Source organism: Burkholderia sp. BCC0398 (assembly GCF_902833245.1).
In the GTDB taxonomy this organism is placed as follows: Bacteria; Pseudomonadota; Gammaproteobacteria; order Burkholderiales; family Burkholderiaceae; genus Burkholderia; species Burkholderia sola.
On record NZ_CADFEM010000013.1, the window covers coordinates 1 to 114,197 of the forward strand.

105 protein-coding genes and 1 tRNA gene (1 of these 106 running past the window's edge) are annotated in these 114,197 nt (G+C 68.1%); 49 read left to right on the forward strand and 57 right to left on the reverse strand.

The genetic code is table 11. From position 1 onward, the window contains the following. The 4 genes from HWX76_RS25990 to HWX76_RS26005 form a co-directional block, all read right to left on the reverse strand. The coding region (locus HWX76_RS25990; RefSeq protein WP_176016558.1) for a DUF1493 family protein at positions 1-428 on the reverse strand (428 nt) is incomplete at its 3' end. 284 nt (positions 429-712) lie between these two features. Next, positions 713-1,099: a RidA family protein gene (locus HWX76_RS25995; RefSeq protein WP_050016655.1), complete on the reverse strand. Its 387-nt coding sequence runs from the start codon at positions 1,097-1,099 to the stop codon at positions 713-715. Positions 1,100-1,177: 78 nt separating this feature from the next. Then, positions 1,178-2,659: a D-aminoacylase gene (locus HWX76_RS26000; protein WP_089488810.1), complete on the reverse strand. Its 1,482-nt coding sequence runs from the start codon at positions 2,657-2,659 to the stop codon at positions 1,178-1,180. A gap of 2 nt (positions 2,660-2,661) precedes the next feature. Further along, on the reverse strand, positions 2,662-3,600 hold the full coding sequence (locus HWX76_RS26005) for a MurR/RpiR family transcriptional regulator (protein WP_124557569.1): 939 nt from the start codon (positions 3,598-3,600) through the stop codon (positions 2,662-2,664). A gap of 118 nt (positions 3,601-3,718) precedes the next feature. Between HWX76_RS26005 and HWX76_RS26010 the strand changes: the two genes are divergently transcribed. After that, positions 3,719-4,999 (forward strand): amino acid deaminase, encoded by a 1,281-nt coding sequence (locus tag HWX76_RS26010; RefSeq protein ID WP_124631942.1) that lies wholly within the window; start codon positions 3,719-3,721, stop codon positions 4,997-4,999. 157 nt (positions 5,000-5,156) lie between these two features. Further along, on the forward strand, positions 5,157-5,738 hold the full coding sequence (locus HWX76_RS26015) for a DJ-1/PfpI family protein (protein WP_059580784.1): 582 nt from the start codon (positions 5,157-5,159) through the stop codon (positions 5,736-5,738). 138 nt (positions 5,739-5,876) lie between these two features. Here HWX76_RS26015 and HWX76_RS26020 read toward each other — a convergent pair whose 3' ends face one another. Both HWX76_RS26020 and HWX76_RS26025 read right to left on the reverse strand, forming a co-directional pair. Further along, positions 5,877-6,323 carry a MarR family transcriptional regulator gene (locus HWX76_RS26020; protein ID WP_124557571.1) on the reverse strand — a complete coding sequence of 149 codons (447 nt, stop codon included), beginning with the start codon at positions 6,321-6,323 and terminating at the stop codon, positions 5,877-5,879. 54 nt (positions 6,324-6,377) lie between these two features. Further along, positions 6,378-7,973: an MDR family MFS transporter gene (locus HWX76_RS26025; protein WP_124631941.1), complete on the reverse strand. Its 1,596-nt coding sequence runs from the start codon at positions 7,971-7,973 to the stop codon at positions 6,378-6,380. A 107-nt stretch (positions 7,974-8,080) separates the two neighbouring features. Between HWX76_RS26025 and HWX76_RS26030 the strand changes: the two genes are divergently transcribed. Beyond that, positions 8,081-8,923: an EcsC family protein gene (locus HWX76_RS26030; RefSeq protein WP_124557572.1), complete on the forward strand. Its 843-nt coding sequence runs from the start codon at positions 8,081-8,083 to the stop codon at positions 8,921-8,923. Here the strand turns inward: HWX76_RS26030 and HWX76_RS26035 are convergent. From HWX76_RS26035 to HWX76_RS26055, 5 genes are all read right to left on the reverse strand, one after another. Continuing rightward, the gene (locus tag HWX76_RS26035) at positions 8,893-9,855 is read right to left on the reverse strand and encodes an alpha/beta hydrolase (RefSeq protein ID WP_050016670.1); all 963 of its coding nucleotides are present in this window, start codon (positions 9,853-9,855) and stop codon (positions 8,893-8,895) included. The two genes, HWX76_RS26030 and HWX76_RS26035, sit on opposite strands and share 31 nt — an antisense overlap. An 89-nt stretch (positions 9,856-9,944) precedes the next feature. After that, positions 9,945-10,379, reverse strand: coding sequence for a CHRD domain-containing protein (locus HWX76_RS26040; protein ID WP_050016671.1), 435 nt, complete (start codon positions 10,377-10,379; stop codon positions 9,945-9,947). Between the two features lie 329 nt (positions 10,380-10,708). Beyond that, the gene (locus HWX76_RS26045; RefSeq protein ID WP_089488811.1) at positions 10,709-11,482 is read right to left on the reverse strand and encodes a class II aldolase/adducin family protein; all 774 of its coding nucleotides are present in this window, start codon (positions 11,480-11,482) and stop codon (positions 10,709-10,711) included. A 237-nt stretch (positions 11,483-11,719) separates the two neighbouring features. Then, positions 11,720-13,342 (reverse strand): phospholipase D family protein, encoded by a 1,623-nt coding sequence (locus tag HWX76_RS26050; RefSeq protein WP_050016719.1) that lies wholly within the window; start codon positions 13,340-13,342, stop codon positions 11,720-11,722. Between the two features lie 148 nt (positions 13,343-13,490). After that, a complete protein-coding gene (locus HWX76_RS26055; protein ID WP_050016675.1) occupies positions 13,491-14,207 on the reverse strand; it encodes a FadR/GntR family transcriptional regulator in 717 nt (238 codons plus the stop codon). A gap of 128 nt (positions 14,208-14,335) precedes the next feature. On the opposite strand from HWX76_RS26055, the gene HWX76_RS26060 reads away from it, so the two are divergent. Genes HWX76_RS26060 through HWX76_RS26075 form a run of 4 tightly spaced genes read left to right on the forward strand, consistent with a single transcriptional unit; the run spans position 14,336 to position 19,048 of the window. Continuing rightward, positions 14,336-15,133 carry a (Fe-S)-binding protein gene (locus HWX76_RS26060; protein ID WP_050016677.1) on the forward strand — a complete coding sequence of 266 codons (798 nt, stop codon included), beginning with the start codon at positions 14,336-14,338 and terminating at the stop codon, positions 15,131-15,133. Beyond that, positions 15,130-15,855, forward strand: a complete 726-nt coding sequence (locus HWX76_RS26065; RefSeq protein WP_124681292.1) for a lactate utilization protein C — start codon at positions 15,130-15,132, stop codon at positions 15,853-15,855. Before HWX76_RS26060 ends, HWX76_RS26065 begins: the two co-directional genes overlap by 4 nt. Next, positions 15,852-17,297 carry a LutB/LldF family L-lactate oxidation iron-sulfur protein gene (locus tag HWX76_RS26070; protein WP_176016559.1) on the forward strand — a complete coding sequence of 482 codons (1,446 nt, stop codon included), beginning with the start codon at positions 15,852-15,854 and terminating at the stop codon, positions 17,295-17,297. Before HWX76_RS26065 ends, HWX76_RS26070 begins: the two co-directional genes overlap by 4 nt. A 50-nt stretch (positions 17,298-17,347) precedes the next feature. Next, positions 17,348-19,048, forward strand: coding sequence for a lactate permease LctP family transporter (locus HWX76_RS26075; protein WP_050016681.1), 1,701 nt, complete (start codon positions 17,348-17,350; stop codon positions 19,046-19,048). Between the two features lie 112 nt (positions 19,049-19,160). Here the strand turns inward: HWX76_RS26075 and HWX76_RS26080 are convergent, their stop codons facing one another. From HWX76_RS26080 to HWX76_RS26100, 5 genes are all read right to left on the reverse strand, one after another. Then, positions 19,161-19,922, reverse strand: a complete 762-nt coding sequence (locus HWX76_RS26080) for a M48 family metalloprotease (RefSeq protein ID WP_050016683.1) — start codon at positions 19,920-19,922, stop codon at positions 19,161-19,163. A gap of 203 nt (positions 19,923-20,125) precedes the next feature. Then, positions 20,126-20,908 carry a glycosyltransferase family 2 protein gene (locus HWX76_RS26085; protein ID WP_050016685.1) on the reverse strand — a complete coding sequence of 261 codons (783 nt, stop codon included), beginning with the start codon at positions 20,906-20,908 and terminating at the stop codon, positions 20,126-20,128. Between the two features lie 125 nt (positions 20,909-21,033). Next, on the reverse strand, positions 21,034-22,326 hold the full coding sequence (locus HWX76_RS26090) for an endoribonuclease L-PSP (RefSeq protein WP_089488812.1): 1,293 nt from the start codon (positions 22,324-22,326) through the stop codon (positions 21,034-21,036). A gap of 37 nt (positions 22,327-22,363) precedes the next feature. Then, complete coding sequence (gene fabG, locus HWX76_RS26095; protein ID WP_089488813.1) at positions 22,364-23,080, reverse strand: 3-oxoacyl-ACP reductase FabG; 717 nt, start codon at positions 23,078-23,080, stop codon at positions 22,364-22,366. Positions 23,081-23,147: 67 nt separating this feature from the next. Further along, positions 23,148-23,432, reverse strand: a complete 285-nt coding sequence (locus HWX76_RS26100) for a phosphopantetheine-binding protein (RefSeq protein ID WP_080334357.1) — start codon at positions 23,430-23,432, stop codon at positions 23,148-23,150. Positions 23,433-23,977: 545 nt separating this feature from the next. On the opposite strand from HWX76_RS26100, the gene HWX76_RS26105 reads away from it, so the two are divergent. The 10 genes from HWX76_RS26105 (at position 23,978) to HWX76_RS26150 (ending at position 34,343) form a co-directional block, all read left to right on the forward strand. Further along, a complete protein-coding gene (locus HWX76_RS26105; RefSeq protein WP_089488814.1) occupies positions 23,978-24,631 on the forward strand; it encodes a hypothetical protein in 654 nt (217 codons plus the stop codon). Between the two features lie 59 nt (positions 24,632-24,690). After that, entirely contained in the window at positions 24,691-26,433 is a 1,743-nt protein-coding gene (locus tag HWX76_RS26110; protein WP_176016560.1) for an acyl-CoA synthetase family protein, read from the forward strand. Then, the gene (locus HWX76_RS26115; protein ID WP_050016697.1) at positions 26,430-27,407 is read left to right on the forward strand and encodes an acyl-CoA synthetase; all 978 of its coding nucleotides are present in this window, start codon (positions 26,430-26,432) and stop codon (positions 27,405-27,407) included. Before HWX76_RS26110 ends, HWX76_RS26115 begins: the two co-directional genes overlap by 4 nt. Next, the gene (locus HWX76_RS26120; RefSeq protein WP_124595587.1) at positions 27,404-28,048 is read left to right on the forward strand and encodes an outer membrane lipoprotein carrier protein LolA; all 645 of its coding nucleotides are present in this window, start codon (positions 27,404-27,406) and stop codon (positions 28,046-28,048) included. The genes HWX76_RS26115 and HWX76_RS26120 overlap by 4 nt, the downstream gene beginning before the upstream one ends. Beyond that, positions 28,048-30,522, forward strand: coding sequence for an MMPL family transporter (locus tag HWX76_RS26125; RefSeq protein ID WP_176016561.1), 2,475 nt, complete (start codon positions 28,048-28,050; stop codon positions 30,520-30,522). The genes HWX76_RS26120 and HWX76_RS26125 overlap by 1 nt, the downstream gene beginning before the upstream one ends. Further along, positions 30,519-31,403 (forward strand): polysaccharide deacetylase family protein, encoded by an 885-nt coding sequence (locus HWX76_RS26130; RefSeq protein ID WP_050016704.1) that lies wholly within the window; start codon positions 30,519-30,521, stop codon positions 31,401-31,403. Before HWX76_RS26125 ends, HWX76_RS26130 begins: the two co-directional genes overlap by 4 nt. A 63-nt stretch (positions 31,404-31,466) precedes the next feature. Beyond that, positions 31,467-32,690, forward strand: a complete 1,224-nt coding sequence (locus HWX76_RS26135; RefSeq protein WP_176016562.1) for a beta-ketoacyl-[acyl-carrier-protein] synthase family protein — start codon at positions 31,467-31,469, stop codon at positions 32,688-32,690. An 8-nt stretch (positions 32,691-32,698) separates the two neighbouring features. Continuing rightward, positions 32,699-33,517, forward strand: a complete 819-nt coding sequence (locus HWX76_RS26140; protein ID WP_176016563.1) for a beta-ketoacyl synthase chain length factor — start codon at positions 32,699-32,701, stop codon at positions 33,515-33,517. After that, entirely contained in the window at positions 33,514-34,017 is a 504-nt protein-coding gene (locus HWX76_RS26145) for a hotdog family protein (protein WP_176016564.1), read from the forward strand. The genes HWX76_RS26140 and HWX76_RS26145 overlap by 4 nt, the downstream gene beginning before the upstream one ends. Continuing rightward, positions 34,014-34,343, forward strand: coding sequence for a hypothetical protein (locus HWX76_RS26150; RefSeq protein WP_176016565.1), 330 nt, complete (start codon positions 34,014-34,016; stop codon positions 34,341-34,343). Before HWX76_RS26145 ends, HWX76_RS26150 begins: the two co-directional genes overlap by 4 nt. 91 nt (positions 34,344-34,434) lie before the next feature. On the opposite strand, the gene HWX76_RS26155 is transcribed toward HWX76_RS26150, so the two are convergent. The 9 genes from HWX76_RS26155 to HWX76_RS26195 form a co-directional block, all read right to left on the reverse strand. Beyond that, on the reverse strand, positions 34,435-34,641 hold the full coding sequence (locus tag HWX76_RS26155; RefSeq protein ID WP_050016713.1) for a hypothetical protein: 207 nt from the start codon (positions 34,639-34,641) through the stop codon (positions 34,435-34,437). Positions 34,642-34,745: 104 nt separating this feature from the next. Continuing rightward, entirely contained in the window at positions 34,746-35,489 is a 744-nt protein-coding gene (phbB, locus tag HWX76_RS26160) for an acetoacetyl-CoA reductase (RefSeq protein ID WP_176016566.1), read from the reverse strand. Between the two features lie 218 nt (positions 35,490-35,707). Then, positions 35,708-36,889, reverse strand: a complete 1,182-nt coding sequence (locus HWX76_RS26165) for an acetyl-CoA C-acetyltransferase (protein WP_089488936.1) — start codon at positions 36,887-36,889, stop codon at positions 35,708-35,710. Positions 36,890-37,152: 263 nt separating this feature from the next. Beyond that, positions 37,153-37,737 (reverse strand): TIGR01841 family phasin, encoded by a 585-nt coding sequence (phaP, locus tag HWX76_RS26170; protein ID WP_050014908.1) that lies wholly within the window; start codon positions 37,735-37,737, stop codon positions 37,153-37,155. Between the two features lie 497 nt (positions 37,738-38,234). Beyond that, positions 38,235-38,999 carry a ParA family protein gene (locus HWX76_RS26175; RefSeq protein WP_050014907.1) on the reverse strand — a complete coding sequence of 255 codons (765 nt, stop codon included), beginning with the start codon at positions 38,997-38,999 and terminating at the stop codon, positions 38,235-38,237. A 113-nt stretch (positions 39,000-39,112) separates the two neighbouring features. Further along, positions 39,113-39,736, reverse strand: coding sequence for a DNA-3-methyladenine glycosylase (locus tag HWX76_RS26180; protein ID WP_050014905.1), 624 nt, complete (start codon positions 39,734-39,736; stop codon positions 39,113-39,115). Then, a complete protein-coding gene (gene mug / locus HWX76_RS26185; RefSeq protein WP_050014903.1) occupies positions 39,723-40,253 on the reverse strand; it encodes a G/U mismatch-specific DNA glycosylase in 531 nt (176 codons plus the stop codon). The genes HWX76_RS26180 and mug overlap by 14 nt, the downstream gene beginning before the upstream one ends. Positions 40,254-40,375: 122 nt before the next feature. After that, on the reverse strand, positions 40,376-40,927 hold the full coding sequence (locus HWX76_RS26190; protein WP_050014902.1) for a single-stranded DNA-binding protein: 552 nt from the start codon (positions 40,925-40,927) through the stop codon (positions 40,376-40,378). 100 nt (positions 40,928-41,027) lie between these two features. Beyond that, the gene (locus HWX76_RS26195) at positions 41,028-42,215 is read right to left on the reverse strand and encodes an MFS transporter (protein WP_021162585.1); all 1,188 of its coding nucleotides are present in this window, start codon (positions 42,213-42,215) and stop codon (positions 41,028-41,030) included. A gap of 263 nt (positions 42,216-42,478) precedes the next feature. Here HWX76_RS26195 and uvrA point away from each other — a divergent pair, with 263 nt between their 5' ends. After that, complete coding sequence (uvrA, locus tag HWX76_RS26200) at positions 42,479-45,364, forward strand: excinuclease ABC subunit UvrA (protein ID WP_124593407.1); 2,886 nt, start codon at positions 42,479-42,481, stop codon at positions 45,362-45,364. Between the two features lie 239 nt (positions 45,365-45,603). Beyond that, complete coding sequence (locus tag HWX76_RS26205; RefSeq protein ID WP_050014898.1) at positions 45,604-46,686, forward strand: hypothetical protein; 1,083 nt, start codon at positions 45,604-45,606, stop codon at positions 46,684-46,686. Positions 46,687-46,779: 93 nt separating this feature from the next. Here the strand turns inward: HWX76_RS26205 and purU are convergent, their stop codons facing one another. The 5 genes from purU to HWX76_RS26230 form a co-directional block, all read right to left on the reverse strand. Continuing rightward, positions 46,780-47,664, reverse strand: a complete 885-nt coding sequence (gene purU, locus HWX76_RS26210; protein WP_050014896.1) for a formyltetrahydrofolate deformylase — start codon at positions 47,662-47,664, stop codon at positions 46,780-46,782. A gap of 80 nt (positions 47,665-47,744) precedes the next feature. Further along, on the reverse strand, positions 47,745-48,611 hold the full coding sequence (locus tag HWX76_RS26215; protein WP_050014894.1) for a DUF4743 domain-containing protein: 867 nt from the start codon (positions 48,609-48,611) through the stop codon (positions 47,745-47,747). Positions 48,612-48,616: 5 nt separating this feature from the next. Further along, on the reverse strand, positions 48,617-49,231 hold the full coding sequence (locus tag HWX76_RS26220; RefSeq protein WP_050014892.1) for a LysE family translocator: 615 nt from the start codon (positions 49,229-49,231) through the stop codon (positions 48,617-48,619). A gap of 78 nt (positions 49,232-49,309) precedes the next feature. After that, entirely contained in the window at positions 49,310-49,876 is a 567-nt protein-coding gene (locus HWX76_RS26225) for an adenine phosphoribosyltransferase (protein ID WP_050014891.1), read from the reverse strand. A gap of 77 nt (positions 49,877-49,953) precedes the next feature. Beyond that, positions 49,954-51,960, reverse strand: coding sequence for a monovalent cation:proton antiporter family protein (locus HWX76_RS26230; protein ID WP_050014889.1), 2,007 nt, complete (start codon positions 51,958-51,960; stop codon positions 49,954-49,956). A gap of 126 nt (positions 51,961-52,086) precedes the next feature. On the opposite strand from HWX76_RS26230, the gene kdsD reads away from it, so the two are divergent. The 11 genes from kdsD (at position 52,087) to HWX76_RS26285 (ending at position 61,331) form a co-directional block, all read left to right on the forward strand. Continuing rightward, positions 52,087-53,070: an arabinose 5-phosphate isomerase KdsD gene (gene kdsD / locus HWX76_RS26235; protein WP_089488829.1), complete on the forward strand. Its 984-nt coding sequence runs from the start codon at positions 52,087-52,089 to the stop codon at positions 53,068-53,070. Then, on the forward strand, positions 53,070-53,606 hold the full coding sequence (locus tag HWX76_RS26240) for an HAD family hydrolase (RefSeq protein WP_050014885.1): 537 nt from the start codon (positions 53,070-53,072) through the stop codon (positions 53,604-53,606). Before kdsD ends, HWX76_RS26240 begins: the two co-directional genes overlap by 1 nt. Positions 53,607-53,609: 3 nt before the next feature. Then, entirely contained in the window at positions 53,610-54,224 is a 615-nt protein-coding gene (gene lptC / locus HWX76_RS26245; protein ID WP_012329238.1) for an LPS export ABC transporter periplasmic protein LptC, read from the forward strand. 20 nt (positions 54,225-54,244) lie between these two features. Next, positions 54,245-54,910, forward strand: coding sequence for a lipopolysaccharide transport periplasmic protein LptA (gene lptA, locus HWX76_RS26250; protein ID WP_050014883.1), 666 nt, complete (start codon positions 54,245-54,247; stop codon positions 54,908-54,910). After that, entirely contained in the window at positions 54,907-55,683 is a 777-nt protein-coding gene (lptB, locus tag HWX76_RS26255; protein ID WP_050014881.1) for an LPS export ABC transporter ATP-binding protein, read from the forward strand. Before lptA ends, lptB begins: the two co-directional genes overlap by 4 nt. 172 nt (positions 55,684-55,855) lie before the next feature. Continuing rightward, entirely contained in the window at positions 55,856-57,361 is a 1,506-nt protein-coding gene (locus HWX76_RS26260) for an RNA polymerase factor sigma-54 (RefSeq protein WP_089488830.1), read from the forward strand. Positions 57,362-57,520: 159 nt separating this feature from the next. Beyond that, the gene (gene raiA, locus HWX76_RS26265) at positions 57,521-57,880 is read left to right on the forward strand and encodes a ribosome-associated translation inhibitor RaiA (protein WP_006477786.1); all 360 of its coding nucleotides are present in this window, start codon (positions 57,521-57,523) and stop codon (positions 57,878-57,880) included. Positions 57,881-58,074: 194 nt separating this feature from the next. Further along, positions 58,075-58,587 (forward strand): PTS sugar transporter subunit IIA, encoded by a 513-nt coding sequence (locus tag HWX76_RS26270; protein WP_027806888.1) that lies wholly within the window; start codon positions 58,075-58,077, stop codon positions 58,585-58,587. 129 nt (positions 58,588-58,716) lie between these two features. Next, entirely contained in the window at positions 58,717-59,685 is a 969-nt protein-coding gene (gene hprK / locus HWX76_RS26275) for an HPr(Ser) kinase/phosphatase (protein WP_006483133.1), read from the forward strand. 74 nt (positions 59,686-59,759) lie between these two features. Then, positions 59,760-60,668, forward strand: coding sequence for an RNase adapter RapZ (gene rapZ / locus HWX76_RS26280; protein WP_050014875.1), 909 nt, complete (start codon positions 59,760-59,762; stop codon positions 60,666-60,668). 27 nt (positions 60,669-60,695) lie between these two features. Further along, positions 60,696-61,331 (forward strand): LON peptidase substrate-binding domain-containing protein, encoded by a 636-nt coding sequence (locus HWX76_RS26285; protein ID WP_050014873.1) that lies wholly within the window; start codon positions 60,696-60,698, stop codon positions 61,329-61,331. Positions 61,332-61,435: 104 nt separating this feature from the next. Here HWX76_RS26285 and mutY read toward each other — a convergent pair whose 3' ends face one another. Continuing rightward, a complete protein-coding gene (gene mutY / locus HWX76_RS26290) occupies positions 61,436-62,542 on the reverse strand; it encodes an A/G-specific adenine glycosylase (RefSeq protein WP_050014871.1) in 1,107 nt (368 codons plus the stop codon). Positions 62,543-62,566: 24 nt separating this feature from the next. Beyond that, positions 62,567-63,394: a bifunctional DNA-formamidopyrimidine glycosylase/DNA-(apurinic or apyrimidinic site) lyase gene (gene mutM, locus HWX76_RS26295; protein ID WP_050014869.1), complete on the reverse strand. Its 828-nt coding sequence runs from the start codon at positions 63,392-63,394 to the stop codon at positions 62,567-62,569. Positions 63,395-63,640: 246 nt separating this feature from the next. On the opposite strand from mutM, the gene HWX76_RS26300 reads away from it, so the two are divergent. The 8 genes from HWX76_RS26300 to hisC all read left to right on the forward strand — a co-directional run bounded on the left by HWX76_RS26300 (position 63,641) and on the right by hisC (position 70,801). Next, entirely contained in the window at positions 63,641-65,464 is a 1,824-nt protein-coding gene (locus HWX76_RS26300) for a tetratricopeptide repeat protein (protein WP_050014867.1), read from the forward strand. After that, entirely contained in the window at positions 65,464-66,084 is a 621-nt protein-coding gene (gene lolB / locus HWX76_RS26305) for a lipoprotein insertase outer membrane protein LolB (RefSeq protein WP_124593412.1), read from the forward strand. Before HWX76_RS26300 ends, lolB begins: the two co-directional genes overlap by 1 nt. Before the next feature lie 27 nt (positions 66,085-66,111). Further along, complete coding sequence (ispE, locus tag HWX76_RS26310) at positions 66,112-66,993, forward strand: 4-(cytidine 5'-diphospho)-2-C-methyl-D-erythritol kinase (RefSeq protein WP_050014863.1); 882 nt, start codon at positions 66,112-66,114, stop codon at positions 66,991-66,993. 55 nt (positions 66,994-67,048) lie between these two features. Next, positions 67,049-67,125 (forward strand) — tRNA-Gln (locus tag HWX76_RS26315). Positions 67,126-67,169: 44 nt separating this feature from the next. After that, complete coding sequence (locus tag HWX76_RS26320) at positions 67,170-68,132, forward strand: ribose-phosphate pyrophosphokinase (protein ID WP_050014861.1); 963 nt, start codon at positions 67,170-67,172, stop codon at positions 68,130-68,132. Positions 68,133-68,290: 158 nt separating this feature from the next. Continuing rightward, positions 68,291-68,896: a 50S ribosomal protein L25/general stress protein Ctc gene (locus tag HWX76_RS26325; RefSeq protein WP_011546248.1), complete on the forward strand. Its 606-nt coding sequence runs from the start codon at positions 68,291-68,293 to the stop codon at positions 68,894-68,896. A gap of 120 nt (positions 68,897-69,016) precedes the next feature. Next, entirely contained in the window at positions 69,017-69,616 is a 600-nt protein-coding gene (gene pth / locus HWX76_RS26330) for an aminoacyl-tRNA hydrolase (protein ID WP_050014859.1), read from the forward strand. Positions 69,617-69,733: 117 nt separating this feature from the next. Beyond that, positions 69,734-70,801, forward strand: coding sequence for a histidinol-phosphate transaminase (gene hisC, locus HWX76_RS26335; protein WP_050014857.1), 1,068 nt, complete (start codon positions 69,734-69,736; stop codon positions 70,799-70,801). An 82-nt stretch (positions 70,802-70,883) separates the two neighbouring features. Here hisC and HWX76_RS26340 read toward each other — a convergent pair whose 3' ends face one another. The 3 genes from HWX76_RS26340 to rsmD all read right to left on the reverse strand — a co-directional run bounded on the left by HWX76_RS26340 (position 70,884) and on the right by rsmD (position 72,433). Further along, positions 70,884-71,150: a YfhL family 4Fe-4S dicluster ferredoxin gene (locus HWX76_RS26340; RefSeq protein WP_006477774.1), complete on the reverse strand. Its 267-nt coding sequence runs from the start codon at positions 71,148-71,150 to the stop codon at positions 70,884-70,886. A gap of 59 nt (positions 71,151-71,209) precedes the next feature. Beyond that, on the reverse strand, positions 71,210-71,707 hold the full coding sequence (gene coaD, locus HWX76_RS26345) for a pantetheine-phosphate adenylyltransferase (RefSeq protein ID WP_044847476.1): 498 nt from the start codon (positions 71,705-71,707) through the stop codon (positions 71,210-71,212). Positions 71,708-71,818: 111 nt separating this feature from the next. Further along, a complete protein-coding gene (gene rsmD, locus HWX76_RS26350; protein ID WP_050014855.1) occupies positions 71,819-72,433 on the reverse strand; it encodes a 16S rRNA (guanine(966)-N(2))-methyltransferase RsmD in 615 nt (204 codons plus the stop codon). Positions 72,434-72,647: 214 nt separating this feature from the next. Here rsmD and ftsY point away from each other — a divergent pair, with 214 nt between their 5' ends. Then, positions 72,648-73,808 carry a signal recognition particle-docking protein FtsY gene (ftsY, locus tag HWX76_RS26355; RefSeq protein ID WP_050014853.1) on the forward strand — a complete coding sequence of 387 codons (1,161 nt, stop codon included), beginning with the start codon at positions 72,648-72,650 and terminating at the stop codon, positions 73,806-73,808. Between the two features lie 96 nt (positions 73,809-73,904). On the opposite strand, the gene maiA is transcribed toward ftsY, so the two are convergent. Further along, on the reverse strand, positions 73,905-74,549 hold the full coding sequence (gene maiA / locus HWX76_RS26360; protein WP_050014852.1) for a maleylacetoacetate isomerase: 645 nt from the start codon (positions 74,547-74,549) through the stop codon (positions 73,905-73,907). A gap of 181 nt (positions 74,550-74,730) precedes the next feature. Between maiA and ybiB the strand changes: the two genes are divergently transcribed. Together ybiB and leuA are read left to right on the forward strand one after the other, a co-directional pair. Further along, positions 74,731-75,705, forward strand: coding sequence for a DNA-binding protein YbiB (ybiB, locus tag HWX76_RS26365; protein ID WP_050014850.1), 975 nt, complete (start codon positions 74,731-74,733; stop codon positions 75,703-75,705). A 377-nt stretch (positions 75,706-76,082) separates the two neighbouring features. Beyond that, positions 76,083-77,729: a 2-isopropylmalate synthase gene (gene leuA, locus HWX76_RS26370; protein WP_124638984.1), complete on the forward strand. Its 1,647-nt coding sequence runs from the start codon at positions 76,083-76,085 to the stop codon at positions 77,727-77,729. 143 nt (positions 77,730-77,872) lie between these two features. Here leuA and HWX76_RS26375 read toward each other — a convergent pair whose 3' ends face one another. Further along, the gene (locus HWX76_RS26375) at positions 77,873-78,256 is read right to left on the reverse strand and encodes a nuclear transport factor 2 family protein (RefSeq protein WP_011886076.1); all 384 of its coding nucleotides are present in this window, start codon (positions 78,254-78,256) and stop codon (positions 77,873-77,875) included. Between the two features lie 45 nt (positions 78,257-78,301). Then, on the reverse strand, positions 78,302-78,871 hold the full coding sequence (locus HWX76_RS26380; protein ID WP_050014846.1) for an acyloxyacyl hydrolase: 570 nt from the start codon (positions 78,869-78,871) through the stop codon (positions 78,302-78,304). A gap of 359 nt (positions 78,872-79,230) precedes the next feature. Here HWX76_RS26380 and rpoH point away from each other — a divergent pair, with 359 nt between their 5' ends. The 6 genes from rpoH (at position 79,231) to HWX76_RS26410 (ending at position 86,806) form a co-directional block, all read left to right on the forward strand. After that, on the forward strand, positions 79,231-80,166 hold the full coding sequence (gene rpoH / locus HWX76_RS26385) for an RNA polymerase sigma factor RpoH (protein WP_089488834.1): 936 nt from the start codon (positions 79,231-79,233) through the stop codon (positions 80,164-80,166). 359 nt (positions 80,167-80,525) lie between these two features. Further along, complete coding sequence (cydP, locus tag HWX76_RS26390) at positions 80,526-80,810, forward strand: cytochrome oxidase putative small subunit CydP (RefSeq protein WP_176016588.1); 285 nt, start codon at positions 80,526-80,528, stop codon at positions 80,808-80,810. Continuing rightward, entirely contained in the window at positions 80,797-82,377 is a 1,581-nt protein-coding gene (locus HWX76_RS26395; protein ID WP_089488835.1) for a cytochrome ubiquinol oxidase subunit I, read from the forward strand. Before cydP ends, HWX76_RS26395 begins: the two co-directional genes overlap by 14 nt. A 31-nt stretch (positions 82,378-82,408) precedes the next feature. Further along, positions 82,409-83,545, forward strand: a complete 1,137-nt coding sequence (cydB, locus tag HWX76_RS26400; RefSeq protein ID WP_050014841.1) for a cytochrome d ubiquinol oxidase subunit II — start codon at positions 82,409-82,411, stop codon at positions 83,543-83,545. Between the two features lie 61 nt (positions 83,546-83,606). Continuing rightward, positions 83,607-83,729, forward strand: a complete 123-nt coding sequence (gene cydX, locus HWX76_RS26405) for a cytochrome bd-I oxidase subunit CydX (RefSeq protein WP_060733353.1) — start codon at positions 83,607-83,609, stop codon at positions 83,727-83,729. 590 nt (positions 83,730-84,319) lie between these two features. Further along, positions 84,320-86,806 carry a family 20 glycosylhydrolase gene (locus HWX76_RS26410; RefSeq protein ID WP_176016567.1) on the forward strand — a complete coding sequence of 829 codons (2,487 nt, stop codon included), beginning with the start codon at positions 84,320-84,322 and terminating at the stop codon, positions 86,804-86,806. 161 nt (positions 86,807-86,967) lie between these two features. On the opposite strand, the gene nagE is transcribed toward HWX76_RS26410, so the two are convergent. The 15 genes from nagE to HWX76_RS26485 form a co-directional block, all read right to left on the reverse strand. After that, the gene (gene nagE / locus HWX76_RS26415) at positions 86,968-88,731 is read right to left on the reverse strand and encodes an N-acetylglucosamine-specific PTS transporter subunit IIBC (RefSeq protein WP_089488837.1); all 1,764 of its coding nucleotides are present in this window, start codon (positions 88,729-88,731) and stop codon (positions 86,968-86,970) included. An 87-nt stretch (positions 88,732-88,818) separates the two neighbouring features. After that, complete coding sequence (gene ptsP / locus HWX76_RS26420) at positions 88,819-91,416, reverse strand: phosphoenolpyruvate--protein phosphotransferase (protein ID WP_089488838.1); 2,598 nt, start codon at positions 91,414-91,416, stop codon at positions 88,819-88,821. Between the two features lie 15 nt (positions 91,417-91,431). Further along, complete coding sequence (locus HWX76_RS26425) at positions 91,432-92,457, reverse strand: SIS domain-containing protein (RefSeq protein ID WP_176016589.1); 1,026 nt, start codon at positions 92,455-92,457, stop codon at positions 91,432-91,434. Further along, positions 92,450-93,553 carry an N-acetylglucosamine-6-phosphate deacetylase gene (gene nagA / locus HWX76_RS26430; protein ID WP_050014925.1) on the reverse strand — a complete coding sequence of 368 codons (1,104 nt, stop codon included), beginning with the start codon at positions 93,551-93,553 and terminating at the stop codon, positions 92,450-92,452. Before nagA ends, HWX76_RS26425 begins: the two co-directional genes overlap by 8 nt. 131 nt (positions 93,554-93,684) lie before the next feature. Continuing rightward, a complete protein-coding gene (locus HWX76_RS26435) occupies positions 93,685-94,419 on the reverse strand; it encodes a GntR family transcriptional regulator (RefSeq protein ID WP_050014833.1) in 735 nt (244 codons plus the stop codon). A 311-nt stretch (positions 94,420-94,730) separates the two neighbouring features. Further along, positions 94,731-97,949 (reverse strand): error-prone DNA polymerase, encoded by a 3,219-nt coding sequence (locus tag HWX76_RS26440; RefSeq protein ID WP_050014831.1) that lies wholly within the window; start codon positions 97,947-97,949, stop codon positions 94,731-94,733. 6 nt (positions 97,950-97,955) lie between these two features. Beyond that, on the reverse strand, positions 97,956-99,452 hold the full coding sequence (locus HWX76_RS26445; RefSeq protein ID WP_050014829.1) for a DNA polymerase Y family protein: 1,497 nt from the start codon (positions 99,450-99,452) through the stop codon (positions 97,956-97,958). After that, positions 99,385-100,092: a translesion DNA synthesis-associated protein ImuA gene (imuA, locus tag HWX76_RS26450; protein WP_050014827.1), complete on the reverse strand. Its 708-nt coding sequence runs from the start codon at positions 100,090-100,092 to the stop codon at positions 99,385-99,387. Before imuA ends, HWX76_RS26445 begins: the two co-directional genes overlap by 68 nt. A 159-nt stretch (positions 100,093-100,251) precedes the next feature. Further along, entirely contained in the window at positions 100,252-101,046 is a 795-nt protein-coding gene (locus HWX76_RS26455) for an ABC transporter ATP-binding protein (protein WP_011353261.1), read from the reverse strand. Between the two features lies 1 nt (position 101,047). Then, positions 101,048-101,944: an ABC transporter permease gene (locus HWX76_RS26460; protein ID WP_124630914.1), complete on the reverse strand. Its 897-nt coding sequence runs from the start codon at positions 101,942-101,944 to the stop codon at positions 101,048-101,050. A gap of 139 nt (positions 101,945-102,083) precedes the next feature. Next, positions 102,084-103,049, reverse strand: coding sequence for an ABC transporter substrate-binding protein (locus HWX76_RS26465; protein WP_124630915.1), 966 nt, complete (start codon positions 103,047-103,049; stop codon positions 102,084-102,086). 232 nt (positions 103,050-103,281) lie between these two features. Next, positions 103,282-104,388, reverse strand: coding sequence for a fimbrial protein (locus HWX76_RS26470; RefSeq protein ID WP_124630916.1), 1,107 nt, complete (start codon positions 104,386-104,388; stop codon positions 103,282-103,284). 102 nt (positions 104,389-104,490) lie between these two features. Next, positions 104,491-107,136, reverse strand: a complete 2,646-nt coding sequence (locus tag HWX76_RS26475; RefSeq protein ID WP_124630917.1) for a fimbria/pilus outer membrane usher protein — start codon at positions 107,134-107,136, stop codon at positions 104,491-104,493. A gap of 209 nt (positions 107,137-107,345) precedes the next feature. Continuing rightward, positions 107,346-108,089 carry a fimbria/pilus periplasmic chaperone gene (locus tag HWX76_RS26480; protein ID WP_124630918.1) on the reverse strand — a complete coding sequence of 248 codons (744 nt, stop codon included), beginning with the start codon at positions 108,087-108,089 and terminating at the stop codon, positions 107,346-107,348. A 111-nt stretch (positions 108,090-108,200) separates the two neighbouring features. Further along, complete coding sequence (locus HWX76_RS26485; RefSeq protein ID WP_124630919.1) at positions 108,201-108,791, reverse strand: fimbrial protein; 591 nt, start codon at positions 108,789-108,791, stop codon at positions 108,201-108,203. 624 nt (positions 108,792-109,415) lie between these two features. Between HWX76_RS26485 and HWX76_RS26490 the strand changes: the two genes are divergently transcribed. Then, positions 109,416-109,730 carry a VF_A0006 family four-cysteine protein gene (locus HWX76_RS26490; RefSeq protein ID WP_124630920.1) on the forward strand — a complete coding sequence of 105 codons (315 nt, stop codon included), beginning with the start codon at positions 109,416-109,418 and terminating at the stop codon, positions 109,728-109,730. A 110-nt stretch (positions 109,731-109,840) separates the two neighbouring features. Here HWX76_RS26490 and HWX76_RS26495 read toward each other — a convergent pair whose 3' ends face one another. Further along, positions 109,841-110,656, reverse strand: a complete 816-nt coding sequence (locus tag HWX76_RS26495; RefSeq protein WP_050014823.1) for a MetQ/NlpA family ABC transporter substrate-binding protein — start codon at positions 110,654-110,656, stop codon at positions 109,841-109,843. A 219-nt stretch (positions 110,657-110,875) separates the two neighbouring features. Next, complete coding sequence (locus HWX76_RS26500) at positions 110,876-112,516, reverse strand: methyl-accepting chemotaxis protein (protein WP_050014921.1); 1,641 nt, start codon at positions 112,514-112,516, stop codon at positions 110,876-110,878. A gap of 239 nt (positions 112,517-112,755) precedes the next feature. Between HWX76_RS26500 and HWX76_RS26505 the strand changes: the two genes are divergently transcribed. Next, the gene (locus HWX76_RS26505) at positions 112,756-113,046 is read left to right on the forward strand and encodes a YciI family protein (RefSeq protein WP_050014820.1); all 291 of its coding nucleotides are present in this window, start codon (positions 112,756-112,758) and stop codon (positions 113,044-113,046) included. Between the two features lie 141 nt (positions 113,047-113,187). On the opposite strand, the gene HWX76_RS26510 is transcribed toward HWX76_RS26505, so the two are convergent. Further along, positions 113,188-113,805, reverse strand: a complete 618-nt coding sequence (locus tag HWX76_RS26510) for an SCO family protein (protein WP_176016568.1) — start codon at positions 113,803-113,805, stop codon at positions 113,188-113,190. An 18-nt stretch (positions 113,806-113,823) separates the two neighbouring features. Continuing rightward, positions 113,824-114,197 carry the final stretch of a heme o synthase gene (cyoE, locus tag HWX76_RS26515; RefSeq protein WP_050014816.1) on the reverse strand. Its footprint extends 529 nt past the window's final position, so the window shows 374 of its 903 coding nt (coding positions 530-903); its start codon lies beyond the right edge, outside the window; the stop codon is at positions 113,824-113,826.

A 114,197-nucleotide genomic window follows, 5' to 3' on the forward strand; every position in this document is an offset into this window, starting at 1 on the left:
ACGCTGCCTGCGATCAAATCGGCAGCATGATTGCCCCGGACGCTCCACTTAAAAATCTCAGAAAGCTGTCCGAACGAGTGAGGCCACCTCTGTTGTCGCGCATCCCATTTCCGTTCAACCGCTGCGCGGTACAGCATCGCCAGCGTGATCGGTTCCCGTTCGAGAGCGTGCGGTTTTCGGAGCACCCATCGACGGAACAACGAATAGAAGCCCCCTTCGCCCTCAATCAGGAAATACCGGTGAAAATCGAAGTCGCCGGCATCCACGGAAAAACGCTCGAAAAAGCGACCCATGAAATCGTCGGCTTCGTCGCCGGTCTGGCCAAGATCCTCCCAAAGCCTCGTGGCGGCGAACAACGGCGTCGATTTGCCAAGCCCTACCTCTGCTCTGACGAAGACCTCGATCTCATCCCAACGCACGCTTTCCATCAAAACACCTCGCCCCCTGGATTGAAAGGCGGTTGTACCCGGCGAATCGCGCCATGCATCTGCGGCTCGCTGTCGCAGTCCGCTCAGACAGGTGTCACGTCGAGGCCCGTTGGAAAAACTTCGTCACACAATGCAAAGTTCCGGGCCGCTCGCACCTACTTCAACCGAGTTGTATTTGAACGCCCTCCGCTCATCTGCTCGCCCTCGCATCGATCTCGCCAAATGCAAAAGGCCGGTGCACGTCCATGCACCGGCCTTGTTGTACAGCTTCCGCCCTCGCCGCGTTACTTCACCGGCGGCTTGTAAGCGATGCAATCGACCTCGACCTTGCAGTCGATGACCATGCTCGACTGCACGCAGGCCCGCGCCGGCGGGTTCTCGCCGAAGTACGACACGAACACCTTGTTGAACGACGCGAAATCGCGCGCGTCGTCGAGCCACACGCCGCAGCGCACGACGTGCTCGAGGCCGTAGCCGGCTTCCTTCAGGATCGCGATCACGTTCTCGATCGTCTGCTTCGACTGCGTGACGATCCCGCCTTCGACGACCTCGCCGTTCACCATCGGCGTCTGGCCCGACACGTACAGCCAGCCGTCGGCTTCGACCGCGCGTGCAAACGGCATCACCTGGCCGCCGGTCCCCTTCGCTTCGCCTACGCCATATCGCTTCATCGTTTCACTCCTCACATTTCGGTTACGGATGCGCGCGCCGGCTTGGGCACACGCGGAAGATCGGAACACACGCCGCGTTCAGAACGCCGCGTCGGCGCTGGCCGGCACACGCTCGCCGCGTGCGACGAAACCGCCGGCGCGCTCGCCGGTCGGCTGGCCGTTTTCGTAGGTCAGCACGCCGTTCACCCACACCGCGTCGATCCCGTGCGCGGGCTGTTGCGGCTTCTCGAACGTCGCCGCGTCGATCACGCTCGCCGGATCGAACAGCACGAGATCCGCGTGGTAGCCGACATGCACTTCGCCGCGCTTCGCGATCCCGTAGCGGCGCGCGGACAGCGACGTCATCTTGCGGATCGCCTCCTCGAGCGGCAGCAAGTTGGTCTCGCGTACGTAATGGCCGAGCACGCGCGGAAACGCGCCCCACAGCCGCGGATGCGGCAGCGGATCGTTCGGCAGGCCGTCCGAGCCCACCATCGTCGCCGGATGCGACAGAATCCGGCGCACGTCGTCCTCGGACATGTTGTGGTACACGGCGCCCGCCGGGCGAATGCGCTGCGCGGCTTCCTGCTCGGTCATGCCCCAGTCGGCCGCGATCGCCTTCAGCAGCTTGCCCGCGACTTCCGGATGCGGCTCCGACCACGTGATCGTGATGTCGATGTCACCGGTCACCTGCTTCAGGTCGAGCGTCGACGAACTGCGGCTGTACGGATAGCAGTCGCAGCCGACCGGCTGGTAGCGGCGCGCGCCTTCGAGCGACGCGAGCACCTCGGTGCTGCGCCCCCAGTTCGACGGGCCCGCGCACTTCAGGTGCGAGATCACGACCGGCACCTGCGCGTGGCGGCCGACGCGATAGGCCTCGTCCATCGCGTCGAGGATCGCGTCGAACTCGGTGCGCATGTGCGTCGTGTACAGCGCGCCGGCCTGGGCGAGCGGCTCGGCGAGCGCCATCACTTCCTCGGTCGGCGCCTCGAACGCGGAGCCGTACGCCAGGCCCGACGACAGGCCGAGCGCGCCGTTCGCGAGCGCCTCCTCGAGCTGCGCGCGCATGCCGGCGATCTCGCCGTCGGTCGCCGCGCGGTCGAGGCGGTCCATCTGGTTGTTGCGCAGCGCCGTATGGCCGACGAGCGCCGCGACGTTCACGGCCGGACGCGCGTCGTTCACGGCCGCGACGTAAGCGGCGAAGGTCGGGTACCGGAACGCACCGCGCTCGCCGAGCAGGTTCATCGGGTCGGGCGGATCGCCGGCAAGCGTCACCGGCGATGCGCTGATCCCGCAGTTGCCGACGATCACGGTCGTCACGCCCTGCGAGATCTTCGGGATCATCTCCGGCGCGCGGATCACGTGCGTGTCGTCGTGCGTGTGCACGTCGACGAAACCCGGCGCGAGCGCACGGCCGTTCGCGTCGACGACGTTTTCGGCGAGCCAGTTCGACAGGTTGCCGATCGCCGCGATCAGGCCGTTGCGGATCGCGACGTCGCGCGTGACGGGCGGCGCGCCGGTGCCGTCGTACAGCTGCGCGCCGACGATCAGCGTATCGGCCGCTTCGGGATGCGAATGCATGGTCAGTCTCCTACCGGTTGACGGTCGCCGCCGCCGCGGTGCGCATCGAGCGCGTGTTTGATGCGGCGCAGCGATTCCCGGCCCGCATCGCCGAGCCGCAACGCGACGCCGGTGACGAGCACGTCGATCGCCATCATCATCGCGTAGCGCGAGGTCGACGGCTTGTAGATGAAATCGGTTTCGAACGCGACGACGGGAATCAGGTGGTCGGCGAGCTTCGCGAGCGGCGACGCCGGCGCGGTGATCGCGATCAGCTTCGCGCCGTAGCGCTTCGCGAGCCGGCAGCTTTCGAGCAGCTCGGGCACGCGCCCGCTCACCGACAACGCGACGACGGCGGTGTCGCTCGACAGCGTCGCGGCCACCATCCGCTGCAGCAGGCTGTCCTGGTAGCTCGCGACCGGCCGGCCGAAACGCACGAGCCGGAAGCGCAGCTCGTCGGCCAGCGCGGTCGAGCCGCCGCCCTGCCCGTACACGTAGGTCATCTTCGCGCCGGCGAGCAGGTCGGCCGCCGCATCGAACGACGTGTTGCGCAGCAGTTGGTGGTTGTGCGCGAGCGCCACGCGAATCTCGTCGTAGACCATCGACGCGGGGCTCGCGTCGTCGGCCGGCGCGTCGTCGGACGGCACCAGGAAGCGCTGGCCGACGGCCGCCGCCTGCGCGACGAGCACCTTCAGTTCGCGCACGTCGCGGCAGCCGACGGCCTTCGCAAAGCGCGTGACCGTCGCGACGCTGACCTCCGCATCCCGCGCGAGCGCGCCGATGCTCGCATGCGCGGCGCGCGCCAGATCGGCGAGGATGAACGCGGCGACCTTGCGCTCGGCTTCGCGCAGCTCGGGCGCGCACTCGGCGATCCGCGCGACGATGTCGAGGACCGGCGGGGCGGCCAGCGCGGGATGAGACTCGGCGGCAAGCGGAGCGGACGGGGAAGCGGGCGTGTTCATCGACGGAAAGGGTGCGGAACTCGATGTTATTAAATAACATCACCGCGCCGATGCTACTTTCTGTACCATCTGCATGTCAACTTCAGTGCAATGCATAGTGATGATGGAGCGGGATGACATGAAAGTTACAAACTATCAGGAAGCGACGATCGATCCGTTCGGCAAGGGCCTGGGCAATGTGCCGAGCGCGAGCGTGCCGCTCGGCGACGCCGGCCGGCTCGAATGGAACCTGCTCGCGGAAGACGTCAGCCTGCCGGCCGCCGTGCTTTACGAGGATCGCGTCGAGCACAACCTGAACTGGATGCAGGCGTTCGTGCAGCAATACGGCGTCAAGTTCGCGCCGCACGGCAAGACGACGATGGCGCCGCAACTGTTCCGCCGCCAACTCGACGCCGGCGCGTGGGGCATCACGCTCGCGACCGCGCACCAGACGCAGGCCGCGTATCACGGCGGCGTGCGGCGCGTGCTGCTCGCGAACCAGCTGGTCGGCCGCCAGAACATGACGATCATCGCGGGGCTGCTGTCCGATCCCGATTTCGAATTCTTCTGTCTGGTCGATTCCGCGGACAGCGTCGACCAGCTCGGCCGCTTCTTCGGCGACGCGAAGAAATCGCTGAACGTGCTGATCGAGCTTGGCGTGCCGGGCGGCCGCGCGGGCGTGCGCGACGCCGCGCAGCGCGAGGCCGTGCTGGCCGCGATCGCGCGCTATCCGGACACGCTGAAGCTGGCCGGCATCGAACTCTATGAAGGCGTGCTGAAAGAGGAAGGCGAGATCCGCGCGTTCCTGCAGCAGGCGGTCGCGCTCACGCGCGAGCTGGCCGAAGCCGGCCGCTTCGCGCGCACGCCGGCGATCCTGTCCGGCGCCGGTTCGGCGTGGTACGACGTGGTCGCGGAAGAATTCAGGAAGGCATCCGACGCGGGCTTCGCGGAAGTCGTGCTGCGTCCGGGCTGCTACCTGACGCACGACGTCGGCATCTACAAGAAAGCGCAGACCGACGTGTTCGCGCGCAACCCGATCGCCCGCTCGATGGGCGAAGGGCTGCTGCCGGCGCTGCAGCTGTGGGCGTACGTGCAGTCGGTGCCGGAAGCCGACCGCGCGATCGTCGCGCTCGGCAAGCGCGATGCGGCGTTCGACGCGGGCCTGCCCGAACCGGCGCGCCACTTCCGGCCGGGCCGCGACACCGCGCCGCGCGACGTCGCCGCCGCCGAAGGCTGGGCCGTCACCGGGATGATGGACCAGCACGCGTACCTGCAGATCCCGCCGGGCGCGGACGTGAAGGTCGGCGACATGGTCGCGTTCGACATCTCGCACCCGTGCCTGACGTTCGACAAGTGGCGCCAGGTGCTCGTGCTCGATCCGCAGTTCCGCGTGACGGAAGTCGTCGAAACCTTCTTCTGACGCACGCCGCGCGCGATGCCGCCCCGCCGCTCGCGCGCGGCGGCCGTCACGCGCGCTTCAATCGGCCGGAGTACACTGCGCTTTCGTCCTCGGGGCCCGTCGCGGCCGTCATGCACGGCGCGACCGGGCCTTCAACGCTGCTTCACTGGAGAAAGCCATGGCCGCGAAGAAGATCCTGTTCCTGACCGGCGATTTCGCCGAAGACTACGAAACGATGGTGCCGTTCCAGGCGCTGCAGGCCGTCGGCCACCACGTCGATGCAGTCTGCCCGGGCAAGCGCGCGGGCGACAAGATCAAGACTGCGATCCACGATTTCGAAGGCGACCAGACCTACACCGAGAAGCCCGGCCACAACTTCACGCTGAACGCGGCGTTCGACGACGTCGATGCGGCGCGCTACGACGCGCTCGCGATCGCGGGCGGCCGTGCGCCCGAATACCTGCGACTCGATCCGAAGGTGATTTCGCTCGTGCGCGCGTTCGCCGAAGCCGGCAAGCCGATCGCGGCGATCTGCCACGCGGCGCAACTGCTCGCGGCCGCCGACGTGATCCGCGGCAAGCGCATTTCGGCGTACCCGGCCTGCGCGCCGGAGGTGAAGCTCGCGGGCGGCGAATACGCGGACATCCCGGTCGACGCGGCCGTCACCGACGCGCCGTTCGTCACCGCGCCCGCGTGGCCCGCGCATCCGGCGTGGCTCGCGCAGTTCCTCGCGTTGCTCGGCACGCGCATCGAGCTGTGAACGACGTGAGATGAGTTGAAGTGAAAAGCCGGCCGGCGGCGGGCACGTTCGACCCGCTTGCCGCGCCGGCCACGATCGCCGGGGCGCGCGCCTTTCGTGCCGCCTCCCGATGCTTGTTGCGGCTTCCCTGCCTACCCTTCAGGGAGACGCCGGCGTCGATCCGACGTCCGCGATCCGCGACTCCAGCATCGCGAGCGCGCCCGACAGCGCATTCAGCACGTCGTCCGGCAGCTGCGCCATCGTCTGTTCGAGAAACGCCTTGCGGCGCGGCAGGCATGCGTCGAACGCGGCGCGCCCTGCGTCCGTCAGCGTGACGTTGGTCACGCGGTTGTCGCGCGCGTCCGATTCGCGCTCGATCCAGCCGAGCGCGTCGAGCGACTTCAACTGGCGCGTGAGCGCGCCCGGATCGATGCGCAGCACCTCGACGAGCTTCTTCTGCGACGCATGCCCGTCCATCGTGTGCAGCGCGACCATGATGCGCCAGCGTGGCATCGGCTGCCCGACGTGCGCCTCGAACGCGGTCATGAATGCGCGATACGTGCGTCCGAATTGCTGCAAGATCGCGACGCGGTCCTGTTCTTCCATGCGCTGATTTCGTTCCGGTGAATCGTTGAGTCGTCGAATCGCTCGCCCGATCGGTCAATCGGCCGCGACGCGCGGTTCGATCTTGCGCCGCAGCGCGATCGGCGGCACGCGACGGCACTGCCACACCGACACCACGGCGACGACCGCCGCCATCGCGACGCCCAGGTGAATCGCGCCGACCAGCGATTCGCGGGCCGCTTCCAGCAGCAGCGCGCCATTATGCCCGGCACGCGTCAACTCCGCGACGAGACCGCCCTGCGCCGCGCGATCGATCAGGATCTGCGGATCGGCGAGCCGCGCGTGCCACTGCATCGCCTGGTCGGCCGACAGCGCATTGCGCACGCCGCCCGAATACATCTGATTGACGAGCGTGCCGGTGAGCGCGGTGCCCAGCATCCCGCCGACCATCCGCAACGATTGCAAGAGCGCCGTCGCGATGCCGAGATGCTCGCGGCCGGCCGTCTGCTGTGCGAACACGGTCAGGTTCGGCAGCACGAAGCCAAGCCCGATGCCGCCCGCGACCATCAGCGCCATCAGCATCCAGGCCGGCGTCGCGTGGGTGGACACGACGATGCCCGCGCACGCGAGCGCGAACAGCACGAAGCCGACGTGCAGCATCGTGTTCGGGTTGCGAATGCGCGTGATGACGCGACCGTTCATGATGCTGCCGATCGTGATGAACACGACGAGCGGCGTGATCACGAGCCCCGCCTCCTTCGGCGACATCCCGAAGCCGCCCTGGAACAGCAGCGGCGCGTAGAACAGCAGCGAGAACATCGAGAAACCGGCGAGGATCGCGAGCACGAACAGCGCGGACAGCGCGCGGTTGCCGAACATGTCGAACGGCAGAATCGGCTGCGCGCAGCGCTTCTCCCAGTGCCACAGGCCGATGCCCGCCGCGACCGCGACGACGAGCAGCAGCGACGCCCAGCTCGCGGCGCCGTACTTCGGCAGCCATTCGACGAACAGCTGCAGCGCACCGAGCGACAGCGCGATCAGGAGCGCGCCCGGCCAGTCGAGCCGCATCTTGCGATCATGCTCGACGTGGCGCAGATGCGGCAGGTAGCGCCACACGAAGATCAACGACAAGATGCCGATCGGCAGGTTCACGTAGAACACCGAACGCCAGCCGAACGACTGGGTCAGGAAGCCGCCGAGCGACGGGCCGACCGCGTTCGCGATGCCGAACGCCGAGCTCATCAGCACCTGCCAGCGCAGCCGCACGACGGAATCGGGGAACAGATCGGGAATGCACGCGAACGCGGTGCCGACCAGCATCCCGCCGCCGATTCCCTGCAGCCCCCGCGCGAGCACGAGGGACAGCATGTCGTTGGCCATCCCGCACAGCACCGACGCGCCGGTGAACACGACGATCGACGCGATCACGAACGGCTTGCGGCCGTAATAGTCGCCGAGCCGGCCGAAGATCGGCACCGTGATCACGGAACTGAGCAGATACGAGGTCGCGACCCACGCATACAGGTCGAAGCCGCGGAGTTCGGCGACGATGGTCGGCAGCGCGGTGCCGACGACCGTCTGGTCCAGCGCGACCAGCATGGTGACGAACGAGATCCCGATCATCGCGAGCAGCGATTCGCGGAACGGCAGGACTTGCCCGCTCGAATGGTGGGCGGCAGTGTGGACGGCCATTTTTTGTCGATGCAACTTTTGCCGAGTCAAAGAATCTCAAAATTCTAGCACGCCGGAGTAATCTAGGCTGGCGATGGGTTCAGGGCCCGTTCACGCCAAGGAGAGAGATGGAACCGATTTCAATTTCCCCCGCCGCGACGCTGTCGCCGGAGGATCGGGACGCGCTGCGGCGCGCGAAGCAGGTGCTGGAAAGCCCGTCGCTGACGATGAAGCTGACGGGCGTGCTCGGCGCGCCGGTCGAGAAAATGATCGCGCGGCTGCCGGACTTCGCGACCGGCAAGATCAACGATGCGACGCAGCTCGCGCTGCGCAAGTGCCTGAACATCGCGCTGCGCACGCTCGGCAAGCCGCAGGCGCCGGACGCCGAACCCGAGAAGCCGAGCAACCTGCTGCACAAGCTCGCGGTCGCGACGACCGGCGCGGCGGGCGGCGCGTTCGGCTTTCTCGCGCTGCCGGTCGAGCTGCCGGTGACGACCACGCTGATCTTCCGCTCGGTATGCGACATTGCACGCAGCGAAGGCGAGGACCTGACGTCGGTCGATACGCAGCTGCAATGCCTGGCCGTGCTCGGCATGGGCGGCAACCCGGACAAGCAGGAGGAGGACGCCGATCTCGGCTATTTCGTGCTGCGCGGCGCGCTCGCGCAGGCGATCTCGAAGGCGTCGTCGGACATCACGGCCAAAGGCATCGCCGCGCACAGCTCGGCGGCCGTGTTCAAGCTCGTGCAGACGGTGGCGTCGCGCTTCTCGGTGCAGGTGACCGAGCAGATGGCCGCGAAGTCGATCCCGGCGATCGGCGCCGTGCTCGGCGCGACCGTCAACACGCTGTTCATCGACCACTTCCAGCAGATGGCGCACGGCCACTTCACCGTGCGCCGGCTCGAACGCAAGTACGGTTCGGTGGCCGTCAAGGCCGCCTATCAGACGATCGACGCCTCGCCCGCACGCTGAACCGCGCGCGCGACCGCGACGCGGCGCACGAACGCGGCCGCGCGGTCGAGCGCATCGCGCGCTTCCGGCACCATCGGCGCGTACAGCTGCCACACGTGCGGCATGTCGGGCCACACCTCGATTTCCACCTGAACGCCGGCCGCCTTCGCCTTGTCGGCGACGCGGCGCGAATCGTCGAGCAGCACTTCGGTGCTGCCGACCTGGATGTATAGCGGCGGCAAGCCCGCGAAGTCCGCATGGAGCGGCGACGCGTACGGATGCGTCGCCGGCGCGTCGCCGAGATACAGCTTCGCGGCCTTCGGCAGCGCGGCGGCCGCGAACATCGGGTCGCGGCCGTCGTTGCTGCGCATCGTGTCGCCGGTGCCGGCCAGGTCCGTCCACGGCGAGAACAGGATCGCGCCGGCCGGCAGCGGCTCGCCGCGATCGCGCAGCGCGACGAGCGTCGCGAGCGCGAGGCCGCCGCCCGCGGAATCGCCGCCGAACACGATCGACTCGGGCGGCGTGCCGAGCGCCAGCAGTTGCCGATACGCGGCGAGCGCATCGTCGAGTGCGGCCGGGAAGCGGTTTTCGGGCGCGAGCCGGTAGTCGAGCGAGAAAGAACGCACGCCCGCGCGCTTCGTCAGCCCGAACACCAGCGGGCGGTGGGTTTTCGTCGAACAGAAGTAGTAGCCGCCGCCATGGAAATACAGCAGCGTGCGGCCGGGCCCGCGCGCCGCGCTCGAGTCGGTGCGCTCGAGCCATTCGCCGCGCAGCGGCGCGTCGCCCGGGCCGTAACACTGGCGCAGCCGGTAGCCCGACGGCGCCCGGCGCGGCACGATCATCCGCAGGTCGGTAAAGCGCCGGGCACGCGCGGGGTCGAGCACCTCGCGCGTGGTTTCCGGACGAAACTGCCAGCGCAGCAGCCAGCAGGCGAACTTGCTTTGCCAACTCATCGGACGCACTCCGTCATCGCAATGTGACGATGGTACGTGCGAACGCTCCCGCGTCGCTCGACAGGTGCCTCTACGCCACACGCCGGCGCTCAGTTCGCCGGCATCATCTGCCCGCGGATCTCGCCCGACGGGTGTTCCTTCGTATGAAGGTTGAAGTACCACCTGCCGCCCATCAGGTCGGTGACCTGCTCGTCGGTGAGCGCCTTCGAACCCTTGATGGGGCTCGCCAGCTCGTCCTTCGGGATCGGCACCTGCACGCCGGCGTTCTGGCCGACCGGCGCGGGCCCGTGGAAATGCGCGGCCGTGGCCGGCCCCGTGAGGTGTTCGTACGTGACCGTCCACTGCAGCAGGCGGGTGGCCGTGTCGTAGGTGGCGGCGACGGCGCCCGAGCCCTTGGTCGCCGTCGGCGGCACTTCGCTCGACGGCTGCAGACTGGCGGACAGGCGCACCGTCTCGGCAGCGGCGCTGCCGGCGGCCAGCACACCCGCGAATAACGCGACCTGGAGCAAACGCAGCTTGAGCATGGGTTCTCCTTGTACGACGTGGTACGCCGCCGGAACGGGGGCGCTACGCATGATGGTAGTCGATCGCCGCCGCGCCGACAGTCCGCCGAACGGCCATGCTGCGAATCGCCGCACCGCCTGTCGGCGCACCGCGCACGGCCGACGATCCTGCGCGACGCCGCTCGCGCCAGTCTGCGTCACGCTGGAACAGACCTTTGCAGCCTGACGGCTGAATCCATGCGCGGCCTTTCGCTACACTTCGTTCCACAGTTGCTTGTTTCCTTCGTCCGAAGGAGTCTGCGAGTATTCACGCGGCCACCCGGCCGCGTTTTTTTTGCATGCGCCGCGCCTCATGCACGATAGCCGGGATCGATCCGGTCGACGATCCGCTGCAGCGCGTCGAACGCGTCCTGCCCCGCGCCATGCTTCGGGTCGAAATTCAGCGAATCGCGCACGCACCCTTCGAGCACGAGCGGCGCAATCGGCAGCGCATCGCCGATCGCCTGCGTCGCGACCTGCACCTCGCACGCACGGTTGAGCAGCCACATCAGCGAAAACGTCTGCGCGAGCGTCGCGCCGATCGTCACGGGCCCGTGGTTGCGCAGCAGCAGCACGGGCCGCCCGCCCGCGCTGTCGACGATGCGCCGGCCTTCCTCGAGATGCACGGTGATGCCCTCGAAGTCGTGATACGCGATCTTCCCGTACAGCTGCGCCGAATAGAAATTCGAGAACGACAGCCCGTCGCGCGAACAGCACACGGCCATCGTCGGCGTCGTGTGCACGTGCATCACGCAATGCACATCGGGCAGCGCCGCATGGATCGCGCTGTGGAACGTGAAACCGGCCGGATTGATCGGCCAGTCGGAATGGCCGATCACGTTGCCGTCGATGTCGATCTTCACGAGGTTCGACGCGCACACCTCGCGGTAATGAAGCCCGAACGGGTTGATCAGGAAATGACCGTCCTCGCCCGGCACGCGCAGCGAGATATGGTTGTAGATCAGCTCGGTCCAGCCGAGGTGATCGAAGATGCGGTAGGCGGCCGCGAGCTGCACACGCGCCTGCCATTCGGCTTCGGAGAAGCGCGCGGGGCGCGTGAACGGCTGGTTCGGTACACGTTGCATGGGGAACTCCGGTTGCGGGCGACGCGCGGCCGCGGCGAGCGGCGCCGCGCATCGTCCTCGTCTGCCGGCGCCGCAAGCGATGCGTGCGCCGCGTATCGCGCAGGTGCGGCGCACCGTTCCGGCCCGCATTGTGCGATCCGCCGGCGCGCTTCACGATACCCATATCGTTGCGCGCACAACCATATCATCTTTCCCCGCGCACCGGTATCGCGGGTTTTGCCGGAGCCGTTCCCGCCCTTACAACTGGTCGTCGACCGGCAGCAGCGTGAAGATGCCCGTCATCACGTTGCGCAGCAGCCCCGCATGCGGGTCGACGTGATAGGTGGTCGTCTGGCCGCCTTCGGTGCCCGTCCATTCGAGCGCGGGCGGGCTGCCGTCGGTCCGCTTCGCGAGCGTGACGCGGTAGCTTTCGTCCGGCTGCGTCACGCGCGCGAAGATCGCCTCGGCCTGCTGCGCGAGCACCGGGCTGTGGATCACGAGCGCGAGCTCGGTGTTCAGGTACGCGGAACGCGGGTCGAGGTTCAGCGAGCCGATCACGAGGATTTGCCGGTCGATCACGTACGCCTTCGCATGCAGGCTCGCACGCGAGCGCGACCCGAACAGCCGCGCGGGCTGCTGGTCGGGCTGCGACTTGAATTCGTACAGCTCGACGCCGCGCTGCAGCAGCGGCACGCGGTACGGCGCATAGCCGGCCTGCACCGCGACCGCATCGGTCGCCGCGAGCGAATTCGTGACGATCGCGACGCGCACGCCGCGCGCGGCCGTATCGCCGAGGATCTTCACGCCGGCGTCGTGCGGCACGAAGTACGGCGAAAACGCGAGGAATTCCTTCTGCGCGCCGCGCGTCAGCTCCGCCAGGCGCTGCATCGGCGGGCTCACGTAGGTGCCGGTCGGCCGCGCGACCTTGGTCGGCGCATCGACCTTGAATTCGGCCGGCGCCCACACGAGTTCGAGTTCGTCGCGTGCGATCTGCCGTGCGAGCGGCGTCGCGTTCAGCGGCTTCGCGTTGTACGGATCGGCATTCTTGCGCCAGTGGTCGCGCAACTCGTCGCGCATCGCGTCGAGATCCTTCGGATCGAACTTCTGATGATTGAGCACCCGCAACGGATAGCTGCTCGCGCTCGCCCAGTATTCGTCGAAGCTCTTCGAGATGTCGTGGGTCACGGGGCCGGCCGCCAGCACGTCGAGATCGCGGAACTGGAGCGTCGGGCTCGCACTGAAGTATTCGTCGCCGAGATTGCGGCCGCCGACGATCGCGAGCTGGTTGTCCGCGATCATCGCCTTGTTGTGCATCCGGCGCGTGAAGCTGTCGATCCGCGTGAAGAAGTTGGCCGTGCGCTCGACCACGCCGCGCTGCGATGCGCCGAACGGGTTGAACACGCGGATCTCGATGTTCTGGTGCGTATTGAGCGCAGCCATCACGCGGTCGATATCGTCGAAGTTCAGGTCGTCGACCAGCATCCGCACGCGCACGCCGCGATCGGCCGCGTACAGCGCCGCGCCGAGCAGCAGCTTGCCGGTCGTATCCTCGGTCGCGATGTAGTACTGCATGTCGAGCGTCTTCGTCGCCGCCCGCGCGAGCGCGATGCGCATCTGCAACGCGGTGGCGCCGTCGGCCAGCAGCCGGAAGCCGGACTGCCCCGGATGCGCGGCTTCCGGCGCGGCCAGCGCAGCGTGCAACGGTGTCGCGGTATCGGCCGACAACGCGTGCGAGACGGGGCGATCGAGCGAGGTGGCGGGCGGATGCGTCGCGCACGCGGCGAGCGGCAGCAGCGCGCAGACGATCAGCGCGCGGGCCTGGCGGCATGCGGCGCGCCACGACGGCGTGGCCGGTGCGCGCCGGATCAGGGACGTGAGCACGAAAGCTTCCTCGACAGTCGGATCAATGGGCACGTCATCGCCGCGGCGCGCGGCTGACAAGGGGTTGCGATCGATTCTAGTGGGCGCCCGACGAACCGGTCAATTGGGCCGGCCCCGCAGGCCATCGCAGCCGCTGGTCCGACCAATCTCATGACGCATCGCCGCTGCGCTCGAAATGGCTGCGCACGTAGTCGATATGCGTCTGCATCGCGGTGCGCGCCTCTTCGGGGCGGTGCGCGCAAATCGCGTCGCACACCACCCGGTGCTGCAACAACAGCAACTCGGATGCCTGCTCGTCCTCCGTCGTCATCCCGGCCACGTTGATCGAAATGTGCTCGCGCAACATTCCGATCACGCTCGTATGCAGGTGCAGGAACATCGTGTTGTGCGACGCGAGCGCGATCGCCTCGTGCAGCTTCGCATCGGTCGCGGCTTCGACGGCCGCATCGTCGTTCGCGTGCGCGGTTTCGAGCTCGCGCAGCAGCGCGCGAATCCGGCGCCGGTCGTTCGCATCGGCGCGCAGCGCGGCGAAATAGGCGGTCGCGCCTTCCAGCACGCGGCGGAATTCGAGGATGTCGTCGCGCAGCGCCGGATGATCGGCGACCAGTTGGCCCCACGGCGACGCGATGCCGGCGCGCAACTGGTCGGTCACGTAGACGCCCGCGCCGCGCCGGCTCTGCAGCAGCCCGCGCGCGACGAGCCGCTGGGTCGCCTCGCGCACCGTATTGCGCGCGACGCCGTACTGCTGCGCGAGCACGCGCTCGGCCGGCAGCCGCGCGCCGGCCGGCCACGTGCCGTCGAGCAGTGCCGTCTCGATCTTGCGCATCACCACTTCGGTCCGGCCCCGTGCCGTCATCGCCGCCATCGTCGCGTCTCCCCGCGGAATGCATGCCGCCCCGATTGGCCCAACCAATTTGAGCTGCGGCGCGGACGGGGGAATTATGCAGCGAAATCGACGCTCCGCACGCCGGGTCGTCGCCTCTGGAGCGAGACATGAACCCACGGCCGTACCCCACCGCCCCCGCGCACGTCTATCTGTTCGCGACCTGCCTGGTCGACCTGTTCGTCCCCGAAGCGGGGCTCGACGCGGTCCGCCTGCTGGAACGCGAGGGCCTGACGGTCCACTATCCGCGCGGCCAGAGCTGTTGCGGGCAGCCGGCCTACAGCAGCGGCAATCCCGACGAGGCGCGCCGCGTCGCGGCCGCGCAGCTCGACCTGTTCGCGCAACCGTGGCCGGTGATCGTGCCGTCCGGCTCGTGCGCGGGCATGATCCGGCACCACTGGCCGGCGCTGTTCGCCGACGATCCCGTTCACGGCCCGAAAGCACGCGCGATCGCGGAGCGGACCTACGAACTCGCCGAATTCCTCATCCATGTGCTCGACGTGCAGCTCGACGCGGTCATGGCCGACGCCGGACCCGACGAACGCGTCGTGCTGCACACGTCGTGCGCGGCACGGCGCGAGATGGGCACGCGCGTGCACGGCGTCGCGCTCGTCGACGCGCTGCCGGGCGTGACGCGCATCGAACACGAACGCGAATCCGAATGCTGCGGCTTCGGCGGCACGTTCTCGCTGAAGCATCCGGACATCTCCGGCGCGATGGTGCGCGACAAGGTCGCGTCGGCGTGCGCGACCGGCTGCGACCGGCTCGTGTCGGCCGACTGCGGCTGCCTGCTGAACATCGGCCACGCCGCGGCCAAGGCCGGCGCGGCGCTGCCCGTCGAACATCTCGCGAGCTTCCTGTGGCGCCGCACGGCTGGCGCCGGCTCGCTGCGCGGAGCATCGAAATGAGCGCGCGCGACGCGATCCTCGCGCGGCTGCGCGCCGCCGCACCGGGCGTCGCGACGAACGCCGCGCCGGCGCTCGATGCACGCATCGACGCGCATTACGACACGCGCCGTGCATCGGCCGGCCCCGCCGCCGATGCACGCGTGCGGGCGATGCAGACGGCACTTGCCGCGTCGCACGCCGAAGTCTGGTGCGCAACCGCCGACGCATGGCCCGCGCAGCTCGCCGCACGCCTGGCCGACGCCGGCGTGCGCCGCCTGCTGCTCGACCCGGCCCGCGCCGAATCCGCGGCGCTCGCCCGCGCGCTGCCCGAGACGGTCGCGCCGGTGCCGTTCGACCGGCCGATCGACGCGTGGAAAACCGAACTGTTCGACACGATCGACGCGGGCTTCACCGTCGCACGCTCGGGCATCGCGGCCACCGGCACCCTGGTGCTCGCGCCCGATGCCGGCACGCCGCGCACGGTGTCGCTGGTGCCGCCGCTGCACGTCGCGCTCGTCCATGCGAACACACTGCATGCGGACCTGCACGCCGCCGTGCACGCGGAGCGCTGGCCAGCCGGCATGCCGACCAACCTCGTGCTGGTATCGGGCCCGTCGAAGACGTCCGACATCCAGCAGACGCTCGCCTATGGCGCGCACGGCCCGCGCCGCCTGTGGGTCGTGATCGTCACCGATTCGGCCGCGCCGCCGGCCGCCCCCGCTTGCGAGGACCTGCCGCGATGAGCGACCACCCGCTGCAATTCGTCGCCCCCGGCGACTTCAAGAGCCGGGCACGCGACGCGCTCGACGATCCGGCGCTGCGCCGGAGCTTTCGCGGCGCGATGGACTTCCTGCAGGGCAAGCGCGCGACGCAATTCCCCGACGACACCGAGCTGCAGCAGCTGCGCGATCTCGGCGAAGCCGTCCGGCAGCACGCGCTCGCGCAACTGCCCGCGCTGCTCGAACGGCTGGAGACGAAGCTCGCCGCAGCCGGCGTGCACGTGCACTGGGCCGAGACGGCCGCCGATGCGAACGCGATCGTGCTCGGCATCGCGCAGGCGAAGAAGGCGCGCCGCGTGATCAAGGGCAAGTCGATGGCGAGCGAGGAAATCGAGCTGAATCATTACCTCGCCGAGCACGGGGTCGACTGCATCGAATCCGACATGGGCGAATTCATCGTGCAGCTCGCGGGCGAGAAGCCGTCGCACATCGTGATGCCGGCGATCCACAAGACCCGCGGCGACATCGCCGAACTGTTCGAGGCGCACCTCCCCGGCGCGCGCTACACGGAAGACGTCGACGAGCTGATCCAGACCGGCCGGCGCGCGCTGCGCCGCGCGTTCGCGGAAGCGGACATCGGCCTGTCCGGCGTCAATTTCGCGGCGGCCGACACGGGCACGCTGTGGCTCGTCGAGAACGAAGGCAACGGCCGCCTGTCGACGACGGTGCCCGACACGCACGTGGCGATCATGGGGATCGAGAAGGTCGTCGAGAAACTCGAGCACATCGTGCCGCTGTCGAGCCTGCTCACGCGCTCGGCCACCGGCCAGGCGATCACGACCTACTTCAACCTGATCTCGGGCCCGCGCCGCGACGGCGAACGCGACGGCCCGCGCGAGCTGCATCTCGTGCTGCTCGACAACGGCCGCACGCAGGCGTACGCGGACGAACAGTTGCGCGCGACGCTGCAATGCATCCGCTGCGGCGCGTGCATGAATCACTGCCCCGTCTATACGCGCATCGGCGGCCACGCATACGGTACGACCTACCCGGGCCCGATCGGCAAGATCATCTCGCCACACCTGCTCGGCCTCGACGCGACGGCCGACCTGCCGACCGCATCGACGCTGTGCGGCGCATGCGGCGAGGTGTGCCCGGTGCGCATCCCGATCCCGCAATTGCTCGTGCGGCTGCGCACCGAAGCGAACCGCAAGCCCGACGAACCGGTCGCGCATCCGTTGCGCGGCCAGGGCGCGAACTACCACCGCACGGAAGAACTCGTGTGGCGCTTCTGGTCGGGCGCGTTCGCGCATCCGCGCGCGTACCGCGCGTTCCGCTGGGCCGCGACGCGCCTGCGGGCGCTCACGCCCGCGAAACAACTGGGCTGGACGCAGCACCGCACGCCACTCGAACCGGCGCCGCGCAGCCTGTCCGACCTGCTGCGCGCCCGCGGCCAGCCCGAATAGCGCATCCGCTTTCAAACCCGTACCCCGATAAATCCATGGAGGAGACAACCATGCAGGTTTGGCACCAGATCTACACCCCGCTCGGCAGCCTCGGGCTGTCGGCGCTCGTCGCCGCGATTCCGATCATCTTCTTTTTCGTCGCGCTCGCCGCGTTGCGGATGAAGGGCCACGTCGCGGCCGCGATCACGCTGCTGCTGGCGCTCGGCGTCGCGATCGTCGCGTACGGCATGCCCGTGCCGCAGGCGCTCGCGGCGGCCGGCTTCGGCTTCGCGTACGGCCTGTGGCCGATCGCGTGGATCATCGTCGCGGCGGTGTTCCTGTACAAGATCGTCGTGAAGACCGGCCAGTTCGACGTCATCCGCGCGTCGGTGCTGTCGATCACCGACGACCAGCGGCTGCAGATGCTGCTGATCGGCTTCTCGTTCGGTGCGTTTCTCGAAGGCGCGGCCGGCTTCGGCGCGCCCGTCGCGATCACGGCCGCGCTGCTGGTCGGCCTCGGCTTCAAGCCGCTGCATGCGGCCGGACTGTGTCTGATTGCAAACACCGCGCCGGTCGCGTTCGGCGCGATGGGCATTCCGATCATCGTCGCCGGGCAGGTGACGGGCATCGACGCGTTCCACATCGGCGCGATGGCCGGCCGTCAGCTGCCGCTGCTGTCGCTCGCGGTGCCGTTCTGGCTCGTGTTCATGATGGACGGGCTGCGCGGCGTCCGGCAGACGTGGCCGGCCGCACTCGTCGCGGGCGGCAGCTTCGCGGTCACGCAGTACTTCACGTCGAACCACATCGGGCCCGAGCTGCCGGACATCACGTCGTCGCTCGTCAGCCTCGTGTCGCTCGCCGCGTTCCTGAAGGTCTGGCAGCCGAGCAGCGCGAAGCAGACGGCCGGCGGCATCGTCGCGTCCGGCGGCGGTGCGGCGCTCGCCGGATTCGGCGCGGGCGGCAACGGAGCGGGCACGAGCCGCCAGGCGTCGCCGTACACGCTCGCGCAAACCGTGCGCGCGTGGTCGCCGTTCCTGATCCTGACGGCCGTCGTCACCGTGTGGAGCATCGCGCCGTTCAAGGCGCTGTTCGCCGCGCACGGCGCGCTCGCGTCGACCGTGCTGAAGTTTCACGTGGCCGGGCTCGACCAGCTCGTCGTGAAGACCGCGCCGATCGCCGCGACGCCGAAGGCGCTCGACGCGGTGCTGAAGCTCGATCTCGTGTCGGCGGTCGGCAGCGCGATCCTCGTGACCGCGCTGATCTCGATGGCGCTGTTGCGGATGAAGCCGCGCGACGCGCTCGTCACGTTCGGCGAGACGCTGAAGGAACTGACGCGCCCGATCCTGTCGATCGGCCTCGTGCTCGCGTTCGCGTTCGTCGCGAACTACTCGGGGATGTCGTCGACGCTCGCGCTGATGCTGGCCGCGACCGGCGGCGCGTTCCCGTTCTTCTCGCCGTTCCTCGGCTGGCTCGGCGTGTTCCTGACCGGCTCGGACACGTCGTCGAACGCGCTGTTCTGCTCGCTGCAGCAGGCCACCGCGCATCAGCTCGGCGTGCCCGAAACGCTCGCGGTCGCCGCGAACACGACGGGCGGCGTGACCGCGAAGATGATCTCGCCGCAATCGATCGCGGTCGCGTGCGCGGCGACGGGCCTCGTCGGCAAGGAATCGGAGCTGTTCCGCTTCACGGTGCGGCACAGCCTGCTGTTCGCGGTGATCGTCGGGCTGATCACGCTCGTGCAGGCGTACGTGCTGCCGGGGATGGTGCCGTAAGCGGCGCGCAGGCAGGCCCCAAAGACAAAACCCCACGCCCGAACAACGGGCGTGGGGTTTTTCATGTCGCTTGCCGGTCGCCGGCGCGGACGGCCGGCGATTCGTCGTGCGATCAGCTGCCCTTCGCGATGCGATCCTGGATGTGCTGCGCACGGCTCGACGACGACGGGTGCGAGCTCATCATCGAGCTCTTGCCGCCGTCCAGTTGCGCGAGCTTCTGGAACGCGGTGACGAGACCCTTCTGGTTCATGCTCTTCTGCTTCATCAGGTCGAACGAGTAGTCGTCGGCCGCGCTTTCCTGCGTCTGCGAGAACTGCGCGTTGATGAACTTCTCGGTGATGTCGCCGAGTTGCGAGCTCGTCAGCGCCGCCACGCCCGGCGATGCCGCGCCGGCCGCGGTGCGCGCCGCGCTCACCGCGTACGCCGTCTGCATCGCCTTCTTCGAGTGACCGAGTGCGACGTGGCCCATTTCATGGCCGATCACGCCGCGCAGCTCGTCGTCGTTCATCATGTCCATCAGGCCGCTGTACACGCGCACGCAACCGTTGCCCATCGCCCACGCGTTGACGTCCTTGGTCATGTAGACCTTGTAGTTGATCTTCTGGCCGTTCAGCGTCATGTCGCCGAAGCCCTTCATCACCTTCGTCAGGCGCTTCGCGTACGCGCTGTTCGGCGCGGCGATCTTCGATTCGGCGTCGCTCGACTTGCACGACTCGTTCGACAGCGCGGCGATATCGCTGTCCGACAGCGTCGCCGCCTTGTACAGGTTGGTCCCCGCCGACGTCAGGCTGTTCGCGTCAAGGCTCTGCACCCCGCCGCACGCGCTCAACAGAAACGCCACGCCACACGCCGCCACCGCTTTCTTGAGTTGCATCCCGGAATCCCTCGATAGTTGTATTTGGGAGCGGCGATTTTGCATAATCCGGCAGAAAATTACCAGTTGTTTACATCGGATGACACGCTCATTACTCAGCAGATTGACATGACGCGGCGATCCGGCCCCGGATTGACGACGAAAAGCATGGCAATCGCCGCGCCCGGCGCGGCGGCCGGCAACGAAAGCGGACCGGCCTTCGCTCAGGCCGTCCGGTCGCGGCGCCGCGTCAGGCGGCGCGCGACCAGCATCGGCAGCCGCATCGCGAAGCCGGCGAACAGGCGCAGGTGCATCCACGCAAGCAGCGCGTTGTCACGGCCGTAGTGAAAATGCGACACGCCGCCTTCGTGGCGGCCGAAATAGCGCACCGGCGCGTCGATGCGGATCGGGCGCACGCCGGCCCAGCACAGCCGCACGGCCGCTTCGGGATCGAAGTCGAAGCCGCGCATCCACGGCTGGCGCCGCATGATCGCCGCCAGCGGGGCGACCGGATACACGCGGAAGCCGTACAGCGAATCGCCGATCCCGGCCCACAGCGTCTCGAGGTCGGCCCACGCGTTCGACAGCCGGCGCCCCTGCACGCGCAACTGCGGCGCGCTGGCGTCGAACTTCGGCACGCCGAGCACCATCGCGTCGGGAGCGGCCTGCGACGCCGCCATGAACGCGGGAATCAGGTCGGCCGGATGCTGGCCGTCGGAATCCATCGTCAGCACGTGCGTGAAGCCGCTCGCGGCCGCCGCGTCGAGCCCCGCGAGCACCGCGGCGCCCTTGCCGCGATTCTCCGGCAGCACGATCACGCGCAGGCCGGGATCGCGCCCGGCCATCGCCTGCAGCCGTTCGGCGCTGCCGTCGGTGCTGCCGTCGACGACGACCCACACCGGATTCCATTGCGCGCGGGCATTGCGCACGGTCGTGTCGACCTTGGCGCCCGGGTTGTAGCTCGGAATCAGGACGAGATGGGTGGACGACGCGTGCAGCTTGGACATGGGAACAGCCGATGGGGAAGACGGGGAGCCTGACAAAAGTGTATGACTTGCCGACGAACGCCGGCACGCGTCGTCGACGCCGGCCGCAGGCCCGGCCGGCTGCCCGATCGCGAGGCGTTCGCGCTTCATGACAGCCACTCCATCGCATGACCGGCGCTGGCCTCGATTTCGACCAGCAGGTCGTCGCGACACACGTCCGCATGCACGAACAGCGGCCGAACGTGAGGACCGGCCGTGTCGCGCAGCACGCGATCGATCGCGGCCAGCGCCGCGGTATCGCCGGCGTCGCGCACGTAGACGCGATAGTTCAGGTCGGCGAGCGAGAACGGGCCGTGCCCCTGCCGCGCGGCCTGCTCGAGCACGGCCGCGAGATTCGCGACCGTCTCGCGCGTCTGCGCGACGACGTCGCCGCGATGCACGGTACGGTGCCCGACGATGCTCGCGGTGCCCGAGACGAACAGCACCGGCGCCGCATGGTCGGCGGCCCACGCGGCCGCGCGCGCGAACGTCGGCGCACGCGGGCCGTACTGCGCCGGATAGTGATACGCGCTGACCTGACGCGGATTCTCGATGGAATCGGCCGGCGTGCGGCTCGCGAGGAAATGAATCGCGAGCGGCGCGGCCGGCGATGCTTCGCCCGCGACCGGCATGACCGAACCGAGCGCGCACGCGGCCGGCACGCTGCCCGTGAGCGCGCGTCGGCACGCATCGAACGCACGCTGACGACCGATATTGAACTGACGATAGCGCTCGATCCCGCGCTGCACCGCGTTGATCGCCGGCACGGTGTTCCAGATCCGCAGCGGATGCGGCGTGCCGAGCGTATCGAGCAGGTCGAACAGCGCGCGGTACGCGTCGAATGTCGCGCGTTCGAGCGGCGTGCCGCCGTCGTGCGGCGCGTCGTACGCCGCGTCCGTCTCGTGCACGACGAGGCTGCCGAACACGAGCCCCGCCGTTTCGCTGTAGCGGTAGTGCAGCGCACCGCGCCGTTCGCTGCGCAGGTCGTGCGCATCGCATTGCCACAGTTCGCAGACGGCATCGCCCGGTGCGGCTTCGGCACCGAGCAGCGTCATCTGCACCGGTGCGACCGGCAGGTCGGGCGCGGCATCGGTCAGCATCCGCGCCAGCGCCTGCGCGCGCGACGCGTGCTGCGCGCCCGGTGCGCCGATGCACACCGCACCCAGCGCGCCGGGAAACACGCGATCGAGTCCGTCGCCCCGGCTGCGCGCGTCGTGCAGCAGCGCGACGAGCCGCGCATCGCTCATCTGGACGAGCCGCAGTGCGCGGCCGCCGACGTGCGCGAACGCCGGGGCGACGGGCAACGGCGAACTTGGGCGCCGTTCGGCGTGGGCTGGATGCACGGACACTTCGATTTCCTCACTATGCGGCGCAGGCCGCGCGACCACGCGGCACTGCACCGCGTTGCGTTACGTCAGGCCAACGCGGCGCGCTTCGTCACGCGAGCCCGCCGTTGACCGACAACACCTGCCCCGTCACATAGGCCGCGGCGTCGGACACCAGGTACGCGACCATCGCCGCGACTTCGTCGGGCCGGCCCGCGCGCTGCGCGGGCACGAGCTGCTTGATGCGTTCGGTGGGAAACGCGTGCTCGGCCATCGGCGACGCGATGATGCCGGGCGCCACCGCGTTCACGGTAATGCCACGCGACGCGAGCTCCAGCGACAGCGACTTCGTCGCGCCGATCAGCCCCGCCTTCGCGGCCGCGTAGTTGGCCTGCCCGCGATTGCCGGTCACGCCGGCCACCGACGCGATGTTGACGATTCGGCCGCGCCGCGTACGGATCATCGGCAGCAGCAGCGGCTGCGTGACGTTGAAAAAGCCGTTGAGCGTCACGTCGATCACGCTGTGCCATTGCCGGCGCGACATGCCGGCCATCGGCGCGTCGTCGTGAATGCCCGCGTTGTTGACGAGGATCTGCACCGGCGCATCGTCGATGAACGGCTGCAGCGCGGCGAGCGTCGCATCGGCATCGGTCACGTCGAACGCGATCGCGTGCGCGGCGCCGCCGGCCGCGACGATCTGCTGCGCGACGGCCTCCGCCTGCGCGAGATGGCGGTTCGCCTGCACCCACACTTCATGGCCGGCCTGCGCGAGCGCCGTGCAGATTGCCTGCCCGAGTGCGCCGCTGCCGCCCGTCACGAGCGCCCGCATCGAATGGCTCCGTTCATCGCGTTGTCACCTCGATCGACGCGGCCGCGTCGTCCGTCGAGCGCCGTCGTCACTTCGTGCGATGCGCGGCGACGTAGGCCGCCAGCGCACCGAGCGTCGCAAAGATCTTTTGGTTGTCCGGATTGTCCGAGCGCAGTTCGAAGCCGTATTTCTTCGAAATCAGCAGCGCGATTTCCAGGATGTCGATGGAGTCGAGCCCGAAACCTTCGCCATACAGCGGCATGTCGGCCGTCACTGTGTCGAGCGGGACGTCGTCGAGATTCAATTCGCCGATGATCAGCGTGGCGAGCTCTTGTTCCAGTGCGTTCATCATGGGTGCGTGCAGGCGGCCCATGGCAGCGGGAGGTGCACGGAAACGGCAACCGTCGGGCACGCCCGGCGCGTGCGAAATCTCCGTCCCTCCGGCGTCTGCCGGCTTCCCCGCCTGCGTCGTTGGGGATCGTTTGTAAAAGTTACGCGGATTCTAGAGGAAGGGTATCGGGTCGTATACCGCGAATGGTTACAAGACTGGCGAGCCATCGCCGCGGCCCGTTTCGGGCGCGAACGCACGAGACGCTTGAGCCGCTTTGGATGGAAATGGACCGACCCCGCGAAATCGTTCGTCCGGTGCCATACAATCCGTTACAAAACCCGGTCGCCGCCGCCCCGAACCCGCGCGGCAGCGGCCCTAAAATGAGCGTGCCCGACCAGCGGCCCGGACCCGCGTCCCGGCCACCATTCATATGATGTTTGACGGCCCGCCCCGCGTCCGTCCACGATCCGCCCGATGTTTCCAGTCATGCCGCATCCGCCCTTGCGCGCCGTTCCGGTTCGCCCGCCCGTCAGCCGCTGCAGCCCGGCCGCCGACCGCCGCGCGCGCCGCGCGCCCGGAGGCCGCCGATGAGCCGGCTGCTGGCCGTCGTGCGCGGTGTCGCCGCAGTCGGCGCCGTGGCCGCCTACCAGGCCGGCGCGCACTACGCGAGCGCGACACCCGGCGCGCACGGCTTCGGTCTCGCGATGGCGCTCGTGCCGCCGCTGCTGCTCGCGCTGGGCGCGGCGCTGCGCTCGCCACGGCGCGCGTGGTTCGTGCCGGCCTGGCTGCTGGTTGCCGCCGCGCTGTGGGCCGCGCACGCGCCGCTCGCGCGGCACTTCGAATGGGGCCTGTATCTGGAGCACGCGAGCTTCAACGTCGCGATGGCGCTGCTGTTCGGCCGCACCCTCGTGGCCGGCGAGGTGCCGCTGTGCACGCGCTTCGCGGCGATGATCCACGGCACGGTCACGCCGGCCGTCGCGCGCTACACGCGGCGGATCACGCTCGCGTGGACGCTGTTCTTCGTCGCGATCGCCGCCGTGTCGACACTGCTGTTCGCGACCGCGTCGATCGTCACGTGGTCGACCTTCGCGAACTATCTGTCGCTGCCGCTCGTCGCTGTGATGTTCGCGGCCGAGCATGCGTGCCGGCGTTTCGCGCTGCCGCACGAGCCGCGGCCGCGGATGGTCGACGCGGTGCGCGCGTATCGCGCGTCGACCCACGCATCGCAGGGCTCGCGATGAATTCATGACCGGCGCGGCCCCGCGGCCGCGCCGGCCTTCGTTTCCGTCTTGACCGATTTATGCCGACTCACCCGCTGGTATTCCATTCCTCGCCGGACCAGACAATCGCCTGGCGCGACGGCGCGCCCGTCACCGTGCGCGCGTTCGTCGCCGACGTCGCGCGCGTGGCCGCCGCGCTTCCCGCCGGCGGCCACGTGTTCAACGTGTGCCGCGACCGCTATCGCTTCGCGGTCAGCCTGTGCGCGGCGCTCGTCGCCGGCAGGATCAGCCTGCTGCCGTCGACGCACACGCCGGAAATGGTTCGCCAGCTCGCGTCGTTCGCACCCGACGCGTTCTGCCTGCACGACGCGCCCGATTGCACGATCGACCTGCCGCGCTTCGCGTATCCCGACGCCGCGCCCGGCGAACCGGCGAGCGACGCGCCGTTCGCCGTCCCGCAGATCGATGCGGCGCGGATCATGGCCTATGTGTTCACGTCCGGCTCGACCGGCGAGCCGGTGCCGCACCGCAAGACCTGGGGCTTCCTGGTCGGCTGCGTGCGCGCGGCGGCCGATCGCCTCGGCCTGCTCGACGGCCGCGCGGCCACGCTGATCGGCACGGTGCCCGCGCAGCACATGTACGGCTTCGAGTCGACGGTGCTGCTCGCGCTGCTCGGCGGCCTCGCGCTCAGCAACCGCCAGCCGTTCTACCCGAGCGACATTCGCGACGAACTCGACGCGATCCCGCAGCCGCGCGTGCTCGTCACGTCGCCGATCCACCTGCGTGCGCTGCTGTCGGCCGGCCATGCGCTGCCGCGCGCGGCGCTCGTGCTGTCGGCCACCGCGCCGCTGTCGGAAAAGCTCGCGTGCGAGGCCGAGGCCGCGCTCGGCGCGCCGCTCGTCGAGATCTACGGCAGCACCGAGACCGGCCAGATCGCGACCCGTCGCACGTCGCAAGGCGCGGCGTGGGAACTGTTCCCGGACATCCGGCTCGACGCGCGCGACGCACCGGGCGGCGACGACAGCGGGCCGACCGTGTGGGTATCGGGCGGCCACGTCGAGGCGCCGGTGCCGATGGGCGATGCGCTCGAACTGCTCGGCGATGGCCGGTTCCTGCTGCACGGCCGCAAAGCCGATCTCGTCAACATCGCCGGCAAGCGCACGTCGCTCGCGTACCTGAACCATCAGCTCAACGCGATCCCGCAAGTGGTCGACGGCGTGTTCTTCATGCCCGACGAAGCGGCGCCGGTGCACGGGGACACGGCGCTCGAACCGGTCACGCGGCTCGTCGCGCTCGTCGTCGCGCCGACGCTCGCGCCCGCCGATCTGCAGCGCGCGCTGCGCGAGCGGATCGATCCCGCGTTCATGCCGCGCCCGCTCGTGTTCGTCGATGCGCTGCCGCGCAACGAAACGGGCAAGCTGCCGCGCGACGTGCTGGCCGCGCTCGTCGCGCAGCATGCACGCGCGACGGCCGCGCGGCCGGCCGAGCACGACCCGGCCGGCCCACCCGCGCTCGCGTTCACGATCGCCGCCGACCATCCCGCGCTGCCCGGCCACTTCCCCGGCCATCCGGTCGTGCCGGGCGTCGTGCTGCTCGATCACGCGATCCATACGATCGGTGCGGCGCTGAACCGTCCGCTGCACACGTGGCGGCTCGGGTCCGCGAAATTCCTGAGCCCGGTCGCGCCCGGCGAACCGCTCGCGCTCGCATACGACGCCGCGGCCAGCGGCGCGATCCGCTTCACGGTGCGCGCCGGGTCGCGCGAGGTCGCGACCGGCGTGCTGTCCGCACCGCCGGCCGCGCAGGACGGCGCGCAGCGATGAAGCGCACCGCATGGGCCGAGCGCCAGGAGCGCAGCAATGCGAGCCTGCTGCGCGCGATGACGTGGATCTCGCTGCGCTTCGGCCGACAGCGCGCGCGCATCGTGCTGCACCTGATCGCGACGTATTTCGTGCTGTTCTCGCCGGCCGCGTGCGCGGCGTCGCGCGACTACCTGCGCCGCGTGCTCGGCCGCCCCGCGCGCTGGCGCGACGTGTACCGGCACGTGTTCACGTTCGCGGCGACGATTCACGATCGCGTCTACCTGATGAACGGGCGCTTCGACCTGTTCGACATCCGGCTGCACGGCGAAACGCTCGTCGACGCCGCGCTCGCGGATGGGCGCGGCGCGTTCCTGATGGGCGCGCACCTCGGCAGCTTCGAGGTCGTGCGCGCGATCGGCCGCACGCGTCCGGACCTGCGCGTGGCCGTCACGATGTACGAGCAGAACGCGCGCAAGATCAATGCGACGCTCGCCGCGGTGAATCCGGCCGCGCAGCCGGAGGTGATTCCGCTCGGGCAGGTCGACTCGATGCTGAAGGTGCGCGAGCGCCTCGACGCGAACTGCATGGTCGGCATGCTCGCCGATCGCACGCTGCTCGACGACGCGGCCGCGTCGCTGCGGCGCGTGACGCTGCTCGGCGCACCGGCCGCGTTTCCGCTCGGGCCGCTTTACATGGCCGCGATGCTGAAGCGCCCGGTGATCTTCATGACGGGCCTCTATCGCGACGGCAACCGCTACGATGTGCACTTCGAAACGCTCGCCGATTTCTCCGACGTGCGGCGCGATACGCGCACGGCGGCGGTCGATGCGGCGCTCGCGCGCTACGTCGCGCTGCTCGACAAGTACTGCCGCGCGGCGCCGTACAACTGGTTCAACTATTTCGATTTCTGGAAGGGCGGCGATGCCGCGGCTGCGCGCCGCGAGACGGTGCACGCCGGCGCCGACCTGCCCGCCACGAGGGATTCCGACGCATGACCGCCGTTCGCCGCCGCCCGTTCCCGTTCTCGTCGCACCGCATCGTCCGCGTGGCGCGCGTGCTCGCCGCCACGGCCACCGCGATCGTGCTGGCCATGCCCGCACACGCAGCCGATGCCGGCTCGGCGTGGACCCTCGACCGGCTGATGTCGACGCTCGCGCAGCACAAGTCGGGCCGCGCGACCTTCACCGAGACGAAGACCCTGTCGATCGCCGCGCAGCCGATCGAATCGTCGGGTGAACTGATGTTCGTCGCACCCGACCATCTGGAAAAGCACACGCTGAGCCCGAAGCCCGAACACCTCGTCGTCGACGGCGACATGCTCACCGTCGAACGCAACAACCGCAAGTACACGCTTGCGCTCGCGCGCTATCCGGAACTCGGCGCGTTCATCGACAGCATCCGCGCGACGCTGGCCGGCAACCGCTTCGCGCTCGAACAGGTGTACAAGGTCGCGCTGTCCGGACGCGGCGACGACTGGACGCTGACGCTCACGCCGCTCGATTCGCGGATGCTGAAGGTCGTCAGCACGATCACGCTCGACGGCACGCGCGACGTGTTGCGCAGCGTCGCGATCCGGCAGGCCGACGGCGATCGTTCGGTGATGCGCCTGCAACCCGTCGCGGCGGACGCGAACTGATGGACGATCGTACGCGCCCGTCCCCCATCGCCCGCCGCGTGCCCGCATGGCGGCAGCGCGCGGTGCTCGTATGGCTGCTCGCGCTCGTCGCGTGCGGCATCGCGATCGGGCGCGCGCACTTCACGGCCGACCTGTCCGCGTTCCTGCCGAATGCGCCGAGCGCCGGGCAACGCGTGCTCGTCGACCAGTTGCGCGACGGCATCGTGTCGCGCCTGATCCTCGTCGCGATCGACGGCGGCGACGCGCGCACGCGCGCCGCGCTGTCGCGGCGTGTGGCCGGCACGCTGCGCACCGATCCGCAGTTCGCGGCCGTGCACAACGGCGAAGCCGCGAACGACGCGCGCGACCGGCAATTCATCTTCGACCATCGCTATCTGCTGAGCCCGGCCGTCACGCCGCAGCGCTTCAGCGCCGACGGCCTGCACCAGGCGCTCGGCGAGAGCCTCGATCTGCTGGGTTCGTCGGCCGGCCTCGTCGCGAAGGCGATGCTGCCGCGCGACCCGACCGGCGAAGTCGCCGCGCTCGTCGACGGGCTCGACAGCGCGGCCGAACCGGCGAGCCGCGATGGCGTGTGGGCGTCGCGCGACGGCACACGCGCGGTGCTGGTCGTGCAGACGGCCGCCGCCGGCTCCGATACCGACGCGCAGGCCCGCGCGATCGACGCCGTGCGCCGCGCGTTCGCGGCCGCGACGCAGGCCGTGCCGAACGCGCACGCCGCGACGCTCGCGATGACGGGCCCCGGCGTGTTCTCGGTCGACACGCGCGACACGATCCGGCACGACGTCGAACGGTTGTCGGCGGCGAGCATCGTGCTGATCGTCGCGCTGCTGCTCACGCTGTACCGTTCGCCGCGCACGCTCGCGCTCGGCCTGCTGCCGGTGCTGACCGGCGTCGCGGCCGGGATCGCGGCGGTCGGCGTCGCGTTCGGCACCGTCCACGGGCTGACGCTCGGGTTCGGGACGACGCTGCTCGGCGAAGCCGTCGACTATTCGATCTACCTGTTCGTGCAATCGGCGCGGGCCGGCACGCGCGGCGCCGCGCGCCCGGCCGACGCGACGCGCGCATGGGTCGCCGCGTACTGGCCGACGATCCGGCTCGGCATGCTGACGTCCGTGTGCGGCTTCGCGTCGATGCTGTTCTCCGGCTTCCCGGGCCTCGTGCAACTCGGGCTCTATTCGATCGTCGGGCTGACGGCCGCCGCGCTCGTCACGCGCTTCGTACTGCCGCACCTGCGCGGCGAGCGTGTCGCGATCCGCGACGTCTCGCGCGTCGGCGCCGTGCTCGCGCGCGCGGCCGGCGCCGCGCCGCGGCTGCGCTGGCCGCTCGCGGTGCTCGTGGTCGCCGCGTGCGCGACGCTCGCGCTGCATCGCGACGGCCTGTGGAGCCGCGAGCTCGCCGCGCTCAGCCCGGTGCCCGCGCCGGCGCAGGCGCTCGACGCGCGGCTGCGCGCCGATGTCGGCGCACCCGACGTGCGCTACCTCGTCGTGATCGCCGCGCCGACCGAACAGGCCGCGCTCGAAGGTGCGGAAAAAGTCGCCGCGCAGTTGCAGCCGCTCGTCGACCGGGGCGCGCTCGGCGGTTTCGAAAACCCCGCACGCTACCTGCCGAGCGATGTCGCGCAGCGCGCGCGCCAGGCGAGCCTGCCCGATGCGGACGCGCTCGCCGCACGGATGCGCTCGGCCGTCGCGCACCAGCCGATCGCGGTAAAGCCCGACCTGTTCGCGCCGTTCCTCGCCGACGTCGATGCCGCGCGCCACGCGCCGCTGCTCACGCGCGCGGACCTGCGCGGCACGTCGATGGCGCTCGCCGTCGATGCCCTGCTGACCGAGCGCGACGGTCGCTGGAACGCGATGCTGCCGCTGCGGGCGCCGGACGCTACGCGCGCGAAGCAGCCCACATCGAGCCTCGACGCCGCGCCGATTCGCGCCGCCGTCGCGCGCGCGGGCGTGCCCGATGCGCTATTCGTCGACATGAAGGCCGAAGCCGATCGCCTGTACGTGAGCTACGTGCACGAGGACATCCGGCTGTCGCTCGCAGGATTCGCCGCGATCGCCATGCTGCTGCTGATCGCGCTGCGCTCGCCGCGCCGCGCCGCCCGCGCACTCGCCCCGCTCGTCGCGGCCGTGCTGGTCGTGACGGCCGGCTTCGCGCTCGCCGGCGTGCCACTGACGATCCTGCACCTCGTCGGGATGCTGCTGATCGTCGCGGTCGGCTCGAATTACGCGCTGTTCTTCTGCCGGCGCGACGACGCGCAGCCCGTCACGCCGTACACGCTCGTGTCGCTGCTGATCGCGAACCTCGCGACGGTCGCCGGCTTCGGGCTGCTCGCGCTGTCGCGCGTGCCGCTGCTCGAAACCTTCGGGCTGACCGTCGGCCCCGGCGCGATGCTCGCGCTCGCGTTCGCGGCGATTCTCGCGCCGCGCGCAGCGGGCACGGCGGCGCTCGGCAATCGTGAACGAGGAGGCAGCGCATGAACGTGCCACCGCTCATTCCGCCGCGCGATGCCGGCGACGCACGGCGCTGGAAACCCACGCCGCTGATCGCCGGCGCCGCCGCATTGCACGCGGGCGCGGCCGCGGCCGCGATCGCGCAACCGGCCACGTGGCCGTGGGCCGTCGGCGGCGTGGTCGCGTCGCATCTCGCGCTGACCGCGGCCGGCCTGTGGCCGCGCAGCACGCTGCTCGGCCCGAACTGGACACGCCTGCCGGCCGGCGCGGGCCGCCGCATCGCGCTGACGATCGACGACGGCCCGGATCCGGACGTCACGCCGCGCGTGCTCGACCTGCTCGACCGTTACGACGCGCGTGCGACGTTCTTCTGCATCGGCGATCTCGCGCGCCGCCATCCTCACTGGATCGAGGCGATCGTCGCGCGCGGCCATGCGGTCGAGAACCACAGCCAGCGGCACCGCCATACGTTCTCGCTGTCGGGGCCGGCCGCGCTGCGCCGCGAGATCGCGGCCGCGCAGCAGACGCTGACCGACCTCGCCGGCACGCGCCCGCTGTTCTTCCGCGCGCCGGCCGGCCTGCGCAATCCGTTTCTCGAACCGGTGCTGTGCGAATTCGGCCTGCAACTGGCGAGCTGGACGCGGCGCGGCTTCGACACGCGGGCGCACGACGCGTCGATCGTCACGCGCCGCCTGCTGCACGGGCTCGACGCGCGCGACATCCTGCTCGTGCACGATGGTCACGCGGCGCGCGATGCGCGCGGCGAACCGGTCGTGCTCGACGTGCTGCCCGCGGTGCTGCGCGCAGCCGCCGACGCGCAGCTGCACTGGACCACGCTGCGCGCGGCGCTGGCGCCCGAACCACCCGGCCAGCCGGGCGTCCCGGCCCCCCCGTTTGATAAAATCTGACCTCGAACGGCGCGCGTGCCAGCCCTGCTGCAGCACCCGTTCCGGCCACCGGATGCGACCCTCGTGAACCCTCTCCTGCTCTCGCACTTCACCGCCACCAGCTGCATCGGCCGCGGCCTCGACGCGACCCTCGATGCGTTGCGCGACGCCCGCGGCGGGCTCGTGCCGTGCAATTTCGAGCGTGCGGATCTCGACACGTGGATCGGCGCGGTGGAGGGCGTCGATGAGCAGCCCGTGCGCGCCGATCTCGCCGACTTCGAATGCCGCAACAACCGCCTCGCGCAACTCGGCCTGACGCAGGACGGCTTCGACGCGCGCGTCGCGGCGGCGGTCGCACGCTACGGCGCCGCACGCGTCGGCGTGTTCGTCGGCACGAGCACGGCCGGCATCCTCGAAACCGAACGCGCGTATCAGCGCCGCGACCCGGCCGGCGGCGCGCTGCCGGCCGATTTCCGCTACGCGCACACGCACAACCCGTATTCGCCGGCCGCGTTCGTGCGCGCGTATTTCGCGCTGCGCGGACCGGCGATGGCGATCTCGTCTGCGTGCTCGTCGGGTGCGAAGGTGTTCGGCTCCGCGCGCCGCATGATCGAGGCCGGGCTGATCGACGCGGCCGTCGTCGGCGGCGTCGATTCGCTGTGCCTGACCACGCTGTACGGCTTCAACTCGCTCGAACTGCTGTCGCGCGAGCCGTGCCGGCCGTTCGACGTCGCGCGCGACGGCATCTCGATCGGCGAAGCCGCCGCGTTCGCGCTCGTCGAACGCGTCCCTGCCGCGCCCGCCGCGCTCGACGGCGACGCGATCCTGCTGCTCGGCATCGGCGAATCGAGCGACGCGCACCACATGTCGTCGCCGCATCCTGAAGGGCTCGGCGCGCGCGCGGCGATCGAGCAGGCGCTCGCTTCCGCCAGCCTCGGCGCGCACGACATCGACTACGTGAACCTGCACGGCACCGCGACGCCGAGCAACGATGCGGCGGAAAGCCGCGCGCTCGGCGCGCTGTTCGCCCGCACGCCGTGCAGTTCGACGAAGGGCGCGACCGGCCACACGCTCGGCGCGGCCGGCGCGCTGGAGGCGATCGTCGCGGCGCTCGCGCTGCGCGAGCAGTTCGTGCCGGCCGGCGTCAACACGACGCAGCCCGACCCGGCGCTCGCAGCCGATTACGTGCTCGCGAGCCGCGACACGCGCGTGCGCGCCGTCCTCTCCAATTCGTTCGGCTTCGGCGGCACGAATTGCAGCCTGATCTTCGGTCGCACCCAGCATGCGGCCGGTCGCGCTCGCCGTTGAGGCCCGCCATGACGCTCACCGCCTTCATCGAAAGCATCGGCCTCGTCGGGCCGGGATTGAACGACTGGCCGCACGCGGCCGACGTGCTCGCGGGCCGCGCGCCCTACGTGCCTGCCCGCACCGAGCTGCCGCCGCCGGCCGGGCTGCCGTCCGCCGAACGGCGCCGCACGGGCCCGGTCGTGCGCACCGCGCTCGCGGTCGGCCACGAAGCGGTGGCCGCGAGCGGCCGCGACGCCGCGACGCTCGCGACCGTGTTCAGCGCGTCCGGCGGCGACGGCCAGAACTGCCACGCGATCTGCGAAACGCTGGCCGGCGACGATCGCCAGCTGTCGCCGACCCGCTTCCACAATTCGGTGCACAACGCGCCGGCCGGCTACTGGAGCATCGCGACCCGCGCGACGGCGACGTCGAACGTGCTGTGCGCGCACGACGGCAGCTTTGCCGCCGGCCTGCTCGACAGCCTGTGCCAGGTCGTCGTCGATCGCGTGCCGAGCCTGCTGATCGCGTACGACACCGATTATCCGGAACCGCTGCGCACGGTGCGGCCGATCGGCGACGCATTCGGCGTCGCGCTCGTGTTCGCGCCGGAAGCGAGCGAACGCGCGCTCGCCCGCATCGACGTGCAGCTCACCGATGCGCCCGCGACGACGCTCGCGCATGCCGGACTCGACGCGCTGCGCGCCGGCAATCCGGCCGCCCGCGTGCTGCCGCTGCTCGATGCGCTCGCCGCGCGGTGCTCGACGCGCGTCGTGCTCGACTACCTGGACGATACGTGCGTGCAAGTCGACGTCGCGATCTCCGAATCCTGTGCGGAGCGCGCGCGATGACCGCACCGGTCGGATTGCCCCCGTCGCTCGACCATGCGTGGATTGCCGCGCACATTCCGCATGCCGGCGCGATGTGCGTGCTCGATTCGGTCGATGCATGGGATGCCGAACGAATCCGCTGCACCGCGACGAGCCACCGCGATCCGCACAACCCGCTGCGCGCGCACGGGCGGCTCGCGTCGGTTTGCGGCATCGAATATGCGGCGCAGGCGATGGCCGTGCACGGCGTGCTGCTCGGCGCGCACGAAGCGCGTCCGCGCGTCGGCTATCTCGCGAGCGTGCGCAACGTCGACGCGTTCGTCGACCGGCTCGACATGTTCGAAGCGCCGCTCACCGTCGACGCGCAACGCGTCAGCGGCGACGGCCGCTCGGTGCTGTACGGCTTCGCGCTGCGCTGCGGCGAGCGCGTGCTGCTGTCCGGCCGCGCGGCGGTGATGCTCGACGCATCGGCCGCCGGCGCGCTTCAACCGGCGCCTGCCGGCAACACGAATCCTCGATGACGAGGCTTACCTCAAGGAAACCGGTCGTGAAAGTTCGTCAGTTCATTGGCGCAGCGCTCGTTCTGGCGCTGCTGAGCCCGCTCGCACACGCGGACATGTCGGAAGTGAAGCAGGACATCAAGCGCGATTCGAAGGAAGCCGCGCACAAGACCGGCGAGGCCGCACGCAGCTTCGGCCACGCGACCGCAAGCGCCGCGAAGGCGGTCGGGCACGGCGTCGCGCATGCGTCGCGCGAAGGCTGGGAAGCCACCAAGCGCACGACGAAGCGAATCTTCCACAAGAGCGACGCGGGCGAGTCGGCTGGAAAGGGCGAAAGGAACGACTGATCGCGCATCCCGCGCGCATTGCCGACTGCATGCGCTCGGGGCGTAACCGCTCGCCGATCGCTCACCGCTTGCGACGCGACCGGCTTTGCCGTCAGCGCGCCCGGCGCATGCGGCGCAGCGACCTTTCCGGCCTGCGCGCGAAACACTTGCCGTACGCGACGAACCGGCAATCGCGATGATCGAAGTTCCGCAGCAGCCGCGCGCGGCGCCGCTCGAGCCAGTAGAGCGAGATCGCCATCGTCAGTGCGATGGCCAGCGCCGAGCCGCCGATCACCAGTCCGATCCAGGTGTCGCCCATGCGTTCTCCGAAATGCGAGGCCGAAGCGGCGCGCCTGCCGCCGCTCCGGCGCGGGATAGGGGGAACGCGGCCCGCACGGACGCGGCCGTGCGGGCCGCCGCACGTCACTGCATGTGCTGACCGCCGTTGATCGCGATGTTGGAGCCCGTCACGAAGCCGGCCTCCTCCGAGCACAGGTAAGCGACCAGCGCCGCAACTTCCTCGGGCTTGCCGAGCCGGCCCGCCGGGATCTGCGGGAGGATCTTCGTGTCGAGGATGTCCTGCGGGATCGCAGTGACCATCTTCGTCGCCAGGTAGCCCGGCGACACCGTGTTCACCGTCACGCCCTTGCGCGCGACCTCGAGCGCGAGCGATTTCGTGAAGCCGTGCATGCCGGCTTTCGCGGCCGCGTAGTTGGTCTGGCCGACCGAGCCCTTCGAGCCGTTCACCGACGAGATGTTGACGATGCGGCCCCAGCCGCGCTCGACCATGCCGTCGCAGACCGGCTTCGTCATGTTGAACACGGAATCGAGGTTCGTGCGGATCACCGCGTCCCAGTTGACCTTGTCGAGCTTGCGCAGCGTCATGTCGCGCGTGATGCCCGCGTTGTTCACGAGAATGTCGACCGGGCCGACGTCCTGCACGATCTTCTCGATGCATTGCTGGCACGAGTCGTGATCGGCCACGTCCACCGGGTACGCATGGAATGCCCGGCCGGCCGCATGCATCTCGGTCAGCCAGCGGTCCGAGCCGGCGTTGTTCGGCGAATACGTGACGACTACCCGGTGACCCGCGTCGTTCAACCGGATGCTGACCGCCTCGCCGAGGCCGCCCATCCCACCTGTCACAACTGCGATTCGCTTAGTCATACTATGAATTACCGACAAAAAAGTAATCGATGAAAGGCGGGGCGGCGGCCTCGCACACACTGCCGCCCCACCGCTTCGATGCGCGTCCGCCCGCGTCGCGGGCGCGGCACGCACCGGTACCTCGCGCGTGTTGTTGACTGCCTGTGTTGCGCGAAAACCGCCTGGCTCGCCCGCGACGCCGATTCGCGCCGCGAACGGACCGTATCGTCAGCCGCTGCTCAGACGCGCTCGACCGCGAGCGCGACGCCCATCCCGCCGCCGATGCACAGCGACGCCAGCCCGCGCTTCGCGTCGCGCTTGACCATCTCGTGCAGCAGCGTCACCAGGATCCGGCAGCCCGACGCGCCGATCGGGTGGCCGATCGCGATCGCCCCGCCGTTCACGTTCACCTTCGACGTGTCCCAGCCCATCTGCTTGTGCACCGCCAGCGCCTGCGCCGCGAACGCTTCGTTGATCTCCATCAGGTCCAGGTCGCCCGGCGTCCAGCCCGCGCGCTCCAGCGCCCGGCGCGACGCCGGCACCGGCCCCATGCCCATCACGCTCGGATCCACGCCCGCGTTCGCATACGCCTTGATCCGCGCCAGCGGCGTCAGGCCCAGCGCCGCCGCCTTCTGCGCCGACATCACCAGCACCGCCGCCGCGCCGTCGTTCAGCCCCGACGCGTTCGCCGCCGTCACCGAGCCGTCCTTCGCGAACGCCGGCTTCAGCCCGGCCAGCGACTCCGCCGTCACGCCGTGACGCACGAACTCGTCGGTCGCGAACTGCAGCGGCTCGCCCTTGCGTTGCGGGATCGACACCGGCACGATCTCGTCGTTGAAACGGCCCGCCTTCTGTGCGGCTTCCGCCTTGTTCTGCGACAGCGCCGCGAACGCGTCCTGCTCTTCGCGCGTGATCCCGTATTCCTTCGCGACGTTCTCCGCCGTGATGCCCATGTGGTACTGGTTGTACACGTCCCACAGCCCGTCGACGATCATCGTGTCGACCAGCTTCGCATCGCCCATCCGGAAGCCGTCGCGCGAGCCCGGCAGCACGTGCGGCGCCGCGCTCATGTTCTCCTGGCCGCCCGCGATCACGATCTCCGCGTCGCCCGCGACGATCGCGTTCGCCGCCAGCATCACGGCCTTCAGGCCCGAACCGCACACCTTGTTGATCGTCATGCCCGGCACCGCGCTCGGCAGCCCCGCCTTGATCACCGACTGCCGCGCCGGGTTCTGCCCGGAGCCGGCCGTCAGCACCTGGCCCATGATCACTTCGCTGACCTGGTCGGGCTTCACGCCCGCACGCTCCAGCACCGCGCGGATCACCGTCGCGCCCAGTTCCGGCGCCGCAATCTTCGCGAGCGAGCCGCCGAATTTGCCGACCGCGGTCCGCGCGGCCGATACGATCACTACATCCGTCATGTTCAGTTCCTGCATCGAAATCAGTTCGTCGTGGCAACGCCGGCACGAGACGGTCGCACATGGCGATGGCGCCGCCCGCCGCCGTATTGGCGGGCAGCTTCCGTCCGCACCGGCGGCACGGCACACCGCCGCACGGGCAACCGTGCACGGGCGTCTGGCGGCGAACCGGATGTTTGCCGGACCGCGCGTGGCACACGCGGCGGCCGGCGCCATCCGGTGCCGATCAATCTTGTCGCGCTCGCACGCGACACGCACTCACGCGGTTACGCAGCCGCGTCGCGCGCAGCCGCCGCGTCCTTGCGGGCGGCCGCCGCCGTCTGCTTCGCGCCGCGCGTGGCCGTTTCGCTGACCGCATCGAAGCCGCTCTGCGCCGCCTCGATCGCCTGCCCCGTCGCTGCGCGCACGGAGTCGGCCGCGGCGCTCGCCGCGGACAGCGCCGAATTCAGCGCGGCCACCACCGGAGCCGAGCCGGCCGGCGCGTGCTTCGACAGTTCGCCGAGCACGTCCTTCAGGCGTTTGTCGTTCTGTTCGTACTGCGCCTGCGCGACCTTCGCCCATTCGGACTGCGTCGACACCGCGATGTCGAACAGATGGCGGCCGTACGACACGACCTTGCCGGCCGCGTCCTGCGGCACCGCGACCTGCTGCACGAAGCCCGCGGCCGGGTTGTTGCTGCTGAACGCGTTCTTCAGCTTGTCCTCGTATTCCTCGAGCGCCGTCCGGGCCGCTTGCAGGTTGAGTTCGACGACAGCCTCGAAACCGTGGATCGCCGGACGGGCGATCGCAAACCACGCGGCGATACCGGATTGATAATCGGCGGCGAGTTTTTCGGGGGCAAATACGGACATCGGGCACGCTCCTGTTGGCAATGCGAGAGACGACGTAAAGAAAAACGGAAGCTTGATCGACCGCTGCTTCCTTATTGACAGCCCGCACCTGTTTGAGCACGGGCAGTGGAAGGAAGTCATTCTAGATCGATTAATTGTCAATTAAATGGCATTAATACTAGGTATAAACCCTTATTACCCTTTTGACCAGCAGCCGAAGCCGCAGGCGCGGCGAAATCTCAGACAAGACGCCACCCTCAGCGGCCCGCCATGCGTTTTTACCTTTTTGCAGCATAGCGCATCATGACGTGGCGCAATATTTGCCAATTCATTATTCCGCTTATTAGAAAACCGGCACCCATTGAAAATGGAGCAATCATTTATGTAATATTTTTTCTCGATTTGTTGTGAAATCGTTTTCTTGATTATTAATGACGAAATCAATAATCGGATGAATGGCCGGTCGCGACAAAAAAGGCCGCTCGAAGCGGCCTCGGTCGATGCGGTCGCGCGCGGGATCAGCCGGCCAGTTCGCGATGCAGCGCGCGGAACTCCTGCGCGAGCTTGTGCGCCGGCTCGAGATGGATCACCGGCGTCGACTGCTGATGCGATTCGCGGATCTTCACCGAGGCGGACAACCGCGACGCGAGCACCGGCAGCCCTTCGTCGACGAGCTCGTCGACCAGCCGTTGCGGCAGGCTCGCGCGCGGCTGGAACTGGTTGATGACGATCCCTTCTACCTCGAGCGCCGCGTTGTGGTCCTGCTGGATTTCCTTCACGTTCTCGAGCAGCGTGTACAGCGCGCGGCGCGAGAAATCGTCGCAGTCGAACGGGATCAGGCAGCGCTCGACCGCGATCAGCGCCGAGCGCGTATAGAAATTCAGCGCGGGCGGCGTGTCGATGTACACGGCGTCGTACATGTCGAGTTCGTTCAGCGCGTCGCGCAGCTTATAGATCTTGTAGCGCGATTCGAGCTTGCCGTGCAGCGTGTCGAGATCCGGATGCGCGGGCATCACGTCGAGCCCGTCGAACGGGGTCGCGTGAATGAACGACGCGACGTCGACCGGACGGAAGTTGAAGGTCAGCGCGGTTTCGAAGAAGCCGGCGACGCCCGGTTGCGCATCGTCCGCGGCGTCGCCGAGCAGGTAGCGCGTCGAGTTCGCCTGCGCATCGAGATCGATGACGAGCGTGCGCAACCCTTCGCTCGCGCTGATCGCCGCGAGGTTGCAGACGATCGTCGACTTGCCCACGCCGCCCTTCTGGTTGAATACGACCCGCCGCATGGTGCCTCCTCGATCGAAACGTCGAAACGGCCAGCTTAGCCGATCAATAATGGCGACCGCGTGACGCAGGTCGAATTGGACGCGACGAGTACGCGACTTGGACGCGCGATGTGTCAGACGCGCGGCACGGCGCCCGACACGTACCGGTTGCCGGGCACGCTCCACCGCCACGGCAGATCCTGGCCGACGCGAATGCCGATGCGCGGCCCGCCCGCCAGATCGGCGGGCGGCGCCATCCCGTCGTCGACGATCGCGAACCCGTCGCGCGCGCCGACCAGGTCGACGCCATCCTGCGCGCCGCCGATCCCCATCGCCTGCGTCAGCCGGGCCGGCCCGCGGCACAGGTCGCGATCGCGCGTGCGCGGCGGCCGCGCCGCCCGCATCTGGTCGAGCCCGTGCAGCGGCTCCAGCGCACGGATCAGCACGCCCGTTCCCGCACCGTCCGGGCCGCACACGCAGTTGCAGCACCAGTGCATCCCGTACGTGAAATACACGTAGAAGTGCCCGGGCGGCCCGAACATCGTCGCGTTGCGCGGCGTCTTGCCGCGATAGGTGTGCGCGGCCGGATCGAGCGCGCCCGCATACGCTTCCACTTCGACGATGCGGCCGGCCCGGCCGTCCGCGGACGCGAGGATCTTGTTGAGCAATTGCGGCGCCACCTCGGTGGCCATGCGGTTGAAGAATGCGCGCGGGACGATGGCGCCCGGCCATGGCGCCGGCGGCTTACCGCGTCGCATCGTGCCGCTCCGTCATCGCCGCGAGATGAAGCTCGCGATACGCGTCGACCAGATCGTCGAGCCCGAATGCGAGGTTTCTGCCGCTGGGGTTCGGCAGCACCCACACGCGTGCATGCCCGATGCGGGCCGGCTGCAATCCCCACGCGACCTCGCGTTGCCCCGACAGCGCCGAATACGCGGCCTTGCCGAGAAACGCGACGAAGCGCGGCGCATGCTGCGCGACCTTCTGCTCGAACCCGGCGCCCGCGGCCGCGAATTCCGCGCGCGACAGTTGATCGGCGCTCGCGGTCGGCCGCGACACCACGGCCGTCAGCCCGCAGCCGTAACCGAGTATCGCGCGATCGTCCTGCGGCGAAAGTTCCGTCGGCGTGAAGCCCGCGAGATGGATCACGCGCCAGAAGCGGTTGTTTCGCCCCGCGAAGTGATGGCCGGTCGCGGCCGCGAGCAGGCCGGGATTGATCCCGCAGAACAGGACGTCGAGATGGGGTGCGATGAGGTCGGCGAGTGCGTCAGCCACGTTTGATCCGGAGAGCGGCGTGCAGGCACGACGTAAACGAAGCAAGGCCCGAAAACCCGGGCCAAGCGACTGGCTTGACTCGGACGTTCGGGCCCATCGTGATGCGAGGGTGCGACCGGCGATCAGAACGGAATATCGTCGTCCATCTCGTCGAAGCCGCCGCCTGCCGGCGCGCTCGGACGGCTCTGGCCGCCGCCACCCGCACCACCGCGCGCTGCGCCGCCGGCACGGCCACCGCCGCCACCACGCTCTGCCTGCTCGCCGCGACCGCCGCCACCACCACCGTAGCCGCCGCCATAACCGCCTTCGTCACCGCTGCCACCGCCGCCGCCCGAACCGCCGCGGCCGCCGAGCATCTGCATCTGTTCGGCGACGATTTCGGTCGAGTAACGGTCCTGGCCGTCCTGGCCCTGCCACTTGCGCGTACGGATGCGGCCTTCGATATAGACCGACGACCCCTTCTTCAGGTATTCGCTGACGATCTCCGCCAGACGGCCGAAGAACGCGACGCGATGCCACTCGGTCATTTCCTTGAAATCGCCGCTTGCCTTGTCCTTGTAGCGGTCGGTCGTCGCGAGACGGATGTTCGCAACCGCGTCGCCGCTCGGCAGGTAACGGACTTCAGGATCGGCGCCGAGATTGCCGACGAGGATGACCTTGTTGACGGATGCCATGTGTTTCTCCAGTAAATTCGATGCCGGGCCGCCCGCGCGTATCGCCGGAACGGCCCGCCGGACAGGCCGGCGCGCGGCCGATGCCTGCCCGAAACAAGATTCAGGCCTTGCGCGGCGGCGCTTTCATGCTGGCCGCGATTATAAGCCACGCGGCAACGAGCCCCGAGCACGTATAAAACACCGTGTTCGCGCCGCCGTGCTTCAGCAGCCAGCCGCCCACGATGCCGCCGAGCGCGAGCCCGATCGACTGCGTGGTGTTGTAGACACCCGTGGCCGCGCCCTTGCGCGAACCCGGCGCGAGCTTCGACACGAGCGACGGCTGCGACGCTTCCAGGATGTTGAACCCGAGGAAGTACACGAACAGGATCGCCGCCACAATCAGAATGGTATGCGGTGCGCTGCCGAGCAACAATTGGCCGATCAGGATAGCCAGAATGCCGCCGAGCAGCACCGGCTTCATCTTGCCCCGTTTTTCCGCGACGATGATCGCCGGCACCATCATCACGAACGCGAGCCCCATCACCGGCAGGTAGACCTTCCAGTGCGCGGCGACCGGCAGCCCGCCGTCCACCAGGAGGCGCGGCACGACGAGGAACAGCGCCGTCTGCGTCGCATGCAGCACCAGCACGCCGAAGTTCAGGCGCAGCAGCTCGACGTTGTGCAGCACCTCGGCGAACGGCGCGGGCACGTGCACGGGCTTCGCCGCGTCGGGCACGATCCACAGCACGACGCCGATCGCGAGGATCGACAGCACGCCGACGATCGCGAACAGCCCGCTCATCCCGACCCAGTGGAACACGATCGGCGCGCCGACGATCGCGACCGCGAACGACACGCCGATCGAGCCGCCGACCATCGCCATCGCCTTCGTGCGGTTCTGCTCGGAGGTCAGGTCGGCGATGAACGCGAGCACCGCCGACGACACGGCGCCCATCCCCTGGATCACGCGGCCGACGATGATCCACGTGATGTCGTGCGCGAACGCGGCGACGAAGCTGCCGAGCGCGAAGATCACGAGGCCGGTGGCGATCACCGGCTTGCGGCCGAACTTGTCGGACGCCCAGCCGTAGAAGATATAGAACAGCGACTGCGTGACGCCGTAGGCCCCGAGCGCGATCCCGACGAGCAGCACGTTGTCGCCGCCCGGGATGGTTTTCGCGTAGACCGAGAACACCGGCATGATCATGAACAGGCCGAGCATGCGCAACGCGAAGATCGCCGCGAGCGACGTGGTCGCGCGCAGTTCGGGCGCAGTCATGCGGGAAGACGTGGCAGACGGATTGGACATCGGGAATGAATTTCGAATGATCGGAATGTCCGCCCGGCGGCGGGCGGCGGAAGATCAGGACCGGCGGCCTGGCGGCCTTTCGGACGACACGTCGGGGCCGGATGCAGGCGGCCTGCGGGCCGCGCGGAACGTGCGGCGCGACCGCTTTTCCCGGCGCAGGTGTCGCCTTGCTGCCACCTGCTGTAAAGGCTGGGGGCCGTAAACGACGGTCTCGAAAAGCCGTTATAGTAGCAGGTTTGGTTCCCTCCATTTTCGCCAGGTTCATGGAACAGATCCGTATCCGTGGGGCACGCACCCACAACCTGAAAAACGTCAATCTCGACCTGCCGCGCCACAAGCTGGTCGTGATTACCGGGTTGTCCGGGTCGGGCAAGTCGTCGCTCGCGTTCGACACCCTTTATGCCGAGGGCCAGCGCCGCTACGTGGAAAGCCTGTCCGCGTACGCCCGCCAGTTCCTGCAGCTGATGGAGAAGCCCGACGTCGACCTGATCGAGGGGCTGTCGCCGGCGATCTCGATCGAGCAGAAGGCAACGTCCCACAACCCGCGTTCGACCGTCGGCACGGTCACGGAAATCCACGACTACCTGCGACTTTTGTACGCACGGGTCGGCACGCCGTACTGCCCCGACCACGACATCCCGCTCGAGGCGCAGAGCGTGTCGCAGATGGTCGACGCGGCGCTCGCGCTGCCCGAGGAAACCAAGCTGATGATCCTCGCGCCCGTCGTCGCGAACCGCAAGGGCGAGCACGCCGAGCTGTTCGAGGAGATGCAGGCGCAGGGCTTCGTGCGCTTTCGCGTGCGCTCGGGCGGCGGCGCCGCGAACGAAGGCGTCGCGAAGATCTACGAGGTCGAGTCGCTGCCGAAGCTGAAGAAGAACGACAAGCACACGATCGACGTCGTCGTCGATCGCCTGAAGGTGCGTCCGGACATGAAGCAGCGGCTCGCCGAATCGTTCGAGACGGCGCTGCGCCTCGCCGACGGCCGCGCGATCGCGCTCGAGATGGATACCGACCGCGAACACCTGTTCAGCTCGAAGTTTGCGTGCCCGATCTGCTCGTACTCGCTGCAGGAGCTCGAGCCGCGCCTGTTCTCGTTCAACAACCCGATGGGCGCGTGCCCGGAATGCGACGGCCTCGGCCAGATCACGTTCTTCGACCCGAAGCGGGTCGTCGCGCACCCGTCGCTGTCGCTGGCCGCCGGTGCGGTGAAGGGCTGGGACCGCCGCAACCAGTTCTACTTCCAGATGCTGCAGAGCCTCGCGGCGTTCTACGAATTCGACATCGACGCCGCGTTCGAGGATCTGCCCGAAAAGATCCGCAAGGTGCTGCTGTTCGGCTCGGGCAAGCAGACGATCCCGTTCTCGTACATCAACGAGCGCGGCCGCACGACGATCCGCGAGCACGTGTTCGAAGGGATCATCCCGAACCTCGAACGCCGCTATCGCGAGACCGATTCGGTCGCGGTGCGCGAAGAGCTGTCGAAGTACCAGAACAACCAGCCGTGCCCGTCGTGCGACGGCACGCGCCTGCGCCGCGAGGCGCGCCACGTGCGGATCGGCACCGGCGACCATGCCCGCGGCATCTATGAAATCAGCGGCTGGCCGCTGCGCGACGCGCTCGGCTATTTCGACGGGCTGACGCTCGACGGCGCGAAGCGCGAGATCGCCGACAAGGTGATCAAGGAAATCGTCGCGCGCCTGACCTTCCTGAACAACGTCGGCCTCGACTACCTGTCGCTCGAGCGCAGCGCCGAGACCTTGTCGGGCGGCGAGGCGCAGCGCATCCGGCTCGCGTCGCAGATCGGCTCGGGCCTCACCGGCGTGATGTACGTGCTCGACGAGCCGTCGATCGGCCTGCACCAGCGCGACAACGACCGTCTGATCGCGACGCTCAAGCATCTGCGCGACCTCGGCAACTCGGTAATCGTCGTCGAGCACGACGAGGACATGATCCGCACGGCCGACTACGTCGTCGACATGGGCCCGGGCGCGGGCGAGCACGGCGGCGTCGTGGTGGCCGAAGGCACGCCGAAGCAGGTGCAGTCGAACCCGCAGTCGCTGACCGGCCAGTACCTCGTCGGCAAGCGCGTGATCGAGTATCCGGACGAGCGCATGTCGCCCGACCCCGAGCGGATGCTGCGCATCGTCGACGCGCACGGCAACAACCTGAAGCACGTCGATCTCGAGCTACCGGTCGGCCTCTTGACCTGCATCACCGGCGTGTCGGGCTCCGGCAAGTCGACGCTGATCAACGACACGCTGTATCACGCAGTCGCGCGCCACCTGTACGGCTCGTCGGCCGAGCCGGCGGCGCACGAGGCGATCGAGGGCCTCGAGCACTTCGACAAGGTGATCAACGTCGACCAGTCGCCGATCGGCCGTACGCCGCGCTCGAACCCGGCCACGTACACGGGCCTGTTCACGCCGATCCGCGAGCTGTTCTCGGGCGTGCCGACGTCGAAGGAGCGCGGCTACGATCCGGGCCGCTTCTCGTTCAACGTGAAGGGCGGCCGCTGCGAATCGTGCCAGGGCGACGGCGTGCTGAAGGTCGAGATGCACTTTTTGCCGGACGTGTACGTGCCGTGCGACGTGTGCCACGGCAAGCGCTACAACCGCGAAACGCTCGAAGTGCAGTACAAGGGCAAGAACATCAGCGAAGTGCTCGACATGACGGTCGAGCACGCGTACGCGTTCTTCAGCGCGGTGCCGGTCATCGCGCGCAAGCTGAAGACGCTGCTCGACGTCGGCCTCGGCTACATCCGCCTCGGCCAGTCGGCCACGACGCTGTCGGGCGGCGAGGCGCAGCGCGTGAAGCTGTCGCTGGAGCTGTCGAAGCGCGACACCGGCCGCACGCTGTACATCCTCGACGAGCCGACCACCGGCCTGCACTTCCACGACATCGCACTGCTGCTCGAAGTGATCCACCGGCTGCGCGACCAGGGCAACACGGTCGTGATCATCGAGCACAACCTCGACGTGATCAAGACGGCCGACTGGGTGATCGACCTCGGCCCCGAAGGCGGCGCCGGCGGCGGCCAGATCATCGCGCAGGGCACGCCCGAGCAGGTCGCGAAGACCAAGGCGAGCTTCACCGGCAAGTACCTCGCGCCGCTGCTCAAGCGTCCGACCCGCAAAGTCGCGGCCGGCTGACGCCGTTCCGCCCTTCCCGCGCGCGGCCGCCCGGCCGCGCGCGCGTCGACGGCGGCCGCGCCCCCTCGTTTTCCCTTCTGCGTTTCCACCACGCGCCAAACCGCCCGTTTGCGGCCCATAATGGCAGCTATACTTTACGGCCGTAAGGTTCGCCATCCGCACCAATCCGGTGCGGCGCCGGGCGACCCGCGCTCTGCCGCGTGCTCCGCGGCACGACACAGGGACAACAGGAATCCACGATGGAGAAGCAACAAGAGTCGCGCGACACGCAGAACCGCGAGCCGCACCTGCGCAGCGTGCGGCTGACGAGCGACTTGAGCCTGCCGAAGCTGTCGGCGCTCGAGATCGGCAGCTATCTCTTCGCGCTCGTCATGATGTGGCTCGTCCTCGAGCTCAAGCTGCTCGGCGGGATGCTGGCCGGCCTGCTCGTCTATCAGCTGATCCACACGATCGCACCCGTGATCGAGCGCCATACCACCAGCATGCGCGCGCGCTGGGTCGCGGTCGTGCTGCTGTCGATCGCGATCGTCGGCGCGCTCACCGGCCTGACGCTCGCGATCATCGAGCATTTCGAGCACACGGTGCCGAACCTGCAGAGCCTGCTCGGCCAGCTGATGCAGATCGTCGAGCAGACCCGCGCACGCACGCCGGCCTGGATCGCCAATCTACTGCCCGTCGACGTCGAGCAGATGAAGACGAAGGCGGCCGTGCTGATGCACTCGCACATGGACCAGCTCCAGCAAAGCGGCAAGAGCGTCGCGCGCGGCTTCGGCCACGTGCTGTTCGGGATGATCATCGGCGCGATGATCGCGATCGGCGTCGAGCAGGGCAAGGTGCGCCGGCCGCTGTCCACCGCGCTCGTCACGCGCGTGTCGCGCTTCGCCGACGCGTTCCGCCGCATCGTGTTCGCGCAGATCAAGATCTCGGCGATCAACGCGGCATTCACCGGCATCTACCTGCTCGTCGCGCTGCCGATCTTCCATCAGCGGCTGCCGCTGTCGAAAACCCTCGTGCTCGTCACGTTCATCGTCGGCCTGCTGCCCGTGATCGGCAACCTGATCTCGAACACGCTGATCGTCGCGGTGTCGCTGTCGGTCAGCATGGGCACCGCGATCGCGTCGCTCGCGTTCCTCGTGGTCATCCACAAGCTCGAATACTTCCTGAACGCGAAGATCATCGGCGGCCAGATCGAGTCGCGCGCATGGGAGCTGCTGCTCGCGATGCTGATCATGGAAGCCGCGTTCGGGCTGCCGGGCGTGGTCGCCGCGCCGATCTTCTATGCGTACCTGAAACGCGAGCTGTACCTGCTGCGGCTGATCTGAAGCCGCCCGCTCGCGCACGGCAAACAAAAACGCCGCGCCCCGTGAAGGGCGCGGCGTTTTCGCTTGCGCAGCCGGCCTTTCGCGGCCGACGGATCAGCGGAACACGACCGTCTTCGTCCCGTTCAGCACGATCCGGTGCTCCACGTGCCACTTCACCGCCCGCGCGAGCGTCACGCACTCGACGTCGCGGCCGATCGCGGTCAACTGGTCGGGCGTCATGCTGTGGTCGACGCGCTCGACTTCCTGCTCGATGATCGGGCCTTCGTCGAGATCGGTCGTCACGTAGTGCGCGGTCGCGCCGATCAGCTTCACGCCGCGGTCGAACGCCTGGTAGTAAGGCTTCGCGCCCTTGAAGCTCGGCAGGAACGAATGGTGGATGTTGATCGCGCGCCCGGCGAGTTGCGCGCACATGTTCGGCGACAGGATCTGCATGTAGCGCGCGAGCACGACCAGATCGGCCTGGTGCTCGTCGATCACTTCCAGCACGCGCGCTTCCTGCGCGGCCTTCGCGGCATCGGACGAACCGCCGATCAGCGGGAAGTGATGGAACGGAATGTTGTAGCTCGCCGCGAGCTGGTAGAACTCCTTGTGATTCGACACGATCGCCGGAATCTCGATCGGCAACTGGCCGGTGCGATAGCGGAACAGCAGGTCGTTCAGGCAGTGGCCGATCTTCGACACCATGATCACGACGCGCGGCTTCACGGCCGCATCGTGCAGCTCCCAGCGCATCGAGAACTGTTCGGCGAGCGGCGCGAATTCCTTGCGAAGCGTGTCGAGCGCCGACGCGGCATCCTCGCCGCCGCCGTCCTGCTCGAAGTGCACGCGCATGAAGAACTCGCTGGTGCGGCTGTCGCCGAACTGCGCGGAATCGAGGATGTTGTTGCTGCGCTCGAACAGGAAGCCCGAGACCGCATGGACGATGCCGTGCCGGTCGGGGCACGACAGTTTCAAGATAAAGCTGTGATCGGTCGGCATGACCGCTACTCCCATTGTTTCCGTATTCGTCAAATTGCCCGCTTGCGCCGCCCGGCTGCGCGCGCAGCGCGCAGCGCGCGTCACGCGCCCGGCACGAACAGCGCGTCGATGCCGGCCGCGTCGACCGCTGCAATCCAGCGGTGGCGCAGCAGCGTGTCGAGCGTCGCGAGGCTCGCATCCATCGTCGCGCGGCCTTCGCGCAGCCAGCCGATCACCTCGGGAACCCCGGCCAGCAGGTGCTCGGCCACTTCGCCGTCCTGGTTGCGCGGCGCGAAGTCGTGCGGCAGCGGCAGGTCGTACACGAAGATCAGTTCCGACTGCGTGCCTTCCGGCAGCGAGTTCAGCACCTGCACCGCACGGCCCGCGATCGCGCGCGCCGCCAGGTCGGCCGGAATCCCGGCTTCTTCCCAGCATTCCTTCGCGAGCGTCTCGTGAACGCCGAGCCCCCAGCCGATCCCGCCGGCGACGACGTTGTCGAGCATGCCGGGGTCGGTCGCCTTGGTCTCGCTGCGACGGCCGAGCCACATCTTCGGCGCGGCCGCCGCAGGCGGCTCGCCCGGCGTAACCACATATTCTACGATGCCGTTCACGTGCACCGCATAGGTCTGCGTGCCGAAGAAGCGCGACGCGGCGCGCTCGATGTACGCGAGCGGCGGATCGTCGAAGCGGTTGCGGATCGCGTAGATCTCGTCGCGCCAGCCGGGAATCGCGCCTTCGGCGGCGAGCGCGCCGATCGCGCTGGCCAGCGCCATGCTGCGCGCGTCGACCGAATCGTAGCGCGCCGACAGCACGACCCGCTCGGCGGTCAGCTCGAACACGTCGGGCCAGCGCGCGAGCTTCGCGACGTCCTGGCGGCGCACCCAGCCGACCGCCTGGCCGGCGATCTCGAAACGCAGGTGCGCGGCCGGATCGAAGCGGCGCGCGGCCGCGATGCACGGAAACGTCATCGCGCTCAGTCCTTCAGCGCGACGCGGATGCCGATCGCGATGAACGTCGCGCCGGCGATCCGGTCGAGCCACACGCCGGCCTTCGGGCGGCGCTTCAGCCACGCGCCGATCATGCCCGCGCCGACGCCGAACAGCGAGAAAACGGCGGCCGTCTGCAGCATGAACAGCGCGCCGAGCTCGAACATCTGCAGCGTCACGCTTTGCGCGCCGTGCGGATCGACGAACTGCGGCAGGAACACGACGAAGAACAGCGTGACCTTCGGGTTCATCAGGTTGCCGATCACGCTCTGCCGGAAGATCGTGGCGAGCGGCTGCGGCGGGCGCGCATGCGCGTTCGCGAGGCCCTGGCTGCGCAGCGCCTTGATGCCGATCCACACGAGGTACGCGGCGCCCGCGAGCTTCAGGATCTGGAACGCGACCGGCGACGAACGCAGCACGGCCGCGACGCCGAGCGCCGCGAGCGTCGTGTGGAACAGGATCCCGGCCGTGAAGCCGAGCGCGGCGACGAAGCCGGCCGCGCGGCCCTGCGAGATGCCGCGTGCGAGCACCTGCAGGTTGTCGGGACCCGGCGCGAACGTGATCGCGACCGACGTGGCGAGAAACAGCATGAAGTTGGGCATCGTGACCTCGCTGCGGAAGGTGAACCAAGCGTGAACCGGGGCAAGCCGGCGCGGCTGGCCCCGGGAGCGGACCGGCGTTCAGTGGCCGGCGAATTCGGTAACGGTATAGACCGGCAGTCCGGCGTCGCGCAGCAGCGTCGAGCCGCCGAGATCGGGCAGGTCGATGATCGCCGCGCCTTCGACGACCACCGCGCCGAGCCGCTGCAGCAGGTTGCGCCCCGCCATCATCGTGCCGCCGGTCGCGATCAGGTCGTCCATGATGATCACGCGGTCGCCGGGCTTGCACGCATCTACGTGGATCTCGACCGTCGCGCTGCCGTATTCGAGGTCGTACGATTCCGAGCGCGTCTTGTACGGCAGCTTGCCGACCTTGCGGATCGGCACGAAGCCGACGCTCAGCTCGTACGCGACGATCGGCGCGATGATGAAGCCGCGCGCGTCGAGGCCCGCGACGTAGTCGAGCTTCGCGTCGACATAGCGTTCGACGAACAGGTCGACCAGGATGCGCAGCGCCTTCGGGCTCTGCAGCAGCGTCGTGATGTCGCGGAACTGCACGCCCGGCTGCGGCCAGTCGGGCACCGTGCGGATCTGGCTGTGGATGAAGGCGACCGGATCGAGCGGTGCGCCCGACGACGAATGCGGCATGAAACTCTCCGAAAAAAACGGTGCGCGAAGATCGGGCACCGTTTCTGATCAATACGGGTCAGGTTGTGAATCGCGGCTCATGCGGCCGCGGCCGGCGGATCGCGCCGATGGCGCGACAACCGCTCCTCCGCGAGCGCGAGTGCCTCGGGCAGCCCGCGCAGCACCACGATGTCGCTCGCGCGCAGCTTGGTCTGCGGATCGGGTTCGACGCCGCGGATGCCGTGCCGGCGGATCGCCGTGACTTCCAGCCCGAGCGCGTACAGCCCGAGTTCTTCCAGCGAACGCCCGACTGCGTCCGCACGCGCATCGACCGGCACCGATTGTAGCCGCACCTGCTCGTGGTCGTCGTCGTCCGCATCGTCCGCGCCGCGGAAATAGCCGCGCAGCAGGCTGTAGCGCTCGTCGCGCATCTCCTCGACGCGCCGCACGACCTTGCGCATCGGCACGCCGACCAGCACCAGCGTGTGCGACGCGAGCATCAGGCTGCCCTCGACGATTTCCGGAATCACCTCGGTCGCGCCGGCCGCGAGCAGCTTCTCGAGATCGGCGTCGTCGACGGTGCGCACGATCGCCGGCAGCGTCGGCTCCAGCTCGTGCACGTGATGCAGCACGCGCAGCGCGGACGGCGTATTCGCGTAGGTGATCGCGACGGCCGCCGCCCGATGGATACCGGCCGCGAGCAGCGATTCACGGCGCGCGGCGTCGCCAAACACGACCGATTCGCCGGCCGTCGCGGCCGCGCTCACGCGATCAGGGTCGAGGTCGAGCGCGACGTACGAAATACCTTCCTGCTCGAGCATGCGCGCGAGGTTCTGCCCGGCACGACCGTAGCCGCAGATGATCACGTGGCCGCGCTGCTTCAGGCTTTGCGTCGCGATCCGCGTCATCTGCAGCGACTGCTGCATCCATTCGGTCGACGACAGCCGCATCACGATGCGGTCGGCGTTCTGAATCAGGAACGGCGCGGCGAGCATCGACAGCAGCATCGATGCGAGGATCGCCTGCAGCAGCGTCGAATCGACGAGATGCCGGTCGAGGATCAGGTTCAGCAGCACGAAGCCGAATTCGCCGGCCTGCGCGAGGCCGATCCCCGTGCGCATCGCGACGCCCGGCGTCGCGCCGAACAGCCGCGCGAGCCCGGCGATCATCGTCGCCTTGAACAGGATCTGCCCGACGAAGAAGCCGAGCACGATCAACGGATGCTCCCAGATCACGCGCGGATCGAGCAGCATCCCCGTCGTCACGAAGAACAGGCCGAGCAGCACGTCGCGGAACGGCTTGATGTCCTCCTCCACCTGATGGCGGAACGGCGTCTCGGAAATGAGCATCCCCGCGATGAACGCGCCGAGCGCGAGCGACAGGCCGAACTTGTCGGTGATGAACGCGGCGCCCAGCGTGACGAGCAGCAGGTTCAGCACGAACAGCTCCTGCGAGCGGCGCCGCGCGACGACGTTGAGCCAGCGCGTCATGAAGCGCTGGCCGATGACGAGCAGCAGCGCGAGCGCGATCACGATCTTGACCGCCGCGACGCCGAGCGTGAGCGCGAGGTCCTTCGACGATTCGGCGCCGAACGCGGCGATCACGATCAGCAGCGGCACGACCGCGAGATCCTGGAACAGCAGCACGCCGAAGATGTTGCGGCCGTGCTCGGTCTCGATCTCGAGCCGCTCGGCAAGCATCTTCGACACGATCGCCGTCGACGACATCGCGAGCGCGCCGCCGAGCGCGATGCTGCCCTGCCATGTGAGATGCTCCCAGCGCTCGAACAGCGCGCCGAGCGCGAGCGCGAGTACCAGCGTCGCGACGACCTGCAGCAGCCCGAGCCCGAACACGAGCCGCTGCATCGACCTCAGCTTCGCCAGCGAGAATTCGAGGCCGATCGAGAACATCAGGAACACCACGCCGAATTCCGCGAGGTGCTCGGCCCGTTCGAGATCCGCCGTGATGCCAAGCGCGTGCGGGCCGACCAGGATGCCGACGGTCAGGTAGCCGAGCATCGGCGGCAGGTTCAACGAGCGGAATACGACGACGCCCACCACCGAGGCCAGCAGCAGCAGCAGGGTCATTTCGAGCGGGGAAATCACGGGCGAAGCGTCCTCGTTCGTCGGGGCCACGGCAATGCGGGCGCGGGGTGGTGGCGGTGGACAGGCTGCTTCGGACGAGTCCGAAGGCGCGGCGCGGCGAACAAACGCCTTTGCTATACTCCGCGCATGATAGCGAAAATCAATGATGATCGGGCGCTCGCGCTCGCCCGCGACGTGCTCGACATCGAGGCGGACGCCGTGCGCGCGCTGCGCGACCAGCTCGACGGCGGCTTCGTCGAGGCCGTGGCGCTGCTGCTCGGCTGCCGCGGCCGCGTCGTGGTCTCCGGGATCGGCAAATCGGGGCATATCGCCCGCAAGATCGCAGCCACGCTGGCCAGCACCGGTACGCCGGCCTTCTTTGTCCACCCTGCCGAGGCCAGCCACGGCGACCTCGGGATGGTCACCTCCGACGACGTCTTCATCGGCATCTCCTATTCCGGCGAATCGGAAGAACTCGTCGCGATCCTGCCGCTCGTGAAGCGGATCGGCGCGAAGCTGATCGCGATCACGGGCCGCGCGGGGTCGAGCCTCGGCACGCTCGCCGACGTGCACCTGAACGCCGCGGTGTCGAAGGAAGCGTGCCCGCTGAACCTCGCGCCCACCGCGAGCACGACCGCCGCGCTCGCGCTCGGCGACGCACTCGCCGTCGCCGTGCTCGACGCGCGCGGCTTCGGTTCGGAAGATTTCGCGCGCTCGCATCCGGGCGGCGCGCTCGGCCGGCGCCTGCTCACCTACGTACGCGACGTGATGCGCTCGGGCGACGACGTCCCGTCCGTCGGGCTCGATGCGACGCTGTCGGACGCGCTGTTCCAGATCACCGCGAAGCGCCTCGGCATGACGGCCGTGGTCGACGCCGACGGCAAGGTCGCCGGCATCTTCACCGACGGCGACCTGCGCCGCGTGCTCGCCCGCGACGGCGACTTCCGCACGCTGCCGATCACCGAAGTGATGACGCGCAACCCGCGCACGATCGCGCCGGATCATCTGGCCGTCGAGGCCGTGGAACTGATGGAGCGCCACCGGATCAACCAGATGCTGGTCGTCGATGCCGACGGCGCGCTGATCGGCGCGCTGAACATGCACGACCTGTTTTCGAAGAAGGTGATCTGATGAGCGCAGCGCTGACTGCGGCCGAACGCGCGAGCCGCGTGAAGCTGATGATTTTCGACGTCGACGGCGTGCTGACCGACGGCGGCCTGCTGTTTACCGCGGCCGGCGACGCGATGAAGTCGTTCAATTCGCTCGACGGCCACGGCGTGAAGCTGCTCGGCGAAGCCGGCATCGCGACCGCGATCATCACGGGCCGCCGCTCGGAGATCGTCGCGGCGCGCGCGAAGGAAATGAAGATCGCGCACCTGTTCCAGGGCGTCGAGAACAAGCTCGCCGTGTTCGCCGACCTGATCGCGTCGCTCGGCCTGACGGCCGACGCATGCGGCTACATGGGCGACGACTGGCCCGACCTGCCGGTGCTGCTGCGCTGCGGCTTCGCGACGGCCCCCGCGAACGCGCACCCCGAGGTGATCGCCCGCGCGCACTGGGTCGCCGAGGCCCGCGGCGGCCACGGCGCCGTGCGCGAGGTCTGCGATGCGATCCTGCGCGCGCAGCGCCGCTACGACGCGCTGCTCGCCGCCGCCTGCGGAGCCTGACCGATGAGCACGCATTTCCGCTGGACCCAGATGCTGCCGCTCGCCGCGGTCGCTGCGCTCGCGGGCGTCACCTGGTGGCTGCTGCAGGCCACGCTGCCGCCGCCCGGCGAGGGCGTCGCGCAGCCGAAACGCCACACGCCCGACTATTTCGCGGACAACTTCTCGGTCACCGAGCTCGACCAGACCGGCACGACCCAGTACCGGCTGACGGCCGCGAAGCTGGTTCATTACGAAGACACGGAAGGCAGCGACCTGACCGATCCGGCCATGCGCGCGTTCCAGCCCGGCAAGCCGGTCGTGACGACCACCGCGAAGCGCGGCACCGTCAACGGCGACGTGTCGATCGTCGATTTGTACGACGATGCACGCATCCTGCGCGCGGCCGGCGGCGGCGATCCGCAGATGCAGGCCGATTCGCAGCATTTCCGGATCTTCGTCAATGACGATGTGATCCAGACCGAAAAGCCGGTTAAACTTCAGCGCGGCCTGTCGCTCGTCAACGCGACCGACGGCATGAAGTACAACAACGTCACCCGGGTCATCGAGCTTTACGGCAACGTGCGCGGCACGATTGCCGCGGCGGACACGTCCGGCGGCTCGAAAGGTCAACCCAAGTGACGCATCCCTCACGTGACTGCATGAACGAACCGTTCCCTCGACTGATTTCCGGCGGCGCTGCGCGCGCCGTCCGCGCCGCGCTCGCCGCGACGCTCGTGGCGCTCCCGCTCGTCGGGCTGGCGCCGCTCGCCCATGCCGAGAAGGCCGACCAGAACAAGCCGATCAACGTCGAGGCCGACAACCTGACCTACGACGACCTGAAGCAGGTCACGGTCGCGACCGGCAACGTCGTGATCACGAAGGGCACGATCATCATCAAGGGCGATCGCGTCGAAGTGCGCCAGGACCCGGAAGGCTATCAGTACGCGACGTCGTTCGGCAGCGGCAAGAAGCACGCGACGTTCCGCCAGAAGCGCGAAGGCCTCGACGAATACATCGACGGCGACGCCGAGCGCATCGACTACGACGGCAAGCAGGACCTGACCACGCTGACCACCGCCGCGACCGTGCGCCGCCTGCAGGGCACGTCGACGGTCGCCGACACCGTGCACGGCAGCGTGATCACGTACGACGGCCAGCGCGACTTCTACACCGCGAAGGGCGGCAAGGACGTCGCGGCGCCGGGCAACCCGAACGGCCGCGTGCGCGCGATGCTGTCGCCGAAGAACGGCGGCCCCGCGCCGCTGAACGGCGCGCCGGCCAAGCTGTCGCCGTCGACCACGATCCAGGGAGCACCGGGCCAATGAACGCGCTTCCGAACCGCCAGCCGGCCGGCACGACGAGTTCGCTCGTCGTCCGCAACCTGAAGAAGCGCTATGGCTCGCGCACGGTCGTGAAGGACGTGTCGCTCGACGTGAAGAGCGGCGAAGTCGTCGGCCTGCTCGGCCCGAACGGCGCCGGCAAGACCACGTCGTTCTACATGATCGTCGGCCTCGTGCCGACGGACGCGGGCGAGATCTCGCTGAACGGCAGCTCGATCGGCCTGCTGCCGATCCACAAGCGCGCATCGCTCGGCCTGTCGTACCTGCCGCAGGAAGCGTCCGTGTTCCGCAAGCTGACCGTCGAGGAAAACATCCGCGCGGTGCTCGAGCTGCAGTACGGCGAAGACGGCAAGCGCCTGTCGAAGGACGCGATTTCGTCGCGCACCGAAGCGCTGCTCGACGAGCTGCAGATCGGCCACCTGCGCGAGAACCCCGCGCTGTCGCTGTCGGGCGGCGAACGGCGCCGCGTCGAAATCGCACGCGCGCTCGCGACCAACCCGAACTTCATCCTGCTCGACGAACCGTTCGCCGGCGTCGACCCGATCGCGGTGCTCGAGATCCAGAAGATCGTCAAGTTCCTGAAGCAGCGCAACATCGGCGTGCTGATCACGGACCACAACGTCCGCGAAACGCTCGGCATCTGCGACCACGCGTACATCATCAGCGACGGGTCGGTGCTGGCCGCCGGCGCGCCGAGCGAAATCATCGAAAACGAAAGCGTGCGCCGCGTGTACCTCGGCGAACACTTCCGCATGTAACGTCCTCCTCGTGGCTGGCTGCACCCCGCCCGGCATCGCCGCGCGGGGCTGCGCCCCGCTTTGCATCCACGCCCGCGGCCCTGCCCGCGGCCGGGCGGCGCGCCGCGCGTAATCGCGGATGGCTCAATGCGCCTGGGTCGTGGCAAACTGCCGGTATGACTCCCTCCTTGCCATGAAAGCCAGCCTTCAACTCCGCCTGTCGCAACATCTTGCGCTGACGCCTCAGCTGCAGCAGTCGATCCGGCTCCTGCAGTTGTCGACGCTCGAATTGCAGCAGGAAGTCGCGATGGCCGTCGCGCAGAATCCGCTGCTCGAGAACGACGACGAATGGATCGCCAGCCCGCTGCGCGTCGCGGCGGACGGATCGCTGATCGCGCAGACGCCGCCCGCACAGAACACCGAGCCGGCCGCGACGAACGGCAGCAGCACGTCCAGCGACCGCGCCGAGCGCGACGAGCCGGCCGGCGCCGACGAATACGACGGTTACGGGTCCGGCGACGGCAACGACGGCCCGCAGTGGAACCTCGACGAATACGGCCGCTCGAGCGGCGCGTCCGACGACGACGACCTGCCGCCGCTGCAGGTGCAGGAAGCCGCGACGTCGCTGCGCGACCACCTCGCCGCGCAATTGCGCGTCACGCAAGCCGGCCCGCGCGATCGCGCGCTCGTGATGTTCCTGATCGAATCGCTCGACGACGACGGCTACCTGACCGCCACGCTCGACGAAGTGCTCGCCGACCTGCCGCCCGAACTGGAAATCGACTGCGACGAACTGAACGCGGCGCTCGCGCTGCTGCACAGCTTCGACCCGGCCGGCGTCGGCGCGCGCTCGGCGTCCGAATGCCTGAAGCTGCAGCTGCTGCGCCTCGATCCGTCCCCCACGCGCACGCTCGCGCTCGAGATCGTGTCGCAGCATCTCGAACTGCTCGCCGCACGCGACTTCACCCGGTTGCGCAAGCACCTGAAGGCGAGCGACGATGCGCTGCGCGACGCGCACGCGCTGATCCGCTCGCTGGAGCCGTTCCCCGGCGCCGCGTACGGCAAGGCCGAGGCCGACTACGTCGTGCCCGACATCATCGTGAAGAAGGCCGGCCAGGGCTGGCTCGCGGAGCTCAATCCGGAGGTCGTGCCGCGCCTGCGGATCAACAACCTGTACGCGAACATCCTGCGCAACAGCCGCGGCGATCCGTCGGCCGGATCGCTGAAACAGCAGCTCCAGGAAGCGCGCTGGCTGATCAAGAATATCCAGCAGCGATTCGACACGATCCTGCGTGTCGCGCAGGCTATTGTCGAGCGTCAAAAGAACTTCTTTGCGCACGGTGAAATTGCCATGCGCCCCTTGGTTTTGCGGGAAATAGCTGATACGCTGGGCCTACACGAGTCGACTGTCAGCCGTGTGACAACCGGGAAGTACATGCTGACCCCGTTCGGGACGCTTGAATTTAAGTACTTCTTCGGATCTCACGTCTCGACCGACACCGGTGGCGCCGCGTCGTCGACCGCCATCCGAGCCCTCATCAAGCAACTGATAGGAGCTGAAGACCCAAAATCGCCACTTTCGGACAGCCGCATTGCCGAGCTGCTGGCAGAACAGGGTTTCGTGGTCGCGCGCCGCACGGTTGCGAAATATCGCGAAGCCCTCAAGATCCCGGCAGTGAATCTGCGCAAGTCTCTTTAAGCCTGCTGCCTGCCCGGCGGCAGGCGTGTCCCGACCACCGCGCACACGGGGAACAGGCCGGGCGACCTGTCCGCGATACGCCGCCTTCGTGCGGCACGGGCAAGTCGACCGGAGCGCCGCCTCGATGCGGCCGGGTGGTCACTCGCTTGGAGAAGCACTATGAACCTGAAGATCAGTGGACATCATCTCGAAGTCACGCCTGCCATTCGCGAATACGTGATCACCAAGCTGGACCGGGTGCTACGGCATAGCGATCAGGTGATCGATGGCACTGTGATCCTCTCGGTCGACAACCACAAGGAAAAGGACAAGCAGCAGCGCGCGGAAATCAACCTGCACCTGAAGGGCAAGGACATCTTCGTCGAAAGCGCGAACGGCAACCTGTATGCCGCGATCGATCTGTTGATCGACAAGCTGGATCGCCAGGTCGTCAAGCACATGGAGCGCCTGCAAACGCATGCGCACGATCCGATCAAGCTGCAGCCGTCGATCGACCAGATCGAACTGCCGCCGCAATAACCGTCACCGCAACACGCACGCCGCCCGGTTCGCCGGGCGTTTTTTTTGCCACGCCGAGCACAGGTGCAACCGGTCCGTCCGTGCTGCGCCACGCACGCGGCTGTGCTCTATAATGTTCCGGTTATCGCCGGGGGGTGTTGGATGCGGTAGCGGCGTTGCAGGTTGCCATGCCACATGCCTTGATATCGCCGAACATGGAAAATCAGTCCGCCGCCGCAAGGAGACCCCAGGCCGCCCAATCGCCTGCCAACATGAATCGCCTAGCCAAAATCCTGCCCATAGAGAACGTCGTCATCGACCTCTCGGTCACCAGCAAGAAACGCGTCTTCGAACAAGCCGGGCTGATGTTCGAGAATCAGAACGGCATCGGTCGCAGCACCGTCACGGACAACCTGTTCGCGCGCGAGCGCCTCGGTTCGACCGGGCTCGGCGAAGGTGTCGCGATTCCGCACGGCCGCATCAAGGGCCTCAAGCATCCGCTCGCCGCGTTCGTCCGCCTCGCCGATGCGATCCCGTTCGAAGCGCCCGACGGCCAGCCTGTCGGCCTCCTGATCTTCCTGCTCGTCCCCGAGCAAGCCACCCAGCAGCACCTCGAGATCCTGTCGGAAATCGCGCAACTGCTGTCCGATCGCGACGCGCGCGAGCGTCTGCACAACGAAACGGATATCGCCGAGTTGCATCGCCTGCTCACTCAGTGGCAACCTTGAGTTGTTCCGGGCGGAATATTTCCCCGTACGAGGCGGCACGCGCCGCCGTCCAGGGCCGCCCGGCGCCGGCCCGGCATGGCGACGTCCGTCGCCGCGCGCCCGCACCGGCCCATTGGAGTGACGAGAGTCATGGATACGTCCAGCATCAACGCCCAGAGCATCTTCGACGACAACGCAGCGACGCTGAAACTGAGCTGGCTGACGGGGCATGAAGGCTGGGAACGCGGCTTTTCGGCCGACACGGTCGGCAACGCAACGTCCAGCGCCGACCTCGTCGGCCACCTGAACCTGATCCACCCGAACCGGATCCAGGTGCTCGGCGAAGCCGAAATCGACTACTACCAGCGCCAGACCGACGAAGACCGCTCGCGCCACATGGCCGAGCTGATCGCACTCGAACCGCCGTTCCTCGTCGTCGCCGGCGGCGCCGCGGCGCCGCCCGAACTGGTGCTGCGCTGCACGCGCTCGTCCACGCCGCTGTTCACGACGCCGATGTCGGCCGCCGCGGTGATCGACAGCCTGCGGCTCTACATGTCGCGCATCCTCGCGCCGCGCGCGACGCTGCACGGCGTGTTCCTCGACATCCTCGGGATGGGCGTGCTGCTGACCGGCGATTCGGGTCTCGGCAAGAGCGAGCTCGGCCTCGAGCTGATCAGCCGCGGCCATGGCCTCGTCGCCGACGACGCGGTCGATTTCGTCCGTCTTGGCCCCGATTTCGTCGAAGGGCGCTGCCCGCCGCTGCTGCAGAACCTGCTCGAAGTGCGCGGCCTCGGCCTGCTCGACATCAAGACGATCTTCGGCGAAACCGCGGTACGGCGGAAAATGAAGCTGAAGCTGATCGTCCAGCTCGTGCGGCGCCCCGACGGCGAATTCCAGCGCCTGCCGCTCGAAAGCCAGACCGTCGACGTGCTCGGCTTGCCGATCAGCAAGGTCACGATCCAGGTCGCAGCCGGCCGCAACCTCGCGGTGCTCGTCGAGGCGGCCGTCCGGAACACGATCCTGCAGTTGCGCGGAATCGACACGTTGCGCGATTTCATGGATCGGCAACGACTCGCGATGCAGGACCCCGACAGTCAGTTCCCCGGCAAACTGGTGTAACCCGCACGCGCCGGCCGCGCAACGCCGACGCGTCGAGCCGGTGCTATGATGAAACGTCAGGATTCTCTGTTCCCATGCGCATCGTCCTCATCACCGGCATCTCCGGCTCAGGCAAGTCCGTCGCGCTGAACGCGCTCGAAGACGCAGGCTATTACTGCGTCGACAACCTGCCGCCGCACGTGCTCCCCGAACTCGCCCGCTACCTCGCGCAGGACGGCCAGCGCCGGCTCGCGGTCGCGATCGACGCGCGCTCGAGCGCGTCGCTCGACGAAATGCCCGGCCTGATCCGCGAGCTGTCCCGCGAGCACGACGTGCGCGTGCTGTTCCTCAACGCGAGCACCCAGGCGCTGATCCAGCGCTTCTCCGAAACGCGCCGCCGCCATCCGCTGTCCGGCTCGCGGTCGCACGATGCGGACGTCGGCCTGCTGTCGTCGCTCGAGGAAGCGATCGAGCGCGAGCGCGAGCTCGTCGCGCCGCTCGCCGAATTCGGCCATCAGATCGACACCAGCACGCTGCGCGCGAACGCGCTGCGCACCTGGGTCAAGCGCTTCATCGAGCAGAAGAACAACGACCTGATGGTGATGTTCGAATCGTTCGGCTTCAAGCGCGGCGTGCCGCTCGACGCCGACCTGATGTTCGACGTGCGCGCGCTGCCGAACCCGTACTACGACCACGAGCTGCGCCCGCTCACCGGGCTCGACCAGCCGGTCATCGCCTTTCTCGACGCACTGCCGATCGTCCACCAGATGATCGACGACATCCATGCGTTCCTGATGAAATGGCTGCCGCACTTCCGCGACGACAACCGCAGCTATCTGACCGTCGCCATCGGCTGCACGGGCGGCCAGCATCGCTCGGTGTTCATCGCGGAAACGCTCGCCGCGCGCCTCGCGCGCGACGCGAACGTGATCGTGCGGCATCGTGACGCGCCAGTGGATGTCGACGCGTCGTCGCGGCTCGTCTCCGAGGTCGACCGACCCTAGCGACACCCGCCCCCACGCCCGCGCGCCATGTCCTCCCTATCGACCACCCTGATCGACCTGCCGCTGTTTCCGCTGCACACGGTGCTGTTTCCCGGAGGGCTGCTCCCGCTCAAGGTGTTCGAGGCGCGCTATCTCGACATGTCGCGCGCCTGCCTGCGCGACGACGCACCGTTCGGCGTGTGCCTGCTCAAGAGCGGGCCCGAAGTCGCGCAGGATGGCGCGGTGTCGGTGCCCGAGACCATCGGCTGCATGGCGCGCATCACCGAGTGCGATACCGGCGAATTCGGGATGCTGTATCTGCAGGCGGTCGGCACGCAGCGTTTCGAGCTGCTGTCGTATCGCGTCGAAGGCAACGGGCTGCTGGTCGGCATCGCGGAGCCGCTGCCCGACGACATCCCGCTCGAAGGCGAACAGGCGCTCGCGCAGTTCGGCTCGTGCGCCGAGGTGCTCGAGCGCATCATCGACGCGCTGAAGAAATCCGATCCGCAGAAAATGCCGTTCGGCGAACCGTTCCGCCTCGACGATCCGAGCTGGGTAGCGAATCGCCTCGCGGAACTGCTGCCGCTCGACCTGCGCGCGCGGCAGAAGCTGATGGAGTTTCCGGACGTCGGCGCGCGCATCGACGCCGTGCACCACGTGCTCGACCGGCACGGCTGGCTGTAGCGACCGCTCGCGCATCGCGCGTCGCGCCCACCCGAAGGGCTTTCCTGCGTGCGGCAACGCCGCGCCTTCCCGAATGCGGCCCGCGCCGCACCCTTCCCCGTTCGTTACAGCAGCGGCCCGCTCAGCGCATCGAGCAGCTTGCGCACGGGCGCCGGCACGCCGTACGCGTCGAGCCGGCTCAGCGGCACCCACGCCGTGTCCGCGTCCCGCGCCTGCGATGGCAGGCCGCCGCCGTCCGCCAGATCGCTCAGCCGCGGCTCGATCTCGAGCCGGAAATGCGTGAACGTATGCGTGAGCGGCGCGAGCGGCACCGTGCCGCCGCCGCCGAAGCCGCGCGCGAGATCCGCGAGCGCGGCATCGCCGTCCGCTTGCGGCAGGCTCCACAGGCCGCCCCAGATGCCGGTCGGCGGCCGTCGCTCGAGCAGCACGGCGTCGCCGTCGCGCAGCACGAGCATCCACGTCTTGCGCGTCGGCACGGCCTTCTTCGGCCGCGCGGCCGGCAGTTCGCGCTGGCGGCCGGTCGATTGCGCGACGCAGTCGCCCGCGAACGGGCAGCGCGCGCAGTCGGGCTTGCCGCGCACGCACAGCGTCGCGCCCAGATCCATCAGCCCCTGCGTGTACGCGCTCACGTCGGCCGCGTTCGCGGCATCGGGCAGCAGCGATTCGGCGAGCGCCCACATGTCGTTCTCGACCCGCTTCTCGCCCGGAAAGCCCTCGACGCCGAATACCCGCGCGAGCACGCGCTTCACGTTGCCGTCGAGGATCGTCGCGCGCGCGCCGTATGCAAACGACGCGATCGCGGCAGCCGTCGAGCGGCCGATGCCGGGCAGTTCGGCCAGCGCGTCGGGCGTCGCCGGAAACGCGCCGCCGTGCTCGGCGACGACGACCTGCGCGCAGCGGTGCAGGTTGCGCGCGCGCGAGTAGTAGCCGAGCCCCGCCCACAGCGCCATCACGTCGTCGGTCGGCGCGGCCGCGAGCGCGGCGACGTCGGGGTAGCGGTCGAGAAAACGCGTGTAATACGGGATGACGGTCGACACCTGCGTCTGCTGCAGCATGATTTCCGACAGCCAGATCCGGTACGGATCGCGGGTGTTCTGCCAGGGCAGGTCATGGCGGCCATGCTCGCGCTGCCACGCGACGAGACGCGTGGCGAACGTGCGGTGCAGCGGCGTGACGGGGAACGGAGCGGGGGCGATGCGGGGCGGCTTCAAGTTGTCTGATCGTGGAAAAGGGTTTCAACGCTGGCACGTCGGGCAGAAATAGGTCGACCGCTGGCCCTGCACGATCTGGCGGATCGATGTGCCGCAGACGCGGCACGGCTGGCCGGCGCGATCGTAGACGAAGCAGTCGAGCTGGAAGTAGCCGCTTTCGCCGTTGCTGCCGACGAAATCGCGCAACGTGCTGCCGCCGCGCTCGATCGCGTCGGCGAGCGTCGCGCGCACCGCATCGGCCAGCCGCTCGTAGCGCGGCAGCGACACCTTGCCGGCGGCCGTCGTCGGCCGGATGCCGGCGCGAAACAGGCTCTCCGACGCATAGATGTTGCCGACGCCGACGACCATGTCGCCCGCGAGCAGCGCCTGCTTGACCGACACCGTGCGGCCGCGCGTGCGCGCATGCAGCAGCGCGCCGGTGAACGCCGGCGAGAACGGCTCGACGCCGAGGCTCGCGAGCAGCGGATGCGCATGCACGTCGCCGGCTTCGCGCGGGTGCCACAGCACGGCGCCGAAGCGGCGCGGATCGCGGAACCGCAGCACGAATTCGTCGAAGATCCAGTCGATGTGATCGTGCTTCGCGGCGACCGGCACGCCGGCCGCGGGCAGCACGCGCAGCGTGCCGGTCATCCCGAGATGGACGATGAACCAGCCGGCATCGACTTCGAACAGCAGGTACTTGCCGCGGCGCTCGACGGCGAGCACCTCGCGCGCGCGCAACTGCTCGGCGAGCCCCGCCGGCACGGGCCAGCGCAGCATCGCGGTACGGACGTCGACACGCTCGACGCGGCGGCCCGCGACAAAGGGCTCGATGCCCCGGCGCGTGACTTCGACTTCTGGCAACTCTGGCATGTTTTGCGGGTCTGAGGCTACGGTCTGCTTACATGGGGAACACGCATGCGCCGCCGCGAGAACGGCCGTTCTCGCGGCGACCCCGAATTAAACACGGGAATGCCCGAAATCGCCGGCCTGGCAGCACGCGAGGCGGGCGATTTCGGGCATTCGCATGGGGATTCCGCAGGTAAGCGGACCCTATCACGATCGTGCGTGTATTGTAGCGAGCGCGTTACAATCGGTTGAAACATCGAACGGATTTCCATGACTCTGCCCTCGAAGCTGCTTCAGAAGCGCCCCGCCGCCGTGCGCGGCGCGCGCGCCTTCCCGGTCCGCCGTGCACTCGGTGCCGCGCTGTTTGCCGCCTGGACCCTCACCGCCTTTCCGGCCCACGCGCAGGCTCCGGCATCGGACGACGCGGAGCCGCAGGGTGCGTTCGAGCATGTGATGCCGGACGAGCAGAAGAATCTCCCCGGCGTGCCGCTGACGAGCCAGATCGTCTATCAGGTGCTCGCGGCCGAGGTCGCGCTCCAGCGCAACCAGCCGGCACCGGCGTACCAGACCTACCTCGCGCTGGCCCGCGACACGCGCGATCCGCGCATGGCGCAGCGCGCGACCGAAATCGCGCTCGGCGCGCAGAGCCCGGCCGACGCACTGTCCGCCGCGAACCTGTGGCGTCAGTACGCGCCGGATTCGAACCGCGCGTCGCAGGTCGACGCCGCGCTGCTGGTGCTCGCCGGCAAGCCGGCCGACGCGCAGCCCATGCTCGCGCGCGAGCTGGCCCGCGCGACCGGCGACACGCGCGGCCCGGCGATCCTCGCGCTGCAGGCGCTGCTCGTGCGCGGCCCCGACCGCGTCGGCGGCCTCGCGGTGCTGAAGGACATGCTGAAGAACGACATGAATCGCCCCGAGGCGCAGCTCGCGATCGCGCGGCAGCAGCTCGCGGTCGACGACAAGGACGGCGCCGCGCAATCGCTGAAGCAGGCGCTGCAGATCCGCCCCGACTACCTGCCGGCGGCGCTGATGCTGTCGCAGATGGGGCCGGCGGAGCGCGCGGCGGGCATCGCGTCGTTCGAGAAGTATGTTCAGCAGAATCCGAAGTCGCGCGACGCGCGGCTCGCGCTGTCGCAGCTCTATCTCGCCGACGATCGCCTCGACGACGCGCAGAAGCAGTTCGAGACGATGCGCAAGCTCGACGCGAAGGATCCGACGCCGCTGATGGCGCTCGCGCTGATCAAGATCCAGCAGAAGAAACTCGACGAGGCGACCGGCTACCTGAAGCAGTACGTGCAGCTCGGCGACAAGCAGCCGAACCTCGACGTCGGCCAGGGCTACATCTACCTCGCGCAGATCGCGATCGACCAGAACAACGACGCGCAGGCGTCGCAATGGCTCGACAAGGTCGACCAGACGAGCCAGCACTACCTGCCCGCGCAGATCACGCGTGCGCAACTGCTGCAGAAACAGGGCAAGACCGACGAGGCGCGCAAGGTGCTCGACAACCTGCCGATCTCCGATCCGCGCGACGCGGCCGTGGTCGCGCGCACCGATGCGTCGATCCTGTTCACCGCGAAGCGCTATCCGGAAGCGGAAGCGCGGCTCGGGCAAGCGGTCCAGGACTTCCCGGACGATCCCGACCTGCGCTACGACTACGCGATGGCGGCCGAAAAGACCGGCCACTACGCGACGATGGAAAAGCAGTTGCGCGAGCTGATCCGTACGCAGCCCGACAACCCGCAGGCCTACAACGCGCTCGGCTATTCGCTCGCCGACCGCAACCAGCGGCTGCCCGAGGCCAGCAAGCTGATCGACAAGGCGATGACGCTCGCGCCGAACGACGCGTACATCATGGACAGCCTCGGCTGGGTGAAGTACCGGATGGGCGACACGGCCGGCGCGACGAAGGTGCTGCAGCGTGCATACGAACTGCAGCCGAACGCCGAGATCGGCGCGCATCTCGGCGAAGTGCTGTGGAAGAGCGGCGCGCAGGACGACGCGCGCAACGCGTTGCGTGCCGCGCAGAAGCTCGAGCCCGACAACGAAACGCTCGTGCAGACGCTCAAACGCCTGCAGATCAACGGCCTCTGATGCGGATGTTCCCGATGTTTTCCCGGTTCTCCCGCGCGCAGCGCATGCTGGCCGCGGCCGGCGCGGCGCTTGCGCTCGCCGGCTGCGCGAGCACGCCGCCGTCGGCCAACGCGCCGACGGGCGCCGCGCTGCAGACAGCGGCGACGCATGCGTACCATGGCCGCTTCGCGGTGCGGTACGACGATCGTCTCGGCAACCCGCAGAACGTGTACGGCAACTTCGACTGGCAGGAGCACGGCGACGACGTGTCGCTCGAGCTGCGCAGCCCGCTCGGCCAGACGCTCGCGGTCGTGAAATCGTCCCCGCGCGCGGCGTCGCTCGAATTGCCGAACCGCCCGACCCAATATGCGCCCGACGTCGGCGACCTGATGCAGAAAACGCTCGGCTTCGAGCTGCCGCTCGCGGGCCTGCGCTATTGGCTGCTGCCGACCGCCGCGCCCGCGACGCCCGCGGAAACCGTGCGCGACCCGGCCGACGGCACGCGCATCAAGCAGTTGCACCAGGACGGCTGGACGATCGACTACCTTGCCTACGCGGATGCCCCGGCCACGGGCGTCAAACGCGTCAACCTCGTGCGCGCGACGCCGCCGCTCGACATCAAGCTCGTGCTCGATCAGTGAGCACGCGCGCCTAGCCCCGATACCCGCATGACCGATTCGACCCGCTCGCTGCGCAACTGCCTGGCGCCCGCGAAACTCAACCTGTTCCTGCACATCACCGGCCGTCGTCCGAACGGCTATCACGATCTGCAGAGCGTATTCCAGCTGCTGAACTGGGGCGATACGCTGCACTTCACGCGGCGCGACGACGGCCGCGTCGCACGCGTCACCGACGTGCCCGGCGTGCCCGAGGAAAGCGATCTCGTCGTGCGCGCGGCGAACCTGCTGAAAGCGCATACGGGCACCGCGCACGGCGTCGACATCGAGATCGACAAGATCCTGCCGATGGGCGCCGGCCTCGGCGGCGGCAGTTCCGACGCGGCGACGACGCTGCTCGCGCTGAACCGCCTGTGGCAACTCGATGTGCCGCGCGCCGAACTCCAGTCGCTCGCGGTCAAACTCGGCGCCGACGTCCCGTTTTTTATTTTCGGAAAAAATGCGTTCGCAGAGGGTATCGGAGAAGAATTAGCTGAGGTACAATTGCCGACTCGCTGGTTCTTGGTTGTGACGCCACGCGTTCATGTCCCGACCGCTGAAATATTTTCAGATGAGTTGTTGACAAGAGATACAAAGCCCGTCACAATTGCTGACTTTCTTGCACAGCAAACCAGCGATGCGGAATGGCCAGACAGCTTCGGCCGGAACGATATGCAGGAAGTTGTAACAAGGAAGTACGCGGAAGTTGCGCAGGTGGTCAAATGGTTGTATGATGTGACCCCCGCGAGGATGACCGGCTCCGGAGCAAGCGTGTTTGCAGCGTTTCACAGCAAGCACGAGGCAGAAGCGGCGAAAGCCAAGCTGCCCGCCAGTTGGAACGGCGCAGTTGCCGAGAGTCTGAACGAGCATCCGCTCTTCGCTTTCGCGTCATGAAGTTTTACTTTGCCGAACGGCCTACACAAGTTCGGTGAAGTTATCAGTTAAGTGTAGGGGAGTCGCCAAGTTGGTCAAGGCACCGGATTTTGATTCCGGCATGCGAGGGTTCGAGTCCTTCCTCCCCTGCCAAAAATTTTCCCGCATTTCCCGCCCAAGCCTGAAGCAGGTGCACGATGAGCAGCCACAGCCATGATGGCCTGATGGTCTTTACTGGCAACGCGAATCCCGCGCTCGCCCAGGAAGTCGTCAGTATCCTTGGTATTCCCCTCGGCAAAGCGATGGTCAGCCGTTTCTCCGACGGCGAGATCCAGGTCGAGATCCAGGAAAACGTGCGCGGCAAGGACGTCTTCGTCCTGCAATCCACGTGCGCACCGGCGAACGACAATCTGATGGAACTGATGATCATGGTCGATGCGCTCAAGCGCGCATCCGCCGGCCGGATCACCGCTGCCATCCCCTACTTCGGCTATGCCCGTCAAGATCGCCGCCCGCGTTCGGCGCGCGTCGCGATCTCGGCGAAGATCGTCGCGAACATGCTGGAAATCGCCGGCGTCGAGCGGATCATCACGATGGATCTGCACGCCGACCAGATTCAGGGCTTCTTCGACATCCCGGTCGACAACATCTACGCGACGCCGATCCTGCTGGGCGACCTGCGCAAGCAGAACTATTCGGATCTGCTCGTCGTGTCGCCGGACGTCGGCGGCGTGGTGCGTGCCCGGGCGCTCGCGAAGCAGCTGAACTGCGATCTCGCGATCATCGACAAGCGTCGTCCGAAGGCGAACGTCGCCGAAGTGATGAACATCATCGGTGAAGTCGAAGGCCGCACCTGCGTGATCATGGACGACATGGTCGATACGGCCGGCACGCTGTGCAAGGCCGCCCAAGTGCTGAAGGATCGCGGCGCGAAGCAGGTTTTTGCCTACGCGACGCATCCGGTGCTGTCGGGCGGCGCCGCAGATCGCATCGCCGCATCGGCACTCGACGAGCTGGTCGTCACCGATACGATCCCGCTGTCGGCCGAATCGCTGGCATGCTCGAAGATCCGCTCGCTGACGAGCGCGAGCCTGCTGGCCGAGACGTTCTCGCGGATTCGCCGCGGCGATTCGGTGATGTCGCTGTTCGCGGAATCCTGATCGCGAATCGACGGAACAAAGCATGCGCGGAAAGCGAAGCGGCAACGCTTCGCTTTTTGCACAATCGGACGGGATAGACGAAACCCCGGCCGTTTCATCGGGGGCCGCTTGATGGCCCCGTTTTACTGCCTGGTCGCGGGCAGCACATGGAGAATCACATGAAAGTCGTCGCTTTCGAGCGCCAACAGCAAGGTACGGGTGCGAGCCGCCGCCTGCGCAACGCCGGTAAGACCACGGGTATCGTCTACGGTGGCGAAGCAGCCCCGCAAAAGATCGAACTGGATCACAACGCGCTGTGGCATGCACTGAAGAAGGAAGCCTTCCACTCGTCGATCCTCGACCTGGAAGTCGCTGGCCAGTCGCAACAGGTTCTGCTGCGCGACGTGCAATATCACCCGTTCAAGCAACTCGTGCTGCACGTGGACTTCCAACGCGTCGACGCGAAGAAGAAGCTGCACACGAAGGCACCGCTGCACTTCCTGAACGCAGAAGTCAGCCCGGCCGTGAAGCTGTCGAGCGCGATCGTTTCGCACGTCGCGACGGAAATCGAAATCGAGTGCCTGCCGGCTGACCTGCCGGAGTTCCTCGAAGTCGACCTGTCGAAGATCGAAGCCGGTCAATCGCTGCACGCGAAGGACATCGCGCTGCCGAAGGGCGTCGCGCTGGTCGCGCACGTCGACGCGGAAAACCCGGTCATCGCTTCGGCGACGGTCCCGGCGGGTGCCGTGTCGGACGCAGCAGAAGGCGAAACGCCGGCTGCCTAAGCGGCTGCCTGCACGCCCCATCGATCCGTTTCACGAAACGGTCGACGCAACCCGCCGCGGCTTGCCCGGCGGGTTTTTCTTTTTTTGCGCCCAGGCGGCGGCCGCCGCCTTCGAAACGTCATGATCAAACTGATCGTCGGCCTCGGCAATCCCGGGGCGGAATACACCGCGACGCGCCACAACGCCGGTTTCTGGCTGATCGACCAGCTCGCCCGCGAAGCCGGCACGACGCTGCGCGACGAGCGCCGCTTCCACGGCTTCTACGCGAAAGCGCGCCTGCACGGCGAGGAAGTCCATCTGCTCGAGCCGCAGACCTACATGAACCGCTCCGGCCAGTCGGTCGTCGCGCTCGCGCAATTCTTCAAGATCCTGCCCGACCAGATCCTCGTCGCGCACGACGAACTCGACCTGCCGCCCGGCACCGTGAAGCTGAAGCTCGGCGGCGGCAGCGGCGGCCACAACGGCCTGAAGGACATCACCGCACACCTGTCGTCGCAGCAATACTGGCGGCTGCGGATCGGCATCGGCCATCCGCGCGACCTGATTCCGGAAAGCGCGCGCGCCGGCGCGAAGCCCGACGTCGCGAACTTCGTGCTGAAACCGCCGCGCCGCGACGAGCAGGACGTGATCGACGCATCGATCGAACGCGCGCTCGCCGTGATGCCGATGGTCGTCAAGGGCGAACTCGATCGCGCGACGATGCAGCTGCATCGCAACTGACCGCACCGCGCACCGGCCCGGTGCATCGGCCGTCCGACGCAATCCGGCGGCCTCGCCTGCCCCACCGCGACGCGCACATGCGGTAATCTGGACGTTTTGCCCGACAGGAGCCAAGCGGTGAGCCGTTACTGGAGCGACGTCGTTCAGCAACTCGTGCCTTACGTGCCGGGCGAACAGCCCGCGCTCGCGCACCCCGTCAAGCTGAACACCAACGAGAATCCCTATCCGCCGTCGCCGCGCGTCGTCGCGGCGATCGCACGCGAACTCGGCGACACCGGCGACACGCTGCGCCGCTATCCCGACCCGGTCGCACGCGCGCTGCGCGAGACGGTCGCGGCCCATCACCGCATCCAGCCCGACCAGGTGTTCGTCGGCAACGGCTCCGACGAGGTGCTCGCGCACGCGTTCCAGGCGCTGCTCAAGCACGACCGGCCGCTGCGCTTTCCCGACATCACGTACAGCTTCTATCCGACCTACGCGCGCCTGTACGGCGTCGAGACCACGGTCGTGCCGCTCGCGGACGATTTCTCGATCCGCGTCGACGACTATCTCGACGACGCCGGCGGCGTGCTGTTTCCGAACCCGAATGCGCCGACTGGGCGCGCGCTGCCGCTCGCGGACGTCGAGCGAATCGCGGCCGCGAACCCGTCGTCGGTCGTCGTGATCGACGAAGCGTACGTCGATTTCGGCGCGCAGTCGGCGATTACGCTGATCGACCGCCACCCGAACCTGCTCGTCGTGCATACGACGTCGAAGGCGCGCTCGCTCGCGGGCATGCGCGTCGGCTTCGCGTTCGGCGATGCCGCGCTGATCGACGCGCTGAATCGCGTGAAGGACAGCTTCAACTCGTATCCGCTCGACCGGCTCGCGCAAGTCGCCGCGCAGGCCGCGTACGAAGACACCGACCATTTCAACGCGACTTGCCGGCGCGTGATCGACAGCCGCGCGCGGCTCACGCATGCGCTCGACGCGCTCGGCTTCGAGATCGTGCCGTCGGCCGCGAATTTCGTGTTCGCGCGCCATCCGGCGCACGACGGGGGCGCGATCGCGGCGAAGCTGAAGGAACGGGAAATTTTCGTGCGGCACTTCCGGCTGCCGCGGATCGACCAGCATCTGCGCATCACCGTCGGCACCGACGCCGAATGCGATGCGCTCGTCGCGGCGCTGCGCGAGCTGCTGGGCTGACACGGAAGAACCGGCGCCGGGCGGCGTCGATCTGAAAGCGCGACGCGCGCTCGCCAATCGGCGTGCGTGCGTCAGCGCAGGGTCACGATGCGTCGTCGCCCTTCACGGCGATCAACGCGTGGTACTTCTCCATCAATTGCGCGTGCGACTCGTCATGCTGCGGATCGCGCGGAATGCATTCGACCGGACACACCTGCTGGCACTGCGGTTCGTCGAAATGGCCGACGCACTCGGTGCACTTGTTCGGGTCGATCACGTAGATATCCGGGCCCATCGAAATCGCGCCGTTCGGGCACTCGGGCTCGCACACGTCGCAATTGATGCACTCGTCGGTAATCATCAAAGCCATACTGATCTCACTTCTTCAGGCCGGCGGCCGGCTTCGCAACGAAACCGGCCGGCGCCGCGTCACGCGGCAGGGCCTCCCATCGCCGTGACTTTCTCGGTCAGCCACTTCTCGACGGACGGAAACACGAATTTGCTGACATCGCCGCCCAATTGCGCGATTTCGCGCACGATCGTCCCCGAGATGAACTGGTACTGGTCGGACGGCGTCATGAACATCGTCTCAACGTCGGGCAGCAGATAGCGGTTCATCCCCGCCATCTGGAACTCGTATTCGAAATCGGACACGGCGCGCAGCCCGCGCACGATCACGCGCGCGTTGTTGATGCGGACGAAATCCTTCAGGAGGCCGGTGAAACTCATCACCTTCACGTTCGGATAATGGCCGAGCACCTCGTTCGCAATCGTCAGACGTTCTTCGAGCGAGAAAAACGGTTTCTTCGCGCGGCTGTCGGCAACGCCCACCACCAGCGTATCAAAAATGCTCGACGCACGCCGCACGAGGTCTTCGTGCCCGCGCGTCAGCGGATCGAACGTACCGGGATACACGGCGACTACCATGTCGCTCCTCCTGTCATCACGCAAACGGGATGGCAGCCGTGCGATGCACGCGCCGCTGCCGAGATGGGCATGCGTCGCCTTTGCGGCGCGCCGCCTCGTATGGAACGCGCATTATTCATCATTTTCGCGCCGCAGCAAATGATAGTGAACCGCACCGGCCTTGCCGTGCTTCACCACCTGCCAGCCCGCGAGCGCGTCGTGCGCGGCCGGGTCGAGTTCCGCCCCCGTTTCGACGTACAGCGCGCCGCCCGCCGCGACGAGCGGCGCCGCGAGCACGATCGCGCGCTCGAGCGCGGCCAGGTCGTCGAACGGCGGATCGAGGAACACCACGTCGAACGCGCCCGGCGTGAGCCCGGCCGCGAGCCGCAGCGCATCGGCTTCGGCGATCTCGACCGACCGGGCGCCGAGCTTGTCCTTGATCGCACGCAGCTGCTGCGCGGCGCGCGGATGGCGCTCGACCATCACGACGCTCGCCGCGCCGCGCGACGCGGCCTCGAAGCCGAGCGCGCCGGTGCCCGCGAACAGGTCGAGACAGCGCCAACCGTCGAGATCCTGGCCGAGCCAGTTGAACAGCGTCTCGCGTACGCGATCGGGCGTCGGGCGCAGGCCGTCGAGATCGAGCACCGCGAGCGGCGTGCGTTTCCAGTCGCCGCCGATGATGCGGACCGCGTGCGGCTTGCCGCGACTGGAAGGGGCCGCGGGGCGGCCGGAAGAGGAACGGGACATACGGGATATCGACAACGGAGGGACCGGGCGCGCGCGAGGGGCGCGCCAAACAGGCGCACGTTACCACAGCGGCGACGCGCACTGACGCGAGCGCCGCGCCGCACTGATAAAATGCACGGTTTCGGCCGCCGAGCGCCGCGCCCGCGCGAACGCAGAACGGCCCGTCCGGCGCCCCGCCCTCGGCGGCGGCCCGCCCTCTTCCCGACGCCAGACCATGTTCAGTTTCTTCAAACGATTCAAGAAAACGCAGGAGCCCGATCCGGCGGAATCGCAATCGGCCGACGCGCAGCAAGCGGACGAAGCGTCCGACGCCGACGCGCCCGCGCCGGAGGCGCCGCCCGCGGCCGACGTGCCGCAGGCGAGCGCGCAAGCGGCCGCGCCGGCCGTCGTGGTGACGGTCACGCCGACCAACGACGGCCGCGACGAAGTGGTCGAGACGGTCGAGATCGTCCCGCCGCCGCTGCAGGACGCGTCCGCGAAGAAGTCGTGGCTCGCGCGCCTGAAAACGGGGCTCGCGAAGACGGGCTCGAGCATCACCGGCGTCTTCGTCAACACGAAGATCGACGAGGACCTGTACGAGGAGCTCGAAACCGCGCTGCTGATGTCCGACGCGGGCGTCGACGCGACCGAGTACCTGCTCGACGCGCTGCGCGAGAAGGTGCGCGCGGGCCGGCTGACCGATCCGCAGCAGGTGAAGGATGCGCTGCACGACCTGCTCGTCGAGCTGCTGACGCCGCTCGAGAAATCGCTGATGCTCGGCCGCGCGCAGCCGCTCGTAATGATGATCGCCGGCGTGAACGGCGCGGGCAAGACGACCAGCATCGGCAAGCTCGCGAAGCATCTGCAGAGCTTTGACCAGTCGGTGCTGCTGGCCGCCGGCGACACGTTCCGCGCGGCCGCGCGCGAGCAGCTGGCGGTCTGGGGCGAGCGCAACAACGTGACGGTCGTGCAGCAGGAAAGCGGCGATCCGGCCGCGGTGATCTTCGATGCGGTCAGCGCCGCGCGCGCGCGCAAGATCGACGTGATGATGGCCGACACGGCCGGCCGCCTGCCGACGCAGCTGCACCTGATGGAAGAGCTGAAGAAGGTGAAGCGCGTGATCGCGAAGGCGCACGACGGCGCGCCGCACGAGGTGCTGCTGGTGATCGACGCGAACACCGGCCAGAACGCGCTCACGCAGGTGAAGGCATTCGACGACGCGCTGGGCCTGACCGGCCTGATCGTCACGAAGCTCGACGGCACCGCGAAGGGCGGGATTCTCGCCGCGATCGCGCGGCAACGGCCGGTGCCCGTCTACTTCATCGGCGTCGGCGAGAAGGTCGAGGACCTGCAGCCGTTCAGCGCGGTGGAATTCGCGGACGCGCTGCTCGGCTGAACGCCGCCGGCTCGCATCGCACGGGGCGCCTTCGGGCGCCCTTTTTCATGCGCGCCCGATCCTGCTCGCCGCGGGGCCGCCACACTCGTTCGGCGCTTATTCGGCGTCGGGCTGCACGCCCGGCTCGGCGGCCTTGAATGCATCGAGCGTCGCCGCATGGTCGGCGATCCGGTGGATCGTCGGGAAACGCGTGGTGTCGATCGCAAAGCGGTTCGCGTTGAACACCTGCGGCACGAGGCACACGTCGGCGAGCGTCGGCGTGTCGCCGAAGCACAGCTTGCCGGTGCGCGGATCGTTCGCGAGACGCGCCTCGAGCGTGTCGAAGCCCGCCTCGATCCAGTGCCGGTACCACGCGTTCTTTGCGTCTTCGGGCACATTCAGCGTGTGCTTCAGGTACTTGAGCACGCGCAGGTTGTTGAGCGGGTGGATTTCGCACGCGATCTGCAGCGCCACCGACCGCACGTACGCGCGATCGACCGGCTGCTTCGGCAGCAACGCCGGCTCGGGATGGGTTTCGTCGAGATATTCGATGATCGCGAGCGACTGCTGCAGCGTCGCGTCGCCATCGACCAGCGTCGGCACGACCCCATCCGGATTCAGCGCGCGGTATGCGTCCTTCAGTTGCTCCCCGCCGTCGCGCAGCATGTGCACGGGCGCATAGTCGAACGGCAGCCGCTTCAGGTTCAGGGCGATCCGCACGCGGTACGACGCGGAACTGCGGAAATAGCTGTAGAGCTTCATGGGATGTCTCTCTTTTGGTCGTATTCGGCCTGCGGCGGCACGGGCGCGGCGCAGCGGGTGCGTACGCCGCCGGGAACCAGAGTGTAGCGCGGCACGGTGCGCAGCCGCGCCCGTGCGATACTCGGGGCATTCCTCACCGCTCACCGCGCGGCCCGATGCCGGCCGCCCGCCCCACGTTCCGATGACCGCTTCCCACGATCCCGCCGCCGCTCCGTTCCCTTGCGCCCGCTTCATCAAGGAAATCGGCCGCGGCCCCAACGGCGCGCGCGCCCTGTCCGCCGAAGACACGTTCGAGCTTTATCGCGCGATGCTCGATGCGCGCGTGTCGGACGTCGAACTCGGCGCGATCCTGATCGCCTATCGGCTGAAAGGCGAATCCGCCGACGAACTGGCCGCGATGCTCGCCGCCGCGCAGGCGTCGTTCGAGCCCGTGCACGTACAGGACGCCGCGTTCCGCCCGGTGTCGATCCCGAGCTACAACGGCGCGCGCAAGCAGCCGAATCTCGTGCCGCTGCTCGCGCTGCTGCTCGCGCGCGAAGGCGTGCCGGTGCTGGTGCACGGAGTAGAGTGCGATCCGGGCCGCGTGACGAGCGCCGAGATCTTCTCGGCGCTGTCGCTCGCGCCGTCGACGTCGCACGATGCGATCGAGGACACGCTCGCCGAGCGCCGCGTCGCATTCGCGCCGATCGACGTGCTGGCGCCGCGCATCGCGCACCTGCTGTCGATGCGCGGCGTGCTCGGCGTGCGCAACTCGACGCATACGCTCGTGAAGATCCTGCAGCCGTTCGCGCCGGCCGGGCTGCGGCTCGTCAACTACACGCATCCGCCGTACCGCGATAGCCTCGCGCAGCTGTTCCGCGACCATCCGGACGCCGCGCGGGGCGGCGCGCTGCTCGCACGCGGCACCGAAGGCGAAGCGGTGGCCGACACGCGGCGCCAGGTGCAGGTCGACTGGCTGCACGACGGCGTGTGCGACACGCTGATCGACGCCGAGCGTTCGTCGACCGACGCGCCGCCCGTCGCGCTGCCCGAGTCGCGCGATGCGGCGACCACGGCCGCGTGGACGGACGCGGTGCTGCGCGGCGAGGTGCCGGTGCCCGACACGGTCGCGCGACAGGTCGCGACGATCGTGCAGATCGTCCGCGTCGCGCGCTGACGGCGCGGCGGCGACCTGCCCCTTTATCCCGACATTTGACACGCGAGCGCATCCTGGCATAGAGTGGCCGTCATGCGTTCCTTTCCGAACACCCTCCGAATTACCTCCGGCCGCCTAGCGCGGCCGCTATCGCTACGACTAGCCTAAGGCTGTCGTAGCGCCGTGTGCTGTTCGCACGGTCCTCCCAGCAGTTCCTCGCCGTACCCCTCTCGCAGTTTTTACAACCCGCAGTCGTCAGCATTCGTCCGTCCATCCGTCGGCCGATTCGCGAAGATCATCCGCATCCGCGGCGCCATCGCGCGCCGGGTGCGAGGCAGCGCCAACCGGCGCCCGTGCCGCGCGTCTTCGCTCGCGACTTGAGACCCGAGGTCCAGAAGATGATGCGCAATCCGCAAGACAAGTACCGTCCGTTCGAGCCCGTCCGCCTCAATGGCCGCCGCTGGCCGGCCCGCACCATCGAGCGTGCGCCCGTGTGGATGAGCACCGACCTGCGCGACGGCAACCAGTCGCTGATCGAGCCGATGAGCATCGAGCAGAAGCTCGAGTTCTTCGACATGCTGGTCGCGATCGGTTTCAAGGAGATCGAAGTCGGTTTTCCGTCGGCGTCGCAAACCGACTTCGATTTCGTCCGCAAGCTGATCGACGACAAGCGGATTCCCGACGACGTGACGATCGAAGTGCTCGTGCAGTCGCGCGAAGACCTGATCGCGCGCACGTTCGATGCGCTCGAAGGCGTGCCGCGCGCGATCGTGCACCTGTACAACGCGGTCTGCCCGTCGTTCCGCCGCATCGTGTTCGGGATGTCGAAGGACGACGTGAAGGCGCTCGCGATCGACGGCACGCGCATCATCAAGGCACACGCGGCCGCGCGCCCCGATACGCACTGGACCTTCCAGTACTCGCCGGAAACCTTCAGCATGACCGAGCTGACGTTCGCGCGCGAGATCTGCGACGCGGTCGCGCAGACCTGGCGCCCGACCCGCGACCACAAGATGATCGTCAACCTGCCGGCCACCGTCGAGGCCGCGACCCCGAACGTGTTCGCCGACCAGATCGAATGGATGGACCGCAACCTCGCGTATCGCGACAGCATCGTGCTGTCCGTGCATCCGCACAACGATCGCGGCACCGCGGTCGCAGCGGCCGAACTCGCGCTGCTCGCGGGCGCCGACCGCATCGAAGGCTGCCTGTTCGGCAACGGCGAGCGCACCGGCAACGTCGATCTCGTCACGCTCGCGCTGAACCTCTACACGCAAGGCATCGACCCGGGCCTCGACTTCTCCGACATCGACGCGGTGCGCCGCGTCGTCGAGCGCTGCAACCAGATTCCCGTGCATCCGCGCCATCCGTACGCGGGCGACCTCGTGTTCACCGCGTTCTCGGGCTCGCACCAGGACGCGATCCGCAAGGGCTTCGCGCAGCAGCGCCCCGACGCGATCTGGGAAGTGCCGTACCTGCCGATCGACCCGGCGGATCTCGGCCGCAGCTATGACGCGGTGATCCGCGTGAACAGCCAGTCCGGCAAGGGCGGCGCGACGTTCCTGCTCGAACGCGGAATGGGTTTCACGCCGACGCGCCGCGTCCAGATCGAGTTCAGCCACGCGGTGCAGACGCTCGCCGACGCCTCGGGCGAGGAAGTGACGGGCGACGCGATCTGCGCGCTGTTCGCGCGCGAATTCTTCGAGACCGACGGCCCGGCCGCGCGCCACGGCAGCGGCGCGCGCTGGCAAAACCGCGAGATCGCGGTGGCGCCCGCCGCCGATGCGACACCCGACGACGCCGCGCGACATTTCGCCGCGGCATTGGCAGGGGCCGCTGGCGCCGCGATCGACGTCGCGTCGTGCGAGCACACGCGCACCGCGGACGGCCGGATCGCGGTATCGGTCGGCTGCCGGGTCGGCGACGCGCCGCTGCGGCATGGGGTCGGCGTGCACGCCGACGCGGCGGTCGCGGCGCTCGATGCGGTCGTCAGCGCGATCAACCGCTCGGCATGGCACTGCGCGGACCACCGCGCGGCGGCCTGAGCGCCGGGTTTCGATGCAGGGTTGAAACGTCAGCGAGCGGTGCGTGACCGCCCGTGCGCCGCGCGATCCGCGCCGCACGAGACAGCAAAAAGCGGCTCAGAAGGCCGCTTCGGTCGGGACATGAAAACGAGCGCCACCCGCGCTCACGTCTCGGTCGCGCACCGCGTCGCCTGCCATGCGAGCAGCCGCCACTGCCCGTGCTCGTGCGTGTGCACGGCCGTGTAGGCGATCGGAAACACGAGGCCGCCATTGTTCGTTTCCATCTCGATCAACGCGCGCCCGGTCACGACGCAGGTGGCATCGCCGACGGGCAGCAGGTCCTGCGACTGGATCTCGATCTGACGATAGCGGCGGCGGCCGGCGACGATGGCGTCGATGAACTGCTGCTTGGTTTCTCGTTTGCCGTTGGTGTGCACGAAGAACACCTTGTCCGACAATTGCGCGTCGAGCGCCTCGCCGTCCCCGTCGACCATCGCCCGGAACCGATCGCGCTCGAGCGCGCGAATCGCATCGACCACCTTCGCCATCGCCTGACTCCTCGGCAACGCGCCCGCCGTGCGCCGGCGTGCGGATCAGAAGTTGTACTGCACGTAGAACTGGTGGAAATTTATACCAGGATTCGGCTCTTTGATACCCGCGTTAGACACATGTTGGAAACGGTAACCCACCTGATACTGTTGCCGTTCGCCGAACTGCGCGCCGACGCCGACGACGTCCGCGAACTGGAACGATGTCGACAGCGACAGATTGTTCGAGATCGTCGGATGCGTGAGGAACCGGATGCCGGCGCCGGCTTCGACGAACGGGCGAACCTGGCCCGCGCTCTTGATGAAACGGAACATCGGCGTCGCGCCGAATTCACCGATGTTGGCATGCACGTTGCCGCCGGTGTGCCAGTAGCCGACATGGCCTTCCATCACGAACGCGAAGTGCCAGCCGCCGATTTCCCACCAGTTCCAGCCCGGATCCCAGACCACGCCGAGATCGGCCTTGTCGATCCCGTGGCGATCGGAAAATCCGCCGCCCGCCTGGATCCCCCACCGGTCCGCGAACGCGGCGCCCGATCCGCCCAGCAGCGACGCGGCCAGCAGCGCATGCAGCGCAAGCCGGTTTCGGGGCCGGCGGTTCTTCTTATTGTTCATCTGACACTCCAACTTTATGGGTTGAATGGAGCCTTGCCGCAGCGGCCGGCCCGAGCGAACTGAATGGTATGGTAAAGGACTTTTCGGATCGGCATCGCGAAGCGAAATTGTTTGCTTCCAAAACTACAAAAATCGAAAACGTCTACTGATTACTATCGGAAACAAGCACTTACGGAACTTCGTACGACCAGCGCGGTCGCAAATTAGACTATCGACTCGAACGACTCGATAGAAAACCGGGAACTTGGATGCCCCCGTGGCCTCTAAGGAATTAGCACTCGGATTGTGGGAGTGCTAAGATGGGCTCCGGAATCTCATCCGAGACCAACGGTTTGTCCCTGATTCCAAAGGAGTTTTTAGTGAGCCACGCCCTGACCCTTCCGAACACCCTGAGCCCGACGCCGGCCAAGGCCGAATCGGCAGGCTCGCTGGCGCTCGCAGCCCAATCGATGTTGCCGGGCCAGCTCGGCAACATCGACGCGTACATCCAGGCCGTCAACCGCATTCCGCTGCTGACCGCCGAGGAGGAACGCCGGTATGCAACCGAATTCCGCGAAAACAACGACCTCGACTCGGCGCGCCGCCTCGTGCTGTCGCACCTGCGTCTCGTCGTGTCGATCGCGCGCAACTATCTCGGCTACGGCCTGCCGCACGGCGATCTGATCCAGGAAGGCAACATCGGCCTGATGAAAGCGGTGAAGCGATTCGACCCGTCGCAAAACGTGCGCCTGGTGTCGTATGCGATTCACTGGATCAAGGCCGAGATCCACGAGTACATCCTGCGCAACTGGCGCATGGTGAAGGTCGCGACGACGAAGGCGCAGCGCAAGCTGTTCTTCAACCTGCGCAGCCACAAGAAGAGCATGCAGGCGATGACGCCCGAGGAAATCGACGGCCTCGCGCAGGAGCTCAACGTCAAGCGCGAAGAAGTCACCGAGATGGAAACGCGCCTGTCGGGCGGCGACATCGCGCTCGAGGGCCAGGTGGAAGACGGCGAGGAATCGTACGCGCCGATCGCCTACCTGGCCGACTCGCACAACGAGCCGACCGCCGTGCTCGCCGCGCGCCAACGCGACATGCTGCAGACGGACGGCATCGCGCAGGCGCTCGACGCGCTCGATGCGCGCAGCCGCCGCATCATCGAGGCGCGCTGGCTGCAGGTCGACGACGACGGCTCGGGCGGCTCGACGTTGCACGATCTCGCCGCCGAATTCGGCGTGTCGGCGGAACGCATCCGCCAGATCGAGGCGAGCGCCATGAAAAAGATGCGCACCGCCCTCGCCGAATACGCGTAAATCCGCGGCGATCCAAAGCGCCTCATCGAAAACCGCTGCCCGACCGGCAGCGGTTTTTTTTCGTCCGGTTTCCGCAGCTTTTCCTCTGCTTTTCAGCCGTTTCGCTCTCCGTTTTTGCGTCGATTAATTGAACTGATTCATCAGGCATTACGCCATGTGCGGCGCCCTTCCGCATAACCTTGATCCATCTCAATTTTTACCCCCTGTTTCGCGACGGTCTGCCGCATCGCAGCACTCGGCATCGGAAAGCAGTCCTTTTAAAATTGGCATGTCAGGCGCAAAAGGATTAAAACAGCTTCACGGCCGTCATAAATCCGACGTAAAGTCGCCCCCAATCCGACGTAAATCGATTCAGGATAATCGCCTTGATCTCGATCAATAAAGAGCCTGCGCCGCCTTCGCGGCCGGCCGGCACGATCGGCTGGCGTGCGCGCATCGCCGCATGGGCACGCGGTCCCACCCTCGCCCGCGACATCACCCTGGTGCTGATCGTCAAGCTGATCCTCCTGATGTCGCTCAAATACGCATTCTTCAATCATCCGCAGGCCGAGCACATGTCGTTGCCGCCTGCCGTCGTGGCCGAGAAGCTACTCTCGGTACCGGCGCCTGCAACTACCGAGGGAGACCATCATGATAAGCAGTGAAGTCGTCGATCTGTCACGTCTACAGTTCGGCATCACGGCGCTCTACCACTTCCTGTTCGTGCCGTTGACGCTCGGCCTGTCCTGGCTGCTCGTCATCATGGAAGCCGTCTACGTGATGACCGGCAAACAGGTCTACAAGGACATGACCCAGTTCTGGGGCAAGCTGTTCGGGATCAATTTCGCGATGGGCGTGACGACCGGCATCACGCTCGAATTCCAGTTCGGCACGAACTGGTCGTACTACTCGCACTACGTCGGCGACATCTTCGGCGTGCCGCTCGCGGTCGAAGGCCTGATGGCGTTCTTCCTCGAATCGACGTTCGTCGGCCTGTTCTTCTTCGGCTGGAACCGCCTGTCGAAGGTCAAGCACCTGATCGTCACGTTCCTCGTCGCGCTGGGCTCGAACCTGTCCGCGCTGTGGATCCTCGTCGCGAACGGCTGGATGAACAATCCGGTCGGCGCCGAGTTCAACTACCAGACGATGCGCATGGAGATGACGAGCCTGTTCGACGTGCTGTTCAACCCGGTCGCGCAGGTGAAGTTCGTGCACACGGTGTCGGCCGGCTACGTGTCGGCGGCGATGTTCGTGCTCGGCGTGTCGTCGTGGTATCTGCTGAAGAAGCGCGACGTCGACTTCGCGCTGCGCTCGTTCGCGGTCGCGGCCGGCTTCGGCCTCGCGGCGACGCTGTGCGTGATCGTGCTCGGCGACGAGTCGGGCTACACGACCGGCGAAGTGCAGAAGATGAAGCTCGCCGCGATCGAATCGGAATGGGAAACCCAGCCGGCGCCCGCGTCGTTCACGCTGATCGGCATTCCGAACCAGGCGGAACAGCGCACCGACTATGCGATCAAGATTCCGTACGCGCTCGGCCTGATCGCGACGCGCTCGATCGACGAACCGGTGATCGGCCTGCGCGACCTCGCGAAGCACAGCGAGGAGCACATCCAGAGCGGGATGATCGCATACGGCGCGCTGCAGAAGCTCAAGCAGGGCGACACGAGCGACGCGACCCGCGCGCTGTTCGACCAGCACAAGCAGTATCTCGGCTACGGGCTGATGCTCAAGCAGTTCACGCCGAACGTGACCGACGCGACGCCCGAGCAGATCAAGGCCGCCGCGAAGAAGACGATTCCGCCCGTCGCACCCGTGTTCTTCTCGTTCCGGATCATGGTGTTCCTCGGCTTCCTGTTCGTCGCGACGTTCGTTGCCGCGTTCTGGTTCTGCGCGCGGCGGCAGCTGCTGCAGGACAACCGCCGCTGGTTCCTGCGCTACGCGGTGTGGGCGATCCCGCTGCCGTGGATCGCGATCGAATTCGGCTGGATCGTCGCCGAGCTCGGCCGCCAGCCGTGGACGATCGCCGGCGTGCTGCCGACGCACCTGTCCGCGTCGAGCCTGCAGCCGAGCGACCTGTACCTGAGTCTCGCCGGGTTCATCCTGTTCTACACCGCGCTGTTCGTCATCGAGATCAAGCTGATGTTCAAGTACGCGCGCCTCGGCCCGTCGTCGCTGCATACCGGCCGCTATCACCACGAACTCGTCGCTGCCGGCGAGCGGGCCGCCGTCTGAGCACGCACTCGCAACGGAACAAGGAATCGCTATGGACTATGCAACTCTCAAGCTGATCTGGTGGGTGCTCGTCGGCGTGCTGCTGATCGGCTTCGCCGTCACCGACGGCTTCGACATGGGCGCGACCGCGCTGCTGCCATTCCTCGGCAAGACCGACGAGGAGCGCCGCATCATCGTCAACACGGTCGGCGCGACCTGGGAAGGCAACCAGGTGTGGCTGATCACGGCCGGCGGCGCGATGTTCGCGGCCTGGCCGCTCGTCTACGCGGCGTCGTTCTCCGGCTTCTACTTCGCGATGCTGCTCGTGCTGTTCGCGCTGTTCTTCCGGCCGGTGGGCTTCGACTATCGCAGCAAGCGGCCGGACCCGCGCTGGCGCGCGGGCTGGGACTGGGGCCTGTTCGCTGGCGGCTTCGTGCCGGCGCTCGTGTTCGGCGTCGCGTTCGGCAACCTGCTGCAGGGCGTGCCGTTCAAGTTCGACAGCGACCTGCGCGTGACCTACTACGGCGGCTTCTGGGCGCTCTTGAACCCGTTCGCGCTGCTGTGCGGGCTCGTCAGCCTCACGATGCTCGTCGCGCACGGCGCCGCGTTCATCAAGATGAAGACCGACGGCGTGATCGCGCGCCGTGCGTCGATCGCGCTGCGTGTCGCGTCATTCCTCGCGGTCGTGCTGTTCGTGCTGGCCGGCGTGCTGGTGGCCTCGTATATCGGCGGCTTCCACATTACCCACGCCGCGCCGACGGACACCGTCGCGAACCCGCTGCTCAAGGACGTCGCCGCCGGCGCGGGCCTGTGGCTCGCGAACTACGGCGACTATCCGTGGATGATCGCCGCGCCCGTCGTCGGGATCGCGGGCGGCGTGCTCGCGCTGCTGCTCGCCGGCTCGAAGCAGGAAAAGACGGCGTTCTTCTGCACGGGCCTGATGATCGCCGGCGTGATCCTGACCGCGGGCTTCTCGATGTTCCCGTTCATCATGCCGTCGTCGCTCGACCCGCGCAGCAGCCTGACCGTGTGGGATTCGACGTCGAGCCACATGACGCTGCAGGTGATGCTGTTCGCGGTGATCGTGTTCCTCCCGATCGTGCTGATCTACACGGGCTGGGTGTATCGCGTGATGCGCGGCAAGGTCACGCACCAGACGCTCGAAGAAAACAAGCACTCGATGTATTGATGCATTGAACCGGCCGGGGCGCGCAGGCGCCCTCGCCTACCGTTTCGCAAGGAGTCTGACCATGTGGTATTTCAGCTGGATTCTCGGTATCGGCGTCGCGCTGTCGTTCGGCATCGTCAACGCGATGTGGCTCGAAGCGCGGCAGAAGACGCAGGAAGCGTCCGTGCGGGCGCGCCGCGACTGACGCACCGATGCACTGACGGGTGGCGCGCGCGGCCGATCGATCGCGCGCCGCCGTCCGGAAGAGAAAGAACCTCGCTTCGCGCGAGGTTTTTTTTCGCCCTGGCCGCGCGGGCACACGTCGTGCATCGATGCCAATTTAGCGCCAGATTGATACCACTTGAATACCAATAAAAGGTTTCATAAGATCGTTGGACACGGCCGCTGACAGGCCGATTCCTTCTGGGTGGGGGAGACATGCGATTCCCGTGTGTGGCGTGCGCCTGCGCGCCGTGTCGACGTCCGTGTTCCACGGCGCGCGCCGTCGTCGTGCTCATGCTCGTGCGCGGCCAACCGGGCGCCGCCGGCCGCGGCCGCCTCGTCGCCGCGGCGAACGTCATGGACCGCCGATGAATCCGCGCACGCCGCCGCGCCGATCCGATCGGCACGCATGCCCGCCTCCCGTTCCGTAACGCACGCCCCCGCGTGCCGATTGTGCGCGGGGCTGCCGCATCGCCCCGCGTGCTGGTATCTCCCGCAGCTCCACTGAAAGACCCGATCGCAGCGACGTCGAGTCACGGCGCCGCCACGCCCTCTTTTTCTCAGGAGTTCGAATTGAAGCGTACCTTGCCATCCCTCATTGCCGGTCTGCTGATCGCGGTGCTGTCGCCCGCTGCGATCTCGGCGCTGCCGGCGTCGGCCGCCGCCGGCGCGACCGCCGGCAGCGCGCAAGCGGCCGCCGCCCAGGCAGCCAGCCTCGCGACGCAGCTGTCGAACGGCCTCGCGTTGCGCGTCGCCGTCGACAACAACCACGCGGCCGCAGCCGGCGTGCCGTGCGCCGATCTCGGCGCAGACGGCGCGGCCTGCGCGACGGGCCGCCTGATCCTGCAAAACCGCGGCCACCAGGCGATCGCCGACGGCGGCTGGAAGCTCTACCTGCACAGCATCCGCCGCCTGCTGCGGATCGATCGCCCCGGCTTCGCGCTGCGGCGGCTCACCGGCGACCTGTACGAACTGACGCCGCAGCCGGGCTCGGTGCGGCTCGCGCCCGGCGAGCGCATCGAGCTGCCGTTCGTCGCCGAATACTGGCTGCTGCGCTACAGCGACGTGATTCCGCGCCCGTACGTCGTCGTCGACGGCGCGCCGCCGGCCGTGCTGCGCTACAACGACACCGACAACGAGCTGCGCTACGTCGAATCGCTGCCGGCCGACGCGCAGAACAACTCGACCGGCAACGCGCCGCCGGTGGCCGCACGGCCCGATCCGGCCCGCGCGCTGCCGAGCGTGAAGCGCGAATTGCCGCTGCCCGGCACGCTCGAGCTGCGCGGCGTCGAACTCGCGCTGCCGGACCTGCCTGACGCGCAGGTCGCGGCGCTGCGCGAGCGCGCGACGACCCTCGGGCTCGACGGCGCACGCGTGCCGGTGCGCGGCTTCGTCGCGCCGCGCCGGCTGCCGGCCGACCTCGCGACACCGGGCGGCTACCGGCTCGCGATCGGGCCGCGCGGCGTGCTGATCGAAGGCTACGACCGCGCGGGCCTCTACTACGGCGTGCAGACGCTCTATTCGCTCGCGCCGGCCGGCGGCGGCGCGATCCCGGCGATGCTGGTCGAGGATGCGCCGCGCTTCACGCATCGCGGGATGCACGTCGACCTCGCGCGCAACTTCAAGCAGCCGGCGACGCTGCGCCGCCTGATCGACCAGATGAGCGCGTACAAGCTCAACCGCCTGCACCTGCATCTGTCCGACGACGAAGGCTGGCGCATCGAGATTCCCGGCCTGCCCGAGCTGACCGAGATCGGCTCGCGCCGCTGTCACGACCCGGGCGAGACGCGCTGCCTGCTGCCGCAGCTCGGCTCCGGCCCCGACAACCGCTCGGGCGGCGGCTACCTGACGCGCGACGACTACGTGGCGCTCGTGCGCTACGCGGCCGCGCGCTTCGTGCAGATCATCCCCGAGATCGACATGCCCGCGCACGCCCGCGCGGCCGTCGTGACGATGGAGGCGCGCTACCGGCGGCTGCACGCGGCCGGCCGCGAGCAGGAAGCGAACGCGTATCGGCTGCTCGACCCGCAGGACACGACGAACCTGACGACGGTGCAGTTCTACGACCGGCGCAGCGACCTGAACCCGTGCGTGCCGGGCGCACTCAACTTCGCGTCTAAGGTGATCCGCGAGATCGCGGCGATGCACGCGGACGCGCAGGCGCCGCTGCAAACCTGGCACTACGGCGGCGACGAAGCGAAGAACATCTTCCTCGGCGGCGGCTTCCAGCCGCTGAACGGCACCGATCCGAACAAGGGGCGCATCGACCTGGCCGCGCAGGACAAGCCGTGGGCGCGGTCGCCCGCGTGCACGGCGCTGCTCCAGCGCGGCGAGATCAAGTCGATCGACGAGCTGCCGACGCGTTTCGCGAAACAGGTGAGCGCGGCCGTCGACGCGAACGGGATCGGCACGATGGCCGCGTGGCAGGACGGCATCAAGCACGCGAACGGGCCGCAGGATTTCAGCACGCGCCACGTGATGGTGTCGCTGTGGGACACGATCTTCTGGGGCGCGTCGGACAGCGCGCGCGACCTGAGCGGCAAGGGCTACCAGACGGTGCTCGCGCTGCCCGACTACCTGTACTTCGACTTCCCGTACACGCTCAATCCGCGCGAGCGCGGCTACTACTGGGGCTCGCACGCGACCGACGAGTACAAGGTGTTCTCGCTCGCGCCGGAGAACCTGCCGCAGAACGCCGAAGTGATGGGCGACCGCGACGGCAACGCGTTCGAGGTGACGGGCACGGGCCCGGCGCCACGCATCGAAGGCATGCAGGGCCAGGCGTGGGGCGAGGTGATGCGCAACGACACCTTCCTCGAATACATGACCTACCCGCGGCTGCTCGCGCTCGCCGAGCGCGCGTGGCACCGGGCCGACTGGGAGCTGCCGTATGCGGCCGGCGTGCGCTTCAAGCGCGGCGACACGCATCACGTCGACGGCGCCGCGCTGCAGCGCGACTGGGCCGGCTTCGCGACGCTGCTCACGCAACGCGAATTGCCGAAGCTCGAGCGCGCCGGCGTCGGCTATCGGAAGCCGACCTTCACGCTGACGAATCCGTGAACGGCTGAAGAAGGCATCTGGCGATGCGCGAGGCGGGCAAACGCATCGCGCATCGCCCGCCCCAAAAGAAAACGGCTTGCGACGCGTACGTCGCAAGCCGTTGTTCTTTTGACCACCGGCCCGGATCCGCCGCGCGGATCGCTCACGCCGGCTTCACCGCATCACGCCGGTTGTGCAGCCGCCCCGCCGCCCGACGGCGGCAGGCGCGCGCCGAGCTGTTCGGCATAGCGCGCCGCCGCGTTGCCGCAGACGATGTGGAACGTGTCGAGCGACACCCATGCGACGTCGAGCGTGCCGAGACGCTCGCGATCGACCGCCGACGGATCGCGCACGACCACGCGCAGGCGCGTGGTGGCCACCGCATCGAGCGACACGACGTTGGTCGCGCCGCCGAACACCGCGAGCCAGCGGGTCGGCTCCGGATCGAGCGGGCCGGCGGCCGCGCCGGTGACGGGCTGCGCGGCGGCGGCCGGCGCCGTTGCTGCCGCGCCGGTCGCGCCGCTGCCGATCGCGGCACGCATTTCGTCGGCGATGATGTCGGCCTCGGGCCCGATGATCACCTGCACGCTGTTGCCGCCGCGCTTGAGCACGCCGCGTGCGCCGATCGACTTCAGTTCCGGCTCCGATACCTTCTCCGGATCGACGACGGTCAGGCGCAGGCGCGTCGTGCACGCGTCGACGACCGACAGGTTGGCCGCCCCGCCCAGCGCGGCGATGTAGCGTTGCGCACGCGGTGCGGCAGCCGTTGCCGCCGCGCCCGGTGCGGCGAAGCCGCCCGACGCGTACGATTCCGTGGCCGCATCGGTCGATGCCGGCTCACGGCCCGGCGTGGCCATGTTGAACTTGCGGATGAAGAAGCGGAACAGCCCGTAGTACGCGACGCCGTACGCGATACCGAGCGGAATCGCGATCCAGCCCTTCGTCGACAGCCCGTAGTTCAGCACGTAGTCGATCGCGCCGGCCGAGAACGTGAAGCCGAGCTTCACGCCGAGGATCTGGCAGATCGCGAGCGACAGCCCCGTCAGCAACGCATGGATCACGTACAGCACCGGCGCGAGGAACATGAAGCTGAATTCGATCGGCTCGGTCACGCCGGTCAGGAACGACGTCAGCGCCATCGAGAACAGCAGGCCGCCGACCATCGCGCGGCGCTCCTTCGGCGCTTCGTGCAGCATCGCGAGACACGCCGCCGGCAGGCCGAACATCATGATCGGGAAGAAGCCGGCCATGAAGGTGCCCGCGGTCGGGTCGCCCGCGAAGAAGCGGTGCAGGTCGCCGTGCACGATCTCGCCGCCGGCCGGCGGCGTGAAGTTACCGAACACGAACCATGCGAGCGAGTTGATGATGTGGTGCAGGCCGGTGACGAGCAGCAGGCGGTTCAGGAAGCCGAACACGAACGCACCGATCGCGCCCGCCGTCGTCAGCCACTGGCCGGCCGCGTCGATCGCATGCTGGACCGGCTGCCACACGTACCCGAATACGATCCCGAGTACCACGCACACCAGCCCCGTGATGATCGGCACGAACCGCTTGCCGCCGAAGAACGCGAGGTAGTCCGGCAGCTTGATGTCTTTATAGCGGTTGTACAGCAGGCCCGCGACGACACCCGCGATGATCCCGGACAGCACGCCCATGTTCAGCTTGGGATCGATGTCCTTCATGATCGCGGTTTCGATCAGGTAACCGATCGCGCCCGCGAGCGCCGCCACGCCGTTGTTGTCCTTCGCGAAGCCGACCGCCACGCCGATCGCGAACAACAGCGGCAGGTTGTCGAAGATCGCGCCGCCGGCGTCGGCGATCATCTTGATGTTGAACACGTCCGGCTGGCCGAGCCGCAGCAGGATGCCGGCGACCGGCAATACCGCGATCGGCAGCATCAGCGCGCGGCCTAGACCCTGTATTTTCAGAAACGGATTCCCGTTCATTCAGTCCTCCAATCCTTGTCTCGTCATGAATCGTCGTTGAGGTGATTGCTTTGGTAGTGATACGGGTCGCGCGCCTGCCGCCGACGTTCAGTCGAGCGGCCAGACCTCGCGGCTTGCTGCCCTTACCGCCTGTGCCGAATCGAGCGCGAGCAGATCCTGCGCGCGCTGACGGCACAACTGGTAATCGAGACGGCGCACACGCGCCTTGATGCCCGGCACCGACACCGGATCGACCGACAGTTCGGTCACGCCGAGGCCCACCAGGACCGGCACCGCGAGCGGATCGCCGCCGAGCGCGCCGCATACGCCGACCCACTTGCCGTGCTTTTCCGCGCCGCGCACCGCGATGTCGATCAGGCGCAGCACGGCCGGATGCAGGCCGTCGGACTGCGCGGCGAGATCGGCCTGGCAGCGGTCCATCGCGAGCGTGTATTGCGTGAGGTCGTTAGTGCCGATCGACAGGAAATCCGCGTGCTGCGCGAGCTGGTCGGCCAGCAGCGCGGCCGACGGCACCTCGATCATCACGCCGACCTCGATCGGCTCGGTGCGGCCCTGCGCGCGCGCGAATTCGTCGATGCGCTTTTTCAGCCGCACGAGTTCGCCTGCGTCGGTCACCATCGGCAGCAGGATGCGCACCGCGCCGAACGGCTTCACCGCGAGCAGGCCCTGCAACTGATCGTCGAGCAGATCGGGGCGCACCTGCGCGAGACGGATGCCGCGCAGGCCGAGCGCCGGGTTCGGTTCGGGCGGCAGCGTCAGGTAGTCGACTTCCTTGTCCGCGCCGACGTCGAGCGTGCGGATGATCGCCGTGCGGCCCTGCAACGCGTCGACGATCGACTGGTAGCTCTGCTGGTGCTCGACCGCCGTCGGCGCGGCCTGACGATGGATGAACATCAGTTCGGTGCGCAGCAGGCCGACCGCGTCCGCGCCGTTGTCGACCGCGGTGTTCGCGTCGTCGAGCGTCGCGATGTTCGCGGCGACCTCGATCGCGCGGCCGTCGACCGTCGCGGCCGCCACACCTGCCAGTTGCCGGTTCGCGTCGCGCACGCCGTCCAGGCGCTGGCGTTCGTGCCGCGCGCGCTCGACGTCGAGCGCGGTCGGCGCGTGTTCGAGCCGGCCCGAGCTCGCATCGACGACGACCTGCGTGCCGTCCGGAATCGCGTACAGCGCATCGCCGACCGCCACCAGCGCCGGGATGCCGAGCTGCCGCGCGATGATCGCCGCGTGCGACGTCGCGCCGCCGCGCGCCATCACGAGCGCGGTCACGCGTTCGCGATCGAGCGACGACAGGTCGGACGGCGTGAATTCGTCGGCCGCGAGCACGGCCTCGTCGGGCAGCGCGCGCGCGGCGCCGTTCGTGTGGCCGAGCGCGCGCAGCACGCGCTTCTCGATGTCGCGCAGGTCGGCCGCGCGTTCGGCGAGCAGCGCATCGTCGAGCTTCGACAGCGTGTCGATCTGCGTGCGGATCGTCGCGCGCCACGCGAAGCCCGCGCCCTTGCCGAGGCTGATCAGGTCGCGCGCCGCATCGACGAGCGTCGGATCTTCCAGCAGCACGCGATGCACCGCGAAGATGCCCGCTTCGCCGACCGCGCCGCGCGCCGATGCGTTGCGCACCGTTTCGCCGAGTTCGGCGTCGACCGCCTTCAGCGCCTGGTCGAGGCGGCGGCTTTCCGCGGCCGGCGTGCCGGTCGCCTGCTCGGTCGGCACGATGTCCGCATCGTCGAGACGCACCAGCGTGCCGACCGCGATGCCGGGCGCGGCGCACACGCCGGCGAGCGTGTTCGGGTCAATGGGCGCGCCATCGCGCGGCGCGCCGGCGTGGCGTGCGACCGTCTGCGGCGCGGGCGACTTCAGCCGCGCCGGCTTTTCCTCCACTTCGCCGTGCGCTTCGCGCAGCAGCTCGCGCTCGACCGCATCGACGGCCTGCTGCGCGTGCGCGCCGCGGCCGACCAGCTCGACCGTCGCGCCTTCGCCAGCGCCGAGACCGAGCAGGCCGACGACGCTCGCGATCGACGCCTTGCGGCCGTCGAACAGCACGTCGACGCTCGCGTCGAGCCCGCGCGCGGCTTCCCGCGCCCGTGCGGCCGGCCGCGCATGCAGGCCGCCCGGCTGCGCGAGCACGATTTCGCGGCGCACTTCGTTGTGCGCGGCCGCGCCGGCCTGCGCCGCCTGCGCGGCGGCTTCGCCCTTGCCGCGCAGCGCGAGCAACGGCGTCTCGCCGGCCGTCGCGAAACCGCTCGCGCGATCGACGACCTCGAACGCGTCGGAATTCGCGATCGCGATCACCGACACCAGCGAATGCGCGTTTCGCGCGACCGCGTCCTGGTCGAACTCGATCAACAACGCGCCCGCTTCGACGCGCGCGCCGGCTTCGACGTGCGCGACGAAGCCCTGCCCGTTCAGCTCGACGGTGTCGATGCCGATGTGCAGCAGCACTTCCGCGCCTTGCGGCGTCGTGATCGTCACCGCGTGGCCGGTGCGTGCGAGATGCGACACGACGCCCGCGCACGGCGCGACGAGCCGGCCTTCGAGCGGGTCGATGCCGATGCCGTCGCCGAACATCCCGCCGGAGAACACCGGATCGGGCACGTCGGCCAGCGGAACGATCGGCCCCGTCAACGGGCTAAGCAGGACGATCTGATCGGGGTTAGGGCTCTTCAACTGGGATTCCTCGGCGCGTCTCATCGGCTTTCTCGACTGTCAGTGCGTTTCGGTGACTTTATTCAGGTGGCGCGGCGTGTCGGGATTGCGGCCGCGCGCGACGGCCAGATCCGCCGCCATCACGTAGAACGAAAGAATGGCGGCGATCGGGTCGAGCGCCGAATGGGCCGACTGCGCGAGCGGCAGCACGGTGCCCTTTGCGTCGGATGTGCCGGGCGTGCCGGCTGGCGCCGCGAGCAGCACGGCGGCGCCGCGTGCGCGCATGTCCGCGGCGAGCTGCAGCAGGCCGGCCTGCTCGGGCCCCGGCGGCGCGAACACGAGCAGCGGATAGTCGCGGTCGATCAGCTCCATCGGGCCGTGGCGGACTTCGGCGCTCGAGAATGCCTCGGCCTGGATGCCGGAGGTTTCCTTCAGCTTCAGCGCGGCTTCCTGCGCGATCGCGAGGCCGAGGCCGCGACCGATCACGATCATCCGCTCGCCCCCCGCGAGCGCGGCGACGGCCTGCGACCAGTCGAGCCGGCCGGCTTGCGCGAGCACGTCGGGCAGGCCGCGCAATGCGGTGATCAGCGCGGCGTCGCGCTGCCAGTACGCGACGATCTGCGCGGACAGCGACAGCATCGCGATATAGCTCTTCGTCGCGGCGACCGACAGTTCGGGGCCGGCCAACAGCGGCAGCTGGTGCTCGCACGCGTCGGCGAGCGGCGACGGCAGCACGTTGACGGCGGCGACGGTGCGCGCGCCGGCTTCGCGCAGCGCGGCCATCGTGTTGACGAGATCGGGGCTCTTGCCCGACTGCGAGAACGCGAGCGCGAACTGGTCCTGCACCTTCAGCGGCGCCTGCTGCAGCGTCGCGACCGACATCGGCAGCGACGCGACCGGCACGCCGAGGCGGCTCATCGTCAGGCTCGCGAAATAGCTGGCGGCGTGATCCGAGCTGCCGCGCGCGACCGTCAGCGCGACGGCCGGCGGGTGATCGAGCAATTGGCCGGCGAGCGCTTCGACGCGCGCGGTGTCGGCGAGTTGCGCGGCGACGACCTGGGCGGACTCGCGCGCTTCCTTAAGCATATTCGACAATCGATTCTCCTTCGACGTAGGTCGCGGTGAGGTTCAGGTCGCGATCGAACACCGCGAGGTCGGCCCATGCGCCGCGCTCGAGGCGGCCGCGATCGGCGATGCCGAGGTAGTCGGCCGCGTAGCGCGACATGCGGTTCGACACGTCGGCGATCGGCAGGCCGAGCGACACGAGGTTGCGCAGCGCCTGGTCCATCGTCAGCGTGCTGCCGGCGAGCGTGCCGTCGGCGAGCCGCACGCCGCCGAGGCACTTCGTCACGTGCTGGCTGCCGAGCCGGTATTCGCCGTCGGGCATGCCGGTCGCGGACGTGCTGTCGGTCACGACGTACAGGCGCGGGATCGCGCGCAGCGCCGCACGGATCGCACCGGGGTGGACGTGCAGCAGATCGGGGATGATTTCCGCGTACTCGGCGTGCGCGAGCGCCGCGCCGACGAGGCCCGGGTTGCGGTGATGCAGCGGCGACATCGCGTTGAACAGGTGCGTGAAACCGCACGCGCCGTGCTTGAGCGCGGCGACCGCGTCGTCGTAGGTCGCGAGCGAGTGGCCGAGCTGCACGCGTACGCCGCGCGCGGCCATCTCGCCGATGATCTCGATGTGGCCGGCGATTTCCGGCGCGAGCGTGACGACGCGGATCGGCGCGATCGACAGGTACTTCAGCACCTCGTCGAGCACGGCCGACACGGCCGCGTCCGGCTGCGCGCCGAGCTTGCCGGGGTTGATGTACGGGCCTTCGAGATGCACGCCGAGCACGCGCGCGCCGCCGGGCGTGCGGGTGCGGGCGACGATGCCGAGGTTCGCGACGACCTCCATCAGTTCGTCGCGCGGCGCGGTCATCGTCGTCGCGAGCAGGCTCGTCGTGCCGAATTGCGCGTGCGTGCGAGCGATCGTTTCGATCGCATCGCCGCCTTCCATCACGTCGGCGCCGCCGCCGCCATGCACGTGCAGGTCGATGAAGCCGGGCAGGATGTAAGGCGCGTCGTTCGTCGCGGGATCGACGGGCGTGCCGTCGAGCGTGGTGATGCGGCCGTTCTCGCTATCGAGCGAACCGAGAATCCAGCCGTCGGAGGTGAGGATGTTGCCAGTCAGCATGACGTTCTCTTGATGATCGGGTGACGCGGGCATCCGCGTCGTGATTGGCCAATCCGTTGCGATTCATTGCGCGCGATTGCGTTCCATCGCGATTGCGCGGAGGGTGCGAGGTGTGTGGGCAGTCTCGCGCGTCAGCGTTTCAGTTCGGCGACGAAGTCGTAGTAGTCGTCGCGGCAATACGTTTCGGTCACTTCGATCGCGCGCTGGTCGGCGCCGTAGCCGATCCGCGTGATCACCAGCAGCGCCGAGCCCGGCTTCACCGCCATCCATTTCGCGATCGCGTGCGTCGCGTTCGCGGCGCGAAAGTGCTGCAACGCGCGCACGACGGTCATGCCGCGCGCCTCGAGGTATTCGTACAGCGACGCGCCGAGCGCCTGCGGATCGGGCACCACCGCGGCCGGCAGCGTCGAATGCTCGACCGCCATCACGATGCCGTCCGCGCGGCGCAGCCGCTCCAGCCGCGCGACCGTCGCGCCGGGCGCGAGGCCGAGATGCGTGAGCTCGTCGCGGCTCGCGGTGCGCAGCGTGCGCGCCAGCCACACCGAATCGGGCACGAAGCCGCGCTGCTGCATCTTCGCGGTGAAGCCGACGAGACGCGACAGCGGATCGGCGACGCGCGGCGTGATGAAGCTGCCCGCGCCGCGCGCCCGCTTGATCAGGCCCTGCTCGACCAGCAGCGCGAGCGCACGTCGCGCGGTGATCCGCGACACGCCGACCGACACCGAGAGCAGCCGTTCCGACGGCAGCGCCTCGCCGGCCCGCCACGCGCCGGCGTGAATCGCGCTCGCCAGGTTGCGGGCGAGCTGCAGATAGAGCGGCGTGTCGTCGAGGGGATCGGGCGCCAGTTCGGACCAGCCGGTTTCCATGTGCCTCCGGGTGTCGGACGACGATCTCGGACCGTCGAAAGTGAACGCATTATATAACCACCATAATACCAGTCAACGAACTGGTATTAGCGCTGCGGAAATCGCCGAAAGCCTTGCGCGGCAAGCGTTTTAGTGCCAGCAAAGCCTTTGTTTACAACGCAGTGCGGCATAGGGATTTACCCGAAGTGGTATGCAAAGGGACGGTTCAGGCGCCCGGTTCGGCGGGATTTCGGGTGCGAATATGAGACCGGAATAGAACCAATTTGGCCAACTGGTATGCACCTGCCGAGCAGGCCGGCGCGATGCAGGCGTCAGTGGAATTCGCGGCTCGACGTGCGCAGGCCGCCGAGCAGCGGCGTCAGATCCTCGAAATGCTGCGCGACGAGGTGCCGCACGTCGCTGACGACCTGCCACACGCCGGACGCCGCGAGCAGCCGCGAATCGAGCGTTTCGCGACGCTGCCGCGCGAGCAGTTCGGGCCGGACGATCACGTTCACGCAACCCGTTTCGTCTTCGAGCGTCATGAACATCACGCCCTTCGCGGTGCCCGGCATCTGCCGCGCGATCACGAGCCCGCATGCGCGTGCGAGCCGGCCGTCGAGGCGATCGCGCAGCTCGGCCGCGGACGACAGCCGCTGCGCGCGCAGCGCCGGCCGCAGCAGCGCGACCGGGTGGCGATTCAGCGTGAGGCCGGTGGTGTGATAGTCGGCGAGGATGTCGTCGGCTTCCGACGGTGCGCCGAGCGCGGGCTGCTCCACCTCGTCGATCGGCGCGGCGGCGAGCAGGTCGCGCTCAGGCGCCGCGGCGACGGCCTGCCACAGCGCATCGCGGCGATGGCCGGCGAGCGTCGCGAGCGCGTTCGCGGCGGCGAGCGCTTCGAGATCGCGCCGTTCGAGCTGCGCGCGCCGGGCGAGGCTGTCGACGTTGTCGAACGGGCCGGCGGCGCGGGCGGCTTCGATGCGGCGCGCAGCGGCTTCGCCAAGACCGCGCACGAGCGACAGGCCGAGCCGCACGGCCGGCTGGCCGTGTGGCGGCGGCTGATCGGGCAGCGCTTCGAGCGCGGCCTCCCAGTTGCTTTGCGTGACGTCGATCGGCAGCACCTTCACGCGATGACGCTTCGCGTCCTGCACGAGCTGCGACGGCGGGTAGAAGCCCATCGGCTGGCTGTTCAGCAGCGCGGCGAGGAAGATCGCCGGTTCGTGGCACTTGAGCCAGCTGCTCGCGTACGCGAGTTTCGCGAAACTGGCCGCATGGCTTTCGGGAAAACCGTATTCGCCGAAGCCCTTGATCTGCTCGAAGATCTGCTCGGCGAATTCGCGCGTGTAGTTGCGTTCGAGCATCCCGCTGATGATCTTGTCCTGATATTTCTCGAGATTGCCCTTGCGCTTCCATGCGGCCATCGCGCGACGCAAGTCGTCCGCTTCGCCAGGCGTAAAACCTGCGGCGACGATCGCGATCTGCATCACCTGTTCCTGGAAGATCGGCACACCCAGCGTGCGAATGAGCACTTCCTTGAGCGCGTCGCTCGGATACGTGACCTCACCCTCCTCTTCGCCGGCCACGATCCTGCGCCGCTGCAAATACGGATGCACCGCGCCGCCCTGAATCGGGCCGGGCCGCACGATCGACACCTGGACCACGAGATCGTAATAGTGGCGCGGCCGCAGCCGCGGCAGCATCGACATCTGCGCACGCGATTCGATCTGGAACACACCGACGGTATCGGCGCGGCAGATCATGTCGTAGGTTGCTTTGTCATCCTGCGGAATGTGTTTCAGCGTAAACGGTTCGCCGTCCGGCTCCGGCGGCCCGCGCCACGCGGTGCGCAGGTCGAACGCGCGATGCAGCGCCGACAGCATGCCGAGCGCGAGCACGTCGACCTTCATCAGCCCGAGCGCCTCGAGATCGTCCTTGTCCCACTGGATCACGCGCCGCCCGTCCATCGCCGCGTTCTCGACCGGCACGAGCCGCGTGAGCTTGCCGCGGCTGATCACGAAGCCGCCCGAATGCTGCGACAGGTGACGCGGGAAGTTGAGCAAGCGCCCCGCCAGTTCGGCCCATGTGCGAATCAGCGGCGTTTCGGGATCGAGCCCGGTCGACGCGAATTGCTGCAGCAGATCGCGGCTGCCGTCGAACCAGCGATGCCCCTTCGCGACCCGATCGACCAGCATCGGGTCGACGCCGAGCGCCTTGCCGGTTTCGCGCAGCACGCCGCGCGGACGATACGTCGAAACGGCGGCCGCGAGCGCGGCGCGGTCGTGCCCGTATTTTTTGTAGATGTGCTGGATCACTTCTTCCCGGCGCTGATGCTCGAAATCGACGTCGATGTCGGGCGGCTCGCCGCGTTCCGCGCTGATGAAGCGCTCGAACAGCATCGTGCTTTGCTCGGGATTCACTTCGGTGATGCCGAGGCAATAGCAGACCACCGAATTCGCGGCTGAGCCGCGGCCCTGGCACAGGATGTTCTGGCTGCGCGCGTATTTTACGATGTCGTAGACGGTCAGGAAGAACGGCTCGTATTTCAGCCGGGCGATCAGATCGAGTTCGTACCGGATCTGCTGCTCTACTTTTTCCGGGATGCCGTTCGGATAACGCCCGGCCGCTCCCGCGAAGGTTTCCTGTTCCAGATAGCGCGTCGGCGTGAGCCCCTTCGGCACGATCTCGTCGGGATACTCGTAGCGCAGCTTGCCGAGATCGACGTCGCATGCATCGAGAATCGCGCACGTCTCCGCCATCTCGTTCGGCGAAAACAGTTCTGCGATTCGCTTCCGCCAACGCAGATGCTGCTCCGCATTCGGCGCGAGCGCATAGCCGCATTCAGAAACCGGCATCCCGACGCGAATCGCCGTCATCACGTCCTGCAGCGGTTTGCAGGAGCGTTTATGCATCGTCACGTCGCCAAGCGCGACGATGCGCACGCCGCGCCGTTTGCCGGCCTCGCGAATCTCGTCGCGCTGCGCACCATCCAGCGCACGCTGCAACTGCACGAGCCCGAGCCGCGCACGCTCGCCGAAGGTCGCGCGGAACCATGCGACCTGCGCATCGAGCACGGCCGCCCGCACCGGATACGTCGGCACGAGAATCGCGAAGCAGTCGGGCATGCCGCGCAGATGGGCGAATTTCTCAGGCGGCCTCGACAACATTCGCGACGTCAGCCGGTAAGTTCCCTTCGGCGACTCCATCCGCCGCCACGAAATCAACTCGGACAGGTTGCCGTACCCTTCGCGGTTCTGCGCGAGCAACACGAGCCCGAACGCACCGGGGCCCGGATCCTGGCCGGGCGCGACTTCATCCGGCGTGACGTCGAAATACGAACCGATGACAAGCGGCAGCCCTTTCGCCTTCGCGGCGACATGCATGCGCGGCGCGCCGGCGAGCGAGCATTCGTCGGTGATCGCGATCCCGCGATAGCCGAGTTCCGCCGCACGCTCGACCAGTTCGTCCGCATGCGACGCGCCATGCAGGAACGAAAAGTTCGAGCGGCAGAACAACTCCGCGTAATCGGGCAGCAAACTGAATTCCGCAGCCATCTCCGCTCACCCGAACAAACCGTGCAGGAACCAGCGCGGGGCAGCCTGACTGCTCGTCCGCTCCATGAATACCCAGTAGCACGCGCCCTCTTCGTCCTGCGCGACGTGGTAATCGCGTGCGATCAACTGTCCGTCGAACCACCCGGCCTCGATCCGCTCGGCCGACGACATCATCCGGAGTGGCGTATGAAATACCGGCCGCTCGCCGCGCATCAGAAGCGGCAGCGGTTCGGCGAGCAGCCACGCGGGACGCGGCGGCGCGGCGGGCGGACCGGCAACAGGCTTGCCCGCTTGCGCATCGAGCGGCAACCAGCGGTTCGCGACCTCGGGACGATGATCGGCGACAGGCGCCGCGCGCAATACGTTGTCCGTGCCGAGCCGCGCGACCAGCAGCTCGAGCAACCGCTCGCGGGTTTCCCGCGTACCGCCCGGCTCGGGAAAAAGATCGTCGGCCGGCGGCGCGACCGGTTCGACGCGCGTGGCCTTCAGCCGCACCGCGATCACCGCGGCCGGCAGCTCGACGCGCGCGAGCCGCTCGCCGAGCAGCCGCATGAAATGCGCTTCGTCGCGCACGGGCGCCGCGAACGCGAGTTCGAGCGGGGTCGGCGGCACGGCCTGGCGGCCGCGCTCGTGCTCGAGCTCGAACGTCATCGCGGCCAGCGACAGTTGCCGCGCGGCCAGCCAGCCGCACAGCTGCACGACGAGCCGCCGTGCGGCGAACAGCACGGCTTCCGCGTAGTCGACGCGCTCCGGCAATTCGAGCCGCACGTCGAACACGGGCGGCACCGCCATCCACGCGAGCGGCTCGACCGCTTCGCCGTACGCCCGATCGAGCGCGGCCAGCAGCGCGGGACCGCAACGCCGCTGCAGCCCCGCGCGCGGCAGGCGGCGCAGATCGGCAAGCGTGCGACAGCCGAGGCCGTCGAACCAGCCCGCATACGGACGCGCGTCGGGCAGCAGCACGCAGGGCAGCCGGTCGAGCGTGCGGACGAGCGACGCGTGACGCGCGACGCGGCGCCGCATGCGCGAGCGCGCCGACGTGCGCGCGAGCAGCCACGCGCCGCGCCCGGTCGGCGCGGCGGACAGGCGCGCCGCATAGCCGAGCGCCGCGAGCGTCGCGCGCACCTGGCGGCACAGCGACGGCAGCCCGCCGAACAGGCGCAGGCTCGGGCCGACGTCGACGATCAGCGTGGCTTCGTCGTCGAGCGCGACGCACGGCGAGAAGCGCAGCAGCGCGAGCGCGACCGCGCGCAGCGCATCGGCTTCGCGGGCGGGATCGCGTTCGACGAGCTGCGTCGCGGGCGCGAGCGTCAGCACGCCGCCGCGCTTCATGCCCGCGCGCACGCCCTGTCGGCGCGCGGCCGCATCGGCGATCAGCACGACACCCTGCTCGAGCACCGCGCAGCCTGCGTCGCCGGCCTCGCCGGCCGCTGCGTCAGACGGCGGCGGGGCGCACACGTCGAGCGGCAGGCGCGGCAGATGGATGCCGAGCAAGACGCGCATAGCGGCTCTCCACGATGGGCGACGGCAAATCGAGCACGAGCGGCTCGCTGCGCGCGGGCCCGCGACGCTTGACGATGTCGAGCGACACGCCGCCCGGCACCGGATGCAGCGCGACGCGCAGCACGGCCGGCGACGGCTGCCGCGCGGCCGACAGCGGGCGCAGCATCACGAACAGCGTGTCGCCGGTGCGCGCGGCCGCGAGATGCAGGCGCCGCAGCGCATCGGGCCGCGCGTCCTGCCAGAGCAGCAGCGCGCCGCAACAGCCGGTCTTGAGCGCCTGCTCGGCGGCCCACAGCGCATCGGTGCGGCTACCGGCGCGCAACCACAGCAGCGCGTCGGCCGGCACGCCGAGGCTGGCGAGCGCGGTGGCATGCGGCGACTGCGGCGGCGCGACGAGCGCGAGCGGCCGCCGCGCGCTGACGGCGCGGGCGAGCGCGGGTGCGAGCAGCCGCATCTCGCCGCAGCCCGGCTGCGCGGCCAGCAGTTCGACGAGGCCGCCGACCGGCCAGCCGCCGCCCGGCAGCTCGGCCGACAGCGGCGCGAAGCCGGTCTCGATCGTGCGCGGACCGCCGCGCGCGAGCTGCGAGCCGCGCCACAGCGACGGATGAAGGGACTCGGGAGAAATGGAGGATGCGAGCATGATGCCACCCACAACTGTATGGATATACAGTATATGGCAATGCGTCCGCGCCGCACAGCAGCGGTGTAAAACCGGTTTTCGTCGGAAGAAATCGGGGAGAAGCCGGCGCGCCCGTCATGCCACGGCGCGCCGGCCCGTCAGCCGTCGGTCAGCAGCCCGTCAGCCGAGCAGCAGCGCGTCGTCGTCGAGCTGCTCGTGCCGCACCTTCTCGAACATCTGCAGCAGGTCCGGCACGTCGAGCCCCTTGCGCGCGTCGCCCGACACGTCGAGCACGACCTGCCCCTGGTGCAGCATCACCGTGCGGTCGCCGTAGTCGAGCGCCTGCCGCATGCTGTGCGTGACCATCATCGTCGTCAGCTTGCTCTCGGCGACGATGCGCGCGGTCAGCTCCAGCACGAACGCGGCCGTCTTCGGGTCGAGCGCGGCCGTGTGCTCATCGAGCAGCAGGATCCGCGACGGCCGCAGCGACGCCATCAACAGGCTCACCGCCTGCCGCTGGCCGCCCGACAGCAGCCCGATCCGGTCGGTCAGCCGGTTCTCGAGGCCGAGGTTCAGCAGCCGCAGCTTGTCGCGGAACAGCTCGCGCGACGGCCGGTCGAGCGCGGCCCGGAAGCCGCGCCGCGCACCGCGCGCCATCGCGAGCGCCATGTTCTCCTCGATCGTCAGCGCCTCGCAGGTGCCGGCCATCGGATCCTGGAACACGCGCGCGACGAGGTGCGCGCGATCCCACGCGGCCTTGCGCGTCACATCGGTGCCGTCGATCGAGATGCGTCCCGCATCGACGGCCTGGTCGCCGCTGACCGCATTCAGGAAGGTCGACTTGCCGGCACCGTTCGAGCCGATCACCGCGACGAACTGGCCGTCGGGAATCTCGAGCGACAACCCGCGCAGCGCGCGCGTCTCGATCGGCGTGCCGGGATTGAACGTGAGTTTCAGGTCTTGTGCGGACAGCATGTCAGGCGCCTCCGTTCTTGCGCGCGAACAGCTTCTTGCGCGTCGCCGGCAGCACCAGCGCGATCGTGACGAGCGCCGCCGTCACGAGGTTCAGATCCTGCGCCTTCAGCCCGATGAATTCGCTGTTGAGCGCAAGCGCGATGAAGAAGCGATAGACGATCGCGCCGAGCACGACGGCGAGCGTCGTCAGCACGAGCCGGCGCGCCGGCAGCAGCGTCTCGCCGATGATCACGGCGGCCAGCCCGATCACGATCGTGCCGATCCCCATCGAGATGTCCGAGCCGCCCTGCGTCTGCGCGAACAAGGCGCCCGCGAGCGCGACGAGCGCGTTCGACAGCGCCATCCCGGCAAGCGTCGCCCGGCCGGTCGCGATGCCTTGCGCGCGCGCCATCCGCGGGTTCGCGCCGGTCGCGCGCATCGCGAGGCCGAGCTGCGACGAGAAGAACCAGTCGAGGCCGAGTTTCGCGATCACGACGACGATCGCGAGCAACGCCGGGCGCAGCACGTAATCGGGCATCCAGTCGGGCTGCAGCACGGTGAAGAGCGTCGGCTCGGTGATCAGCGGCACGTTCGGCCGGCCCATGATCCGCAGGTTCACCGAGTAGAGCGCGATCATCATCAGGATACTGGCGAGCAGCTCCATGATCTTCAGGCGCACGTTCAGCCAGCCGGTGACGAAGCCGGCCAGCGCGCCCGCGACGATCGCGAGCAGCGTCGCGGAAAACGGGTCATAGCCGGCCGAGATCAGCGTCGCGGCGACGGCGCCGCCGAGCGGAAAGCTGCCGTCGACGGTGAGGTCGGGAAAGTTGAGGATGCGAAACGAGATCAGCACCCCGAGGGCGACGAGGCTGAAGATCAGGCCGATCTCCAGCGCGCCCAGAAACGAGAACAGAGACATGATGGGGAAATCCTGTTGCTTCCCGGCCGGACGTGTACGGCCGGGTGAAGCGAACGGGCGGCCCCGGGTGGGAGCCGCCCGTCCGGCGGTGTCGTTCAGGCCCGGATCGGGCCTGCAAGCGCAGCGGTCGGGCCGCGGCTTACTTGATGACCGTCTTCGCGTCCTTGAGCAGATCCGGCGACAGCGTGACGCCCTGCTTCGCGGCCGCGCCCGTGTTCGCGAACAGTTCGAGGTTGCTGCTCGTCTCCGACGCGATCGCGCCCGGCTTCTCGCCCTTCAGGATACGCGCGACGACCTTGCCCGTCTGGCGGCCGAGGTCGCCGTAGTTGATGCCGAGCGCCGCGATGCCGCCGCGCTTCACGCTGTCGGTGTCGCCCGCGACGAGCGGGATCTTCGCTTCGTTCGCGACCTTCACGAGCGCTTCGTACGCGGACACGACGTTGTTGTCGGTGTTCGTGTAGATCACGTCGACCTTGCCGATCAGGCTCTTCGCGGCCGGGCCGATGTCGACGGTGCGCGGAGCGGCCGCTTCCTTCAGCGTCATGCCCTGCTTCGCGAGAAGCTCCTTGAGCGCCTTCACGACGACGACCGAGTTCGCCTCGCCCGGGTTGTAGACCATGCCGACCGTCTTCGCATTCGGCACGACGCGCTTGATCAGCGCGACCTGGCGGTCGAGCGGCAGCTTGTCGGACACGCCCGTCACGTTGGTGCCCGACGGGCCCCAGCCTTTCACGAGCTGCGCGGCGACCGGATCGGTGACGCCCGAATAGACGACCGGCACGCTCTTCGTCGCGGCGACGACCGACTGCGCGGCCGGCGTCGCGATCGCGACGATCACGTCGGGCTTGTCGCCGACGAACTTGCGCGCGATCTGCGCGGCCGTGCCCGTGTTGCCCTGCGCGCTCTGGTATTCCCACTTGAGCTTGTCGTCGCCGTAGCCTTCCGCCTTCAGTTCGGCGCGCACGCCGTCGCGGATCGCGTCGAGCGCCGGGTGATCGACGATCGACAGCACCTTGACGGTCTGTGCGTGCGCGGCACCTGCCAGCGCGAGTACGGCCACGCCGGCCGTGATCGAACGGATCGCGAAAGTCTTGAAACGCTTCATGAGTGTGTCTCCCCCGTATTGTGTCGGTTCTGGATGATGGATTCCCGCCGCCGTCGGGCGGGCGCCGCCATGCGTACGACGCGCTGGCGAACGGCCCGCGCACGCTCCGGGAAAGCGTGCAGCGGCGAACGCACGAGGATACCATTTCCGCAGACCACCGCCTGACGCCTCGCTTTCGCGCGACGCACCGGAAGCGGCCTCGGCTGCCCGGCGCCAGACGGTCGAAGCCGTGCTACTGGTAAGAAAACGTGATCGTGCCGAGTGCTTCCACGATGCCCGGCGTGATCTTCTCGGCCGTCTTGATATATCTCGCTTCGAACGGCACGGGGATCATCGTGTTGGCCGTGGTGGACCGTCCGACCAGCCACTGGTTCGTATTGCCCTTGGCCGACGAGTCGGGGCCAAAACGCAACGGCGTATCGGTACCTTTTTTCAGGATCTGAATCCCGATGCCCGCAGCCTTCGAACCACGGCCAAGGCTCAGTACGTCGCTGGTATTCGCGGGACTCGTCACGTCGCTCAGGGTCGCGTAAATGCTCAGGTTCGCGTCGCACCGCAGATCGAACGAGAATGGCGCCGACCGCGCCGGGGCGACATCGCCGACCGCTTTCAGGCTGCCTGAATACAGGCTGGGCAACTGCACCGTTCTGGATGTGCCGGACGTGATCTTGCACGTTCTTGCCGTTACGTTCATGCTCGCCGCGCTCAGCGCCGTCGAAGCCGTGCTGCTCGACACGAAATTCCCCTTGTACTTCACGCGGAAGTTGAAGAGCACCTGCCTTCTGGACGTATAGGAGCCCGTCGCGAGAGGCCCGGCAGCAACATATGTCACCCGTCCATTCAGTATGCTTTTATTTATTGGCGCGACCGGCACCGACGTATCGCCCGCGCCGATCGCAACCCATGCGACTGCCCCCGACGTGGACATCACCTCCAATGCATATCCCACGCCAGGTATTCCGGTTTCGAAGACGGCAGCGACCGCGCCGGTGCTCGTTTTGTATGTCATGTTGGGAATAGGCACCCCGGCCGGACTGATGACGAACTCGTCATACATGCATGTAGCACCAATATCTGCGACCTCTGCAACAGCCAAGGTTGCAGGCGTGGACGATGGAAACTGAATGCCGACACCCGTTCCGTCCTGCGTCACGCTGAGCGTAGCCGGGAGTGTGGGCGAAATGGTCGGATAACCCATACTCGGCTGACAACCGGCAACGGCATATCCGCACCAGAGCATCGGGCCCAGCATCAGAAGGCGCGCCAACCGCGTTACCGTTGCGACGTACCTCGACGATCGTCGCGAGACGCCGTCGGCGCCTGCATTTGTCCACTTCATATACGTTCCTGTCTGGTTTGGGCCGACTGCCGTCGCATCGACTTCCGACGAGCCATGAAGACGGCCCAGCCTGAGGGATGGATAACGAGCGTCACCATGAAATCAAAGCGCCGCCGCGCTCGTCGTCGCCTCGCAAACGCCCTTGAACTGCTCGAAGGCCCTGGCCTTGTTCCGGCCTTGCCGGACCGGCAGGTCGTATGCAATGCGACAACCCGACAACGCCTCGTCGCCCCACGTCACCGTGAGCTCGCCCTTGTCCTTCAGCCCGCGGGCAAAGATCCTGCTCGCCTGACCGACGACGCCGAGGCTCTTGCCAGTTTCATCGCTGACCGCCGCGCCGAACGGCAGCGGCGTGCCGTCCGACTTGCGCGCCTGGATCACGGCCGCGCGCCCGGTGTCGGTGTCGAACTTGAGTAGCGGCACGGCGCCGGCGCGCGGCGCGACCTGCTGGCTGGTTTCCTTCAACTCGACGTCCATCGAGATGCCCTTCGGGTCGAGCTCGACGGTGTTCATGTTGTACGGCGTGAGGTAAGGCACGATCGCATAGCCGCGGCTGTCGACCCGTGCGCCGGACGCGTTCGTGACGCGCGCGCCTTCCGCGCCTTTCGCCTCGACGATGCCGAAGGTTTCCGACAGCGGCTGCGACAGCGTCACGCCGCCCGGGTGCGCGACCGCCGCACCGCGAATGCCGATCGAACCTTGCTGATAGTTCGAACTGCCGCCGGCGCTGAGATTGAGTTCGGCGAAGCGCGCGCGGTAGGTAAGACTGCCGCTGCCGTCGGTGCTCGCGTTGCCCTGCCCGTTCGTGTGGTTCGCGGCGAGGCTGTACGACAGGTCGTTGTCCACGCCGAGCGAGCCCGACAGCATCGACTGCAGCTGCGTGCGGCCTTCCGTATCGCGCGACACGTTGCCCGTCAGCATCATCGGGCTGGACTTGCCGAGGGGAATCGACACGCTCGCGTAGTACAGCGTGCTCGCCTGGTTGCCCTGACCGCGCTGGCGCGTCGCCGACAGGCTGTACGACACGTTCCGGAACGAATTGTTGTACCCGACGGAATAGTTGACGTCCGAGCCCGCGCGATTCCAGTAATTCGATGCCGATGCGGTCACGCTCAGTTGCCCGCCTTTCTCGCCCAGACGCTGGCTGACCATCAGTGACGCGCGATTGCGCTGCCGCCCGACGGTATCCACGGAATAGCCGGTGCGGACCGCATCGCGCGCACTCATCGCGTCGTTGAGGTTGAAATAGCCGTTCGTCGAATAGCGATACGCGGCGATCGACACATCGGTGCCGGTCGGCGCGACGGACTTCGAGTAGCTGACCCGCAGGCTCGAGCCGTTGAAGCGCTTCACGCCGGGGATCGACGTGGCGGCCTGCGTGAAGTCGAGGCCGACCGCGCCAAAGCGCGTATTGAACGCGCCGCCCGCCATCGCCGATGCGTAACCTGCCGCGACCGTGAGGCCGCCATAGGCGGTCAGCAGGTTCGTCAGGCCGCGCTGATAGGTAAGCTGCACGAACAGCGGGTTGCTGGTGTTCTGCTGGCTGCGCAGCGCACCCGCGACGAAGCTGTAGCGCTGGATGCCGGGGCGCAGCGACAGCGGGACCGACGCATAGGGCACGGAGAACGTGTGCACCGCCCCGTCCGCCTCGGTGACGGACACGCGCAGGTCGCCGCCATAGCCGGTCGGATACAGGTCACTGATTTCGAACGGCCCTGGCGACACGGTCGTTTCGTACAGCGTCACGCCGTTCTGGCGAATCGTCACCTTGGCGTTCGTGTTCGCGACGCCGCGCACGACCGGCGCATAACCGCGCAGCGAGTCGGGCAGCATCCGGTCGTCGCTCGACAGCCGCACGCCACGGAACTGCGCCGAATCGAACAACTCGCCGGACGTGAACGTCTCGCCGATCACGAGCTGCGACGACAGCGACGGCAAATCCCGCTGCAGGTAGGTCGCAATATCCTGATAGCTGCCGCCGCCACGCTCGGACCACGCGTACGAACCGTTGTGACGGAAATGCCAGTTGCCGATGTTGACGCCGCCGTTCAACCCGAGATAGCCCTGCGTGTCCGCGCGGCTGCCCTTGGCCTTCGAGCTGTAGACGTTCAGGTTGTAGTCGAGCATGCCGACGGGCACGCCGTCGCTCCACTGATCGGGGCTGACGTAGCCGCGCGCGCGATGCACCAGCGATGCCTGCGGGATGCTGAGCGTCAGGCGTTGTTCGCTGAAGTCGAACGACGCGCTCGCCTCGGGCACGATCTGACCAATACGCCGGCATTCGCCCTTGACCGTGATCGCCGCCACGATTTCCGTGGGCAGCTTGGTAAAGTCGATGCCGATACGGCGCAAGACCTTCTCGTCGAAGCAGGGCTGCGCTTCCGGCGTGCCCGGCACGGCCTTGAATGCGATGTCGTAACGGCCGACCCAGTCCTGGCCGACGACGAGGTCGACGCCGTACGTGCCCGGCGTAGTGAAATTGCCGCGCTCGAAGCGCGTGATGTCGACCGCGCGGCCGTTGCCACCGTTCACGAAATCCGGGTCGAACTGAACCTGCGCGAACTGCGTCTGCGCGAGGTCGACCTGTGCGACCTGCATCGCCACCGAATCGGCAGGCGCGGAATTACCGGCGTCCGCGCGGCCGTCGGCCGACCACGCGGCGAGGCAGGACAGCACCAGCATGCACATCGGCTTGAGCCGCGGCAGGCAGATTATGTCCGGGCGAGGATGTCGGATCGACGGGGTCATTCCGCAGGACTCCTATTGGTATTGAATTGGATTCGAACGCGAGCGCATTCGCGCGGCCGTTCGGCACACGCGGAGGGCGATATCGAGTTGAGGGGCAACCTGACGCCGAGTCGACGCAGCGTTGCCATCGGCTCGGCGCCCATGCGCGAAGACGCATGCCGCGTCAGGCGACTGGCCGACGACCTGGGCGGGCCGCAGCCCGCGCGGCGTTACCGCTTGGCTACGGGCATTTCGTTGTTGGTCGACGCTCCCCAATCGTTGATGCTGCCGAACCGGACTTTGGCGTCCGCCGCCGGCGCTGCCTTGAGATCCGCAACCGGGAATTCCTGCGTGCCGCCGGGCAGGATGTAGCCCGCACCGGCGTCGTATTGATGCGTACCCGAATGAAGCTGGACGCTGCCGATATTGACGACGTAAGGCGTCGGGTTGGCCGCCTTCAACGCGTAGCGGCCTTCCGGGCCGCGTTCGATCTGCCAGCGAACCTGCGCCGGTGCGTCGTGCGCCTTGCCCGGCAAACTCTGCGGGCGAAACATGATCTTGATGCGCGTCCGAAACGCGACCTGAAGCTGGTTGTGAGCCTCGCTCGCCGCGGCCTTCGGCGGGATCTCCAGCACGTTGAGCCAGAACAGCGATTCCTTGTCGGCGGGAAGCGGCTCGTTCGTATACATCAACCGCAAGGTTTGCCCCTTGCCCGGCTCCAGGCGGAACATCGCGGGCGTGAGCACGAACGGCGCGTCGATGGTGTCGGGCGATGCGTTCGCGTCTCCCTTGTCGATCCAGGCCTGGACCAACGCCGGCGCCGAACCTTCGTTCGAGAGCTTGATCGTCACCTCGCGGTCGCTGCCCGGAAAGATGACGCGGGTCGCGGAGATCACGACGCTCGCGCTAGCTTGCGATGCGATCAGGACGGTGGCCAATGCGATGGCCTGGAGCGATTTGATGATGACGTTCATGATGACTCGGACAGGTTCTAATCGTTGTGACCGACGGGCGGATTGGAGCGGCGGCGTGCGGGGCACGCCGCCGGACCCGCCGGCAGGCGGGCCTCCGGGTGAGCGCAAGGCTTACTGATAGACGATCGAGTACTGAACCTTCGAGTTCGCCGAACCGCCGACTGCCGCGCCCGTCGCCAGGTACTCGGCGAAGAAGTTCAACTGGGCGGAACCGTCCGAGCCGATCGAGACGACCTGCGAGTTCTGGTCCGGCGCGTTCGCGCCGACCTTGATCGGGTTCTGCTGGTCGTTCAGGACCTGAAGCACGACATTCGTCGCCGCGGGTGCCTCGGCCGTGCCCTTGTCGAGCGACAGCTTGCCGTCGGCCGTTACGTTCGTTGCGTTCTCGAACCCGACTTGGACCTTGGTGGGGTTGCCCTTCGACGTTTCGGTATCCACCGCGCAACCCGTCAGCTTAAAACCGAAGGCGGTGCGGCCTGCGACCGCGCCGGCCGCGTTCAGCGCGCCCGTGCTGACCGTCGGCATGGCGACTGCCTTGTTCGACGTGGTACCTGCGGCAGCACCGTCGATCTTGCAGGTTGCCGCCGTCACGTTGCCGGTAAACGTGATCGTGCCGTCCGCCGCGTGGGCGGTCGACATCAGACCCAGGCCCGCTACGGCCAGAAGCGTCGAAATGACTTTGGTGCTAGTTGCGAGTTTCATTAAATTAATCCATGAAATGATTATTGATGACATGAAACACACATTCGTCATTTTATGAAAATCGATTTAAATGACGCAGCGCGATTCACATCTCATTATTTCGTTTTCGACGATGTACCGCCATGTGACAAGATCGATGAGTACACTCAAAAAATGTAGGACAAGTACGAAAATAGATATCAGAATATGGTTGTTCGCATTCATCATACGAATAGATTGACATTCAGATCGGATTTGTCGCAAGACTACTGCTGCCGCGCCTCGCCGCGGCGAAGCGTCGACCGGCCGGATCCGGAATGACGATGAAGCGCGTGTCGGGGAGAATATTGAATGTCGCCTGACGAACAGCGATGGCCCATGAATATGCCAATCGCGATCATCCATGGATATTTAAAACCATTTAATGCTTCGCATTAATTTCTGCGAGCGCCAAATATTCCGCTTCTGCCTTTTCCGAAGGCGAAGCGGCTACGACCCGCATCGACACCTTTTCCGCATCGCCTCGCCTGAAAAGGCGCGTGCGGCCAGACTGCGACCTGAGCCGCGATCGGCGCAACACGTCGGCTGTCGTGACGGCTTTACGTTATGCTGTCCGCCGACCCGATCCACCCCATCGGAGGGGACATGAAAAGCATGATTCGTGCGATTGCATTCGCGGCCACCGCGCTGGCGCTGGCGCTGCCGGGCGCGGCGTTCGCGCTGACCGACGGCAGCGCGCAATACGACGACTGCATGCTCAATGCGCTGCGCGAGAGCCGCAACGGCGCGGCGGCGCAGTTGATCCAGCGCTCGTGCGACGCGCTGTATCGCAACAACGCGATGCTGCTGCCGCGCGAGCGGCGCTTTCACGAATGCGTCGTGCAGTCGCTCCCGGGCGTACGCGACAACTATGCGATCCAGCAGATCATGTCGATCTGCTCGCGGCGCGGCGAAATGTGAGCCGGCGTTGAACGCGACACACCCCGCGGCCGCCGATCGGTCTCGCCAATGAAAAAGGGCCTGCGCGATGCAGGCCCTTTTCGTTCAGCGGTCCGGCTGGTGTGCGGCGCTCAGAACGACGCGACCATCGAGCCCTTGAACTGCTTCTTGATGAATTCCTTCACTTCCGTCGACTGGTACGCCTTCACCAGCTTCTTCACCCACGGCTGATCCTTGTCCTTCGCACGCACGGCGATCAGGTTCGCGTACGGGCTCGTCAGTGCTTCGAGCGCGATCGCGTCCTTGGTCGGCTGCAGGTTCGCGGCCAGCGCGTAGTTCGTGTTGATCACGGCCGCGTCGACGTCCGACAGCACGCGCGGCAGTTGCGCGGCGTCGAGTTCGGAGATCTTCAGCTTCTTCGGGTTCTCGGCGATGTCGAGCACCGTCGCGTTGTTGCCGCCCGTGCCGGCGCCGGCCTTCAGCTTGATCACGCCTTGCGTCTGCAACAGCAGCAGCGCACGGTTTTCATTCGACGGATCGTTCGGCACCGCGAGCTTCGCGCCCTGCGGCAGATCCTTCAGCGACTTGAACTTCTTCGAATACACGCCGATCGGCGAAATGTAGGTCAGACCCGCGCTGACGATCTTGTAGCCGCGCTGCTTCACCTGGCTGTCGAGGTAGGGCTGATGCTGGAAGCTGTTCGCGTCGAGGTCGCCCGAATCGAGCGCCGCGTTCGGCTGCACGTAGTCGTTGAACTCGATGACCTTCACGTTCAGGCCTTCCTTCTCCTTCGCGACCTTCTGCACGACTTGCCACACTTGCGCATCCGGGCCGGCGACCGTACCGACCTTGATCACCTTGTCTTCGGCATGCGCGCCTGCCGACAGCGTCAGCGCGGCGCCGGTGGCCAGCACGGAAAATACCTTCAGGAGACTGCGACGCTTCATCTGTTTCTCGCTTTCTTGCTTACTTGAAATGGGGCGCGATACGGGTATGCCCGGACTCGCAGGAAGGGGCAAATGGTGTCACAGGATCGGCGGGAAGTGAAATACATCCCGCTCATATGGGTATGCACCAGCGCAGTGCCGGCGGCCGATGCCCGATTCGGCCGTTAGTTGCACTTTTTCGTCGATGCATCGGCTCATCAGCCCATCGGCCGACACCCGTCACGCCGCCACCACCTCGTCGACCGCCTCCGCGCCGCCGAATGCCGGTTCGGCCGCCCTGCCGCCGGCCTCGCGCGCCGACGGGCCGCCGGTATTGCCGACCCGGAACGAACCGACCGCATCGCGCAGCCGCGCGGCCTGTTCCTGCAGCGACGCGGCCGCCGCCGCCGCTTCCTCGACCAGCGCCGCGTTCTGCTGCGTCACCTGGTCCATCTGCGTGACGGCGCGCCCGACCTGCGTGATGCCGCTCGCCTGCTCCTCGGACGCGGCCGCGATCTCGCCCATGATGTCGGTCACGCGCGCGACCGCCTGCAGGATCTCGCCCATCGTCGTGCCGGCCTGGCCGACCAGCGTCGAGCCGTTGCGCACGCGCTCGACCGAATCGACGATCAGCGCGCGGATCTCCTTCGCGGCCGTCGCGCTGCGCTGCGCGAGCGAACGCACCTCGCCCGCGACCACCGCGAAGCCGCGGCCCTGCTCGCCCGCGCGCGCGGCCTCGACTGCCGCGTTCAGCGCGAGGATGTTGGTCTGGAACGCGATGCCCTCGATCACGCCGATGATGTCGGCGATCTTGCGCGAGCTGTCGTCGATCTCGCCCATCGTGCCGATCACGCGGTTCACGACGTCGCTGCCGGTGCGCGCGATGTCCGACGCGTTGTTCGCGAGCCCGCTCGCCTGCCGCGCGTTGTCCGCGTTCTGCTTCACCGTCGCGGTCAGTTGCTCCATGCTCGCGGCCGTTTCCTCGAGCGATGCGGCCTGCTCCTCGGTGCGCTGCGACAGGTCGTCGTTGCCGGCCGAGATCTGGCGGCTCGCCGACGCGATCGCTTCGGCCGACTGGCGAATCCCGCCGATCGTCGCCTGCAGCCGCGCCTGCATGTCGTGCATCGCGGCCATCATGCTCGTGCGGTCGCCGGCGCGCACCGGCACCGGCTGCGTGAGGTCGCCCTGCGCGATGCGCGTCGCGAGCGCGGCCGCTTCGTCCGGCTCGCCGCCGAGGCTGCCGCGCACGTTGCGGATGATCACCAGCATCGCCGCGCTGATCACGAAGCCGATCACGAACACCACGGCCAGATGGCCGAGCAGCGTCCGGTAATAGACGGTGTCGATGTCCTTCAGGAACACGCCGCTCGAAATGTTCCAGTCCCATGGCGCGAATCGGGTGACGTAGCTGATCTTCGGCACGGCCGTCTCGCTGTGCGGCAGCCGCCCGCGATATTCGGCGAACCCGCTGCCGGTCGCCTTCGCCGCGTTCAGGATCGTCACGAACAGCGGCTTGCCGTCCGGATCGAGATAGTCGCCGACCTGCGTGTCGACGAGCTTCGGCAGCGTCGGGTGCATCAGCACGACCGGCTTCGAATCCATCACGAACACATAGCCCGAATCGCCGTAGCGCATCGCGGCGAGGCGCGCGAGCGCGTCGCGCTTCGCGTCGGCCTCGGGCATCGTGCCGCTCTGCGCGAGCGCGTGATAGGCCTTCACGATGCCCGCCGCCGAGTCGACGAGATTCGCGATGCCGGCCTTGCGTTCGGCGAGCATCGTCGCGCGCGTCTCGTAGGCGCTCCATGCGCCGACGCCCAGAAGACCGATCCATACCAGCGCAAGCGCGAGCCACAGCTTGCGGTTCAAACTCATTCTGCTCATCTGCGTGCCTCTGTCGATGTCGATGCATCCGGCGCGCGAACGGCCTGCCGCGCGCAAACGGTTGCTCTTTCATTTACGGCACCGAGGCTTACATCTTGAATACGCGCCGGCGCGGCGAACCGGCGATCGACAGGCACGCCGTCCGTCACGCGCCGGCGCCGGCGCGACAGCCCGCGTCCGCTGTGCTAAAAAGACCGGCGGCCGGCGCGCAAAGCGCCGGCATCATTCCAGGGCCATCCATGTACGTCATCGACATCCACTACACCGCGTCGCTCGAGCGCATCGACGACGCGCTCGAACGCCACCGCGCGTATCTGCAGCCGCAGTTCGACAAGGGCATCTTCATCGCGGCGGGGCCGAAGGTGCCGCGCTCAGGCGGCATGATCCTCGCGGCCCGCATCGATCGCGACGAACTCGACGCGATCCTCGAAACCGACCCGTTCGTCACCGAGGGGCTCGCCACCTATCGCGTGACGGAATTCCGGATCACGCGCGCCGCGTCCGGCTTCAACGTGCCGGCGCTGCCGTAACGCGGCTTCGGCGCAATACGCGCACATGCCGACGCGCCGCCCGGCGGGCAGCGCATGCGCACGACGAAGCGAGCGGGAAAACGTGACGGCGCGAAACGGCCGTCACGCGAAACGCCGGGCCGCGCGCCCGGCGGCTGCCGGTCAGTCGACCAGCAGCTTCAGGTCGTGGACCCACGGCGCCGGGCCCTGGCCGTCACGCACGAACAGGCGCAGCTTGCCGTCGCGGTCGAACACGTAGCTCGCGGCCGTATGGTCCATCGTGTAGCTGCCGGGCGTCTTGCCGGGCACCTTCGCGTAGTACACGCGGAAATCCTTCGTGACCTTCTTCAGCGCCGCTTCGTCGGCCGGCCGCAGGCCGATGAACGACGGATCGAACGCGGGCACGTACTGGCCGAGCAGCGCCGGCGTGTCGCGTTCCGGATCGACGGTCACGAACAGCACCTGCACGCGCTTCGCGGCATCGGGCCCGAGCTGCTTCTGCGCTTCGGACAGCTCGGCCATCGTGGTCGGGCACACGTCCGGGCAGTGCGTATAGCCGAAGAACATCACGACGGCTTTGCCCTTGAAGTCGGCGAGCGTGCGGACCTTGCCGGTCGTATCGGGCAGCGAGAAGTCGCTGCCGAACTGCGTGTTGCCGGTGATGTCGAGATTCTGGAATTTCGGCGCGTTGTCGCATCCGGCGAGCAGCAGCGCTGCCGTGAATGCGCACGCGAGCATCCAGCCTTGGCGCGCGCGGCGCCCGAACCGTGATGGGAGCATTGCGTTCAAACCGTGCGGTTACACGCCGAGCAGCGGGCGTGCATAGTGATCGACGAGCAGCGCGACAAACAGCAGCGACAGATAGACGATCGAGTAGCGGAAGGCCTTGCGGGCGAGTGCGTCCGAATAGTCGCGATGGATCTTCCACGCATACGCGAGGAAGACCGCGCCGAGCAGCACCGCGCTCGTCAGGTAGACGGCCCCGCTCATCCCGGAAATGAACGGCATCATCGTGACCGCGAACAGGATCACCGTATACAGCAGGATGTGCAGCCGCGTGAACTTCTCGCCGTGCGTGACGGGCAGCATCGGCAGCCCGGCATTCTCGTAATCCTTGCGGCGATAGAGCGCGAGCACCCAGAAATGCGGCGGCGTCCACACGAAGATGATCA

Excerpts from the sequence above, each read along its gene's own strand:
- HWX76_RS26145 (WP_176016564.1), top strand. The coding sequence starts at position 33,514 with ATGACCGCACCGGTCGGATTGCCCCCGTCGCTCGACCATGCGTGGATT.
- ispE (WP_050014863.1), top strand. The coding sequence starts at position 66,112 with ATGACCGATTCGACCCGCTCGCTGCGCAACTGCCTGGCGCCCGCGAAA.
- lptB (WP_050014881.1), top strand. The coding sequence starts at position 54,907 with ATGAACGCGCTTCCGAACCGCCAGCCGGCCGGCACGACGAGTTCGCTC.
- pth (WP_050014859.1), top strand. The coding sequence starts at position 69,017 with ATGATCAAACTGATCGTCGGCCTCGGCAATCCCGGGGCGGAATACACC.
- HWX76_RS26165 (WP_089488936.1), bottom strand. The coding sequence starts at position 36,889 with ATGACGGATGTAGTGATCGTATCGGCCGCGCGGACCGCGGTCGGCAAA.
- HWX76_RS26270 (WP_027806888.1), top strand. The coding sequence starts at position 58,075 with ATGGAAAATCAGTCCGCCGCCGCAAGGAGACCCCAGGCCGCCCAATCG.
- HWX76_RS26000 (WP_089488810.1), bottom strand. The coding sequence starts at position 2,659 with ATGCATTCGCATCCCGAAGCGGCCGATACGCTGATCGTCGGCGCGCAG.
- imuA (WP_050014827.1), bottom strand. The coding sequence starts at position 100,092 with ATGCTCGCATCCTCCATTTCTCCCGAGTCCCTTCATCCGTCGCTGTGG.
- HWX76_RS26395 (WP_089488835.1), top strand. The coding sequence starts at position 80,797 with ATGATAAGCAGTGAAGTCGTCGATCTGTCACGTCTACAGTTCGGCATC.
- ybiB (WP_050014850.1), top strand. The coding sequence starts at position 74,731 with ATGACCGCTTCCCACGATCCCGCCGCCGCTCCGTTCCCTTGCGCCCGC.
- rsmD (WP_050014855.1), bottom strand. The coding sequence starts at position 72,433 with ATGTCCCGTTCCTCTTCCGGCCGCCCCGCGGCCCCTTCCAGTCGCGGC.
- nagE (WP_089488837.1), bottom strand. The coding sequence starts at position 88,731 with ATGAACGGGAATCCGTTTCTGAAAATACAGGGTCTAGGCCGCGCGCTG.
- HWX76_RS26485 (WP_124630919.1), bottom strand. The coding sequence starts at position 108,791 with ATGAAACTCGCAACTAGCACCAAAGTCATTTCGACGCTTCTGGCCGTA.
- HWX76_RS26020 (WP_124557571.1), bottom strand. The coding sequence starts at position 6,323 with ATGGAAGAACAGGACCGCGTCGCGATCTTGCAGCAATTCGGACGCACG.
- HWX76_RS26010 (WP_124631942.1), top strand. The coding sequence starts at position 3,719 with ATGAAAGTTACAAACTATCAGGAAGCGACGATCGATCCGTTCGGCAAG.
- HWX76_RS26105 (WP_089488814.1), top strand. The coding sequence starts at position 23,978 with ATGAGCCGGCTGCTGGCCGTCGTGCGCGGTGTCGCCGCAGTCGGCGCC.
- HWX76_RS26060 (WP_050016677.1), top strand. The coding sequence starts at position 14,336 with ATGAACCCACGGCCGTACCCCACCGCCCCCGCGCACGTCTATCTGTTC.
- lptA (WP_050014883.1), top strand. The coding sequence starts at position 54,245 with ATGAACGAACCGTTCCCTCGACTGATTTCCGGCGGCGCTGCGCGCGCC.
- HWX76_RS26030 (WP_124557572.1), top strand. The coding sequence starts at position 8,081 with ATGGAACCGATTTCAATTTCCCCCGCCGCGACGCTGTCGCCGGAGGAT.
- HWX76_RS26075 (WP_050016681.1), top strand. The coding sequence starts at position 17,348 with ATGCAGGTTTGGCACCAGATCTACACCCCGCTCGGCAGCCTCGGGCTG.
- cydB (WP_050014841.1), top strand. The coding sequence starts at position 82,409 with ATGGACTATGCAACTCTCAAGCTGATCTGGTGGGTGCTCGTCGGCGTG.
- HWX76_RS26070 (WP_176016559.1), top strand. The coding sequence starts at position 15,852 with ATGAGCGACCACCCGCTGCAATTCGTCGCCCCCGGCGACTTCAAGAGC.
- HWX76_RS26380 (WP_050014846.1), bottom strand. The coding sequence starts at position 78,871 with ATGAACAATAAGAAGAACCGCCGGCCCCGAAACCGGCTTGCGCTGCAT.
- rapZ (WP_050014875.1), top strand. The coding sequence starts at position 59,760 with ATGCGCATCGTCCTCATCACCGGCATCTCCGGCTCAGGCAAGTCCGTC.
- HWX76_RS26065 (WP_124681292.1), top strand. The coding sequence starts at position 15,130 with ATGAGCGCGCGCGACGCGATCCTCGCGCGGCTGCGCGCCGCCGCACCG.
- HWX76_RS26470 (WP_124630916.1), bottom strand. The coding sequence starts at position 104,388 with ATGAAGTGGACAAATGCAGGCGCCGACGGCGTCTCGCGACGATCGTCG.
- HWX76_RS26480 (WP_124630918.1), bottom strand. The coding sequence starts at position 108,089 with ATGAACGTCATCATCAAATCGCTCCAGGCCATCGCATTGGCCACCGTC.
- nagA (WP_050014925.1), bottom strand. The coding sequence starts at position 93,553 with ATGCTGACTGGCAACATCCTCACCTCCGACGGCTGGATTCTCGGTTCG.
- HWX76_RS26435 (WP_050014833.1), bottom strand. The coding sequence starts at position 94,419 with ATGGAAACCGGCTGGTCCGAACTGGCGCCCGATCCCCTCGACGACACG.
- raiA (WP_006477786.1), top strand. The coding sequence starts at position 57,521 with ATGAACCTGAAGATCAGTGGACATCATCTCGAAGTCACGCCTGCCATT.
- HWX76_RS26320 (WP_050014861.1), top strand. The coding sequence starts at position 67,170 with ATGAGCAGCCACAGCCATGATGGCCTGATGGTCTTTACTGGCAACGCG.
- HWX76_RS26300 (WP_050014867.1), top strand. The coding sequence starts at position 63,641 with ATGACTCTGCCCTCGAAGCTGCTTCAGAAGCGCCCCGCCGCCGTGCGC.
- HWX76_RS26215 (WP_050014894.1), bottom strand. The coding sequence starts at position 48,611 with ATGACGTTTCCGTGCATCGCGGCCGCGCGCCGCTTCGATCCGGCCGCG.
- HWX76_RS26130 (WP_050016704.1), top strand. The coding sequence starts at position 30,519 with ATGAACGTGCCACCGCTCATTCCGCCGCGCGATGCCGGCGACGCACGG.
- HWX76_RS26120 (WP_124595587.1), top strand. The coding sequence starts at position 27,404 with ATGACCGCCGTTCGCCGCCGCCCGTTCCCGTTCTCGTCGCACCGCATC.
- phaP (WP_050014908.1), bottom strand. The coding sequence starts at position 37,737 with ATGTCCGTATTTGCCCCCGAAAAACTCGCCGCCGATTATCAATCCGGT.
- HWX76_RS26125 (WP_176016561.1), top strand. The coding sequence starts at position 28,048 with ATGGACGATCGTACGCGCCCGTCCCCCATCGCCCGCCGCGTGCCCGCA.
- HWX76_RS26465 (WP_124630915.1), bottom strand. The coding sequence starts at position 103,049 with ATGAAGCGTTTCAAGACTTTCGCGATCCGTTCGATCACGGCCGGCGTG.
- HWX76_RS26080 (WP_050016683.1), bottom strand. The coding sequence starts at position 19,922 with ATGCAACTCAAGAAAGCGGTGGCGGCGTGTGGCGTGGCGTTTCTGTTG.
- purU (WP_050014896.1), bottom strand. The coding sequence starts at position 47,664 with ATGCCGACCGATCACAGCTTTATCTTGAAACTGTCGTGCCCCGACCGG.
- uvrA (WP_124593407.1), top strand. The coding sequence starts at position 42,479 with ATGGAACAGATCCGTATCCGTGGGGCACGCACCCACAACCTGAAAAAC.
- HWX76_RS26115 (WP_050016697.1), top strand. The coding sequence starts at position 26,430 with ATGAAGCGCACCGCATGGGCCGAGCGCCAGGAGCGCAGCAATGCGAGC.
- HWX76_RS26260 (WP_089488830.1), top strand. The coding sequence starts at position 55,856 with ATGAAAGCCAGCCTTCAACTCCGCCTGTCGCAACATCTTGCGCTGACG.
- HWX76_RS26500 (WP_050014921.1), bottom strand. The coding sequence starts at position 112,516 with ATGAGCAGAATGAGTTTGAACCGCAAGCTGTGGCTCGCGCTTGCGCTG.
- HWX76_RS26005 (WP_124557569.1), bottom strand. The coding sequence starts at position 3,600 with ATGAACACGCCCGCTTCCCCGTCCGCTCCGCTTGCCGCCGAGTCTCAT.
- HWX76_RS26180 (WP_050014905.1), bottom strand. The coding sequence starts at position 39,736 with ATGCGACGCGGTAAGCCGCCGGCGCCATGGCCGGGCGCCATCGTCCCG.
- HWX76_RS26140 (WP_176016563.1), top strand. The coding sequence starts at position 32,699 with ATGACGCTCACCGCCTTCATCGAAAGCATCGGCCTCGTCGGGCCGGGA.
- ptsP (WP_089488838.1), bottom strand. The coding sequence starts at position 91,416 with ATGAGACGCGCCGAGGAATCCCAGTTGAAGAGCCCTAACCCCGATCAG.
- HWX76_RS26425 (WP_176016589.1), bottom strand. The coding sequence starts at position 92,457 with ATGCTTAAGGAAGCGCGCGAGTCCGCCCAGGTCGTCGCCGCGCAACTC.
- HWX76_RS26175 (WP_050014907.1), bottom strand. The coding sequence starts at position 38,999 with ATGCGGCGGGTCGTATTCAACCAGAAGGGCGGCGTGGGCAAGTCGACG.
- HWX76_RS26445 (WP_050014829.1), bottom strand. The coding sequence starts at position 99,452 with ATGCGCGTCTTGCTCGGCATCCATCTGCCGCGCCTGCCGCTCGACGTG.
- lptC (WP_012329238.1), top strand. The coding sequence starts at position 53,610 with ATGAGCACGCATTTCCGCTGGACCCAGATGCTGCCGCTCGCCGCGGTC.
- HWX76_RS26055 (WP_050016675.1), bottom strand. The coding sequence starts at position 14,207 with ATGGCGGCGATGACGGCACGGGGCCGGACCGAAGTGGTGATGCGCAAG.
- mutM (WP_050014869.1), bottom strand. The coding sequence starts at position 63,394 with ATGCCAGAGTTGCCAGAAGTCGAAGTCACGCGCCGGGGCATCGAGCCC.
- HWX76_RS26190 (WP_050014902.1), bottom strand. The coding sequence starts at position 40,927 with ATGGCATCCGTCAACAAGGTCATCCTCGTCGGCAATCTCGGCGCCGAT.
- HWX76_RS26455 (WP_011353261.1), bottom strand. The coding sequence starts at position 101,046 with ATGCTGTCCGCACAAGACCTGAAACTCACGTTCAATCCCGGCACGCCG.
- kdsD (WP_089488829.1), top strand. The coding sequence starts at position 52,087 with ATGATAGCGAAAATCAATGATGATCGGGCGCTCGCGCTCGCCCGCGAC.
- HWX76_RS26340 (WP_006477774.1), bottom strand. The coding sequence starts at position 71,150 with ATGGCTTTGATGATTACCGACGAGTGCATCAATTGCGACGTGTGCGAG.
- HWX76_RS26195 (WP_021162585.1), bottom strand. The coding sequence starts at position 42,215 with ATGTCCAATCCGTCTGCCACGTCTTCCCGCATGACTGCGCCCGAACTG.
- ftsY (WP_050014853.1), top strand. The coding sequence starts at position 72,648 with ATGTTCAGTTTCTTCAAACGATTCAAGAAAACGCAGGAGCCCGATCCG.
- HWX76_RS26150 (WP_176016565.1), top strand. The coding sequence starts at position 34,014 with ATGACGAGGCTTACCTCAAGGAAACCGGTCGTGAAAGTTCGTCAGTTC.
- HWX76_RS26045 (WP_089488811.1), bottom strand. The coding sequence starts at position 11,482 with ATGCAACGTGTACCGAACCAGCCGTTCACGCGCCCCGCGCGCTTCTCC.
- cydX (WP_060733353.1), top strand. The coding sequence starts at position 83,607 with ATGTGGTATTTCAGCTGGATTCTCGGTATCGGCGTCGCGCTGTCGTTC.
- HWX76_RS26505 (WP_050014820.1), top strand. The coding sequence starts at position 112,756 with ATGTACGTCATCGACATCCACTACACCGCGTCGCTCGAGCGCATCGAC.
- HWX76_RS26110 (WP_176016560.1), top strand. The coding sequence starts at position 24,691 with ATGCCGACTCACCCGCTGGTATTCCATTCCTCGCCGGACCAGACAATC.
- HWX76_RS26240 (WP_050014885.1), top strand. The coding sequence starts at position 53,070 with ATGAGCGCAGCGCTGACTGCGGCCGAACGCGCGAGCCGCGTGAAGCTG.
- leuA (WP_124638984.1), top strand. The coding sequence starts at position 76,083 with ATGATGCGCAATCCGCAAGACAAGTACCGTCCGTTCGAGCCCGTCCGC.
- HWX76_RS26100 (WP_080334357.1), bottom strand. The coding sequence starts at position 23,432 with ATGGGCCGCCTGCACGCACCCATGATGAACGCACTGGAACAAGAGCTC.
- HWX76_RS26490 (WP_124630920.1), top strand. The coding sequence starts at position 109,416 with ATGAAAAGCATGATTCGTGCGATTGCATTCGCGGCCACCGCGCTGGCG.
- hprK (WP_006483133.1), top strand. The coding sequence starts at position 58,717 with ATGGATACGTCCAGCATCAACGCCCAGAGCATCTTCGACGACAACGCA.
- HWX76_RS26285 (WP_050014873.1), top strand. The coding sequence starts at position 60,696 with ATGTCCTCCCTATCGACCACCCTGATCGACCTGCCGCTGTTTCCGCTG.
- maiA (WP_050014852.1), bottom strand. The coding sequence starts at position 74,549 with ATGAAGCTCTACAGCTATTTCCGCAGTTCCGCGTCGTACCGCGTGCGG.
- HWX76_RS26475 (WP_124630917.1), bottom strand. The coding sequence starts at position 107,136 with ATGACCCCGTCGATCCGACATCCTCGCCCGGACATAATCTGCCTGCCG.
- HWX76_RS26085 (WP_050016685.1), bottom strand. The coding sequence starts at position 20,908 with ATGTCCAAGCTGCACGCGTCGTCCACCCATCTCGTCCTGATTCCGAGC.
- HWX76_RS26025 (WP_124631941.1), bottom strand. The coding sequence starts at position 7,973 with ATGGCCGTCCACACTGCCGCCCACCATTCGAGCGGGCAAGTCCTGCCG.
- HWX76_RS26040 (WP_050016671.1), bottom strand. The coding sequence starts at position 10,379 with ATGCTCAAGCTGCGTTTGCTCCAGGTCGCGTTATTCGCGGGTGTGCTG.
- HWX76_RS26155 (WP_050016713.1), bottom strand. The coding sequence starts at position 34,641 with ATGGGCGACACCTGGATCGGACTGGTGATCGGCGGCTCGGCGCTGGCC.
- HWX76_RS26375 (WP_011886076.1), bottom strand. The coding sequence starts at position 78,256 with ATGGCGAAGGTGGTCGATGCGATTCGCGCGCTCGAGCGCGATCGGTTC.
- HWX76_RS26460 (WP_124630914.1), bottom strand. The coding sequence starts at position 101,944 with ATGTCTCTGTTCTCGTTTCTGGGCGCGCTGGAGATCGGCCTGATCTTC.
- HWX76_RS26495 (WP_050014823.1), bottom strand. The coding sequence starts at position 110,656 with ATGAAGCGTCGCAGTCTCCTGAAGGTATTTTCCGTGCTGGCCACCGGC.
- coaD (WP_044847476.1), bottom strand. The coding sequence starts at position 71,707 with ATGGTAGTCGCCGTGTATCCCGGTACGTTCGATCCGCTGACGCGCGGG.
- HWX76_RS26035 (WP_050016670.1), bottom strand. The coding sequence starts at position 9,855 with ATGAGTTGGCAAAGCAAGTTCGCCTGCTGGCTGCTGCGCTGGCAGTTT.
- HWX76_RS26220 (WP_050014892.1), bottom strand. The coding sequence starts at position 49,231 with ATGCCCAACTTCATGCTGTTTCTCGCCACGTCGGTCGCGATCACGTTC.
- lolB (WP_124593412.1), top strand. The coding sequence starts at position 65,464 with ATGCGGATGTTCCCGATGTTTTCCCGGTTCTCCCGCGCGCAGCGCATG.
- HWX76_RS25995 (WP_050016655.1), bottom strand. The coding sequence starts at position 1,099 with ATGAAGCGATATGGCGTAGGCGAAGCGAAGGGGACCGGCGGCCAGGTG.
- HWX76_RS26225 (WP_050014891.1), bottom strand. The coding sequence starts at position 49,876 with ATGCCGCATTCGTCGTCGGGCGCACCGCTCGATCCGGTCGCCTTCATC.
- HWX76_RS26440 (WP_050014831.1), bottom strand. The coding sequence starts at position 97,949 with ATGGCTGCGGAATTCAGTTTGCTGCCCGATTACGCGGAGTTGTTCTGC.
- HWX76_RS26015 (WP_059580784.1), top strand. The coding sequence starts at position 5,157 with ATGGCCGCGAAGAAGATCCTGTTCCTGACCGGCGATTTCGCCGAAGAC.
- HWX76_RS26510 (WP_176016568.1), bottom strand. The coding sequence starts at position 113,805 with ATGCTCCCATCACGGTTCGGGCGCCGCGCGCGCCAAGGCTGGATGCTC.
- HWX76_RS26205 (WP_050014898.1), top strand. The coding sequence starts at position 45,604 with ATGGAGAAGCAACAAGAGTCGCGCGACACGCAGAACCGCGAGCCGCAC.
- phbB (WP_176016566.1), bottom strand. The coding sequence starts at position 35,489 with ATGACTAAGCGAATCGCAGTTGTGACAGGTGGGATGGGCGGCCTCGGC.
- fabG (WP_089488813.1), bottom strand. The coding sequence starts at position 23,080 with ATGCGGGCGCTCGTGACGGGCGGCAGCGGCGCACTCGGGCAGGCAATC.
- HWX76_RS26325 (WP_011546248.1), top strand. The coding sequence starts at position 68,291 with ATGAAAGTCGTCGCTTTCGAGCGCCAACAGCAAGGTACGGGTGCGAGC.